Raw genomic sequence first — 103,177 nt, 5'->3', positions numbered from 1 at the left:
GTCTTGGTGTTTGTGGGCTGTTGGTCCACGAACTCGATGCCCATGTTGGACTGTATGTTGGACAGCACCATGGAGAACTGCTCCTGCGGCTCTATGAAATTGTCGTTTACGATATCGATGGCCACCGTCCTTGTGTACTCGTCGTTCCTGAAGGTCAGCGTACCGTTGTCGGCGATGTAGTCCGTTCCGTCCAGGGCTGTCCCGTCGTTTGTCACGAAGTCCACGCTCACTTCCTCTCCCGGAGCGATCTCGCCCGTAAAGTTCACGGTGAACACGGCCTGTACGCCCACGCCCTCGGTCACGATGATGTCCGCTGCGTCAAAGGATATTCCTGTGGTACCCGGAGTATTATCATCATCAAGAATAGTACCTGTAGCTTGTGGTGTATTTATGGGCACTAAAGGATTTGTAGTACTTAATAGGTTAACAAAGTATCCTTCGGTAGGTTCTATAAAATTATCATTAAGTATGTTTACTGTGATTTGATGAACTTCATTATTGTTACCTGCGAACGATAAAATATCCGATTGAGCAATGAAATCTGTTGCTGTAGCAGTGCCAAAAGCTGTTTCAAAGGCTACATCGAACGGCTCTTGGAAAGTACCTGAAAGAATAACATCGAAAACGGCCGTAACACCAACACCTTCGGTTACCTCAACATTTGTTGCGATAAAGTCAATACCGTTACCTGGCGCTAGATCGTCATCCTCAATGGTGATCGTACCTTGATTGTCGTTTATGGCAATCAACGAAGTGGAAATATTGGATAAGTCGATGAAAAATTGCTCCGTAGGTTCAATGAAACTATCATTGGTAATAGGAACGGTAATCGTAATCCTTTCTCCATCAGTTCCGTTAAAGTTTAATGTACCGGACACAGCAGTATAGTCATTTACAGGTAGTGCAGAGTCTTGAGTAGTGGTATAGTCTATGCTAAAGCCTCCTTGAACATTGCCCGTAAGAAGAACGGTGATCGTAGCGGAGATATCCGCTTCGTTCACAGTAATATTATCGTTTTCAAACGATATTCCTGTTACACCAGGATTATTATCGTTATCGTTGATAATTCCCGTAGCCGTATTTGTAGGTTGTTGATCAACAAAGCCAACTCCTATATTAGATTGTACATTGGACAAGGTCAAGATAAAATCTTCAGTAGGTTCAATGATGTTATCGTCATTGAACGGCACGTCTATATTGAACGTGGTCGTTGTACTATTGAAGGTTATCGTACCATTGGTATATGTGTAATCGTCAGGTTGTTCAGCTGGTTGGGCAGAAATACCATCAGATGTTTCAAAATCTACAGTTACATCCTCGCCTGGTGCAATGGCCCCGGTAAAGGTTACTACAAACCTTGCAAACGTTTCAGAACCTTCGGTTACAATAACCGTATCATCGGCAAAGGAAATACCTGTTGTTCCCAGAATATTGTCATTATCGTTTATGGTTCCGTTTGCGGTATTGGTAGGTTGTTGATCAACAAAGCCAACACCTAGGTTAGATTGTATATTGGATAAGGTCAATACAAAATCCTCTGTTTGTTCAATGATAGAGTCATCAATAATCGGAACATCTATATCTACGGAATTCGTAGTACTATTAAAAGTAATGGTACCCTGCGTCAGCGTATAATCATCAGGTTCTCCTGCGGTGCCATTAGATGTAATGTAGTCTACCAAAACATCTTGACCAGGAGCAATATTTCCTGTAAACGTAGCGGTAAATCTCGCATAGGTATTTGTGCCTTCGGTAACGACTACATTATTATTGGCAAAAGATACCCCTGTTGTACCTGGAATATTATCATTGTCCGTAATGGTGATAATACCCTCATTATCGTTTATTGGTGGTGTATTGGTACCATTGCTAATCTGTACGAAGAACTGCTCGGTTACCTCAATAAGGTCATCGTTATTGATAGTAATGGTAATGGACCTTTTTTCATTATTGGTACCGGAGAAAGAAATTAAATTAGACTGTGCAATATAATCATTGGATTGTAACGCAGTATCATCAGCAGTAGTGTAGTTTAGTGTAAAACCACCGGATACCGATCCAGTATGCGTAACTACAACCGTTGCCGTGCCTGCATCTTCATTAACCGTTATGTCCGAAATACCTAGACCAATAGGGTCTCCATTCTCACTAACATAAATATATTGGGTATGGCTGGTATTATTACCTGCACAATCGTTTACGGACCAATTTCTAATGATCGTATATGATGTACTTGTATTGTCACCGTCATAAGTTTCCGTAAAGACTACCGTAGAATTTGCATCACAATTATCATTGGCGGATAGTATCGGAGCTACCGGAATATTGTCATGTGCCGCATACGTATCCCCAGGTAGGGATTCGTTGAAGGTTGGAGCGTCATTATCTTCAATAGTGATTACTTGGGTATAAACTTCACTTACCCTTCCACAAGCATCGGTAAACGTCCATGTATTGGTATATGTACCTTCAGTAGGACAAGAGCCAGATGGTACAAATGCACCTGCAGTCTTGTTCAAGGTGAAATCACAGATTGCCGTTGCAGGTTCCAGAGAGTTTGCATTGTTCAAAGCTGAAATATTGTCACATGAAACGGTTCTGTTCAATGCATTTGGAGCCGTTGCCCATGCAACTTGATCAGGTTGTTGTACATCTATGACCGTTGGGTCATGTGTGCCAATTCCACAAGAATCCGTAGAAGAGGAACTATTTGTGGTATACGTATTACCGTTCGTTGCCCCGGTAAAGGTGGCTGTAGATTGAATTTCAAAACTTGCCGTACAAGCATCCTCCAAGAAATAACATTGTTCCCTAAGTACAATATCAAAATCTATCTCAAAATCTGCTCCCATGTTGGTATTACCGTTAGCAACGTTAAAGGTCAAGGTTCTTGATAATGTGTCATAAGAGTGTGAAACGCCGGCGGGCAATGTACCTACTCCGGAGAAGTCAGCTTCTACTGGCAGTACGGTTGTAATTTCCAAATCCTCTATATCATCATTTCCAGTGTTAGTAATATTCAACGTTAACGGAACCACTTCGCCTGCATCAAAAGGACCGGTAGCATTAACATCTAAGCTTAAGGCACCCAAACTTGGTTGATATACATCAACACTAAGTCCCATGAGGTATAGTCCATAAGATTCCTGATCTGTTGTGATTTTAAATCGGGCAAATGTTTGATTGTTTTGAATATATTGATTACCTCCATTTGTTAACGGAAATAAGGCGGCATCAAAACCTAACGTATTTGTACTCGCAGGACTACGGTTTACATAGTTTAATCCATCGATAGTAATTCTACTATTAAAGAAATTATTATCAGGTCTCAAAGCTGTGCTGATATTGGACCAGTTGTTTGTAGCATCATAAATCAATAGTTGATCTCCGGAAAGATCTCTATCTCCCTCCAATGCGCCAATCATTACATCACCATTTACGACACCATTTGGAATAGTTTCAAAACCACTAAACGTAAATTCCGTTTCACCTGCACCATTAGAGGCAAACGTATGAACATACCCATCATATAACGTAATATTTTTTGGGTCCAATGATACGTTTTCATAGACAAATACAATTTGCCAACCACCAGATGTACCGGTATTACTATTGATACCATGCGATAATAACCTTCTTTCCGTAGCTTTTACGTTACCTACTTGATAGGTGCCAAAAGGAGAAGCAAGCAAGTTGATGTCATCCGTAATATCCTTTATACACACATAAGGGTCATTTTGAAAATGGTCATTACGACCCCTATAGATTACTTCATCCGCAGATACGGTCGTATAGGTCGTTTGACCTGGAAGCATTAATTTCACCTGGTTAAAGTTCCAAGTGGGTTCCGTGGCACCACCACCGGTAGTACCATCATATTCTTTATCTGCCGCTGCCCAGTATAAATATGCTTTCTTGATATTAAGACAGCTTAAACTTGGTTCTGGATTTGCCAAATTGGCATTGGTAGAGTTAAAGGTCGTTGGGTCAGAATCAATATCAACAAAGACATTGTCCGTGAAGTCATGGTTGCCATCTTCCCCATTATAGTTCCCTGTTCTAGTACGGGAAAGTACATTGTTGGCGATCATTGTAAAATCTCCGTTGATACTTCCTTGATACCTAATTTCAAAATCTTTCTTAAGATTGGTATCGTTTACATAAATATTTACGGTGGCCGTATCCGTTGAGCCGTTAGAATCCGTGATTATATATGTAAATGAGTCGTTACCATTAAATGACGGACTTGGTAGGTATTCAAAATAATCGTCCGTTGAATCTCCTGGGGTACCATTGTCCATAATCGTTACCGTACCATTTATTGGAGCGGCACCTACTTGAAGTGAATTAACGGTCGCAGGACCGTCGAAACCAAAATCATCATTGGCCAAAATGGTTAAATCCGTTGTACCGAAAACCACAAAGGAATCATCAACAGCAGTTGGTTGATGGTTGATATCTACAATTGTACCCGTAGCAGTACTATTTGAAGAGGTTACTAAATTGGGAGAAATTGAAGTGATGGTAATGTTCAATGTCTCATTTCCTTCTAAAATAGCATCCTGAATAATGTTGACCGGTACTTGTTGCACCTGATTATTGGCGCCCGTAAAGTTTAGGGTACCAGTTTGTGATGCTACTGTATAATCCGTTCCGGAAGTCGTAGTAACATCATTGATTACGTAAGAAGCCGTAAATCCGCCATCTATGGGCTGACCGGTATAGGTTACATTAAAATTAGCGGTGGTATTGTATTCATCCACAGAAAAACCGGTTACGGAAATACTACCGGAGTCATCATTGACAATGGTACCCGTAGCTTGGTTGTTCGCAATGGTAATCTCTGCTATTGATGGACTTGAAATCGTTATCTGTAAGTCCTCATTAGGTTCTATAAAGGAATCACCTATTATATTGATTTGTACGGACCTCACCTCGTTATCCACCCCGGTAAACGTTAAAGTACCTGTTGAAGAAGTCTCTACCGTATAATCTACCCCAGAAGTAGTGGAAATGTCCGTAATTTGATAAGCTACCGTAAATCCGCCAACAACCCTGTCGCCACTATAGGACACATCAAAATTAATGGAATTGGTCTGCTCAACAATGCTAAAACCGGCTACGGATAAACTACCCCCATCATCATCGTTAATAATACCTGTTGCACGGTTGTTCAATAATCTGATACCTACATTAGACCGTATAGCTACAAGATCCACATAATAATCTTCTACAGCCTCTACCGTATTATCGTTAAGGATAGGAACCGTAATGGTATTTGTTTTGGTCAAGTTGGTAAAGGTCAATGTCTGAACCGTAGCAGGAGGGGAGAAATCGGTAGCATTGGCGGCAGTACCGTTGTTGATCAAATAATCTACCTCAATGGTTTCCCCTGTATCTATATCACCAATAAATTCAACGATAAAATTGGCTTCCACGGTATCGCCTGGGTCGCCTTCGGTAACGGTTACCGTTAAGTTTTGAAAATCAATTCCTTTATCTGACGTATTATCGTTGTCTGTGATAGTACCGTTGGCATTTGCATCAACAATATTGATCAGGTTGGTTGAAAGATTGGATAATTGCAGGCTTAATTGCTCATTGGCCTCTATAAGATTATCATTAATAACGTTAACAGCTATAGATACTTGGTCCCCATTGGAAGTTCCTGCGGGGAAGGAAATTTGATCCGTAAGTGTAGCCGTATAGTCAGCGTTGACCGTTGTGGAAATGTCGGCAATGTTATAATCTACCGTAAAGGCTTCCTGTACTTCCAATCCGTTATAGGTAATGACGAAATTAGCGGTACCACCATCTTCAGCAATGGTAAAATCTGCAACACTTAAGCCCGTTGTAGCGGTTTTTATATCATTGTCCACAATAGTTCCTACGGCAGTGCCATCAACAATATTGATCAGCGTCGTAGAAAGATTGCTAAGCGCAAAATTTAAGGTTTCGTTGCCTTCTATGATTACATCCTCTAAGATATCTATGGCAACGGTCAATTGGTCACCATCTTGAGTACCAGCAGGAAATGTCAAGGTGTCTGTAAGCGGACTAACATTATAATCCGTAGTTACGGTTGCTGTACCGTCTGTAATGGTATAATCCACCGTAAAACTGTTTTGAACTTCCTTACCGTTATAAGTAATGACAAAGTTAGCGGTATTGCCAGCTTCGTTAACGGTGAAATCAGCAACCGTAAGACCGGTTGTGGCCGTTTTGATATCATTGTCGGTTATTGTACCTAATGCATCCGGATCTACTAGATTAAGCAAGGATGTAGATAGATTGGACAATTGTATACTTAAATTTTCAGGTCCCTCAATAATCAAGTCATCATTAATGGTAACGGCTACCGACCTTGTTGTTCCGTTGGTGGTACCAGCGGGAAATGAAAGTTGATTGGCAAGGTCTGCCGTAAAGTCCTGACCGGATAAAGCGGTGCCATTATTGATGGCGTAATCTACTGTGAATCCGTCCTTAACGTTTTTTCCCGTATAGGTAACTACGAAATTGACGGTACCTATTGCTTCGTTAACCGTAAAATCTGCAACGGATAAACCTGTGGATGGTGTGGTGTCGTTATCTTCTATGATACCGGTGGCATTTCCATCTACAATGGTCAAAAGGGTATTGGATAAATTGGATAATGTAGCCGTTAAACTTTCATCACCTTCAATTATGTTGTCATTTGTTATTGACAACGTAATGACTTGTGTATCTCCATCAGCGGTATCTGCAGGAAAAGTGATCGTTCCAGTAGCACTGGCGCTATAATCCGATCCTGCGGTAGTGGTTACATCTGCAAGGGCATAATCTACAGTAAATGCATTTTCAACGGAAGGTCCTGTATATGTAACGACGAAGTCAACAGTATTTGGGCCGGTAATTCCTTCATTAACTGTAAAATCTGCGATTGAAATTCCTTCTCCTGCGGCAGGAGTCTCATCGTTGGTAATGGTTCCAATAGCTGTATTGTCTACGATAATAAGATTAGAAAAGGACTTGTTCGTAATGTCCAAGGTCAAATCTTCCGTAGGTTCAATATAATTGTCATTTATGATGTTAATGTTTAAGCTCTGCGTATCTCCGTTACTTGTATTGGCCGGGAATGTGATAATTCCTGTAATGGTAGTTCCACCATTGATCAAATAATCTGAAGATAATTGTGCGCTACCGTCATTTACAAGATATTCCAAGGTAAATGATCTTTCTACTTCAGGACCTGTATAGGTAAAAACGAAATTTGCGATTCCTCCGGCAACATCTTCGCTAACGGAAAAATCTGCTACGGAAATACCTTCTCCTGCAGCGGGGTTGTCATTATCATAAATTAAACCATTTCCTTCATTATCAATAATATTGACCGTACCGCCAGAACCGTAAGCTATTTGGGTTTCAAATTCTTCTGTTCCTTCAAAAAGAAGGTCGTCTACTGTAGCAACATTGTAACTTACAGATGTTGAATTAGCCAAAAGTGTAACCGAATTTGGTCCATTATAATCAACACCATTAGTGGCAATATCACTATTGGTTGTTATATCAGTGTACGCGATATTGAACGTAATATCCTGACTAATACTATGAGATGCGGTTATCGTGAAAACGTTATTGGAACCTTCCGTTGTTGCAGAATCCGATATGCTGATTTCTGGAGTTATATAAAGATTAACTTCATTGGTAATTACTTCTGGGGTACAAGCATTATTAATATCAGAGGCAATAAGCCTAAATACATTATCGTGATCAGATGTGGAAACCCCGGTTAAGGTCAATTGATCGGTATCTGCCCCAGTATAAATTCCCGAATTGGTAATTGGGTTCCAATTAGTTCCTGCATCTGTGCTTATTTCCCATTGGTAAGTAAGACCGGAACCAGAAATAACTGCAGCAAATGTAGCATTTCCACCCAAGTTCGTAACTTGGTTAGAAGGCTGTGTGGTAATTACAGCCGCTGGGTTGGAAGTTGTTACATTAGCATTGGTTCCCGTATATCCTCCCTGTCCGGTAACAAGACCATTGGCATTTACGGTTACAGGTGAAGAACCTAATCTACCGTCGTTATCTGGATCGGTATGACCTGCCTCTAGTGTATCTGCACAACCATCCCCGTCACTATCGGTTTCAAGACTATCTGGAATATTGTCATTATCCGAGTCTGGGCAGAATGAAAATGAAAATCTACCTGAATTTAAAGAAGTTGGGGCTGAGAAATTGGCTTCATGATACACCACCAGGCCTTCTACAGTACCTGAAATTGATATGTCAAACTCTGCAAACGGCGCATTTCCTAAGTTGCCTGAACTACTATCCCCCGTTATGGTCATTTCATTGCTCAGTACCGTAATTTCTGCAGCAGCACTTGATATAATGATCCATTTAAAATCTGCGGAAGGATTAATAGGTGTAATTATAAATCTATCTGATTGGTTGATATTGGAATTACCTAATGTATTGTTTGCCCCAAACCTAAAATTAGAAGGCTCTGAGAATAATAATTCTGCTGAATATCCTGTACCTGAAATAACCCCATTGGCGTCTTGAAATCTTAATATAGAGCCTGAATTTTCTGATAGTACGGACATATCAGTTGCACCGTTACTTATAACATTACCAACGGTCAATGTCAACGGTAACGAACTACCATTGATATCAGTAGTAAAATTTACCGAAGGATCACCCTCAACAATAGGGTCAGATTCTATTGCGCTAAAATCTACCGGAACAATTGGACATTCTTCAGTATCTAAAATACCATCATTATCATCGTCCTGATCACAAACATCAGTAAGTCCATCACCATCAGTATCCGTATATCCAGATGCTATGGGATCACAAATATCTATAGTAGTCAGCGTTGCCGATCGTTGAATATTGGTACATAAATGATCATTATGTGTTACTATTACCGTATAGGTGTTGCCACTTAATCCAGAAACATTATTTATAGCCAATGTATTTGTATTGACGCCACTATATACCCCACCGTTACTAAGATTTATGCCATTTTCTTGCCATTGGTACGTAAGCTCACTTGAGGAATCTGAGCTTCCGGGGCCGGAGTAGACCGGGGTACCGGAAGAGAAACTAGTTGTGTTTATTGCGGTTACATCAATTTCAAAAGTGGTTGATCCACCATCGTTGACGGTGGTATTGGAAGGTGGTACGTTCACAGTTGCCTCCGTAGCCAACAATTCATTTCCGGTTACGCCAGTATAGCCACCTTGTCCTGTAACTTGGCCAAGAGCATTGACAGTTACAGGTGAATTTCCTAAATAGCCATCTGCATCAGGATCCGTATGACCTGCCTCAACGGCGTCTACACAATTATCATTGTCACTGTCATTATCTAGCTGATCAGGAATATTGTCCCCATCTGTATCTCGTTCCAAGCATGATGAAAGCCTAAGGGTTAAATCATCAAAAACCGAATAAGCCACATTACCATCAGATTGTTGGTTGTAAACATATATACGGACCGTATAGGTTGTATTTTCTTCCAGATTATATTGGACACCAGATTGTGTAAGATCAAAAAATTCGGATACGCCATTGGTTGGGTAGTGGACGTTTACATCACTGTTCAAAAGGGTAGAAGTAGTAAAATTATCTTTTGAAATAGCAATGGCGGCATCATAGGCATTGCCAATTGTTGTTCCATCGGAATTTTGATACCAGTTGACACCCATTCGTTCCATAACAGGATATGTCAAATTACTTGCGGTCGTAAAACTTACCTCTATGTAGTCATTATTGACAATTGCTTCCGTATAGTTTGCCGCATTTAAATCTGTAATCTGTAATTCCGTTCCCGGTGAAGCATCTGTAATTCCGCTACCGATAACAATATCGGAAGCCGAGGAAATTAACCAATTTGTTATTGCTGGATTTTGGACATAGTCCACTGTTCTGGTACCGGGAGGTGAATTAAATTCCCAAGCCAGATAATCATCATCAATACACTCAATGGCTTCATTGGTATCCAAAATACCATCATTGTCATCGTCAATGTCCACTGCATCCCTAATACCATCATTGTCCGTATCCAGATCATCATCGTTTATCGTAATCGTTGATGAACTTGGAACAAAGTTTATTTGTTGCGGTACATAATTTGTTAAAGTAACGGTAGATGGGTTGTAAACCGGATTAATGACAAAGTTCTCTTGAAGTTCTGTTACGGAGTCGTCAGTAATGTCAAAATTTATGGCATACATTTCCGCATTTGTACCTGTGAAGTTTATTGTTCCTGAATCTGTGGTATAATCCGTGGTAGCCAGGGCCGTATTGTCCGCTGTTGCATAATCAATGTCAAAAGGATTTTGGACATCACCGTTTAAAGTAAAGGTAATTGTAGCATTTCCGGCATTTTCAAGAACGGTAGCATCCGTAATGCTTATGGTTGCAGTATCATTGTCATGTATTCGTAAGGAAGAATTTTCCGTATTTATGGATACTCTTGAAGGTCCTGAGCCATATTTAGTAGCCTCAGCTGGGTTTTGTGATTTTATACCATGAAATTCTTCAGATGGTTCTACCAAAGAATCCTCCGTTGTAGGGATATCTATAAAAATTTGGGAACCTGCAATCGATCCCGCAGGAAAAGTCGCCGTTGTGGTAAACGCATTAAAATCCGTGCCATTACTGGCCGGACTAACGGAACCCGTATATTCCAAAACTTGGAAATCTACCGTATAAGCATCTTCTATGCCTACATATTGTTGACCGCCTGAATTTGTTCCTGTGGACAAAGTAAGTCCGTAGCTAATTGTTCCTCCTTCGGTAACATCATAATTGCCACCTGTGACATAGGCCACATCGGTATCGGTTATGGTTCCTATTCCTTGGCGTTTTTCATAATTGACCTCACCGGTACTTCTTGTAAAATAAATTGCGAACTGTTGTTCCGTTGCTTCTACCCAATCATCGTTTACCGCAGTTACCTGAAACGTTCTTGAAGTTGTAAAAGGGTTTATAGTCACTTGGGATGGTCCCGTGTAGTCAGCATCTGTAGTCGTAAGATTTACATAAGTAAGATCAAATGTGCGGCTTGTCAATAATTCTGCCGTTGTAGTAGAAAGAGTAAAGGTCATTACCCCACCTTCAGATACGCTGGCATCTGATATACTATAACAATATTCGTCTACATTACCATCACCATCATCATCAATGCCATTACCACAAATTTCTCTCTGATATCCAAAACAAACGTCATCGATATATACGATATCGTTAGTGTTGTTCAATATTTCAATTTCAAAATACGACGTACCATTAGGCGCAGTTGCCGTAAAATTATTTTGTTTATAGTTTTCGTTTCCGTTTATGGGAATACTTAAATTTTCAACTCCTCTTAAGTTTCCGCCACCATTATAAAAGCTTACGGATACTTCAACAGAACCTGTTGTACCGGAAACTTTGTTGAACAAACTAAAGTTAAGGGTCTCTCCTTCACTGATCAAATAGCCAACGGTTGTAATTACTCCGCCTGAAGCAGGCAAGGATGCTGCGGCACTGCCGTTCAATATATGCGAAGGATTACTTTCTAAGGCTGACCCGGGTCCAAAAACATAATTGGTGGTGCCGTTTTCAAAACCACCATTACTATTTTCACATTGGGCCGATAAAAATGTGCTGGTCAAGCAGAATAGAACGCAGGTTAATGCTGCAATAAAATTTTTGGTCATAGGTCGATTATCAGAAACTATCATTTCTTAAATTTAACTTTTGGCAGTACAGACTTTTTAAAGTTATGTACGGCAACTGGTCAAATTGTTTTTATGTCAAACTTTGAACGTTGTTGAAATAGAATATTCCTTAATACTGAACTTTCTAGTTTCGTCGTTCAAAACTGTACGTCCACGGCTAGAAATCTACCAGTAAACGGACAATGACAAATTAACGCTGATAAAAATTTAAAATTAAATTGTTGTTGTGTAGCAAGTAAAAGTTGTGGTTTTTTGTTTGCAGTAATTTTCTTTCAAATAAATTTCAAAATTTTAACATTTATTATTTTTTTTAATATAAAATATTGAAAATCAATTAGTTAAATATAAATAATAGAAAAACATCAAAAATTAAATTATCACGGTTTTTGTTAATTTTTAAACAATGGATTTGTTGTAAGAGTGTGGTGAAAAGTGTTAAAATTGCTTTGCCGATAACTTAATGTCGTTAATCGATAGTAATCACACTATTAGGGGGTAACAGCGTTTTTTTTTAATAAAATCTCAAAAACGTTACACTATAAAATTCGTAGGAATTTAAGAAATGGGATGGTTTATCCTTCTAAATAATTCTTGTTTTCGTCAGATTTTTGAAAATTATAGTTTTTTGGGTTTTTAACGGGAATATTCAATTTAAAAAAGGAATGAATTTTAGTGTTTTTTATAGTTGGTATTGAAATTAAAAAGCATCTGGATCTTGAATTATTAGATGCGCTCTTTTTTGCAGTTCCGCTAATTTTTCTCCATCCATTTTTTCCAATAAGGACATCATCATGGCCATACGTTGATTGTCCTTAAAATGACTTTTCTTTTCTGCTAAAAAGTTCCAGTATAAAGCATTGAAAGGGCATGCGCTTTCACCAATTTTTTTAGTATGGCTATACTGGCAATTACCACAATAATTACTCATTTTATGTATATAATTAGCACTGCTTACATATGGTTTTGTAGCCACTATACCGCCATCTGCAAACTGGCTCATGCCTCTGGTATTAGTGATTTCTACCCATTCTATGGCATCTATATATACGCCCAGGTACCATTTGTCCACCTCATCTGGGTGCATTTGTGTTAACAGGGAAAAGTTGCCAATAATCATAAGTCGTTGAATATGGTGGGCATAGGCAGTATCCAAACTTTGGCCAATAGCGTGTTTTAAACAGTTCATTTTGGTATTTCCGGTCCAATAAAAATCTGGCAGTTTATTGGTGTTTTCCAATTTGTTCATGTTTTTGTAATCTGGCATTTCTTTCCAATAAATACCTCTCATGTATTCACGCCATCCCACTATTTGCCGTATAAAGCCTTCTACTTGCGAAATGTGTATATCTTCTTTATGGCTATAATAGTGGTCCAAAACTTTATCTACGACCTCTTTTGGGGATAGTATTTTCGCGTTCATGGCAAACGATATGCGCGAATGGAACAAAAATTTCTGATCTTCATGCATAGCATCTTGGTAGTCACCAAAATGTACTAAAAGTTCATTGCAGAAATAGTTTAGTACGGAAAGACAGTCCGCTCTGGTAACGGGCCAGCTAAATTGCTCAGGGTCAATTGATCCAAACGTTACTACATTGGCCTCTTCCAATTCTTTTAAAATTTCCGTTACGTTTTTCCTAAAGCCCCTTTCATGGGGTATGGTTGGCTGACCTTTCCATTTTTTACGATTGGAGTGGTCAAAGTTCCATTTACCACCTTCCGGTTGATCATTTACCATCATGATGTTATGTTTTTTACGCATCATTCTGTAAAAACTCTCCATGATTAATTGTTTTTTTCCCTTAAAAAAGTCCTTTAACTGTGAACGAGTGGTATAAAAATGTTCCGTATCAAAAAATGCGCTATCTATTGTCAGGTCTGCACAAATTTCCTTTAATTGTTGGTCCAACCTATATTCATCAGGTAATAGGTACTCAAACCTATTTATTTGGTTTTTCTCAATGGCCTGTTCTATCAGTTGCTTAAGTTGTTGTGGGTTTTCTGGGTTGGTAACGGTGTAATAGATAAAGTGATGCCCTTTGGACGAGAGCTGTTCCTTAAAGTCGCGCATGGCCATAAAAAAAGCCACTACTTTTTGGATATGGTGTTTTACATAATCCGTTTCCTGCCTCATTTCCGACATGATATAAATAACATTTTCATCAACGGTGTTGAACCATGAGTGGTTTTGGTTTAATTGATCTCCAAGAATTAAGCGTAAGGTCTTCATTTTCTGTGTTTTAAATTATCTTATTTGTGGGGGTACTGCAGTTAAAACAAGGTATCCTGCAACCATAGACGTTGGTACTTGCCATTACCATCATAGCGCTCAGCTTGAATTTTTATATTAAACTTTCTGTCCCTTGGGTCATTGCCCACTCCACTGGCATACATCCAATTTCCATAATTGCTGTGCACATCATAATCAATTAGCATACTTTCAAAATAGGCAGCTCCTATACGCCAATCCTGTTCTTTTTCCTTTGACCAAAAACTTGCTACATTTTGCCTTCCTCTATTGCTCATCCATCCGGTCATAGCCAATTCTTTCATATTGGCATTTACAAAAGGTTCATTGGTCATACCGTTTATCCAATCGGTTTTTATGCTCTTGGTGTTTTTCCAATCATATTTTTTTTGGAGGATACCCTGTTGCAGAAAAATAGTATTTTGATGTTTTAAGGATATATATTTAAAATAATCACGCCAAATAAGTTCAAATATGAGCCAATAGGTATCTTGGTTCTTGGTAATTTCTTTCTCAAAATGCTTGACTTCCCAAAAGATCATTCTAGGTGAGATACTGCCATTGGCCAACCACGGGGATAGTTTAGAACTATAATCAGTGCCAACAAGTCCGTTTCTGGTCTTTTTATAATATGCCAGTTTTCTGGTTTTCCAAAAATAGTGGTCAATTCTTTCTTTGGCTTCAGAAGTGCCTCCTTTAAAGGGAAAGGCCGTACGTTTATCCACGGTGAACTCATTAAATCCTAATTCCGTTATGGTAGGTATATGCGTATGGGTTTCAATAAGATTATCCAAAGGTAATGTATGAGTGATCTTGGCTATGGGCCTTACCTTTACGGTAAGCTCACATTTTTTTCTAAAACTCGTAAAAATTTCAGGTATGGAGTCATAGGATGAATAGGGTATATCCTCTGGATGAAATAAAAATTGATCAAAGGTTTCAATGAACGTGGTAGACCTTGCCTTATTCTTAACCATATTAACTATATCCTGCTCGTCTCTTGTCCATTCTTTCTGTAAATACACATTATCTATTTGATGTAAATTTATCAATTGCGTAAGATGGGTAGCTGATTCTCCTTGATATACAAATAAGGGTATATGGAGTTGTTTTAACTGCTCTTTTAAATTTTTTAAGGTCTCTATTAAAAATTTGGCCCTAAATTTTTCAGTTCTTTTAAATCCATATATATCCTCTTTAAAAAAAAGTGATTCAAAACAATAGTAGGCTATAACCTTTTTGCCTTTCATGGCATGAACCAATGAAATATTGTCCTCTATTCTTAAATCATTTCTAAACCAAATGATATTGTTCATGATATAGTTTTTGGTTAAGCTTTATTTCTTCTACATTTTTCGCTACAATATTTTACCTCTTCCCAATTGCTTTCCCATTTTTTGCGCCACGTAAATGGTCTTTTGCATACCGCACAGATTTTGGTTGGTAAAAATTGTTTCTTATGGGCCATTATAAGATGGTTTTGATGAGTTCATCTGGTTGTTGATAATTGAACCTGTTTAACAGTTTAGGCAATGCATAACCATCTAGCCCAATAATAGCAGCCGTATCCGCTTTCTCTAAGTGTAACCAGCCATCGTCTTGAATAATATTTTCCGGTAGGTACAAGTGTTCAATAGCTCCAATAATCAATAGGCATCCATTTTCCTTAATCGTATACTCGTTTATATAGCTACAACCTATCTTTATATTACTTTGCGCTACGTACGGGGCAAAAAAATCATCCAAATACATTTCGGTTAAACCGGTTTTGGAAAATTCTGAAATATCTGGATTATAACTGGCGGATGTATGGTGGGCCGCTTTGATAATTGAACTAGTTATTTGATTGACCGTAAAAAAACCGGTTTCCTTAAAATTATGGTAAGTATCTCTCCTTACGGTCAATGGTCTAAGAATAAAACCTAGCATTGGAGGGTTACTACCAATATGTACTACGGAATTGAAGACCGCTAAATTACTGATACCATTTTTATCCTTTGACCCAATTAGATTGGCAGATTTATATCCGGTACAGGTATTGATGAGATGGGCCCTGTGCCTGCTGGGAAGTTTTTGCAACGCTTCAATATTGAAATATTTCAAAATAAAAATTGTTTAATTAATTTTAAATAAAGTTAAACATTATAATCGTAAGAATTCCAAATTGATTTGTTTAGTTTGTATAATGAATGCTATAAATAGTTCATTATTTGCTACATTTAACATTCACTTAATGATGGCATAAAGCCTCAAGCATGACCCAAGAAAGAAAAAATATAGCCATTATAGGCTCCGGACTAGTAGGTTCATTACTGGCAATTTATTTAAAAAGATACGGGCACCGCATAACGGTGTTCGATAGAAGGCCCGATATTAGAAATATAGAATTTTCAGGAAGGTCGATCAACTTGGCCATGAGCAATAGGGGGTGGAATGCCTTAAAAGCCGTGGGCCTGGAAGAGGAGATTAAGACCATTGCCATTCCATTGGACAAGCGTGCCATGCATGTTATAGGTAAACCAGAGTATTATCAAAAATATGGAAAGGACGGTGAAGCTATATGGTCCATATCAAGGGGGGTACTGAACAGGAAGATGATAGACCTTGCGGAAAAAAATGGTGTAGATTTTCGTTTTGAGGAAAAGGTATGGGATATAGACTTACCAGAGGCCAAAATATTTACGGGTGAGAGTGAAAAAGGAGAATGGAAAGAATACGAATATGATTTGGTATTTGGCTGTGACGGTGCCTTTTCTAGGGTGCGCCACAAAATGCAGCGCCGCAGTAGGTTTGATTATTCCCAGGATTTTATTGACGTAGGATATAAGGAGCTAACCATACCTGCCAATAGTGACGGTACACATAAGTTGGACAAAAATTCATTTCATATCTGGCCACGGGGCAAATTTATGTTCATAGCCATGCCCAATTTAGATGGTAGCTTTACGTGTACGTTGTTCATGCCGTTTGAAGGGGATGTATCCTTTGAAAGTATTAAGACCAAGCAAGACGCGGTCTTGTTCTTTACGACCTATTTTCCCAATGTAAAAAATGAAATAGAAAACTTAACGGAAGATTTTTTTAAAAACCCTACCAGTGCCATGGTTACCATGAAATGTTACCCATGGACCTATTGGAACAAAGTAGCGCTAGTGGGAGATTCTGCACATGCAGTTGTTCCTTTTTATGGTCAGGGAATGAACGCCGGTTTTGAGGATATTTATGTGCTCGACCAGATAATACAAGAACTGGGCAATGATTGGGAAAAAATTTTTCAGACCTATCAAGAAAGGAGAAAACCTAATGCGGACGCCATTGCAGAATTAAGTTATCGAAATTTTGTGGAAATGAGCAGTAAGACCGCGGATGCCAATTTTTTGCTACAAAAGAAAATTGAAAAACACTTTGCCTCCAAATATCCGGATAAATGGGTGCCCGCATATAGTAGAGTTACCTTTTCCCTAAGACCTTATGCAGAAGCATTGGCAGAAGGAGATGCGCAAGAGGCCATTATGAAAGAGGTGATGAAAATGCCCGATTTGGATAAAAAATGGGATAGTAGGGAAGTAGAGGAAAAAATATTGGAACTATTGGGCTAATCAGTATTTTGATTTTATTTCAGACTTTCTCATGGGCATACTATCAATGAGGTCAAATAATTTTTTAAGGTCCAAAGGATATGGTTCCTGTGCTTTAATGCCACCATCCTTACCAATTAAGATATAGCCATCATTTAAAGTATTGAGAGAGGCAACCGGTTTAAGGTCTACCAATTCATTTTCTAAAGTATAAAATTTGTCTTTGTTGAGAATAAGGACCATGAGGTCCCTTTCCTGAACGTTCTGCTGTGCCCCATTGATTTTTTGTATGGCTTGGTCTACTGAACTGGTATTGGCTGCGTTACTACTTAAAATTAGTATTCTATTCTTCCATTGAAAATCCTTGATTGTTTGTGCGTTTATCATATGGATATGAAAGAGTGCAGATAATATTAGTAAAAGGTGATGTAGCCTCATTAAAAGTAATATACTAAAAAAAGGCCATCTTCTAAAAGATGGCCTTTTTATTCTCATGATGAATTGTTCTTATAACTTTGCGAACATTTTTTGCATTTTTTCGCTTTCCTCTTCGGCTAACGTTGGGTCAACCAAAATACGACCACTATGCTCATCTGTAATTATTTTTTTCCTTGAGGCAATTTCTACCTGTACTTGAGGTGGAATAGTAAAGAAAGAACCACCAGAAGCACCTCTTTCAATAGGTACAACGGCTAAACCGTTCTTAACGTTTTTGCGAATACGCGCATAAGCTTTTACCAAACGTTCTTCAATCTTATCTTGAAACTTGATGGACTCTTCCAATAAAGCTTTTTCCTCTTTTTCCGTTTCGGCCAATATGGCGTTCAACTCGCCCTTCTTATGCTTTAAATGTGCCTCGCGTTCCGCTAAACGTTCTTTAGTATCAGAAATTACAGCTTTCTTTTGCTCTATTTGGGCCTTGAACTCTTTAATGTTCTTTTCTGCCAATTGTATTTCCAATTCTTGAAATTCCAATTCTTTGCTGATAGAATTGAATTCTCTACTGTTACGAACATTTTTTTGTTGTTCGCCGTATTTTTTAATTAGGGCCTTAGCTTCTTCAATTAGATTTTTCTTGGCGCCGATTTCGAAGTTGATGTTCTCTAAATCAGTTTTAAGTTTATCCATTCTCGTTTTTAGGCCTAGGACTTCATCTTCCAAATCTTCTACTTCTAAAGGTAGTTCTCCACGAACATTCCTTATTTCATCGACTCTAGAATCAATTAATTGCAAATCATATAATGCTCTTAACTTCGCTTCTACAGAGGAATCTTCTTTTTTTGCCATATTAAAAATAATTGATGGGATTTGTTATACTTTCCGATAAATGGACTGCAAAATTAGGAATTTTTTTTGTAAGATAATCAACTAAAAGGTTTTTTGTAAACTGCTCAGTTTCAAAGTGTCCTATATCTGCTAAAACAATTTGGTTTTCAGCCTCGTAAAATTGATGATATTTAAGGTCTGCGGTTATGAAAACATCGGCACCTGCTTCCTTTGCCGCACTAATTGCAAACGATCCGCTTCCGCCAAGAACCGCAACTTTTTTAATTGGTCTATTTAAAAATTTTGAATGTCTAACGATCGGTGTTTTCATTTTAAGCTTCAAATCACTTAAAAATTGTTGTTCTGGCAGCGCATTTGCCAATTCTCCGATCATTCCCATACCTATGTAGGGGTTGGTGTTGTCCAATGTTTGAATGTCATAAGCTACTTCCTCGTACGGATGGCTGTCCAATAACGCATTGACCACTGCCGTGGTTTTATTTTTGGTCATGATACAAGTAAGCATGATTTCTTGTTCCGTATGGGTTTCCCCAATGGTTCCTTTTGTGGGATTGGCATTACTATTGGCCTTGTAACTTCCTTTGCCCTCTACGGAAAAACTACAGTTAGAATAATTGCCAATTTCTCCGGCACCTGCTGTAAAGAGGGCTTGTTTAACATCATCACTATTTTCTACCGGAACATAGGTCGTCAATTTTTTAAACGTAGATTTTTGGGGCAATAATATTTTAGTGTTGCTTAGGCCCAACACTTCACAAATTTTGGCATTTACACCATGTCTTGCATTATCTAAAGCCGTATGGTTGGCATATATGGCAATGTCATTTTTTATGGCTTTGATTACTACGCGTTCCACATAATTTTTGCCGGTTATCTTTTTTAGTCCCCCAAAAATTATGGGGTGAAAGCTAACGATCAGGTTACATTTTTTAGCAATGGCTTCATCCACTACATTTTCTAAGGTATCCAAGGTTACCAGGACTCCGGTGACCTCTGTGGTTGCATTGCCTATTAAAAGGCCTACATTGTCAAAATCCTCTGCAAAGTTTAGCGGTGCAAACTCCTCTAGGATATTCATAATATCGTTTATGGTCATTTTGTTGAAAAATAAGATATTCAAAGATAAATTATTATAATTTCGTACTAATGCAGGTAATACGAAAACTTCTTTTGCCCATTTCATTCATTTATGGACTTATTGTCTTTATACGAAATAAGTGTTTTGACTTTGGTATATTTTCTTCAAAGACTTTTGCTGTAAAAACCATTTGTGTGGGCAATTTAAGCGTTGGTGGCACTGGTAAGACCCCAATGATAGAATTGCTGGTAAGAACATTACAGGATAATTATGCCATAGCTATATTAAGTAGGGGCTACAAAAGAAAAACAACTGGCTTTTTGTTGTCCACAGGGGATACTCGAGTAGAGGATATGGGCGATGAACCCTATCAGTTAAAAAGCAAGTTTCCAAAAGTAGCTGTTGCTGTAGATGCCGATAGAAGAAACGGTATAGCCCAGTTGAAAATAAATGTACATCCTGATGTAATTTTACTGGACGACGCTTTTCAACATAGAAAAGTAAATCCTGGATTTTCAATTCTCTTAACGGCCTATGACAATCTATATGTTGAAGATTGGTATTTACCAACGGGAAGTTTACGAGATAATAAGGGCGAGGCAAAACGCGCCCATATGATTGTGGTAACCAAGTGTCCGGCCAATTTATCTGAACATGAGAAGGATGCCATCAGGTCCAAGATTGGTCCAAAAATAAACCAGCAAGTATTGTTTGGTCATTTAAGCTATAATAAGCAATTAAAGGGTAATCGTATTTATTTACACGAGCTTAGGGGTAAGCATGTTACCTTGGTTACGGGTATTGCAAATCCAGACCCATTATTGCAATTTTTAAAAAAGGAAGGGCTCGTTTTTGAACATCTTAAATTTAACGATCATCATTTCTTTAGCGATAAGGAGCTAAACTTGTTGAGAAAAAAGGATTGCATCTTAACTACGGAGAAAGATTATGTAAGGTTGAAATCACATTTAGATAACTTACATTTTATAGAAGTATCCCATACGTTTAACATTCAGGATAACGAATTGTTCCAAAAGGAACTGTACAATTTTATGAAATTGAATTAGGTTTTTTGTCAAAAATATTCTCACCTATTTTTTGGTAAAATACCTCTGGTTTAAATGGCTTTGTAACCACATCGTTACATCCGGCGGCGTAAAAACTCTCCAAACTGTCATCTAACGAAATTGCTGTCAAAGCAATAATAGGGGTGTCTTGATTAAATTTTCTTATTTCAATGGTTGCTTCCTCACCACTTATGCCGGGCATATGAATATCCATTAATATGGCATCATACACATTTTCTTGCGCTAGGGTAATTGCCTCATGACCATTATTGGCAATGTCACTGGTCATTTCTTTTTTAGACAGCATTTTTTTGGTAATGACTTGGTTGATTTTATTGTCCTCAACGATAAGCAGATGAAGATTTTTAAAATCATAGTCCTTTTGTGCCGTTTCAAAAGTAAAGTCCTCCGGAAGGTCTTCCATACTGGTCATTGCAATCTCAAAAGAAAATGAACTTCCTTCGCCCAAGGTACTTTCCAATTCTATTTTACTGTTGAACAAACCTAATAGGCTTTTTACAATGGTAAGGCCTAGACCAGTACCGCCATATTCCCTGTTGATCTGTATAGATCCTTGCTCAAATCCGTCAAAAATACTTTTTTGTTTTTCTTTTGAAATACCAATACCATTGTCGGTTACTTCAAAAAATATCTTAACCTGATCATTATTTTTTTCCAATAATTTGGTGGTAATGCGTACTTCCCCTCCTTTGGTGAACTTAATTGCATTTCCTATCAAGTTCATGAATATTTGTGAAAGTTTAAGAGGGTCGCTCAACATATGTCCGGGTATGCTTTCATCATACTCCAATATCAATTTGGTTTTGTTTGCTTTGGCACTTTGGGACAATGAATTGATAACCTCGTTAATGACCTTTTTAAGGTTGAACTCCATGTTTAGGGGTTCCAGTTTATTGGCATCAATTTTATTGATATGTAAAATATCGTTGATGAAATTAAGCAGGTAGTCTCCAGAAAATTTTAGGGCCTTTAGATGTTCTTTTTGATGTTCCTCTGGATTTTCCTCTAACAGTAAATGGGTGAGCCCTGTAACCGCATAAAGAGGTGTTCTGAGCTCATGGCTTACCGTTGAAAGAAAATTTGTTTTGGCTTCCATGGCCTGTACCGCACCATCACGGGCAATTTGCAGTTCCTTGTTCTTAGTCTGTAAAAGGTCGTTGGTCTTTAATTTTATTTGATTGTTCCGGTAAAGGGTTACGGCCAATAATGAAATAATAATTAAAAACGAACTGATCAATATCGTAGTAAATTCTGATCTGTTCTGGGATTCTGTAAGCTCCTCAATTTTCTTTTCTTGACGGGCAATTTCCTCTGTTTTGTAATCGTCCCTTATTTTATCTGCAGTTTTGGCCTCAATTTTAATTTTATCGACATTAAAGATAGAATCTTTAAGCTTGACCAAGTTTTGGCTATTTACCAATGATTTTTGGTATAATCCCAATTTTTCATAAACATTGGTCAACAATGTGTTGGCGTCCTTTATATCTACTAAAAATCCGTTTTGCGTAGCTAGGGCAAGAGCATTCTCCCCATTTTTTGCGGACTCCGTTAAATTGTTGGTTCTTAGGTTTAATTTTGCAAGGGTCAAATAAGCTTGTGTGGCCAAATATTCTTTTTCATAAACATCTGTATTGACGATCAATGAATTTAGATTTTTTGTGGCGCTCTCATACTTTTCAAGATTAATATAGATTTTGGCTTCTGTCAAAATTAAATTATTGAAAAAATTACGATCATTGTTAAGCTGTTTGGCCTCATTGATCATAAATAAAGCTTGAAAATTGCGCTTGCTTCTATACAGAAGAATTGCTTCAATATATTTATGCATGGCGTCACCATAAGGATATTCAATATCCTTTAATAATACACTGGCGCGGTCCCAATAGAATTCAGTATCACCTTCTTTATCTATTTTAAGATAGAGTAGTGCCAGTTCATGTAAACTGTCAATTAATGATTTTACATCTTCATTCTTCTCCGCTTCCGAAGCGGCGGTATTCAGGGTTTCTAGGGCTAGGTCAATCTTATTTTGATTTCTAAAAGTTCTGGCCTGGTCAAAATAGGGCTGAATTTCTTTTGGCTGTACAAAATCCTGACAAAATAGAGTTGTGGATGCCATTATATAAAATAATGGAACCAATATAAAGAGTAACGCTTTATGTAATTTGATGGTTTTCAAATATACTTTTTACCGTTCATAAAATTAATTAAATCTATAATTCTACTACTATATCCGGTTTCATTATCGTACCAGCCAATAATCTTGACCATTTTACCGATAACCGAAGTCATTAAAGAATCAAACGTACAAGAGTAACAACTATTGTTTATGTCTATAGAAACTATAGGGTCTTTTGTAAAGCAGAGAATGTTCTTAAACTCCGTTTGTGCCGCTTTTTCAAATGTATTGTTTATTTCTTCAATAGAAGTGTTCCTTTTTACATTTAGGGTAATATCAGTAAGAGAACCATTGGGAACGGGTACCCTAATACCGCAACCACCTATAACATCTGCCAATTGGGGAAAGATTCTGGTCAATGCTTTTGCCGCCCCGGTGGTGGTAGGTACAATAGATTGTGCGGCGGCACGTGCCCTTCTTAAATCCCTATGGGGCTGGTCATGCAGACTTTGGTCCGTAGTGTAAGAATGTATAGTGGTAATATACGCCTGTTCTATTCCGCAAAGGTCATTGACAATCTTGATCATTGGAGCCGCATTGTTTGTCGTACAAGAGGCATTAGAGACAATGTCATCAGAGGCGGACAACGTATTCTCATTTATTCCAAAAACAATCATTTTTATGTCATCCTCTATTGGTGGTACGGATAGAATTACTTTTTTGGCCCCATTTTTAATATGATGTGCCAAAATTTCCTTTTCCTTAAACTTACCCGTACATTCTACCACCAGATCAACATGATTAGTAGACCAATCTATTTTGGAAGGATGGTTATGGTTGGTCAAAGCTATGACCTGTTTATCTACAATAATATGCTGGTCCGTGTAATCAATTTCTTGATGCAATGGTCCATGTATACTATCGTATTTAAGTAAATGTGCTAAAGTCCTGGCATCTGCCAAATCATTGATAGCTACAACATTTAAGTGTTCATGTTGCAATAAAAGCCTAAATAGGGTTCTGCCGATTCTACCAAAACCATTAATGCCAATATTTATTTTTTGCATTGGTTAAATGAGGGTAAATTATGCCTATGATCGTTATTCCATGAACTTGCTTGTTCATGAAGTGTTATCAATGGAACTTGTAAAATTATAGTATATGCTTATGGGCTTTGTAAGAAGACCTTACCAAAGCACCGCTTTCTACATGTCTAAAACCCATTTCAAGACCAATTTCCTCGTATTTTTTAAATTGCTCCGGAGTTATAAATTCCTTTACAGGAAGATGTTTTTTTGATGGTTGTAGATATTGCCCAATGGTAACTACATCAACATTTGCCTTACGCAAGTCTGCCAACGTAGTGATTACTTCATCCTCATGTTCTCCTAGGCCCAACATAATCCCGGACTTGGTTCTATTGATACCTTCTTTTTTTAAGTAATTTAGGACCTCTAGGCTACGCTCATACTTAGCTTGTATACGCACTTCACGCGTTAGTCTTTTAACGGTTTCCATATTATGCGAAACAACTTCTGGAGAAACGGCTACAATTCTATCCAAGTGCTTTTCAATTCCTTGAAAATCAGGTATTAAGGTTTCTAATGTAGTTTGTGGATTCATTCTTCTAATGGCCTGCACGGTTTCGGCCCAAATAATGGATCCCATATCCTTAAGGTCATCTCTGTCCACTGAAGTAATCACCGCATGTTTAATTCCCATTATCTTAATGGAACGTGCAACTTTTTCAGGCTCTGCCCAATCTACTTGCTCTGGTCTTCCAGTTTTTACACCGCAAAATCCACAAGATCTGGTGCAAACATTACCCAATATCATAAATGTAGCGGTTCCTTCTCCCCAACACTCGCCCATATTTGGGCAGCTACCACTTGTGCAAATGGTGTGCAGGTCATATTTGTCTACCAAGCCACGTAATTGCGTGTATTTTTTACCGGTAGGTAATTTAACCCTTAACCATTTTGGTTTGCCTTTTGGTGGGGCAACGTTTTCTTTTAAGACTGTGGACATGCTATAATTTTAATACAAATATACGAACTAAAAAAGTCTCGTTAAAGAAGACAATGGGCGATAAATTTTTTAGAAAAAATCGTTATATCTATGTGCCTTTATAATCGGTTATTTGCGATTTTTGATTATTTCCAAAAGTAATTTTTTTGCCCGCAACAATTTTACCTTTACATTGTTCATGGGTTCGTTCAGGGCAGTTGCAATATCTGCATAACTAAGCTCTTGAAAATATCTTAAATTAATGACTTCTTGATAATGTGGCTTTAATTTTTTGATATCGTGCAACAAATCGGCCAAATTCTGTTCTTGGATCAATTGGTCTTCCATGGTAGGCGCAACATCCAATACGGTGGTAATGGCTTCAGAATTACTTCTTGAATCCAACAAACTTTTTTTGCGTTTACGGACCAGGTCTATATGAATGTTTTTGGATATGGCAATAAGCCATGTTTTAAAAACATATTTATCATTAAAGGTATGTATTTTGTCAAATGCCTTGGAAAAGGTCTGTATGGTAATATCCTCAGAATCGTTTTCGTTCTCGGTACGTTTTAATTGAAAACCATAGACATCGTTCCAAAACATATCCAACAAGCGGCTAAAAGCAATCTGGTTGCCTTCTTTGGCCTTAAGTATCGTTGTTTCTAAATCGTCTGCGTTATTCAAATAAAAGTATTGTGGGAACTCAATTTACAAATTAAATTACCTTATTCCGAAATTGTTTCTTTTCTACAATCCTGCTCGCTAGGTAACTTACCGCACATGCCACAGGCTTGTCCGTCTTGATTTAAATAAGGGCTTTGGCTTGCGCAAGTACCTGCAAATTCACCATTTTTTTTCGCCCAAATTTTTATGGCGATACCGGCAAACGCCAGTGCTAACAATCCAATGGTCAAAAATATTAGTTTCATATGCCTATTTTATGCAAAGATAAAAAATAAAGCCCCAAAATTGGGGCTTTAAGAATACTTTATATGTAAAAGTCTAGTACGCTATATTGGCTACTATATTATCCACATTAGGGGTATGGTTACCACCTTTTTGTTCAATGGTTATATAACCTACTGCGTTGTCCGCATAAGGTAAGGCCATTAATTTTTGTTGATCGCCCGCTTCTTCTATTACCCCTAGATTGATCATTTTACCATTTACCTCTGCCCACATTTGAAAACATTGGCTCTCTGGTATGTTAGGTAACTTACTTACGTTAATGTAAGATAACTTTTTAACAGGGTTGATATAGGCAACCGCTTTCAGCTCTTTTGCTTTTTGGTTTCCTTTTACATTATATTTTTTGGTCTGCGGGTTGTTCAACACTATAAATTGATTACGAACATCCTCTAACTGTTCCTTCATGTTTTCTTCCAGTAGCTTTATCTTATTGCTTACCACACTATTTTCTTCCTGTAATCCTTGGTTCTGGCTCCAGAAAAAAGTTGATATCCCGGCAAACATTATAGCGGCTATGCTAGCAGCTATGGCATAATTGAAGAATTTTTTCCTGCCAACGCGCTCAGATTTGATTCTGGAATGGATTTTATCCTTAAGTCCCTGTGGAGCTTCTATGGCATATTGCTTGGCAAAGAGTTCCAGGTTTTCCTGTAGCTCGTTGTACGTATCACGTACCTCCGGGTACATGGCGATATAACGCTCTACCTGTAAGGATTCCAGTTCTGTAGTGGTACCCAATAGGTACTGCTCTAAAAGATCAGAGTCTAGAAATTTTTTTATTTTGTCTTTCATAATACGAAGTTTAATAACAATGTGACTAGTGAAGGACCATAGATTTTACTTAATTCACGTAAACCTATTTTTAACCTTGATTTAATGGTTCCTAAAGGAATGTCCAATTCTTCGCTTGCTTCTTGTTGGGTCATACCTTGGAAAAAAAGAGCTTCTAGAACAATTTGATACTTATCTTCAATTTTTCCTAGATGTTCTTTTACATCCATTAATTCTGGCCTTGTACTTTCTATGCCTAACGTATATACGTCAGAAACGTCTATTTGGATTTCCTTATCTGTTTTTGTATTGACACTTCTTAATTTGTCTATAGCGGTATTGCGGGTAATTCTAAAAAGCCAAGTAAATAGTTTGGCTTTTTTAGGGTCGTAGGAATCTGCTTTTTTCCAGATTTTAACGAAAGATTCTTGAACCACGTCCTGTGCCAGTTCAGGGTCTCTGACCACTTTGTTGGCTACACCCAGCAAGGTGTCTGCATAGTTATCGTACAAGAGGGAAATGGCTTTTTCATTTCGCTCCTGTAACAGCTCTACAATATGATTTTCTAATAACGTGCTCATAATTTATAAAGATGCACAAGTTTTTTTTAAAATGAACATCCAAACTGCCCGGTTAGACCGTATATGCATAAACGCTAAATTATAAAATTGATTGTTAACGAAGCGTTATATGAAAATATATATCTAATAAGTGGTTAGCTGGTAACTACCACTTTGTTTTTGGTTAGTTTGGTTTGGTAATAACCCCTGTAAACTTTTACGGGGGTTATTTTATGATATTTACCTCAGGACCGATTTTTATACCAAAGCGACGCATAACCTCGTTAATGATTTGGTCCGCTAAGCCTAAAATATCCTCTCCGGTAGCATTTCCATAATTTACAAGAACCAGTGCCTGTTTTGTGTGTACGCCGGCATCGCCAATGCGTTTGCCTTTATACCCGCATTGCTCTATTAGCCATCCGGCAGGAATTTTAAAATAATCTTCGGAAACTTTATAATATGGCGCATTTGGTTGAGCTTCAATAAAAATATTGAACGCTTTTTTGGAAATTATTGGATTTTTAAAAAAACTGCCACTGTTCCCTAGTTCCTTTGGGTCAGGTAATTTACTTTGACGTATTGCTATGACCGCATTAGAAACATCTCTAATGGTTGGATTGGCGATCGAATTTTTGGATAATTCTTCCTCAATGGCCCCATAACCGGTCTTGATGATATGATGCTTTTTTGTAAATGAAAAAGTAACCGATGTAATAACGAATTTATCTTTCCCTTTATTTTTGAATAAAGAATCACGGTATCCAAAAGCACAGTCTTCCTTGGAAAACGTAATCAGTTTTTGGTCAGAAATGCGGACAGCTTCACATTCTAGAAAAGTATCCTTAAGTTCAACACCATAAGCACCAATATTCTGTATGGGGGCAGTTCCTGTATTTCCAGGTATAAGGGACATATTTTCAATACCGCCAAAATCATTATCCAGTGTCCATAATACCAGCTCATGCCAATTTTCCCCGGCCATTACTTTGACGCTTACTTGTTCTTGGTTTTCATTAATGATTTCCTTGCCTTTGATATTTATGTAGATGAACAAGGCATCAATATCCCCTGTAAGCAACATATTACTGCCGCCACCAATACATATTTTTCTTGGATAGCTGTCATTGCTTAATATTTCTTGCAATGCGCTTACGGAATTTATTTCAACAAAATATTTGGCACGGGCCGCTATACCAAATGTGTTGTAGTCCTTAAGTGAAAAATTTTCGAGTACGGTCATTAACCTTTATAAATTTTTAGGGCTTCGGCAAGAATATGTACCGCTCTTTTTAAACTTTCCTTATCCAAAACATATGCAATCCTTATTTGGTTGGTTCCCAGCCCTTCCGTTGCATAGAATCCTGCGGCCGGGGCCACCATAACGGTTTCATTATCTACCCTAAAGTCTTCTAAAAGCCATTGGGCAAAATGATCGGCATCTTTTATGGGCAGTTCGGCAATACAATAGAATGCGCCTTGCGGTTTGGCAATTTTTATACCCTCAATTTTTTGCAACTCGGCAATAAGTAAATTTCGTCTGGTCTCATACTCGGTCTTTACTTCTTCAAAATACGTATCGGGTGTATCCATAGCGGCCTCACTGGCTATTTGTGCATAGGTGGGCGGTGAGAGCCTAGCTTGGGCAAATTTTAATGCCGTTGCTATGAATTCTTTGTTCTTGGACACCAAAAAACCAATTCTGGCCCCGCACATACTATAGCGTTTGGAAACGGAATCAATGATAATGGCATGGTCGTCTATTCCCTCTTCTTTTAAGATAGAAGCGTGCGTTCTATTGTCATAGGTGAACTCTCTATATACTTCATCGGCAACAAGAAAAATATTATGCTTTTTAACCAATTTGGCCAGTTTTTGAATTTCTTCCTTACTGTATAAATAACCTGTTGGGTTGCCCGGGTTGCATATTAAAATGGCCCTGGTTCTGGAAGTAATCAATTTTTCAAATTCTTCAATAGGGGGTAGGGCAAAATTATTCTCCAATTTAGATACCACTGGTACAACTTTTACACCACAGGCAGTAGCAAATCCGTTATAATTGGCATAAAAGGGTTCCGGTATAATAATTTCGTCATCTGTATCCGCTATGGAGTTCATGGTGAATGACAAAGCTTCTGATCCGCCGGTAGTTACTATTATGTCAGATGGGTCAACAGGAATATTGTTCTTACTATAGTATTGGGCTATTTTGGTCCTAAAGGTCTCCGAGCCTTCCGTACGGCTGTATTCCAAAACGGCTATATCATTATTTTTTACCGCATCCAACGCCTGTTGAGGTGTTTTAATATCTGGCTGTCCTATATTAAGGTGTATAACCTTAACTCCGTTCTTTTTTGCATTTTCGGCAAAAGGAACAAGTTTACGTATAGGGGATTGTGGCATTTGTAGCCCTTTATTGGAAACTGATGGCATGTTCAAATTTATTTTACACAAAAGTGATAAATGATTATGGTTCTTACAATTTAATTGGGTTTTATTTGACGTACGATTCTGGTGTTAAAATAAAGTATTGCTCCTAAAAAATATGTATCTTGAAGAGGTTAACCAATTCAAAACGATTATGTTACACGTAAAAAAGTTTTTGGTTTCCTTGTTGGTGCTATCTTTTTCCTTGGCATGTTTTTCCCAAAAATATCAATTGACCAACGGGAAAAAATTTCATAAAGTCAAGTTTGAACTTATCAATAACTTAATGGTGATACCGGTAGAAGTAAATGGGACAGAACTATCATTTGTCTTGGATTCTGGGGTGGGTACACCAATACTCTTCAATTTATCCGATCAAGATTCCATTCAACTGAATAATGTTACGGAAATAACTATTAACGGGCTTGGTGAGGGTGATCCCATTAACGCTTTAAAATCTACTGGAAACAAGGTTAAATTGGGTAATGTGCAAAACTTAATGCAGAATATTTATGTTGTCATGGATGCCGGAATTAATTTCTCTCCCAATTTGGGGGTGCCTATTCATGGTATCATTGGCTATGATTTGTTTAGGGATTTTGTGGTCGATATAAACTACACGAACAAATCAATTAAGTTTTACGATCCGGACAGCTACACCCATAGAACGGCAAAAAATTCTAGGGTTTTAGACCTGTCGGTAATACGTAAAAAGGCTTATTTGAACGCTCACGTCTTGGTAAAGGATGATAAGGAAGTACCTGTGAAGCTTTTATTGGATACGGGCAGCAGTGATGCCGTTTGGTTGTTTGAGGATGACCAATTGAAAATTCCCCATAAGTATTATGAGGATTTTTTAGGAAAGGGGCTTGCGGGAAATATTTATGGAAAACGTACAAAAATTCACCGTTTAAAGATTTCGGATTTTGTTTTAAAGGATGCCAAAGCGGCTTTTCCAGATATGGAAACCTTTAATAGTATTATGGATTTTGGAGGTAGAAATGGCAGTTTGGGGGGTGAGGTCCTAAAACGGTTCAATATGGTATTTGATTATGGTAACCGTAAGTTGGTCCTTAGAAAGAATGCCAATTTTAATAAAATGTTTACTTATAATATTAGTGGAATAAATTTGGAACACGCCGGGGTACGTTATGTGGCGGAACGTATTGCCGATCGTAATGGGGTAGTTCATAATAATGAAAGAACGTATGGCGATGTTCAAATAATTTTACAGGGTGCTACTAGGCTTAGCTTAGTCCCTGAGATAATCGTGTCAGGAATACGGCAAGGGAGTCCGGCACATTCCGCAGGGCTGCAGGAAGGAGATGTCATTTTGGCGGTTAACGGTAAACGAATTTACCGCTATAAACTTCAAGAAATAATGACCATGTTAAATGAAAAAAAACATAAAAAAGTAAAGGTATTGGTAGAACGTTACAATAATAATTTACTTTTTAGCTTTGTACTTAAACCTTTGTTCGACTAATTTATGGATAAAAAAAGGCCCAACACAAGTGTTGGGCCTAACTTCTAAATTTGTACAATCTGTTTATTTTGTTCCGTCTGCAGCTTTTACTTCTCCTTTGATTTTCAAAACCTTTGTTGGCGTATCGGCATTGGAAATAACAGTAATGGCCTTTCTGATAGGGCCAACTCTGTTCGTATCATATTTTACCTGAATTTCACCAGTCTTGCCCGGTAAAATTGGATCTTCCGGTTTTTTAGGAATAGTACATCCACAACTAGAACTTACTTTACTGATGATTAGCGGTGCATTACCGGTATTTGTAAATTCAAAAACTCTTATTCCATCAGATCCCTTAGTGATTTCACCATAATCTACGGTCTCTGTTTTAAACTCTATTTTGGCTGCGGTATCCTGTGCCGTTACACTTAAACCTAGCAGGCCAACAAATAATACAAGTACTATTTTTTTCATCATAATTAATTTTGGGTGGACTTCAAAATTAAATCTTTTCAGATCAACCTCAAAATCCTTTTGTTATACTCTAACGTTACTTATTTTTGTTTCGTATTTATATTTAGGTAAAATTCAGCTGAAATGACCGTTAGAATGTCAATTCGGCTTTATTTTTAAATAACCCATTTAATTATTATTCAAAAACTGTTCCAATTATGGAAATTCCATCAAAATATAACCCAAAGTCCACAGAAAGCCATTGGTATGCGTATTGGATGAAAAACGGTTATTTTCATTCCGTTCCTGATGATAGGGAGCCCTACAGTATTGTTATTCCTCCGCCAAATGTTACAGGTATACTGCATATGGGGCATATGCTTAACAATACCTTACAAGATGTATTGATACGTAGAGCCCGTTTATTGGGCAAAAATGCCTGTTGGGTACCTGGAACCGATCATGCATCAATAGCAACGGAGGCTAAGGTTGTAGCCAAATTAAAGGAACAGGGAATCAATAAAAATGAACTTACCAGAGATGAGTTTTTAAAACATGCATGGGATTGGACACATCAATATGGTGGTATAATTCTGGAACAGTTAAAAAAGCTAGGATGCTCCTGTGACTGGGACCGTACTGCTTTTACCATGGATCAAGAACGTTATGATAGTGTGATCAAGGTTTTTATCGACCTTTATAATAAAGGATTGATATACCGTGGATATAGAATGGTCAATTGGGATCCAGAGGCCAAGACAACTTTGTCAGATGAAGAGGTAATCTATGAAGAAAAGCAGGGTCTTTTGTACTATTTGGCATATGATATTGAGGGATCAGATGAGAAAGTGACCATAGCTACCACAAGGCCGGAAACAATTTTAGGGGATACCGCCATTTGTATAAACCCTAACGATGATCGTTTTACACATTTAAAAGGTAAAAAGGTCATAGTACCTATATGTAATAGGGTAATTCCAATTATAGAGGATGAGTATGTTGATATGGAATTTGGTACAGGCTGTTTAAAAGTGACTCCTGCACATGACATAAATGACAAAGCCTTGGGTGAGAAGCATAGTTTGGAGACTATTGATATTTTTAACGATGATGCCAGCCTAAATAGTTTTGGACTGCATTATGAGGGTAAAGATCGTTTTGTCGTAAGAAAGGAAATTTCAAAGGAATTAGAGGAAAGGGGATATTTGGTAAAGACCGAAACCCACATTAACAAAGTAGGTACTTCTGAGAGAACCAAAGCCGTAATAGAGCCTAAATTGTCAGATCAATGGTTCTTGAAAATGGAAGACTTGGCAAAACCGGCCCTAGATGCGGTCATGGAAAGTGGAGACGTTAAATTGTATCCTAAGAAGTTTGAGAACACTTACCGTCATTGGATGGAAAATGTTAGGGACTGGAATATTTCCAGGCAGTTATGGTGGGGACAACAAATTCCGGCTTATTATTTTGGAGATGGTCAAGAAGATTTTGTGGTTGCGGCAAATCTGGAGGAGGCTTTAAAACTAGCCAGGGAAAAATCTGGAAATTCAAGTCTTGAGAAGACTGATCTAAGGCAAGATGCCGATGTGCTAGATACATGGTTCTCGTCTTGGTTATGGCCTATGAGTGTATTTGGGGGCATTATGGATCCGGATAATGAGGAGGTCAATTATTATTATCCAACGAACGACTTGGTTACAGGTCCGGATATTCTATTCTTTTGGGTAGCAAGAATGATCGTTGCAGGATATGAGTTTAGAGGAAAAAGACCTTTTGAGAATGTTTATTTTACGGGATTGGTTCGCGATAAGCAACGTCGCAAAATGTCCAAATCCCTTGGTAACTCGCCCGATGCCCTAAAACTTATAGATGATTACGGTGCAGATGGGGTTAGGGTAGGATTATTGTTAAGTTCCGCTGCAGGAAACGATTTAATGTTCGATGAGGACTTATGCCAACAAGGAAAGAATTTTGCCAATAAAATATGGAATGGCTTTCGCTTGCTAAAAGGTTGGGAAATTGCGGATATTCCACAACCCGAAGCGTCCAAAATTGGATTGGATTGGTATGAATCCAAATTGAACAAGACTTTGTTGGAGATTGAGGACCACTTTAGTAAGTTCCGTATTTCAGATGCGTTAATGTCCGTGTACAAATTGGTATGGGACGATTATAGCTCATCCTTGCTTGAAATTATAAAACCGGCTTATCAACAGCCCATAGACCGTACTAGTTTTGATAGGGTAATCCATTTATTTGAGCAGAACTTAAAACTCTTGCACCCTTTTATGCCATTTTTGACAGAGGAAGTTTGGCAGCATATAAAGGAGAGAAATGCGGATGAGGCGTTGGTAATTGCCAAATGGCCAACGGCAGGTACTATTGATGAACAATTGATAGAGGAGTTTGATTTTACTGCGGAAGTTATTGCGGGTATTCGTACCATTAGGAAGAACAAAAATATCCCTATGAAAGAATCGTTGGAACTTTCCGTATTGAATACAGAAGGGGCCGGTAAACGTTGGGATGTTGTAATTGCAAAACTTACCAATGTGTCCTCAATAGATTATCTAGAAGAGCAATTGGAAGGCGCACTAACGTTCCGTGTTAAGAGTAATGAATATTTTGTACCTATGGAGGGGGCAATTGATATTGAGGCGGAAATCAAAAAAATAAATGAAGAGCTCACTTATACAAAAGGTTTTTTGCAATCCGTTCAAAAGAAACTTTCCAATGAACGATTTGTAAACAATGCGCCGGAAAAAGTAATTGCAATAGAGCGGCAAAAGCTGGCAGATGCAGAAGCCAAGATAGAAACGCTTGAAAAAAGTTTGGCCAGTTTAAGCTAGTGGCAATTTTTAAAAGTTGTAGGCCTCATTGTCAAGTAATTGGTAATGAGGCTTTTTCTATTGTTAAAATATGTCATGTTCCCAACCTCTTTTTGTATTTTTAAGAGACACTTAAAATACGGGAACATGAAACCATTACGAAAAGAGGATATAAAACAAGAGGTATTTGATTTGTACGATGCTTATGCCCATAACAAATTGGAACGGCGAGATTTTGTTCAAAGATTGTCCGTCTATGCCGTTGGCGGGTTAACCGTACCTTCTTTAATGAGTTTCTTAATGCCCAATTATGAGGACACTTTTTTGGTAGATAAGGATAATCCAGACTTGGATTCAAGTTTTATCACCTACAATTCACCAAAGGGCGGAGGTGAAATTAAGGCATTGTTGTCCAAACCAAAATCGGCCACCGGTAAATTACCTGGTATTGTCGTGGTCCATGAAAACAGGGGATTAAATCCGTATGTGGAGGATACGGCCAGACGTGCTGCATTGGCAGGCTTTATAACCATTGCTCCAGATGCCTTGAGTCCATTGGGTGGTTATCCGGGCAATGATGATAAGGGTAGGGAAATGCAACGAACCAGGGATAGGGATAAAATGCTAGAGGATTTTATTGCAGCATTTGACTATCTAAAAGCAAACGAGCATTGCACGGGAAAAATAGGTGTTGTAGGCTTTTGTTTTGGAGGGTGGATTTCCAATATGATGGCGGTAAGGGTACCACAATTGGCTGCTGCCGTACCATTTTATGGTGGCCAGCCAACAGATGGGATAGCAAAAATCAATGCCCCTTTAATGTTGCAATATGCAGGATTGGATGAACGCGTTAATGCCGGATGGCCTGCCTATGAGGAAGCTCTTAAAGAACATGATAAAAAATATAAAGTCTTCTTCTATCCTGATGTAAACCATGGTTTTCATAACACCTCAACACCTAGGTATGATAAAGAAGCCGCAGAATTGGCGTGGGGTAGGACAATAGATTTTTTCAAGGAAAACCTTTTGTAAGATATTGGCTGTGAATACGTTTGCTCATTAAATTACAGTAAAATTTAAAATTTTGAGTCAGTAATGCTTTTATTTGAGTTAAGGTGTTTTTAACATTAAATCTATTTTTGACCTATAACAATCTAAAAACACACATTATGAGAAGTTTATTATGGTTAGTAGCAGTGATATGTATAATTATATGGTTATTGGGAATGTTAGGAATTGTTCCTGGATTGGCCACAGGTAGTTTAGTACATATTTTATTGGTAATTGCGGTTATTGTAATCCTATACAATATCATTTCAGGTAAAAAAGTATTGTAAATATTTACTTTCTAATATAAATGAACCCTTGATTTTTTCAAGGGTTTTTTTATGTCTCATTGGGATAGTTTCTTAAAACATATTTAATTTAAATTTAGGTCTAGGTTCTCACTTCCAGAAAAAGACAATCTTTTATTATCTTTAATAGTATGATACGACCATATGTGCTTGCCGAGACAAATTGGGACCATTTAAAGGATGAACAATTTGAGCTTGCTGTTTTACCTTGGGGTGCCACGGAAGCCCATAATTACCATTTGCCCTATGGTACGGATAATTATCAAGCTGAGCATATGGTAGAATATGCCGCGGGACAATCTTGGAATAAGGGAAAAAAAGTAATTGTACTTCCTACGATTCCCTATGGTGTAAATACCGGTCAAACAGATATTTATCTGGATATGAATCTTAATCCTTCTACGCAATTGGCCATTTTAAAGGATTTGGTAGCAGTTTTGAACAGGCAGGGTATTTACAAACTATTGTTGTTCAATGGTCACGGTGGTAATAATTTTAAGCCAATAGTAAGAGAACTTGGATTATTGTTCCCCAAAATGTTCATTAGTTTTTGCTTCTTTCCTCCCATGTTTGATAAGACCGCATATTTTAAGGAAAAAGGTGATCATGCAGATGAAATGGAAACCAGTTTAATGCTTTATTTAAGGCCGGATTTAGTGCTTTCCAAAGAAAAATGGGGAAAAGGAGCTTCTAAGCAATTCAGGGTCAAGGCTTTTAATGAGGGCTGGGCTTGGGCAGAAAGACAATGGTCCAAGGTTAGTAATGATACGGGTATAGGTAATCCGGATTTTGCCACTAAAGAAAAAGGAGAACGTTTTTTTAAGGATGTATGTACGAAATTGGATGAACTGTTTTGTTCAATTTGTGATGCGGATATTACGGACTTATATGAATGATATGATTAAAACGTCATATTTAATAGGTCTTTATAATTGGTCGGTTATAACCCTTTTTCTTATCCACTTTAAATTCTTTTGTCAAAGATAAAAGTGCTCCTAAAATAATTATGTTCTTAAATATGTATTGGCTTAATAAAGTGATTGTAAATTCATTTTTACCAAAAAGAAGTTCAGGTAAAATAAATACCGGTGTAAATGTCATTACTATATGTGCTATAGCAGAATAGATGATATATTTATTTCTAAGATTTGCTAGGAATGCTATTCCTATAAAAGTTTCAAAACTCGCCAGGAGTAATAAGCCCATTTGATCAGGAACTAAGTTGTATGTTAGATTGGTTATCGTTTCCTCTACAAGGTCTTCTGCTGGGCTGGTATTGGGAAAAAATTTAAGAAGACCAAAAAAAAGATAGACTATACCAATGGTCGATGGTAAAATTCTGTTATTGAACTGTACGTTTAATTTATAGGTCATAACGTTACTCTAACATGTTATTTCTTGAATTCATCAAGTAATTCTTGGTCAATTTTAACTTTAGTATTGTACACTCTATATGTAACTCCAAAATTTATCACGTAATCGGCAAAAGCGGCATCTCCGTGTCTTGGAGAACCGGTAGCTTGTTCTGTTTGTAGATCGGTAATGCTTTGTGGGCGGTCTCTTCGTACGGCAAAAGGAACATTTAGGTTAAAGGAAAAATTACCTTGGTTCAATGCTAGTCCGGGGTCAATTGATAATACATTGCCGGGTCGCCTAAAACCATCATTGCCACCAATTAAATCTTTTACAGGTACGCAGTCATAACGCGCGCCCAAAGAACTTGAAAGCGTAGGGGATAGGGTAAAACTTAATCCCGTCCTTATGGAATATTGATCAGGTACCGCCATTATAGCCTCATTTTCAAGAATAGGATTTAAAGTTTCCCTAAAGGTTCTTATACCATTGGTTTCCCTAGGATTAACAAGATAGAAACCGCTGGCATAACCAAAAATACCATTGGATAATTTTTGGTATAATTGCGCATCCAAGGTAAAACCTAGACCGCCATCACCAGGCTGTATGGATTGGTCAACCGGTCTGGTCTGCGGCTCACCACTTGGACCTACATTGTAAAAGATATCAGAAGCATTATAATTTCCGGTAGGTAGTTTTAAGCCTAGACCAACTGCAATATTTCCTTCAGGATGTTTTTCAAAGTCCAATAGCCAAAGTCCTACACCTAAACGAATGTCACCAAGTCCCCTTGAAAATGTCGTATTTCTTTCATTGCGTCCATGCTCATATAAAGATGATCTTGAATTAAAGACGGTAGGTATGGTAATACTGGTATATAATTTTTTGTTTATACCATAAGTTAAAAAGAAATCCGTGCTATGGGAGTAATTGACCACCTCTGTATTATTCGTTACGCGATCCGGTTCTTCCTCCGTACCCCTAAAATGTCTAAAGGATTTAAAGTATCTGTAATTTAAACCCAATTGAAAGTCCCCTTTCCCTATAATGTTGTTTTCAAGGCTATTTCCTACACATGAGGAAAAGTGGCGAATGGCAACACAGCCTTGTGCCTTAACATTTAATACGGTTATTAAAAAAATAACCAATAAAGGTAGTTGTTTGCGGTTCATAATATTGTTGGTTTGGTCGGTTGATAGAAAATGGTCAACTCCTAAAATTAAGAAGATGACCATAATATGATTTGAAATAACTTAAGTGACTTAAGTTTAATTAATTAACTCACGGCCAAATTAATACTATCACCTAATTTTGGGGTTAACCAATGTGCAAAAAAGATTAATGAAAAGTTAATGCACTTAATGAAAGTTTAAGTTTGTTTAATATTAAGAACTAATTGAGTTTCTTTAAGGATTATGTGGAAGAAGAGAAACCTGTATGTAGCCCTTTTATTTATTTCCTTGTTTGGATTGGCCATTATACAATACCAATATTTAAAGATTGGTCTTAATCTGGCAAAACTCCAGTTCAACACTAATCTAGGTAAAGTAAGTAGTGATGTTTCCTTAGGATTACAATCCAAAAACCAGCTCACCTTTTTATTGGGCAGTGCCCTTAAAAAGGATACTGCATATTTTACCATGAGCGTAGATAGTATACAGGATGCCTCAAGTTTTTTCTTAAATGATTATATCACGGAAAAATTGGTTAATAATGGGATTGATTCAGACTTTAGTTATACCCTTCACACCAAGGATTCTGCATTTTATCTTCAATCGCCCAAACAATTTAAAGTTAAGGACAATGTGGAGTCTTATCCTATTGAGCTTACCGGATATTTATCTCAACTTCTTGGAAAAAGACTAGTGCTAGAATTGCATTTTAGGAACTTGAACGGGTATTTTTTATCCAAGTTAAATGGTTTTACCTTACCGAGTATCCTATTCATTTTAGGTATTTGTATTGCAGTAGTCTGGGTGTTGCGAACATTTTATTGGCAACGGCGTGTAATTACCACGACCAATGAATTTATTAATAATTTAACCCATGAATTAAAAACACCTGTATTTTCAATTGGTTTGGCCACTAAAATTTTGGATGAAACCGCCCTGTCAAATCAAAAACCAATTTTAGAAATGATCAGGCAGCAGGTAAAAAGACTATCTGTACATATTGACAAAGTTTTGGAGCTAGGTAGTTTAGAGTCCGAAAAGAGGGTTTTAAAGTTTCAAAAAGTTGATTTTAGACCTTATTTGCTCAATTTGTGCAAAGAATTTGCCACATTGGTGACCATTGAAAAGGCAACCTTTAGCTATCAGATACATGAAGGGGAATTTATATTGAGAACTGAAGTTTTTCATTTAGAAAATGCGATTAACAATATCTTGGACAATGCAAAGAAATATGCGGAAAGCCCGGTCATTCAACTCAACGCTTTTAAAAAGGATAATTGGTTGGTCATTGAGATAGCGGATAACGGTCAAGGAATATCCTTAAATGATCAGAAAAAGATATTTTTAAAGTATTATAGGGTTACGGGCAATGAGCGCACTATGGTAAAAGGTTACGGACTTGGATTAAGTTACGTTAGGAATATTGTGGAAAAACATAAAGGAAAAGTTGAAGTGAAAAGTGCGGTTGGCAAGGGAACTCAAATATCTCTTTTAATACCCCTGTGCAATGAATAAACATAATATAATCTTAGTAGAGGACAGTACAGATCTGGGGTATTTATTATCGGAATACCTTAGGATGAAAAATTTTGAAATAAGTTGGTTTACTAATGGGGAAAGTGCACTTAAAAATTTGGAAACCGTAAAGTATGATTTGGCAATATTGGATATTACCATGCCAGGTATGGATGGCTTTACCCTTGCCGAACAAATTAAAGAGCGTTTTCCAGAGCTACCTTTTTTATTTTTGACCGCACGTTCTCTTAAAGTAGACGTATTAAAAGGTTTTTATATAGGCGCAGTAGATTATTTGAAAAAACCTATTGATGAAGAAGAACTGGTCATTAGAATAGAAAATTTATTGTCCAGGATGTCCATAGGAACCACAGCTGGAGAAAAAGCCACCATTTTTAAGATTGGCAGGTATACATTTAATGTAATCAATCAAGAATTGATGTTTAAGAATGAAATATTTCACCTGACCACCAAAGAAAGTGAACTATTACATTATTTGGTGCTGAGAAAGAATAAATTGTGCAGTCATAAGGATATTTTGATAAAATTATGGGGTGCAAACGACTACTTTAACAAGAAAAGCTTGAACGTATTTATTACACGATTACGTAAATATTTGGAGATGGATGATAGTTTGAGTATAGATAATATTCATGGCCAAGGGTTTATATTGCGGGAATAAGCCATGATATTAGGCTTATTTCAACTCTTTCTCCACTAAGGCTATATAGGATTTCATGGCTTCCTTTTTACTTAAATTTTTAGCCTGAAAAAGTGCATTTGCCTTAAATGCATTGATTAAAGGGGTTTTGCTGCCAGGGTTGTCAAAATTGGAATTTGCAATTTTGTAGTAGGCGTATAGCTTTAGAAGAACATCGGCAGGAATAGGCTCTGTAAAACTATTGACATAGGCTACGGCCTTTTCAAACTCAATAAGTGATTTCTTCTTTTTCATTTGGGTCAACAAAAGTGGCAATGCAAGTTTGCGCTCCTTTTACTTTTTGATTCAATTTTACATTAATTTGACTATCTAAAGGTAAGAACAAGTCTACCCTAGAACCAAATTTTATAAAACCGGAATCGTCTCCCTGTTGTACACTTTCTCCTTTTTCAGCATAATTTACAATGCGCCTTGCCATGGCACCTGCTATTTGGCGGTAAAGGATTTCACCAAACTTAGGGGTTTTAATTACTACTGTCGTACGTTCGTTTTCCTCGCTGGCCTTTGGGTGCCAGGCTAATAGATATTTCCCTGGGTGGTACTTGGAGAAAGATATGGTGCCACTTGCGGGGTAACGGGTTACATGTACATTGGTGGGGGACATAAAAATAGATACCTGCCTTCTTTTTTCCTTAAAATATTCCTTTTCAAAAACTTCCTCAATGACTACAACCTTACCATCTACAGGAGAAAGGATTTCATCAAAGTTTTTAATGGCAAGTCTTTTTGGGTTTCTAAAAAACTGCAAAATAGCAACCATGGCTACCAATCCAAGTAACTGAACGGTAAGTTTTAACCATGAGATGTCTATGAAATAGTGTGCTAAAATGACACTTATACCAACCAGGCAAAAAGAAAACAATATAATTTTTTGTCCCTCTCTATGAAACATAACTAAAAATATTTAACGTTAAATAGGCAAAAGGTGCAGCAAATACAAGACTATCCAAACGGTCTAACATTCCACCATGACCGGGTAAAATTGCACCACTGTCCTTAACTCCTGCCGCTCTTTTAAATTTAGATTCTATTAAATCCCCTATACTACCGGCTACAACGATTACCGTAGCCATAATCATCCATTGTATAGGACTTATCAACTGTTCCTGTGTAGCGATCAAATACGCTGCGGCAAGTGCAAAAATTAGTCCGCCCAGCGTACCTTCAACCGTTTTCTTAGGCGAAACCGATGGAAACAATTTAGTTCTGCCAATGCTTTTCCCTACTAGATAGGCAAAGGAATCGTTTACCCAAATTAATATAAAAATTCCCATAATCAATAATTTTGCAAAAGCATCATTCTTGTAAGGAATCATAGTTAAAAAAATACAACCTCCTCCTATATAGAACAGGCCAATTATGAATTTTAAAAACTTGGTATACTTTATTTCCTTTTTGGAAAATAGATTATAGAGCAGGTATAAATCAACAGCAATTGTAATTACCATTAATATATTGATTACTTGATGGTCTTTTACCAAATAAATAAACGCCCACCAAAGAGCCAAATAAGCAGCAAAAATATGATAGCCTTTTAATCCTACCAGCTTTTTATATTCGTAAAGACATGCTAGGCCAAAGGTCATGAACAAAAAATCAAAAGCATCTGAACTCAGAAAAACTGCAGATAGCAATAGGATGATATAAACCGCCCCTGTTAATGACCTTCGTAAAATTTCCTTCATACTATAAATCTTCCAGAAGTAAAAGATAAAGATTTTTAGTGCTACTACCATAGGTTAGGAAATCATCTGAATTTTCTGCGGTAGCCTTAAAGTGTTTTAATGTTGTAATATTGGCCGGTATTTTTTGTCCGTATTTTTTCTTGATCGTTTTTAGACCTTCGCCTATAGATTCCACCAATTGACTTGTGGTTGCAAAAACCACAACGTTACTTGGAAGTTCATTTACCTTTTTTTCCAATAACTGGTTGGAGCATACCAAAATGCTGCCATTTTGGGCGATTAGATGTTCGCATGTAGTGAAAAACACCTCGCTATCCCTAGGATTATCGGTGTAGGAAATAGATTCCTTTGAGAATTTTTCGGCAAGTCTTTTATTTAAAATATAAAAAGGCTCGTTTTCCCAATTGTTCTCGATTACAATATTCTGTATGGCATTGGAAATTTCGGCATCATTGATACAGTAAATGAATTTACCACCATTTTTTTTAAAATGGATGGTAAATTTTTCATCTACGGGAATGTTTAGGTCTGGCATATGGTCACCACGGGTTTCAGCAGTTTCTTTAGAAACTTTCTTTTTACCCCCACCAAATAACATATCTAAAATCCCCATTTATTCTGTTATAACAATTGCCGGTTAAATTAATGCAATATTAGTTATTCTCTGTAATTTCCTGATCTTCTATTTCCGTAGAATCTTTCTCTTCGTTCAGTTTTTTTTCGTTTTCTAAAGCTAAGATATCTTTTTCGAAATTTCGTTTGCCAAAGATTTTTTCCAAATCTTCCTTAAAGATAACTTCTTTCTCCAATAATCTTTCTGCCAAAGTGGTAAGTTTATCCTTATTTTCCGTTAGGACTTTTATGGCTCTTTGATATTGTTCTTCTATGATCTTAGAGATTTCAGCGTCTATTTTTCTAGCAGTGTCCTCACTATATGGTTTGGAGAATCCGTAAGAGTCTTGACCTGAAGAATCGTAATAGGTTATATTTCCTATTTCGTCATTAAGTCCGTAAATGGTAACCATGGCCCTAGCTTGTTTGGTTACCTTTTCCAAATCACTTAACGCACCGGTAGATATTTTGTTAAAGATGACTTTTTCTGCAGCCCTACCACCCATAGTAGCACACATTTCATCTAACATTTGCTCAGGTCTTACGATTAAACGCTCTTCTGGCAAGTACCATGCGGCACCCAAAGATTGGCCTCTTGGTACAATGGTTACCTTGACCAATGGAGCGGCATGTTCCAGCATCCAACTCGTAGTGGCATGACCGGCTTCATGGTAAGCTATGGTTTCTTTTTCTCCTGGAGTTATAATCTTATTTTTCTTTTCAAGCCCACCAACGATTCTATCTACCGCATCAAGGAAATCTTGCTTGTCAACTGCTTTTTTCTCGTTTCTTGCTGCAATTAATGCTGCTTCATTACAAACATTGGCAATATCCGCTCCAGAAAATCCTGGGGTTTGTCTAGCCAAAAAGTCCAAATCTAACGTTTCCAAGGTTTTAATGGGTCTTAGGTGAACTTCAAAAATTTCCTTACGCTCACGAATATCTGGTAGGTCAACATATATTTGACGGTCAAATCTACCGGCACGCATCAATGCTTTATCCAATACATCGGCACGGTTGGTGGCGGCTAATACAATTACGTTAGTATTGGTGCCAAAACCATCCATTTCCGTTAATAACTGATTAAGGGTATTTTCACGCTCATCGTTAGACCCCGTGAAGTTATTTTTACCCCTTGCTCTACCTATGGCATCAATTTCATCAATGAATATGATAGCAGGCGATTTATCTTTTGCTTGTTTGAAAAGGTCACGTACCCTAGATGCACCTACACCAACGAACATTTCTACGAAATCTGAACCAGATAACGAGAAGAAAGGAACTTTGGCTTCTCCGGCAACCGCTTTTGCCAATAATGTCTTACCGGTACCTGGAGGGCCTACCAATAATGCACCTTTAGGTATTTTACCACCTAAGGAGGTATACTTGTCCGGATTTCTTAGGAACTCAACAATCTCCTCAACTTCTTCCTTTGCGCCTTCTAAACCGGCAACATCCTTGAACGATGTTCTTGTATCTGTCTTTTCATCGAACAGTTTAGCCTTTGATTTTCCAATGTTGAAAATTTGACCTCCTGCGCCTCCACCGCCACCGCCGGACATTCTACGCATCAAATAAATCCATATACCAATGATAAGTACAAAAGGCAACAAGGACAGTAAGAAATCTATAATGGCCGTTGATTCCTTTCCAAATTCTATGATGGTATCTAAATTGTTCTCCTTTTTAATATCGGTAATTTCATTCTGGAATATTTGAAGATCACCATAATCTAACGTGTATTGGGGTACATTGTCAGATGTGGGCAAAAACGACTTTTCGTTAACGTCCTTATGGACATCTTTTGCAATTGCCTCATCGGTCAAAAACACCTTTGCCTGGTTGGTGTTTGTGATAATCAGAATTTTCTTGACATCCCCGTTCCGTAAATATTCTTGAAGTTCTGAGGTAGTTGTCTTATTGGTACTTGCCAAATCATCACTACTAAATAGTTGAAAGCCTATAAGTAATACTGCTACCAATCCATAAATCCACCAAGAGCTAAATTTTGGTTTTTTTGGATTTGTTTTGTTTTCTTTTGCCATTTTAATTTTTTATTGATTAACGCTGCTATCTATGACCGTGAACTTTGCGTCACCCCATAGGCCTTCTATATCGTAATATTCACGAACTTGCTTTTGGAATACATGAACTACGACGTTTACATAGTCCATTAGTACCCACTCGGCATTATCCTCGCCTTCTACATGCCAAGGTTTATCTTGAATTGCTTTGCTTACTGTTTTTTGGATTGATCCTACGATCGCATTTACATGCGTATTGGATGTACCGTTACAAATTATGAAGTAATCACAAACGGTATTTTCAATTTCTCTTAAATCCAATAGATTTATATTGTGTCCTTTTACTTCGTCAACTCCTTGTATAATTAATGCAATTAACTCATCTACGCTAGCTTTTCTTTCCTGCATTCAAAAATTTTAATTTTTACAAAGTTATTATTTTTTTGTTCTTTTAGGTCTAGTTTTTAACAATACATTAAAGAATAACAATATGTACCGCAAATGCAAATAATCAAACTTGATGCCACGGCCTCTACAAATACTTATTTGAAAGAATTATCGACCCAGACCAATTTAAATGATTTTACGGTTGTAATGACGAAAAATCAAACGGCAGGTAGGGGACAATTAAATAGTAAATGGGAGTTTGAAGAAGGTAAAAATCTAGCAATCAGTATTTTAAAAAAAGATTTAGCTATTCCTGTGGATAAAATGTTTGTACTTAGTATTTCGGTTTCACTAGCAATTTTAGAGGCTTTGCAGACATTGGGAGTGCCAAACTTAAGTGTAAAATGGCCTAACGACATTCTGTCAGGTAATTCAAAAATTGGTGGTATTTTAATAGAGAATATGCTGGCTGGCAGTAAAATAAAAAGGAGTATCATTGGTTTTGGACTAAATGTGAACCAAGTGGCCTTTAATTATGCCCCAAATGCTTCTTCTTTGATCAATATTTTTGGTAGCGAACAGAACTTGGAGAACATTTTCGGCATTCTGGTTGATCATTTACACCGGCATTTAAAAAAACCTATGGTTGACATGGAAGAAAGGCTCTATAAATCCTATGAATCCAATTTATTTAAAAATGGGGAGCATAGCCATTTTATGGACCAAGATAAGAATATGGTATCCGGAAGTATTACAGGGGTAAGTAAAAGTGGTAAGCTCAAAGTTGAGCTAGATGATGGTACTTTACGCGAATTTGGGTTAAAGGAAGTTCAGCAGCAGTACTAAACTTTGGCCAAATTTGTTGAAAGTGTTTTAATGAAATTGGTGATAGGGGTCTTGATCATCATGGCCATCATAGCATTAAACTCACCATTAAAACTTAAGGTAACCTCACTTTTTTCAGTGGATAGTTCTATAATATCCGCAGTTAACGTAAAGGGAAGTTTATCACTTGCCGCTCCAAGCACTAATTTATTATATGGGGATTCCTCTTTTTTTTCAAGGACAATTTCCGGCATTCCTTTTAATGCAAAAAGAAACCGGTTTTCTGATAGGACTTCAAATTTATCAATGTTATCTGGCATTAATTGTCTAAAATTTGACAGGTCATTTAAGAAATTATAAGTTTCCTCTTGCGTTTTAGCAACTTCTGCCTTTGGCGATTCTATAAACATATTTATTTATTTGTCCATTTAGAAGGGTCTTTTCTCCACTCCATTAATGTTTTTAACTGATCATCTTTTACATAGCCTGTTTCAGATGCTTGTTCTATTAGATACTCATAACTACTTAAAGTATGCAGCTCCGTATTTTTATCCTTAAAATTATCCAATGCGGTTTGAAAACCATAGGTAAAAATTGCCAACATTCCTTTTACGTTTGCCTTTTGATCACGCAAAGCATCAACGGCATTAAGGCTACTTTTGCCAGTGCTGATAAGGTCTTCTATGACCACTACGGACTGGTTGGCCTCCAAATGCCCTTCAATCTGGTTTTGTCTGCCATGTGACTTTGGTTGGGGCCTTACATAAACAAAGGGTAGGTTAAGCTTGTCTGCCACCAATGCCCCAATTCCTATGGCCCCTGTAGCAACACCCACAATGCAATCTGGCTTGCCGTAGAGTTGCTCTACCTGCTTAGCCATTTCATCCCTAATATAATTTCTTATAAGAGGGTAGGACAGTAAAATTCTATTGTCGCAATAGATAGGAGAATTCCAACCAGAAGCCCATGTAAAAGGATTTTCGGGTTTCAATTTTATTGCATTAATTTGCAGCAGAAGCTCTGCTGTTTTTTTAGCCGTGTTTTTGTCTAAAACCATGATGCAAATGTATAAAGTTTTTGTCAATGAATTGCCTTTGATTTTAACAAATAAACTATCAGAAACGGCAAATGGGGAGTATTTTCTACTCAACCAAGATTCAATTCAAGAAGCAATTAAATCTTTAAAAAAGAAAAAATTAACAGAGGCTTATATCTATCATCCAAACCATGAGGAAATTCTAAAAAAATTCACCAAGGAAATTCCTTTGGTGGTCGCGGCCGGAGGGGTGGTAACCAATGAGGAAGGAAAGGTATTGTTTATATATAGGAACGATAAGTGGGACTTGCCCAAGGGTAAATTGGATAAGGGGGAATCAATAGAGGATTGTGCCATTCGCGAGGTCATGGAAGAAACCGGGGTCAAAGGATTAAAGATTGAAAACTTTTTACGCACCACATACCATATTTTTAAGAACGGTGGCATCTATACCCTAAAACAAGTGCATTGGTATGCAATGAAGACCGATTATAACGGTAAGTTGAAACCGGAGAAAAAAGAGGGAATCGTAAAGGTACGATGGAAAGGACCCATAAAGATCCAAAAGGCGCTACAGAATTCCTATGCCAATATCAAGATTTTATTTGAAGGGGATTAATTTGTACGTGCAATCCTATATATAGGATATTGCATATGTGCCTTTTCATAAAGATCACTTTGTTTAAACAGCCAATCTAATTGTGAATACCAATTTTCCTTAAAATTGGGATCAGTATTCCTTTTATTCTCAAAGGCAGTTTGTAAATCGGGATTATTTTTAAGTATCTGTATTGCGGTGTCTTCAAAAACATACGGTGAAAATCCCTCTTTTTGTTGTAAAATGGTGTCAAAAAAGTTCCAGTTGAAAAACGAGTCCTTAGCTGATGGTTCCAAGGTCTCAATGATATATCTAATACCAGGTTGATCAACAGGTACAATAATATCGCCGGCATAAAAATTTTGAGCTCTATCTTCTGTTGAAAGTTGGGTGTTATAATGAAGGTAATGACCTTCATAAGGAGCACTCACTGTTTGGTAATCCGTAATGCTGTAAGATTCAATTTGTATGAGGGTATCCGTTTTAATGGTTTCATATTGTATATGGTTCATGTTCAATCTATCTATGATAGAGGACCATTGTTTGCCAATTACGTAGGCTTTGGGTATTTCAATAGAATCCAATGCCATAAAAAAGTCCTTGTATTCAATTTCATTCTCTATTGGGGCCTGTCTATTGAATTTTAATCTAGGAAAACCTGTAACTTCACTAGTAATGGTATCTGCTGTAAACCCCTTAAATTTAATTGTACTGGATTTTGTTGTGTCTACTTGCCATGCAATAGGGTAATATTGAGCATCTGCCAACTCTTTGGCCCTTAATGTGCGCAATTCCTTAATTTTAGGACCTTCAATATCACTTAAGGCAATCATATTTTTCATGAGTTCATAGGTGCCCGCTACGCGTTCTTTATAAGGTTTCAACATATGGGTTTCAACCATCATGCCCAAAGTGTTCCAAAGGGTGGTGTATCCGGTGGAATATCTTGGGTGGTCCATAAATTGCTGAAATCCGGTTTCCGGTGGTTTATTGAAAACATTGACATAGGGGGTAATTTCCCAATTGTCCTGTAAAAGGGAATCCTTTAAAAGGGGCATAAATTGTTGATGGACATAATTACCTAAAGCTCCACCCAATTTATTATGTTGGGTAAAAAGGTGTGTAAGGGTATATTGGTAATCTGCACCATTGCTTACATGATTATCAATAAAAACATCAGGATTGATAAGGTGATAGATCTCGGCAAAAGTTGCCGCATTTTTGGTATCGCTCTTTATAAAATCTCTATTAAGGTCATAATTTCTTGCATTGCCTCTAAAACCGTATGCCTTTGGGCCATTTTGGTTTGCCCTGGTGGTACTGTTTCTGTTTAATGCCCCTCCAATATTATAGATTGGGATAGTTGCAATGATGGTTTGTTTGGGACTTTCTATTTTTTGACTGGCCAAATCCCTGAATAAAAGCATTGTAGCGTCAATACCATCACTTTCACCTGGGTGAATACCATTGTTTATTAGCATTAATGTATGGTCAACGCTAAGCTTTTTAAAATTAAAGTTGCCTTTTGGGCTAAAGGTGACGACATGTAATGGATGGCCACTATCTGTAGTGCCAATAGTTTGAATATTTATACTGGAGAACTCTTTGGCAAGTTTTTTATAGAAATCCAAAACCTCCTCATATGTGGCCGTTTCTTCTTTATTGGATTGTTCAAAAGGTGTAGGGAATTCCTGTACGTAGTTTTCCTCAACCTTTTTACATGAAAATAGTAGGGAAAAGATAACAAATAGAAATAATGGTCTCATTGCCGGAATAAGTATTAAGAGTGTGCATGCGGTTAAACAAGCACAAATTTAATCATTAGTTTACGCTTTCGGCAATTTTTGTAATATCCTCTATTTTGGATTTATCAATTGGTTTTTGATTGAACGTGATCAAATGGTGGCTTTTGGTCCTGTAATGTTCCCATTGTTTTTTGTCATAGGGATCTATGGAAGAGGTAACGATATTAATTCGTACCCTATCCTTAATGGGTAATTGTATAAACGCTTCTAAAAATTCCCATCCGTCCATTATAGGCATATTAATGTCTAAAAATAATATTTTAGGGATAGGTTTATTTTTATGTAGTTTTTCTTTCATGGCATCTATGGCCAACAACCCGTTTGCATAAGATTCAATAATATCGCATTCAACGGCAAGGCTAATTAACTTTCTTAAACCAAAAACCGTAATAGCATCATCATCGATTATAGTGATCTCACTAATTTTTGTCATTAAAGAATATTTTGAATTCCGTTCCTTTTCCTACTTCACTGCTCACTTCAATTTTACCGTTCATGGCATCTATTTGATTTTTTGTTATGTAAAGACCAATACCTCTAGCATCTTTATGCTCATGGAACGTTTTGTACATGCCAAATAATTTTTTGCCATGTTTTTCAAGATCAATTCCCAAGCCATTGTCCGCAATGGTCAATACGGAATAACCATCTTCCTTAGATGCACTTAGTACAATTTTAGAGTTTCTTTTGGGGTCCTTATATTTTACGGCATTAGTGATGAAATTGTTTAATATACTGTCCAAATAAGAAGGTACTGATTTTACCTTAAACGTTTTGGGTATAGTATTCTTTATCTCTGCCTTGTTGTTAAGAAGATATCCTGTTAAATATTGATGTACATCCAATACCTTTTTGTATAAATTAATTGATTTTTTTTCAATGTTGGTATTGGTGTTGATTGAAATAACATCGTTTAAATTATCCAAAGTTTCCAATAAATTATTGGAGGAATCAGATAGCATCTTAATAATCCGTTTTTTCTCATCCTCATCTTCCTCATCGTTTAAAAAGTCGAGCAGCATGCTGAAATTCGCAGAATGCGATCTTAGGTTATGCGATACGATATGCGCAAAATTCAACAGTTTCTTATTTTGGATAGATGCAATGTTGATAATATTCCTTAATTCAGTTTCCTTTTCTTTTAATGCGGTGATGTCCAAGCTTATACCTACAATACCATAAGCAATACCCTTATTGTTGAGTAATGGAATCTTGGAGCTTAGGAAGGAGGTTTCCTTGCCGTCTAATTTTATGTTAAGCGTTTCCTTACTGATAATGGGTTTTAAGGTATTCATTACCATTAAGTCCTCTTCCCTAGATCTGGCAGCTGATTCTGCAGGATAGAGGTCAAAGTCGCTCTTTCCTAAAATTTCTTCGGGATTATCAACGCCTAGAAAATCGCACTCCGCTTTATTGACCAATATCTTTCTGGATTCCGTATCCTTTATATATACGTTAACGGGTAGATTGTCAATCAAGGTCCTCAATAATTTTTCATTGTTCAAGGTCTTGTTGTCCGCATCTACCTGGTCTTGTATATCTTGGAATGTACCTATTAAACCAACTAATTCCCCATTGTGGTAAATTGGTTTACCGCCAGCCATAACCCATTTTTCTTTTCCGTTAGCGGTTACGATCTGTAATTTTAGATTGCTCCATGCCTTTCCCTTTTCCTGAGCTTCAAATAGCGCCATGGATATTGCATTACGGCTATGGCCCTCTTTATAATAGTAAATGGCATTTTCAATATTAGGTGTAAAATGGGGCGGAACTTCATGAATTGCCTTTGTGATGTTACACCAGGTCAGGATATTATTGTTGACATCATATTCCCATCTACCAATTTTGGTTATTTCAGACTGCTGCTTTAGTAAAAGGTCTTTTTTATTAAGTTCCAGTTCGCTATTTATAGAATCTGTGATATCCGTAATCTGAATAATGGCACCAATAATTTCTTCATTGTTATCGTACCAAGGAGAATTGGACCACTCATACCACAACTCATTGTTCTTGTCGTCTTCTGCCTGGTGTATACCTAATGGCTGGGGATTACCTTTAAAACAGTTTTCAAGCACGTTCTTCCATTTAGGACTTAGGTTGGGAAACAATTCAAATAGGCTAGACTTTTTATGTGTTGTCGTGTGCTTTTTAAACAATTGCATCCATTTGTCAGATGCATGTATAACATTATAATTTGTATCCACAAATGCCGTTGGTGTCGGCAGCTGTTTTATTATAAAAGAGGTACTCGATGTTTGGGGAACTTTAATCATATCGATGTAATTTCTTACTAAATTAGTTGGTGTTTGTAGGTTTAAGGTAAATTTGTTGTGAATGTTTCAAATTACGTTGTGTAATAGGAAATAGGTTCAATTTTAGATAATCTCCATCAATTTTTATTGAAATAAATTTTAAAGGTTGTTCCTTGTCCTACAGTGCTTATTGCGCTTATTTTACCGTTCATTGCCTCTATTTGATTTTTGGTAATATACAGGCCAATTCCTCTAGAATCCTTATTTCTGTGAAATGTATTGTAAAGGCCAAAGAGTTTGTCGCCATGTTTTTCAAGATCAATACCAATTCCGTTGTCCTCAATGCTCAATACCGTATAATTTTTTTCTTCCTTGGCACTAATTATGATTATGGGACTTTTTCCTTCTTTTCTGTATTTGATAGCGTTTGTAATGCAATTGGTCAAAATACTATTGAGATATGCGGGCAATGCATTAATTGTTACCGTATCTGCTATTTCATTGACAATTTTACCTTTGGTCTCCTTTAATAGACCGGCTACATTTTGCTCTACTAGGAAAACATGTTCGTTGAGGGAAAGTGATTTTTTTTCTAGATTAATATTGGAACGTACTTCAACAATTTCCCTTAATCCTTTTATTGTTTCCGTTAAGTTGTCAGATGCACTAAACAACATATGCATTAATTTCTTGCGTTCGTGCGCGCCATTTTCTGCATTTAAAAAATTAAGCAGTAATGAAAAGTTGGTGGCATGCGTCTTAAGGTTGTGAGATACCATATGGGCAAAGTTCAATAACTTTTCATTTTTTTCCTTGGATACCCTAATGGTCTTCTTGAAATTTCTTTCCAGGTTGCTCTGTGATGTGATATTCTCAATTGTACAAAGTAGATTACCATCTATTTCATCCTGAAGAATAGCCCCGGAAATCTGTATAGTAATATTCTTTTTGTTCTTGGTGGTAAATGTAGTTTTAAATGCACTGAACTCACCGCTTTCCTTTAATTGCTTACTAAGCATAATAAAGTCCGTTTGCTGATTTTTTTTGATAAATGCAGTGAAATGTCGTTGAAGGAAATGCGTTTTCTCAAATTCCGTGAGTTGTAGAAGTCTATTGTTTACATCTTTAATTTGCCCAGATGACCGATCAATAATAGCTAAACCAAAAGGGACCTTTTCAAACAAGGGATACTTGGTTGGTTCTACGGTGAGCGTTGTTGAATTTGCTAGAATGGTATCGGTAATATTTTGTAGGGTACCAATTATTCTTGTGCACTTTCCATTCTTAAATTTTGGACGCCCTATAGAGTTTACCCAGATTACGGTACCGTCCTTTTGTTTCAATTGTAATTTTTCATTCCAAGGTAAACCGGATTGTATGGCATTTTCCAAGGAATCCTTTATGGTTTTTCTAGAGGTTTCAGGTAAATAAAAATGAATGGCATTTTCTATAGTAGGTATGAACTCATTGGAAACACCATAAATTTTGTATACTGAAGGTGTCCATTGTAAATTGTTTTCCTTGATATCGTATTCCCAGCTGCCTATTTGTGCAATGGAACCCTTTTGATTTAGAAGGCGTTTGGTCTTGTTTAGTTCCCATTGCAGTTCTTGAGCTTTTGATATGGTTTCTACTTTAATGATAACACCAATTATATTTCCGTAACCATCTTTCCAAGGGTTTAAATGCCAAAAAGAATTTTGCTGTGTATCCGTTTGATGGATAGGGCTATACTTAAATTTTATATCCCTGAGACCATCTAGACTATAAGATAACCGGGTTTGGAACTCTGGTCCTAATTGTGGAAATAGGTCAGGAATTTGTTGGTCCTTGATTTTCTCTAAACTAAAATTAAATGTTGAAAGCCATTTTGGAGAAGCGCTTTTTAATCTTAGATCCGTATCTATGATTGCAATGGAGGAGGGAATTTGTGCAATCCAATCTAAGGACGATATGATACTCTTATTTGATTTTAGCATAGTCGGAAAGAATTTTCCTACTAAAATAATGGAATATTCTAACTTTTAAAGCCGATTTGTTGTCATTTTATTAATAAATGTTGTTGAAAACTGTTTTTGTGTGGTGTAAAGGGTCTTTTTCTCTATTTTCTTACAAAAGGAGGTACCAGCCCGGTATAATCACCATTATTACGTATTACATCCCTTACAATAGAGGAACTGATATAGGATTTGCCCGATGAGGTCAATAAAAACACGGTTTCTATCTCGGATAATTTTCTGTTCGTATGGGCAATAGCCTTCTCAAATTCAAAATCCCCAGGATTTCTTAGTCCCCTTAAAATAAAATTGGCGTTTACTTTCTTACAAAAATCTACCGTAAGCCCTTGATAGGATTTTACCGAAATGGAAGGTTGATCCTTAAAAGTTTCAGTAATGAATTTCATGCGCTGCTCTAATGTGAACATATATTTTTTATCGGCATTCTTACCTATGGCAATAATTATTTCATCAAAGAGGGTAATACCCCGCATAATGATATCATGGTGCCCCAAGGTCAAGGGGTCAAAAGAACCGGGAAAAATTGCGCGTCTCATAAATGAATTTTACGTTCTAAATATAGGCAAATTAGGACAATGCTTCTATAATGGCATTTTCAAATAGCTGGGGCAAGGTTATACCTGCTTCTTTGGCCTGTTGGGGTAAAATACTTTCTGTGGTCAATCCTGGTGTGGTGTTCATCTCCAACAAATACGGTTCATTGCCAATGAAAATAAATTCGCTTCTGGAAAAACCGGTCATTTTTAGGATGTCATATATTTTTTTGGATACGGTGGTTACATTGGCAAGTTGCTCGTCATTGATTCTTGCCGGGGTTATTTCTTGGGATTTACCTTCATATTTGGCTTCGTAATCAAAAAAATCGTTTTCGCTTACAATCTCCGTAATAGGTAATACCGTGGTAACTCCATTGATTTTTAATACACCAACAGAAACTTCCGTACCTTCCAAAAAACCTTCAATAATAATTTCATCGTCCTCTTTATAGGCTGTGGCAATGGCGTTTTTTAATTCTTCCTTTTTATAGACTTTGGTTATACCATAGCTGCTACCAGATTTATTGGCCTTGACAAAACATGGTAATTGCACTTTATTTATAATATCTGTTTCATTGATTTTGTCCCCTAAATTCAAATAATAGGCAGGGGCGGATTTTATGCCATAAGGTTTTAAAACACTAAGCAAATCTCTTTTATTAAAGGTAAGTGCGGCTTGGTAAAATCCACAAGAAGTATGCGGTATGTTCAGCAATTTAAAATAGGCCTGCATAAGTCCGTCTTCTCCTGGCGTTCCATGTATGGCATTAAAAACACAATCAAAGGTTATGGTGGTGCCATTTAAAGATATGGAAAAGTTGTTACGGTCAATTGGTACTTCTGTACCGGCATCATCTACATAAACCCATTTATCCTTAAAAATATGTATACGGTATAGATTAAACTGTTCTTTATCCAAATAAGTATAGACTACATTGCCACTTTTAAGCGAAATTTTATATTCGCTGGAATAGCCGCCCATTATAATTGCTATATTTTTTTTCATGAATTATACAAAAAGAGAATGTTATGGCAAAGATGACGTATTGGAGCAAAATAAAAAAGGGACATCCACCATTAATTTTCGTTAAGGGTTGATAAAGTTGAAGGGAACTTACGAAAAGAAGCCGCCAATTGGTAAGGGGGCATTTACTATATTTGTTGGGTCAAACTGTACGTATGAGAAATTTTTTAAATTTTTTAAGGAGTAAGACCTTTTTAATTCAGTTAGGTCTCGCCCTTTTATTTTCCATAATCATAATTTTTTTAGTCTTGAATTGGCTTAAAAGCACCACTAATCATGGTGAATTTGTGGAGGTTCCGGACTTTTCTAAACAATCGGTCATGGAAATGCGAAAATCCATTGAAGATGCAGGTCTTAGATATGAGGTTTTAGATTCGGCGAATTACAATCCAGATTATCCTAGGTTTTCTATTATAGAACAAACCCCTTCTGCCGGGGCCAAGGTAAAGACCAATAGGAAAATATATTTCACCGTAAACCCTTCTGGCTATAAGAAAGTGACCGTGCCAAAAATAATACAAGTAACCAAGAGAAATGCTTCCTCTATGCTAAAGGCTGTTGGTCTGGATGTTGAGCGCGTTACTTATGTAGATGAATTGGGTAAGGATATGGTGTACCAATTAAAATTTAAGGGAAAATATATTAAGCCAGGTGATAAATTACCTAAGACATCAAAAATAGAATTGATTTGTGGTAATGGTTCAATACCGGAACGTGCTATAATAAAGGCAGATTCAGAACAGGAATGAGTAATATTGAACAACCCGAAAATGAAGATGGCGAACTTTTTGAACACCATCGTGTTATAGCTTCAAAAGGTCAAGTGCCGTTAAGGGTAGATAAGTTTTTAATGAACTTTATAGAGAACGCTACACGGAACAAAATTCAACAAGCAGCAAAAGATGGTCATGTTTGGGTAAATGACGAAATCGTAAAATCTAATTACAAGGTAAAGGCGGGAGATGAGGTAAAAGTCATGTTTGAGCATCCACCACATGAATTCTTATTGATTCCAGAAGATATTCCATTGGATATTGTCTATGAGGATGAAGTGCTTTTGGTGGTTAATAAACCTGCAGGTATGGTAGTACATCCCGGTCATGGCAATTATTCGGGAACCTTGATCAATGCACTTATACACCATACGGATAACTTACCGGTAAACAGTAACGAACGACCAGGATTAGTTCATAGGATAGATAAGGATACTTCCGGATTGTTGGTCGTTGCAAAGACCGAAGCCGCAATGACCCATTTGGCAAAGCAATTTTTTGATAAAACTTCTGAGCGTGAATACATTGCCTTGGTTTGGGGTAATGTGGAGGAAGATGAAGGTACTATTGAAGGACATGTAGGAAGAAATCCTAAAAACAGGCTACAGATGCATGTTTTTCCAGATGGTGAAGAAGGTAAAGAAGCTGTAACGCATTTTAAGGTACTGGAACGTTTGGGGTATGTTACATTGGTTTCGTGTAGATTGGAAACCGGTAGAACGCACCAAATACGTGTGCATATGAAATACATAGGACATACTTTGTTCAATGACGAGCGTTATGGGGGAGAACGTATATTAAAAGGTACTACCTTCACCAAGTACAAGCAATTTGTGGAAAACACCTTTAAGTTACTGCCCAGACAAGCCTTACATGCTAAAACTTTAGGATTTACTCATCCGGTCACGGGCAAGCATATGAGTTTTGATTCTGAACTACCGGAAGATATGGTCAATGCTATAGAAAAGTGGCGTCAATACACTAAAAACAGTATAGAATAGGATTTTTCAATAGTATCATTAAAAGTCTTATATAAGATTCTATTGGTCTTCCCTTATTTCCTCTTTATTTTTATAGTCAAATAAAATTGCATTATGAAAATTATTATTTCGCCGGCCAAATCATTGGATTATGAGAGTACACTTCCTGTAAAGGAATATACGCAACCCAATTTTATAGATGATGCCATTAAGCTCAATAAGATATTGTCCAAGAAAAAACCTAAGGACCTGTCAGAGCTTATGTCCATATCAGATAAATTGGCAGAATTGAATTGGCAGCGAAATCAAGATTTTACCACTCCTTTTACACCAAAAAATGCCAGGCAGGCAATTTTTGCGTTTAGTGGAGATGTGTACCAAGGGTTGGATGCCTATTCCATGTCAGAGGATAAAATAATGGAACTCCAACAAAAGCTACGAATTTTATCGGGCCAATACGGTATTTTAAAACCTCTGGACCTTATGCAACCTTACAGATTGGAAATGGGTACCTCGTTAAAAATTGGAAGAAAAAAAAACCTGTACGAATATTGGGGAGATAGGCTAACCAAATTTGTAAATAATGAGATGAAAGAAGGAGAATTGTTGGTCAATCTTGCCAGTAATGAATATTATAATGTATTACAGCCCAAAAATATTAAGGCAACTATCATTACTCCCGTTTTTAAAGATTGGAAAAATGATAAACTAAAAATCATCAGTTTTTTTGCTAAGAAGGCTAGGGGGTCTATGGTACGATATATCATTGATCACAATGCAAATACCTTGGACGAAATAAAAGGATTTAATTTGGATGATTACCAATTTAGCCCAGAACATACCGTAAAACAGAACCAGCCCGTATTTATAAGGTAAAATATTATCTACGCTTTTACGTTATTGACTATAGTTAAATAACATATATGAAAAGGGTATTTTTACTTGCTGTTCTTGGTTTGGTTCTTTTGTTTTCTTGTACCGATAGGGATGATAATATTGATATGGTCAACATAAGGATACAAAATAGTACCTCATTCTTTTTTAACGAGGTACGGGTAACCCAACGCGACACCGTTTATGAAAATATTGCACCTGATGAATTTTCATCATATTTGGAATATGATACGGCATACCAAACTACAGCATTGACCATTTTAACAGATTCAACAAGTTATAATTATTTTCCTGAGGAAGTGCCTTCAGATACATTGCCTGTTGGTTTTTATACGTATCAAATAACCATTGATGAAGAGGAAAATATAGCGCTGACATTTAGAATAGATGAATAGTTTTATTTTTTCTTGCTCACCTTTATTTTTTCTTCAACTGTAGGTCTTTTTTTAATTTTCCTAGGTCTTCTGGCTCCATAGGAATTATTTGAAATTTTTCCTTTTTTAGATTTTTTGTCTCCTTTGCCCATAATTTAAGTTTATACATTCATTTAAAGTTAGTAATTTAGAAAGGAATGGTTATTTTCTTGGACTCATGTAATTAAACCCTTGACCCGTTTATGTTTTTACATACCCATCCTTACAAACCATTTATACAAAAAGATACGGTAAAGTTAATTGTAGGTACCTTGCCGCCACCAAGGTTTACCACCGGAGAATTAAAGGAGGGTGATGTAGACTTCTGTTATGGCAGTCGTGATGGTCAATTATGGCCCATATTGGACCGTATCTTCAATTTAAACTTAAGGTTTGAGACCACACAAGAAGCGGTAGACCAACGAAAGCGCTTTCTTAAACAACATAAAATTGGTATATGTGATATAGTCGCTGCGGCCAAAAGAAATAAAATAGATGCTTCCGATATTGGCATGCAACAAATTGTTCTGCGTAATGTTTTATCCTATCTTGAGGAATATCCTAAAGTAGAAACATTATTGTTTACGGGGGGTAACAGTAAAAATGGTCCGGAATATTTTTTTCGTAAGCACTTAAAGGATTACGGTATCTCCTTAAAAAAAATTAGCGATGAGGTTCCTAGGATACATAGGTTTATTCATCCAAAAACAGGAGTGGAGATTAAGACCGTATCGTTAACGGCACCATCCGGGGCTGCAAATAGGGCAGTTGGGAGTTTGGAACGTTACAAAAAATTAAAATTGAACAACCCGGAGTTTACTACATTGGATTTTCGTGTAATGCAGTATAAGGATTTTTTTTAAAAGTGGTATAAACTAAAAAGAGTCTTGCTTTGTAGACAAGACTCTTTTACGAGAACACTATATGAAAATGAAAATTTATTTACTTAATTACAAAGTAAAGGTATAGGGGTAGTGCGGTTTTTTGGAATATTTGTTGTGAATACGTACAATTTTGTGGTATCCTGCCAGTATTCTGATATTTCGCTAAAATCATGCCCTAGATTCTTTAGGATTAGCGATATTTATACACGAAATTTATCATGTTTGCCAAATAGTTAGTGGCATAAAGTTTTTGAAATATGCAGCAAAAAGAAAGGTTGGCAGAATTTAAGAAGTCTGTCCAGAATAAGTTTAATGTTTACAATAGTCTATTTCTTAATCTTCCGTACGAGAATATTGAGAATGTAGGTATGCTAATTCCTTTATTACTGAATCAGTCGGAAAAAGGGTTGAGCAACGGGTTAAATCCCCAGGAAATCCTAGAAAACTTTTTTGAGAATTTTGTGGATACAAAATCTGAAAAGGAGCAAATAGATTTTATGTTTCGCATTATACAATATGTAGAGCGCCAAGTGGTGCTTTATGATAGTGTGGAAGATGCGGCGTTTCCAAAATTGCACAAGCACTCTAGTTCATTATCGTTAAAGGACTATTTTCAGTTGGTTGAGAAGAACAATGCGTGGGATACCATTTGGGACAAGTTAAGCACGTTTAGTGCAAGAATTGTTTTAACGGCCCATCCTACACAATTCTATACCCCGGCGGTTCTTGATATTATTACCAATTTAAGGACGCTTATCCTTGAAGATAAAATAGATGAAATAGATGTGGGGTTACAGCAATTAGGCCTTACCTCTTTGATCAATGCTAAAAAACCCACTCCTTTAGATGAGGCCAAGAATATTATCTATACCCTAAGACATGTGTACTATGATGCCATTGGTGATATGTATGCCTATATAAAGGGAAGTGTTGGTGCTAAAAAGTTTGAGAACCATGATATTGTTAAGTTAGGTTTTTGGCCTGGTGGAGATCGTGACGGTAACCCGTTCGTAACGGCAGATATTACCAAGGATGTAATGAACGAACTACGGTTGACCTTAATGAAATGCTATTACAATGATCTTAAAGGATTGTTGCATAAACTTACGTTCAAGGCGGTGCAGGAACCTTTGCATAAACTTCGGTCCAATTTGTATATTGCTATGTTTGATAGTACTAAGGATATCGGTTATGATGATCTAATAGTACCCTTGGAAGAAATTCGTGCAATTTTAATTGATAAATACCAGAGTCTTTACTTAAGCGATTTAGATCGTTTTATAGATAAGGTGAAAATTTTTAAGGTACATTTTGCTACAATAGATATTCGTCAGGACCATAGTATGCATACTAAGGTAATGACCGAGGTTTTAAAAAAACATGGCCTAATAAAAACCGAACTCAGCGAATTATCCCAAGACCGACTCATAGATATTTTATTACATGAAGACCTTCAGTTGACAGCTAATGATTATGACGAGGAAATCGTAAAGGATACTATTAAAAATATTTGGCAATTACAGACTATTCAGGAAAAAAATGGGGAGGAAGGCTGTAACCGTTATATCATAAGTAATTCTGAAGATGTATTCTCCATACTTTTTGTTTACGCTTTGTTTAGATGGTGTGGTTGGTCAGGCAAGAATATTACTTTTGACATTGTTCCTTTGTTCGAAACCATGAACGGTATGGACAATGCCGAGGCAACTATGCAGTTCTTGTTCAATTTACCGGAATACAAGGCGCATTTGGAGGATAGGAATAAAAAGCAGACTATAATGCTAGGCTTTTCTGATGGTACCAAAGATGGTGGTTATCTCAAAGCCAATTGGTCCATTTTAAAGACCAAGGAATCACTTTCCGCCGTATGTGAGGAAAATGATATAGCGGCAATATTTTTTGATGGTAGGGGAGGTCCACCGGCAAGGGGTGGCGGAAAAACACATCGTTTTTATGCAGCGCAGACCAATAAAGTGGCCAATAACGAAATTCAATTGACCATTCAGGGACAGACCATTACCAGTACGTATGGAACAAAGGAACAGTTTATCTATAACAGTGAGCAGCTATTGACTGCAGGGCTGTCCAATACCATTTTAGGAAAGGAAATAACTATTTCCGATGCTGATAGGACATTGATCGAAGAACTTTCTGAATTGAGCTTTAAAAAGTATGACGCTCTAAAACACCATGACAAATTTATGCCGTACTTGGAAAATATGAGTACGCTTAAATATTACACCAAGGCAAATATTGGTAGTAGGCCGGGTAAACGTGGTAATAAGGCCAAACTGGAACTTAGTGATTTGCGTGCAATCTCCTTTGTGGGATCTTGGAGCCAATTAAAGCAAAACGTTCCTGGATATTATGGAATAGGATCCGCACTCAAGACCTTGGAGGATGATGGCAGGTTTGAAGAGGCAAAAAGGTTATATGACCAAGTACCTTTTTTCCAAGCTTTGATGATGAACAGTATGATGAGTTTGTCCAAATGCTATTTTGAGCTTACAAGCTATATGAAGGAAAATGAGGAATATGGTGCTTTTTGGGATATTTTACATGCTGAGTATGAACTTTCCAAAGCAATGTTGCTCAAATTGTCCGGTATGGAAATTTTAATGGAAAAAGAAGCCATATCCAGGGAATCAATCAATATAAGGGAAAATATAGTATTGCCGTTATTGGTTATTCAACAATATGCCCTTCAACGCATTGGAGAAGGAACCGAGTATAAGGAATTGTATGAGAAGATTGTTACCCGATCTTTATATGGCAACATTAATGCAAGTAGAAACTCGGCCTAAAAAGCTATAGTGATATCAAATAAAAAGCCCGATCTATATAGATCGGGCTTTTGTATTAAGGTCAATATCGTTACATCTTATTTTGTTGATCTTTTATTGTACCCTTGTCAATATCAAATTTATTGGTATCTACATCCGTATTTCCAGTAGGATTGGTAGGGTTACTTTGTTCAACTTTTCTTTTAAACTTTTTATTATCTTTTATAATTCCCATTTTCTTCGTTTTTTAAGTTCACCTTTAAACTAACAAAAATCAATTATAATTTCCGTTAAGGCACTTGTAAACCTTTGTTAGTAACTGTTAAAACGAATTATTCAGGAACGGTGGTACTATGAAGTATAGCATGGAACAATTGTATTCCATACGCAATCTGTCCTATTTTTAAATTCTCGTTAGGGCTATGCTGATTATTGTCCGGGTTGACCATAGGCACGATAAAAGCCGGTATTTTTAATTCATTGATAAATGGGGATATAGGCACGGTACCACCCATAATTCTAATCTGTACGGGCTTTTCGCCAAATTTGGATTCCATGGTCTTCACTAAGGCATTGCCAAAAGGGTTGGTCAAATCTGTTCTAAAGGCATCCGTTACGTTTCCTTCCATAATGGTAACTATTTTATCGAATTTCATACGTTCTTCCCTAGTAGGGACCGTGGACATTACATGATAACCAAGATTTTTAATATGTTCTTTCACTAAGGATTTCAACCTATTGCCATCGGATTCTGGCACCAATCTTATATCCAGTTCTGCGGTTGCTTCTGCAGGTACGATTGTTCTTGCATTCTTACCGATCCAACCGGAACCCAGCCCCCTAATGTTCAAGGAAGGATATTGTAAAGATTCCTGATAAAAAGAGCCTACCTTTTCCGGATTGGCAATTGCTAAATTTGTATTTATTTCATTGGCATTGTCAGGTACACTTTTTAAAACTGCCATAGTAGCTTCATCTAGTTCTATACCATCATAGAATCCGTTGACGAGAACCCTGCCATCGGTATCCTTTAGAGATGACAATAAATGGGCTAGTTGCATTCCAGGGTTTGGTGCATAATTACCATAGTGTCCACTATGTTGTGGTCTTAAAGGACCATATGTAGTAATGGTCAATGTGGTGATACCTCTACAACCGTATACAATAGTGGGTTTGCCAGAGGAATGAACCGGACCGTCATTGATGATTAAATAGTCCGCTTTTAATAAATCCCTATAGACACGTACCGCTTTTGGCAATGGAGCACTACTTTTCTCCTCTTCGCTATCCAAAATTACTTTGATATTAAAGGGTAGGGTTTTTTGTTCCTTTTGTAAGATGTCAATTGCGTTTAAAAACATGATAATAGGTCCTTTATCATCTGATGTAGAACGTCCAAAAAGTCTCCAGTCGTAGTTGATATCGTCATTCAATGCATCAAAAGATTCGGTTTTCCAACCATCCCCTTCTTTAGATTTTAATACCACTTCGTACGGATTTTTTTGGTCCCATTTTGAAATGTCCACAGATTGGCCGTCAAAGTGCATATAGAATAAAATGGTTGGTTTGTTGTCGTCTATGGGCAAAGCGGCAAAAAATAGGGGTAAACCTTCCGTTTCCAGAATGGATGAGTTAAAGCCTCTTTCCGTAAATTTTTTTCTTAGCCAATACAGGTTGGTATCAATATCATCTGCATTATTGGCATCATTTGGTAATAAAACGAAATCCCTAAGTTCTGTAATGGCATTGGCCACTTTGGACTTTATTAAAGTAGAATCTTGGGCATAGCTTTGGGCGGTGCATATGGTAATTAAAAGAAATAGAAATTTTTTCATATCAATGTTCATCATATATTCTTTAAATGTAACAAAAAGCGTGGTAAATGCGTGCTGATTGACCAGTATCCTTTTACGAATTTTGATGTGTTTATAATTGATGCTAAAATTTTATTTGTCAATGTATTTCTGGGTAGATTATTATTACATTCATAAAAAAAAAGGCCATCTGATCTAGATGGCCTTTTTAAATATTCATAATGACGATTATTCAATTACAATTTGTTTTTGATAATTCCCCAATGACGTAACACCCTCAACAAAATAATAACCTGAGGGCAATTCCTCTACCAATAACCTATAATTATTACCTTCAACCAAAGTGGCTTCAGGGTCATTAAAGGTCTTGACCAATCTTCCCATAGCATCATAAATATTTATAGTCGATATTTCCATGGGGTTGGGGGAATAAAAATATACGTAGATCACAAACGTTGCCGGGTTAGGGGCAATTAGCATTATTATGGGCTCTACGGTAATGGTAGATGTTGCTTCATAATCTCCATATGCAGTTATCGCCGTAATGGTTATTTCTCCTTGTGATAACGCTGTTACCGTTCCAAATTCATTTACCGTAGCAATTGTCTCGTCACTTGAGCTCCAGATAACGGTCTTGTCCGTTGCATCTGATGGAACAATAGTTGCCGGTATGGTCAATTGTTCCCCAACGATCATATTGGCCGTGGTTATTCCTAAGGTCAAACCTGTTACCGGTATATTATCACGGGCTATGGTAAGTTGCTTGCTGTACGTTCCTGTAGTGCTCACACCTTCTACAGTATAAACACCCACTGGCAGATCATTGATAATAAGCCTATAGTTATCGCCTTCTACCAATACCAATGCAGGGTCATCAAAAATTTTGACCAAGATGTTATTGTCATCATAAATACGCAAGGCGGTTATTTCCAAAGGTTCCAATGCATCAAAAAATACATATACCACATAATCCGCTGGTGTAGGGGCCATTAATATAGTTACATTGTTCACGGGGTTGGCACTTACGTTCACCGTGCTTGTAGCCGTAAAATTTCCGTCTACCGTTGTTGCCGTTATAGTGGCAATACCTTCGGATACGCCTGTAATATTACCAGAGCTATCCACGGTTACAATATTGGAATTGTCAGAATTCCATAGTACCGTTTTATCGGTTGCATTTGAGGGAGTTATTGTAGGTATCAACGTTAATTCATTGCCCACCTGTACATTTGCGTTCGGTAAGCTAAGCGTAATTCCCGTTACGGAAATACTTTCCCTGGAAATGCTTAAGGTTTTTTGATAATTACCTATGGTACTTACACCTTCTATCGTATAGTTTCCAATGGGTAAATCTGCTATGGGCAATCTATAGTTTTCACCATCCAAGATAGATGCCGGATCGGTAAATGTTTTTACAAGATTGTTGTTCTGGTCATAAATATGTAAGGTTGTGATGTTCAAAGGCTCAGAATACCCAAAGTATACATAAACCACATAATCTGCAGGGTTTGGGGCAATTAACATTTCAACATTGGGTGCAGAGTTTACCGTAATAAAGGTAGATGCCGTAAAGCCTCCGTCCACGGTCGTTACAGTAACGCTGGCTTCTCCCAAACCTGTTGCCGTTACCTTGCCATTATTGTCCACTGTAGCAACCTGTGGGTTGTTCGTAGTCCATATGACCTCTTTTTCATCTGCATTTTGTGGGGTCACCGTAGCGATTAGGGTGGTGGCTTGGCCTTGGATAAGTGTCAATGTTTCTAGTGAAAGGGAAATACCGGTTACTGGAATTTGGGCACGTTCAACGGAAATTACAGTGGTGTCCATAAATTGACCGTCATTGGTCGTTACCGTAACGGTGGCAGTCCCTTCCTGAATGGCATTTACTACACCGTTAGAATCCACAGTTGCAATGTCATTGTTGTCGGAGGACCAAGTTACCGAGATATCATCGGCATCTGCAGGGCTTACAAGGGCATTCAATTGTTGCGTTGTTCCTTCAATTAAATTTAATGTTTCAGGGGTCAATTCAACCGCCGTGACCCTTATGGGGTCCGGGCAAATTGATGTAATGGTAAAGTCATCAATACCTGCTTCCACTATATCGCCATCATTAGGTCCGTCAGCTGCGGATATCCTAACGACCAAGTTGGAATTTGAAGGAATAATAGCGGTAGCATTGGTCCAACTTGCCACTACGGTCTCATCACCATAAGATGCCAAAGTTGTATAGGTAGCCCCACCGTCAATTGAGTATTCCAAAAGAAAATAATCACCGTTATCGTCACCGGCATCCCGTTGTCCAAAGAAATACCAGATAGACAGTTCCGATTCGTCTACAATGGTATAGGTAGGGGAAGTTGCAATGGCTACTCCTCCGTCCACATCATTAACGCCCACGGATGTGTTGGTCGCGGTGAAGAACGCATTGTTATCCGTAGCGCTATGATCGTCCTCTGGTTGTGTTAGAATACCGGAGGAAGTCTGTGCCGTGGGGTCGGCTATTACGAAAGTACCCTTAGATGCCGTTCCTGATGTAGTCCATTCATTAGCGGAGGTGTTGCTAAAATCTTCAGTTAAATTACGTATTCCGCAAGGTTCGGGGTCCATTTGATCGATCCAATCCCTTATGAGTTGCACCGCCTTGGCATCAACCTGGTTTTTGGAAATTGGGGGCATCATAATACTAGGGTCGACCGAATTTGTTCTGTGGAATATAATAGATTCATCGGCATTACCTGGTACAAAAATACGTTCTCCAGGTATACCTATGGGTGTATTGGTACCCGCATCAAAAAGACCGGTCTGGGCTAGAGTGTTGAACAGTCTAAGGTCAAACCGGGCCCTGTCTCCCGTACCACCGGGCCTATGGCAATACGCACAATTTAAGTCCATATATGACCTTGCTTTTTCATCTAAGGAAGCCAATGGGTCGTCTAATGCCCTATATGTTTGAAAATCAACTGTAGCTGCATCCGTAATGGTTTCGTTTAGCACACCTAAATGACTGAGTGTTACCAATTGGTTTGCGGTACGCCCTGTTTTTTGGTAAGTATAATCACTGTTCAAATATCTAGTATTGGTACCTAGGGCACCACCGGTTGCAGGGTTATGACATGAAATACAATCCTGTGTAGACGGGTAGCTCCATTTTTGTGTGGCGGTACTACCATCTGTTTTGGTAATGGTAATGTTTTCATCTAGGCCATTGGGTAGTAATACGGCATCGGTCTGTTGGTCGTTCCATTTATAGGTTAAAAAATAAAATGACCCTGTACTGGCCTTTATGGAAAACCTGGTTTCCAATCGCTTGGTCAATGACGGATTGTTTTCATCTATGGGCAGCTCAAAATGTTTTATTAGAACACTGCCTACCGGAAATTGCCAATCACCATTTTCGGAAAAAGAAATTTGCTCTGATGGTGTGTTGTGCGTTCCGTTATTTGGAACGGCCATCCAACGTTTTTTCTCGGCACCATCGGACCAAAAGGATTCAATTAGTTCATAGGGTAATATTCCTGAATTTGTTTCCAATGTCTGTAAATTGGTAAAAGCTCCAGTTTCTGATAATAGTTCAGGTACACTTCCCTCTAATTCGCCTTGTTGTCTAAGCTTATACAATTTTACATTATTACCTTGGCTGAGCAGGTATAGCTCCCCATTATGGTCTTCGCCAAATGAAATAATATTTGTGGGCGAGAATTGGGTAATTGTCTCGTACGCTCCCGTTACAATGTCCACTGCCCATATTTCTTCACCTACGCCATAATCTGCACAGATATATTTTCCATAATAATCCGGCATTGCCGCCCCTCTGTAAACATAGCCACCTATAAGTGCATTGGCGTCCGATCGTGGAAATGCCACCAACGGTCCTTCATGTGGCATGCCATCCAATAAATTGGTACAGGAAGTACCACGGTTGTAGTATCCTTCATAGACAGGCCAGCCGTAATTTTTACCTGGTTTAATAATATTGATTTCTTCATGTGTACCTTCACCAATTTCCCCTATATAGAAGGTTCCCGTAAGTTTATCCTTGGTCATTCTATGCGGATTTCTATGGCCTACGGTATAATATTCTTCAAATCTGCTGCCGTCTGGACTTAAAAAAGGATTGTCATTTGGAATACCATAACCAACACCTGAAATTTCATCTGGGAAACGGCCTCCTTGTGGCATTTTTCTTATTGGGGCATGACTCTTATTTGGGTCCTGGTCCACATCTATTCTTAGTACGCCACCATCTAAATCGGTAGTACTGTTCTGTGGTTTGCTATAAGCGGATTGGTCACCTGTTGGGATATACAGAAAACCATCATCACCAAACGCCATTCCACCACCACGGTGAGTGGAACTGAACATACGCATTTTTATCATTTCAAGGTCACTGTTATCAATAACATTCATTGAAACGGGGTCTACCTCTATTCTTTTTAAAATTAAAAAGCCGCCCCAGTAATCTTCCCTGCTGCAACCAAAACCACTTAAGAAGGAATCTGGATAATCTCGTCCTTGTCCATCTTTGGTCGTATAGAAAAGATAAAAATAGTTTTTACCATTAGTACCAAAATCAGGGTGAATGGACAAACCTAAAAAGCCACCGTCCCAAACTACACCAACCTCATTGGAGTAATCTTTTAAAAGATTTTTGCCCGCAACATCGTTCCTATTTTCAAACCAATAGATTTTTCCGTCCCGTTGGCCCACTACCAATTTGTTGGTATTGGGAACCGGCGTAAAGGTCAATGGAGAATCAAAGGTCAAATTTGGAAAAACACTGATGTAGGGATCGCTGGCATTGGATTTATCTGGGAATGCTCCGTTTAAAAAAGCGCCCATAGGTTCTGGACTATCCAAGCCCGATCCCGAAAAATAGGGAATGGCACTTAATAGACATAAGGAAAAGATGCCCAATGCAATTTTCTTGGTACGGACTAATGGTAGTTTTATTTTCATTATGGTTTGGTTTAACCACATAAAAATAGAGGTATGGGCGTTGGAGAGGTCAATTACTCGATTAACACCCAATTTTTTTGGTAATGTACCTTTGATTTAAATAGATGTATATAAAATCTTACAGCTAACTATTTGTAATTGTGTATTTTAGAACATTATTAATTGTAGGATAGCACCACAATGATAATTTCATGGCTAAGTAAAGCTTGGTTAGGTATTAAAAACGGACATCTATATTCTATTTGAAAAGAAAACTTGTTTAGCGAATTTTTTTTACAAATTGTGAGATTGATTTAGGCCCACTTGAGGTCAAAAATTTTATAAATGCTGATCCAATAATTGCGCCTTTGGCAGTTTTTGTAGCTTGCGTAAACGTTTCTTTGTCCTTGATTCCAAAACCAACTATTTGCGGATTTTTAAGGTTCATAGCGGCAATACGCTCAAAATAATTTTCCTGCTCTTTGCCAAATCCTGATTTGGATCCAGTGACACTGGCAGTACTTACCATATAAATAAACCCATTAGAGGCCTTGTCAATTTCGGCAATACGCTCGTTACTGGTCTGTGGAGTAATCAAGAAAACATTGATCAGTCCATATTTTTTGAACAAAGCCTCATATTCCTCTTGGTAGACATCTAAGGGGAGGTCAGGTAAAATGAGTCCGTCTATGCCAATTTCCTGACATTTTTGGCAAAAGGCCTCAACACCATATTGTAATACCGGGTTAAAATAACCCATAATGATCAAGGGTATGGAAACTGATTTGCGTATATCCTTGATCTGTTGAAATAAGATCTCTGTGGTTATGCCATTGTGCAATGCCGCCGTTGAGCTTTCCTGTATGGTAGGTCCGTCAGCTAACGGGTCGCTAAAGGGCAGTCCAATTTCGATCATATCTACCCCGTTCTTTTCTAGGTCTTCTATGATTTGCACCGTATCGTTCAGTGAAGGATATCCAGCTGTAAAATATATGGATAATAGTTTTTTGTCCTCTTTTAATTTGGTGTTGATTCTGTTGCTCATAAGGTGTTATGTTATGCTAACTTAAAATAATCAATATATGTGTTCAAATCCTTATCTCCTCTACCTGATAGACTTATTACGACCACATCATCTTTCTTGAATTTTTTATGATTGAAAATGGCGAATGCATGGCCGGTTTCAATGGCAGGTATGATGCCTTCCAGTTGTGACAGTTCCAATCCTGCTGCCATGGCCTCATCATCTGTTGCGGAATAGAACTCTGCCCTTTTAGACGTGTATAGGTGTGAATGCATTGGTCCTACCCCAGGATAGTCCAGTCCTGCAGATATGGAATATGGTTCTGTAATCTGCCCATCAGCGGTTTGCATCAACATGGTTTTACAGCCATGGATAATACCTATTTTTCCAAGAGCAGACGTAGCTGCACTTTCGCCGGAGTGAATTCCCTTACCAGCAGCTTCAACCGCAATTATACCTACTTCCGGTTCATGGAGAAAATGGTAATAGGTGCCCGCGGCATTGCTTCCGCCACCAATACAGGCTACCACGTAATCTGGATTTTCACGACCTTCTTTCTCTTTCAACTGCCATTTTATCTCTTCGGATATTACGGATTGAAATCTTGTTACCATATCTGGGTATGGATGTGGTCCTATAGCTGAGCCAATGATATAGTGTGTATCTACAGGATTGTTGATCCAATCCCTTATTGCTTCATTTGTGGCATCCTTAAGGGTTCTGCTTCCGGATTTGGCAGGTCTTACTTCTGCACCCAACATTTTCATACGGGCAACATTGGGTGCTTGGCGTGCAATGTCTATTTCCCCCATATACACAATACATTCCATACCCATTAGTGCACAGACCGTAGCGGTAGCTACCCCATGTTGTCCGGCACCGGTTTCGGCAATAATTCTTGTTTTACCGAGTTTTTGGGCCATTAAGATTTGACCAATGGTATTGTTTACCTTATGGGCGCCGGTATGGTTGAGGTCTTCCCTTTTAAGATAGACTTTACAGCCATGTTTTTCTGAAAGCCGTTTTGCATAATATAGGGGAGAAGGCCTGCCCACATAATCCTTTAAGAGTTGATGAAATTCTTTTTGGAAAGATTCTTCATACATCAGCTTTAAATAATTTTGTCGTAATTCCTCTACGTTTGGGTACAACATTTCAGGGATAAAGGCACCACCGAATTCACCGTAGTATCCTTTTTCATCTGCATTATAGTTCATAGCGCTTTTTTAAACTTTTGTAATTCTTCAATATTTTTTAATCCGGGTTGTAATTCAAATTTACTATTGATATCAATGGCATAACAGTTATTGGATTCAGGCAATTCTAAAAATTGCTTGATTTTATCCAGGTTGTTCGGTCCAATGCCTCCACTTAAAAAATAAGGTTTGTTAGACGGATAATTTTTTAGAACAGACCAGTTAAAGGTGTAGCCATTGCCTCCCGGTAATTTTCCTTTCGTATCAAACAGAAAAAAATCACAACAATTTTCATACTGCTGTAATACTCCAAAATCAAACTCATCCTTAATGGAAAACACTTTGATAATGCTCACTTTTTGATTTTCCTTTATAAGGTCCAATGAAATGTTTTTACAATATATTGGGCTTTCCTGTCCGTGAAGCTGAATTCCCTTAAGTTGATGCTTCTTCACCATTTCAATGATATATTTGGGTGTGGCATCTACAAAAACTCCTACTTTGTTAATATGGTGGGGTAGCTGTGGAATTTCAGTGTCAAAAAATCTTGAGGAATGTTCCCAAAAGATAAAGCCAAGGTAATCTGGTCGCAATTGTGCAACCTCGGCCGTATTATGTTTCATTCCACAAATTTTGAGTTTCATTGCGTTTTTAAATTTTTAATGAATGTTTGGGCACTTTTGCCCGGGTCATTGGTCTTCATAAAATTTTCACCAATTAAAAACCCTTTATATCCGTAAGGTCTAAGTTCTTTGATTGCGTCAATGGAGCTGATACCACTTTCGGAAACTTTTACAAAGTCATCCGGAATTAGTTGGGAAAGGGTTTTACTCGTATTTAGACTTACTTCAAAATTCTTGAGGTTTCTATTGTTTACTCCTAACATGTCTAAACTGGGCATTATGGATTTGTGCAACTCTTGCTCATTATGCACCTCTAGTAACACCTCTAGGCCTAAACTTTTTGCAAGCTCGGAGAACTTTTTTATTTCTTGTTTGGTCAAAATAGCGGCTATTAATAAAATAACATCGGCACCAAATGCCTTGGCTTCTATAATTTGATATTCACTAATAATAAATTCTTTACGGAGCAAGGGCAGTTGTACGGATGCCCTGGCCAAGATCAAATCCTCTAAAGATCCACCAAAATATTTAATGTCCGTCAATACGCTCATACCGCAAGCACCAGCTTTCTCGTACCCTTTTGCCACTTGGCCAACGTTGGCGTTTTGGTTAATGCTTTCCTTTGATGGAGACCTGCGTTTAAACTCAGATATAATACCTGTATCACTTATTTTTAGCGCCTTAGCTAAAGAAATTGTACTTCTTTTGAAGAGGGCTGAAGCTTCATGGTATGATATGGATAGTATGGATTTTTTCAAATCTACTTCTTTCCGTTTGTCGGCTACTATTTTATCAAGAATATTCATTAGTTACTGCTATGCATTTGTGTGTTTGACAGATTATTTTTTATTTCTCAATTTCTACTCAGCTCCTGTATTTTTTTCAATGCCGCAAGACCCTTTCCGCTAATTAACGATTCCTTTGCGCGTTCAAAACCTTGAACGGGTGTAAGGTCTTCAACTGTAGCAATGGCAATACCCGCATTGGCACATACCACATTGTTCTGTGCTTCCGTGCCTTTGCCCTGTAATACGTTCAGGAAGATTTGAGCAGAAGTGTCAATGGAATCTCCCCCAACTATATCTGATTGCATAATTTGGCTTACACCAAAATCAGAAGGTTTCAACATACTTTCCGTATGGTTGGAAATAGTCTTTGTGTTACCGGTCAATGAAATTTCATCATAACCGTCCAAAGCATGTAGGACGGTAAAATTTTTATCGGTCTTTTGATAGAGGTAACCATACATACGAGCAAGTTCCAAATTAAAGACACCTACCATTTGGTTTTTTGGAAAAGCGGGGTTTACCATAGGACCCAACATATTAAAGAATGTTTTTACGGCCAGATCTTTGCGAATTGGTGCTACATTTTTCATAGCAGGATGAAAAAGTGGAGCGTGTAAAACGCATATGCCGGCCTGATCGATACATTTTTCCAAAAAACCGGGGTCATTACTAAATTTAATACCTAAAAACTCCATAACATTACTGCTACCACATTTAGAAGAAACACCATAATTACCGTGTTTGGTTACTTTAACTCCTGCACCGGCCGTAACAAATGATGCCAATGTAGAAATATTGAAGGTGTCCTTACCATCACCGCCGGTACCACAAAGGTCAATAGGGTTATAGGCAGATAAATCAACTGGCAGGCAAAGATCCAACAGGGCATCTCTAAATCCTTCCAGTTCCTCAAGGGAAATACTGCGCATCATATATACGGTTAGGAATGCTGCTATCTGACTGGTGTTGTAATCACCTTTTGCAATATTCACTAGAATATGCTTAGCATCCTCCTTGGACAATGTTTCGTGATTAATAAGTTTATTTAGTGTTTCCTTCATTTTTATACTATTAAGTAATAGGCAATTACTACGCTGTTTTCTTGCTTAAGTTTTCTAGTTACTTGGTATTACAGGTTTAACCAATTCTCCAACATCTTTTTGCCTTGTGGTGTCAGTACTGATTCTGGATGAAATTGAACTGCGCGAACATCATATTTTTTATGCCTCAAGGACATTACTTGTCCGTTTTCATCAACTGAAGTAGCTTCTAGTTCATTTGGTAAATTGGCATTTACAACCCAGGAATGATAGCGTCCAACTTCAATTTCCTTTGGCATGTCCGTAAAGATCAGGTCCTCTTTAGTAATGTTTATTTTAGTAGCAATACCGTGGTATACCTCGTCCAAATTAATTAATGAGCCGCCAAAAACCTCTGCTATTGCCTGTTGGCCAAGGCATACGCCAAAAATACTTTTGGTAGGGGCATAGGTAGCGATAATCTGTTTTAAGAGGCCTGCCTCATCAGGTATGCCGGGACCAGGTGATAAGACTATTTTCTGAAAAGCGTCAACTTCATCCAATGTAAGTTGATCGTTACGTTTTACGATTACCTCGCAACCAAGTTCCTCCAGATAATGGACTAGGTTATAGGTAAAACTATCGTAATTGTCTATGACTAATATTTTCTTCATGTTAAATTTCTTCAGCTAATTCCAAAGCTTTGGTCAGTGCTCCCAATTTATTATATGTTTCCTGTAACTCGCTTTCTGGGTTGGATGCCGCAACAAGTCCCGCACCCGCTTGATAATGTAATTTGTGATTTTTGCTTAAAAAGGTCCTGATCATTATGGCGTGGTTAAAATTGCCTTTAAAGTCCATAAATCCAATAGCGCCACCGTAGTAACCCCTACTGGTTTTTTCATACTTTTCTATAAGCTGCATGGCCATATGTTTTGGAGCTCCGCTCAAGGTGCCTGCCGGGAAGGTGTCCGCTACTACTTTCATGGTAGGGATATCTTTCTTTTTCATACCGGTGACTTTGGAAACCAAGTGGATTACATGAGAGAAAAACTGTACTTCCCTATAATTTTCCACTTGTACAACATTACCGTTCCTGCTTAAATCATTTCTGGCCAAATCCACAAGCATGACATGTTCACTGTTTTCCTTATCATCTGCCTTAAGTTCCTTGGCAAGCTGTGCATCTTGCTCATCATTGCCCGTTCTTTTAAAAGTACCGGCTATTGGGTGTATCTCTGCCTTGCCGTCACTGACAATAAGTTGAGCTTCAGGAGAGCTGCCAAAAATTTTAAAATCGCCATAATCAAAATAAAAAAGATAGGGAGAAGGGTTTACGGAACGTAGAGCTCTATATACGTTAAACTCATCTCCTTTAAATCCTTGGGAAAAACGCCTGCTTAATACCAGCTGAAAAACATCGCCCCGTTGGCAGTGTTTTTTAGCAAGTGCAACATGTTCCTTAAATTCCTCATCTTTTAAGTTAGATTCCTTATCTCCCTCTATTTTAAAATTATAGGTGGCAAAGTTTCTGATATGAAGAAGTTGTTCCAACTCAGGAATATTATTTTCAGCTTCATAACAATGCGCAAAAAGGTATGCCTCGTTCTTAAAATGATTTATAGCAATGATATTCTGATATACAGCATAATAGGTGTCTGGAATTTTAATGGAGTCCGGTTTGGGAGATAATGTTACATCTTCAAAATAACGAACGGCATCATAAGCCATATAACCGAATAAACCGTTATTTATAAATTTAAAATCATTACTATCTGCTTTAAAGGTTTTGCTAAAATTATCTATGATATTAACTACATCCGTTTCTGGTGTAATTTCCATTGTTTCTGTATTGCCATCAGGAAATTGTGTATAGATATGTTCGTTTTCAACTTTTATAGATGCAATAGGATTGCAGCAGATATAAGAAAAACTATTGTCGTTAGCATGGTAATCACTACTTTCTAACAGAATACTGTTTGGAAAACGGTCTCTTATTTTTAAGTAAACACTTACAGGGGTTACGGTGTCCGCCAGTATTTTTTTGTGGTATGTTTTAAATTGATAGGTCATAAGGTAATTTGATAAAATAAAGAAGGCTTGTCGTGATGACAAGCCTTTATATAGTTTTACTACAATGATGCTTTGCTCACGATGTTTTTCGTAAGTTGCTCCACCACCAAGTATTTACATTTAAATTTTTCATTGAGCATCAAATATAAAAAGGAAAATTAAACTTTCAAACTTTACGGTATCAAAAAGCAAAATCCCTTTGAAATATATCAAAGGGATTTAAAATTGTTTAAAATTTAATTCTAAAATTAAATAGTAATTTAAAGAGCAAGGTCAACTACCAGGTCAAACTCATCATAGATAGCTTTATCCCCTAAATTATCAAAGAAGCTACCAGAGCCATATTTAATATCAAATTTTGTTCTGTCAACTTTAATCGTAGCTGTAGCTTTGTTCTCAAACATAGAAACAACCAAAGTTACGGGACTGGTAATACCTTTAATGGTCAAGTCTCCGGTAACGGTATAAGACGTATCGTTCATTGGTTTAACTGAAGTAAAAACCAATTTGGAGGTTGGGTGGTTTTCCACTCCAAAAAAGTCGCCAGATTTTAAATGACCTTCCAGTTTTTCTTTTCCTTGTCCAGGTTCTAAATCACTACAAGAGATAGTGGTCATATCTACTACAAACTCACCACCGGTTAATTTTTTACCGTTCATTTCCAAAAAACCTGATTTAAGTTTAATGGTACCATTATGTTCCCCAGTAACTTTATATCCTTTCCATGTTACTGTACTGGCGCTAACGTTTACTTGTTTTTTCTCATCTTCCTTTGGGGTAGAGGCAGTTGCCGTTAATCCAAATATGGCAACCAATGCTAAACTTAATAATGATTTTTTCATTTTTTTTAATTTTTAATGTTTGTGTTTATTTATATATGTGTAATAATTTCTTCTTTGGAATACCTAACCTTTGGGTAATGTTGGGTCTTATCCTCTTTAGAACGATATCCTACGGCCAATACTACCGCCGCGTTCAAGTTATTCTCTGCTAATCCCAATATTTCATTGTATTGAGCTTTGTCAAAACCTTCCATAGGACACGTATCTATTTCCATTTCTGCGGCAATGGTCAATAGGTTACCTAGGGCAATATAGGTCTGGTTTGATGTCCAAGAGTTTTTATGTGCATCTGGCAAACCCATTAGTGCCCCTTTCATCATGTTGGAATATCCTTCAACATCACCTTTGGAAACCCCGCGAGTCTTTATAATATTATCAATATAATTATCTACCAAGCTTTCGTCAAAGGTAGGTTTATTTGCTAATACCAAAAGGTGCGATGCATCTGTTATTTGTGGCTGATCATATGAGGCTTTTCTTAATTTGGACCTAACATCCTTGTCCTCTATAACATAAAAATGATAGGGTTGCAACCCATATGATGAGGCAGTAAGTCTTGCCGCATCTAATAGTATGTTTAAATCTTCTTCAGATACCTTTTTGGAAGCATCGAACATTTTGGTGGCATATCGCCAATTAAGCTTATCTAGAACGTTTTTCATGTTTAGTAATTAAAATTTATCAAGTAAAATATTAAACTCATTTAAATCATTTTCGTTGAAATTTTCTAGAATACGTTTTTCAGTTTCAAAAAGTATACCATCAATTTCCGTAAGGATGTTTAATCCTGTTTCCGTAATTAAAATTTCAACCTTTCTTCTATTCTCCTTGCACACACGGCGCTTTACAAAACCTTTCATAATCAATTTATCTACAAGCCTAGTGGTATTGCTCATTTTTGTTACCATGCGTTCGTTAATGGTAGATAAATTTGCAGGATTTCCTTTCTGACCTCTTAGAATACTTAGTACATTATATTGTTGAATAGAAATTTCATAAGGTTTAAGTGCGGTAGCAATTATTTCATCAATCTTGTTCACGACCAATGATAAATGAATAATTGTGCGCTTGGGTAATGGTATGTTTGTTTTGGTCTTAATAATTTCCTCTACATTCATGTCAATACAATATTTGTATATACAAATGTAATTAGATTTTTATGTAGTTTGTTTTTATTGCGATTAATTTTTTGTTAAATTTTCAGTAGGGTATGATTTTCATAAAAATCGATTATTTTTACCCTATAATTAATTACTATGGCAGATTTATCACAACAAGATTGGGAAGAGCAATTGGAAAACGATCCCAATGCAGTTATACTTGATGTTAGAACAGAAGAAGAATTGGAAGACGGTGTAATTCCCAATTCAATTAATCTTGATATATATAAAGGACAGGAGTTCGTTGAGGAATTACAGAAATTGGACAAGTCCAAAAATTATTATGTGTATTGTAGGTCCGGTAACAGAAGCGGACAAGCGTGTTCCATCATGAATAGTTTAGGAATTGAGAATGCGTATAACCTTCAAGGAGGTTTTATGAATTGGGAAGGTGAGACAGAATAATAATTTCTTATAATAATTTAACCCGCTTTACGGCGGGTTTTTTATTTTTAGGAAATGAAAGAGGATTTACTGCATTATTTATGGAAATACAAAAAATATCCTTTAAACGGTCTGCAGTCCACATGTGGTAAATCTATTCAGGTAAAGAGTTCTGGATTACACAACCAACTAAGCGGTCCGGATTTTTTTAATGCCCAAATAGAACTGGACGGTCAACTATGGGCCGGCAACGTAGAAATCCATATAAAATCTTCAGATTGGTTTGCACATAACCACCAATTAGATGCAGGTTACGACAATGTCATTCTTCATGTGGTTTGGAAAGACGATGTTTCAGTATATAGAAAAGATGGTACTCAAATACCCACCTTATCCTTGCAGGAATATATTTCTGTAGCATTGCTTGAAACGTACAAGCAACTATTCAATACTAAGAATTATAAATTTATAAATTGCGAGAATGAGTTTAAGCAAGTTGATACGTTTATAAAGGAAAATTGGCTTGACCGTCTGTTCATAGAACGTTTACAGGGCAAGTCTGGGGTAATTAATGAATTGTTGAAATTTACAGACAATGATTGGGAATATGTTCTGTTCTTGATGCTTTTAAAAAATTTTGGTTCCAAAATAAATGCAGATGCATTTTTGGCCATTGGTAAATCTATACGCTATTCTATAGTCAGAAAGTTATTTGGGCAACCTTTGGTAATGGAAAGTTTGCTCATGGGGCAGGCAGGGTTGTTAGAACAGGAACCGGGGCTAGATAGTTACTATAATCGGTTATTTAAAGAATATCAATATTTAAAGTCCAAATACCATTTAGTTCAGCCTCTGACCAAACCAAAATTTTTTAAATTAAGGCCACTTAACTTTCCTACCATAAGACTCGCACAGTTTTCCAAAATTTATGCTACCAATAATAATTTGTTTCAAAATTTAATAGATAGGAAAGATGTAGATGCATCTGATCTTGTGAATTTGGGTACAAGTGACTATTGGAATACCCATTACACGTTTGAAAAAGAATCCAATAGGAAAATTAAGCATATTACAGATTCTTTTGTTCAGCTTATTATGATAAATACGGTAATTCCTTTAAAATTTAGCTATCAACAATATATTGGTCAAACAAATAATGATGCATTATTTCAATTGATGGGTACTTTTAAAAGTGAACAAAACAGTATTATTGAAAGATATAGGGACATTGGGGGACAGATTACAAATGCAAAATCGTCCCAAGCTTATCTTCAACTCTACAATGCATATTGTAAAACCGGCAAATGTTTGGATTGTGCTATAGGTGCCCAATTAATGAATATAAAAGTCTAATTTTATACTCCATGAAATTATTTTATAATTTATTGCATTATCTACAAAAAAGAGGTTTTGAAGTGTGCGGTAGAATTGCCGAAAGATTAGGTATAAGAGCTAGGGTGGTAAGGACATCCTTTATATACCTAACATTTGTCACAGTTGGCTTTGGCTTTGCCCTCTATCTTTTTCTGGCATTTTGGCTTAGGATAAAAGATCTCATCTATACCAAAAGAAATTCCGTTTTTGATTTGTAAAATATGATACACCTGTTCAAGTCTAGGATATATTTGGCGTTGGCGTTAATGCTTTTGGTATTGGCGTTTGGGGTAATTGGCTATAGATTTATATCTGATTATTCTTGGGTAGATGCATTTTACATGACCATTATTACCGTAACAACGGTTGGTTTTTCCGAGGTTAGGCCAATGGGTGCGGACGGTAAGATTTTTACGGTTATTTTAATTGTGACCAGCGTTTTCATATTTGGTTATGCCATATCCGTGATTACGGAGTATATGTTGGGAAGAAATTCCTTGCAATTATTAAAAAAGAAGAAGATGAAGAATATTATTGAAAATTTAAATCAACATGTAGTAGTGTGTGGTTTTGGGAGAAACGGTATGCAAGCGGCGGAGAGGTTAAAGGCGTATAAAAGACCCTTTGTCGTTATAGAAAGGGACAAGGAAGTTATTGAACGTTATGAGGATGAGGTTCTTTTTATTGAGGGTGATGCCAATGATGATGAAGTACTAATGACCGCAGGTATTCAAAGGGCACAATACCTTATAGCTACACTACCGGATGATGCGGCCAATCTTTTTGTTGTATTGTCTGCAAGGCAGTTAAAGAAAAATCTTTTTATCATTAGTAGGGCATCATTGGTGACATCGCAAAAAAAGTTGTTTTTGGCGGGTGCGGATAAAGTAATAATGCCAGATAAAATAGGAGGTGACCATATGGCCTCCTTGGTTGTTATGCCAGATTTAATAACGTTTATGGATAAATTATCTATGGAGGGTGAGAACACCACTAATTTGGAAGAAGTGGCCATTGAGGATTTTGCGGATCAAATAGATTGTAATTCGCTTAGGGATCTAGATCTTAGAAAAAAGACAGGGTGCACAATTATTGGGTATATTTCACCTGATGGGGATTATACCATAAATCCTGAGGCAGATTTAAAATTACAGCCAAAGAGCAAGATTATAGTGTTGGGCAGACCGGAACAAATTAAAAAATTGAACAAAATGTTTCATATAGAATAAAAATCTTTATGTCGTATAAATTTGATTGCATCCATAATTTTTAAGATATTGCTAGATTAACTAACTAAATTCAATAACTAATTTGAAAACTATGAAGTATAGACTTCTGATCATTTTATCATTTTTAATACCAACATTGACCTTTGCACAGGAAAAAGGTCTTGATGAAAAAGTGAACGACGCTTTTATGCCATTTGCAATATGGTGGGAGGCTACGGTGTTAACATCCGTTCCCATTGCAGGTTTTGATATTCCCATAGTTTTAATTCTATTGATTGCAGGAGCAACTTTTTTTACGATTTATTTCAAATTTCCAGGTATAAGTAAATTTCCTTTGGCAATCAATGTAGTACGTGGAAAATATGAGGAGATAGAAAAATACGGTCTTGAAAAAGTTCAAATGCACATGACCGAAGACGGTGATATCCCAGATACCATACGTGATGAAAGTGAAGAAGGTGAAGTTAGTCATTTTCAAGCCTTGGCCACTGCGGTTTCGGGTACCGTAGGTTTAGGGAATATTGCAGGTGTGGCGGTCGCCATTGCCCTAGGAGGACCTGGTGCAACATTCTGGATGATTGTATGTGGTCTAATAGGAATGTCGACAAAATTCGTAGAATGTACCCTTGGTGTCAAGTATAGGGACGTTGGTCCAGATGGTACAGTATATGGTGGGCCAATGTATTATTTGTCCAGGGGATTAAGTGAAAGTAACTTAAAAGTATTAGGTAAAATTCTTGCTGGCGTATTCGCAGTACTTTGCGTTGGTGCTTCATTTGGTGGAGGTAACGCTTTTCAATCTAACCAGGCAGCTGTACAATTGACCTCAATGCTCAATTTGGAAGGTGGTGCCACAGGTGTAATTATTGGTTTAATACTTGCTATTTTGGTAGGCGTAGTAATTATTGGAGGTATTAAAAAGATAGCCAGTGTTACAGAAAAAATCGTGCCTTTTATGGCAGGTATCTATGTATTGGCGTCTTTGGTGATCATATTTGCCAACATAAAATATATAGGTGATGCTTTTGGAATGATTTTTTCCGGAGCTTTTTCTCCTGATGCTGCTATTGGGGGTATCATAGGTGTTATAATTGTTGGTTTCCAACGTGCGGCCTTTTCCAATGAAGCGGGTGCAGGTTCTGCGGCGATAGCGCATTCTGCCGTTAAAACCAGGTATCCTGCAAGTGAGGGTATTGTAGCACTACTTGAACCATTTATTGATACGGTGGTCATTTGTACCATGACAGCATTGGTGATAATTTTCTTTAATATGGATGCCGGTGCCTTTGAGTACGGTAACGGTATTGGTAGTACGGTAATGTTGAGTGAAACAGGTGATTATGTAGGTGGGGTGGATTTAACCTCTATGGCGTATGATTCCGTAATTCCTGGATTTAGATATGTCCTAACAATAGCCATAATCCTATTTGCCTTTTCTACAATGATTTCTTGGTCTTATTATGGTCTTCAATCATGGAAATATTTATTTGGTCGTGGAAAGACCGCAGATATTATTTACAAAGTATTGTTTTTAATGTTTGTAGTAATAGGAGCCGCCGCAACGTTAGATGCGGTAATAAAATTCTCGGATGCTATGATTTTGGCATTGGTGTTCCCTAACATGATAGGTCTGCTCATACTTTTTCCTAAAGTAAAAAAGAGTTTTGAGCGATATTTAACGGCAATTAAAAAAGTATATTAATTACCGTACCTTTTGAAAAAATTAAAATCCCACTTTAAGTTCACTAAACAAGAACGTAGTGGGATTTTCTTTTTGCTGTTGTTCCTTGTGTTGGTTCAAATCTTTTTTTATTTAAACCACAATTATATTAGGGATGGTTATCCCCTAAAAAGCAATTTTACTGAGCAGCAACGCATAGATTCGCTTAAACAGGTATTGGCGGAAAAGAAAGACAAAATTATCTATAAGTTCAATCCAAATTTTATTTCGGACTATAAAGGATATAGTTTGGGCATGTCCGTTGAGGAAATAGATAGGTTACATGAGTTTAGGAACACGGGTAAATTTGTGAATTCTGCAGAAGAGTTCCAAAAAGTCACGTTAATATCAGATTCACTCTTAAAAGCTATTTCGCCAAATTTTAATTTTCCAGAATGGGTAACCAAGTCTAAGATCGGTGCTGTTGAAAGTAATCAATTTGGTAACGAACATAAAAACTATTCAAAATCAATTCCTGTTCTAGATATTAATGAAGTGACGGCAGAACAATTGCAAACAATAAACGGAGTTGGGGAAAAATTGTCTACTAGAATTATAAAATTCAGGGATAGACTAGGAGGTTTTTTAGTAGATGAACAATTGTTTGATGTATATGGACTTGAAGATGAGGTTGTGGAGAAAACGCTTAAGCGGTTCAAGGTCCTATCCAAGCCAAAAGTTGAAAAAATTAATGTAAATACGGCCACGGTTGAAGAACTATCAAAATTGATATATATTCAAAAAGTGGTGGCCCAGCGTATTGTAAATTATCGTAATCTCAACGGAAGTATTAATTCTTTGAACGAATTGTTAAAAATTGAAGGATTTCCATCGGAACGAATTGAGAGAATTGGTTTATATTTGTCGCTCTAAAAAAAACGCTATGCAAAGTATGTACTTCACGGAAGAGCATCAACTTTTTCGGGAAAGCTTAAAAGAATTTTTACAGAAAGAAGTTGTTCCGCATATAGATAAATGGGAGGCCAATGGAACTATTGAAAGGTTCATATGGAAGAAATTTGGTGATATGGGATATTTTGGACTTGCCACACCGGAGGAAGATGGTGGTCTGGGTCTTGATTTGTTCTATACTGTAATTTTATTGGAAGAATTGCAAAAGGTGAATTCCGGAGGTTTTGCTGCGGCAATTTGGGCCCATGCATATTTGGCAATGACCCATTTGAACAAGGAAGGCGATTCTTTTGTTAAGGAAAAGTATCTACGACCTAGTGTGGATGGTGATAAGGTTGGGTGTCTTTGTGTTTCTGAGCCTTTTGGTGGAAGTGATGTTGCAGGAATGCGTACCACGGCAGTTCGTAAAGGGGACCATTATATATTAAATGGTTCAAAAACCTTTATAACCAATGGCGTGTATGCGGATTATATGATCGTTGCCGCCAAGACGGCACCTGAGTTGGGTAATAAGGGCATAAGTATTTTTGTGGTAGACCGGCAGAGTAAAGGGGTAACGGCCAACAAGTTGAATAAATTGGGTTGGAGAGCATCGGATACGGCAGAACTGGCGTTCGATAATGTCATGATACCTGTGGAGAACCTTATGGGTGAAGAAAATATGGGCTTTTCCTATATCATGGAGCATTTTTCCCTTGAGCGGTTGATCATGGGCGTCAATGCACATGCCAGATCGGAATATTTTTTGGAATATGCACTACAATATATGTCGGAGCGAGAGGCTTTTGGCAAGACGATCGACCAATTTCAAGCATTAAGGCACAGGGTTGCGGATATGTATGCGGATATAGATATGTGCAAGGAGTATAATTATTCTGTAGCTTATCGCTTGGACAAAGGACAGTATGTGGTAAAGGAAGCCACCATTTCAAAATTAAAATCAACGAAGGTAGCAGATGAGGTGGCGTATGAATGTTTGCAGTTTTTGGGTGGATATGGGTATATAGAGGATTATCCTATGGCCAGAAACTTTAGGGATAGCAGGTTGGGTCCAATTGGAGGTGGAACCTCTGAAATACTTAGGGAGATAATTGCCAAGATGGTTATTGATAAAAAGGAGTACAGACCTGCTACTGTTCAGCAATAGATAAATAATTTTTAAAAATTTGATAATAGGTTGCTAAAATGAATTTAGTTCTTATATTTGCACCCTTAATCATAAAGAGAGGAGGTTTAGCCCATGTTAATAATACCAGTAAAAGAAGGAGAAAACATAGATAGAGCTTTAAAGCGCTTTAAGCGAAAGTTTGATAAAACAGGTACAATGAGACAGTTACGAAAGCGTCAACAGTTCAATAAGCCATCTGTAGTTCGTAGAGCTCAAATCCAAAAAGCAGAATATATTCAAGGTCTTAGAGATCAAGAAGAAATCTAAACTTTGTTTTTTTAATATAGAAAATCCCGCTTTATGCGGGATTTTTTTTGCGCAAATCTTAACTAACTTAATTCTTTTGATACCTTTAAGTAATGTTTATAGCTGAATTTACTTCATATCTATTATTGGAAAAGAATTATTCCGATCATACCGTAAAGGCTTATGAAAGTGATATAATGTCGTTCTGTGAGTTTGTTACGGCGGCGTTTGGGGTTGAGGACATAGATCATATTGAATATGCTCTTGTGCGAAGTTGGATAGTTAGGTTATCAGAGCTAAAGATCAACAATAGGTCCATTAACAGAAAAATTTCATCGCTAAGGGCGTATTATAAATTTTTGCAAAAAACAGAGGTCATTAATGTTAGTCCTTTAATAAAGCATAGGGCGTTGAAAACATCCAAGAAAATAGAGGTGCCGTTTTCTGAACTGGAGATGAGGGATGTACTTTCCGCCATTGAATTTACTGATACTTTTGAAGGGTGTAGAGATCAATTGTTAATACATATTCTGTATACGACCGGTATGCGTAGGGCGGAACTTATTGGGTTAAAAGTATCGGATATTGATTTTGATGCCAAAACCATTAAGGTATTGGGTAAAAGAAATAAGGAAAGATTGATCCCAATGCTGCAGGAAACTGAGCAAATGATTATCGGCTATTTAAATAAGCGCCTAAGGCTTGAACAGATAAATGATTCCAATTTTATCTTTCTGACGGCATCTGGCAATAAATTATATGAAACACTTGTTTATAGAGTAATAAACAAGTATTTTAGAATGGTGTCAAGCAAGGTGAAGACCAGCCCGCATATTTTAAGGCACACCTTTGCCACCCATCTTTTGAATAAAGGTGCGGATTTAAATTCGGTCAAAGAATTGTTGGGGCACACTAGCTTGGCGTCTACCCAGGTATACACACATAATAGTATTGCAGAATTAAAAAAAGTTCATGCAAAAGCGCACCCAAGGGGTAACAAGTAATAATCGTCTAATCAGGCCAACATTTTTCTTGGCCATAAATTTTCTGAGTATGAAAGTAAATACACAATCGGTAAATTTTAATGCAGATCGTAAGTTGATAGATTTTTTGCAGAACAGGCTTAACAAGGTAGAAACCTTTTATTCAAAGGTCATTAGTTCGGACGTCTACATGAAGGTGGAAAATACGAGTTCTAAAGTAAATAAGATAGTCGAGATAAAAATAAACGTACCTAAGGATAAATTCGTTGTAAAAAAGCAATGTAAATCATTTGAGGAAGCTGTAGACTCTGCGTGTAATTCGTTGGAAAGAAGGCTAATAAAACAAAAGGAAAAATTAAGAGTGCAGGCATGATAAAAATTTTTTAAAATTTGTTTTGAATAAACAAAAAATACTATACATTTGCAGTCCGTTAGAAATAGCGGGCTTTTTTATGGCGATAAAAGTCGTAAATAAGCCGATGTAGCTCAGCTGGCTAGAGCAGCTGATTTGTAATCAGCAGGTCGTGGGTTCGAGTCCCTCCATCGGCTCTGAAGTTCTTTAAAATATTAGTTTGAGGGGAGATACTCAAGCGGCCAACGAGGGCAGACTGTAAATCTGCTGACTACGTCTTCGCAGGTTCGAATCCTGCTCTCCCCACAAAACTATTTTTAAAGTAATTTTATTGAAATTTTGTAATGTTATAAGCGGGAGTAGCTCAGTTGGTAGAGCGTCAGCCTTCCAAGCTGAATGTCGCCGGTTCGAACCCGGTCTCCCGCTCAATAATTAGACAGAAATGTCGTCCCTGCGAAGGCAGGAGTCTGTTTTGTAAATAGATTCGACACTTTACGCCGGTGTAGCTCAGGGGTAGAGCGTTTCCTTGGTAAGGAAGAGGTCACGAGTTCAATTCTCGTCATTGGCTCAATTAAGGTATAAATTTGTACACTAATATAAACTAAGATTAAAATTCATTAAACATGGCAAAGGAAACTTTCGATCGTTCCAAACCGCACTTAAATATAGGTACTATTGGACACGTGGATCACGGTAAAACTACATTAACTGCTGCTATTACTACTGTATTGGCAAACGCAGGTCTTTCTGAACTGAGAAGTTTCGATTCTATCGATAACGCTCCTGAAGAAAAAGAAAGAGGTATTACTATTAACACTTCACACGTAGAGTATTCTACAGCTAACCGTCACTACGCTCACGTTGACTGTCCTGGTCACGCGGATTACGTAAAGAACATGGTTACCGGTGCTGCTCAAATGGATGGTGCTATTTTAGTTGTTGCCGCTACAGATGGTCCAATGCCACAAACTCGTGAGCACATCCTTTTAGGTCGCCAGGTTGGTATTCCTAGAATCGTTGTTTTCATGAACAAAGTGGATATGGTGGATGATGAGGAGTTGATCGAGCTTGTTGAAATGGAAGTAAGGGAATTGCTTTCTTTCTATGAGTATGATGGTGATAATGGACCTGTAATCGCTGGATCTGCATTAGGTGCATTGAACGGTGAGCAAAAATGGGTTGATACGGTAATGGAATTGATGGATGCTGTTGATAGCTGGATCGAGCTTCCTGCTAGGGATGTTGATAAGGATTTCTTAATGCCTGTTGAGGATGTATTTACGATTACTGGTCGTGGTACTGTTGCAACTGGTCGTATAGAAACTGGTATTGCAAACACTGGTGATCCAGTTGAGATCATTGGTATGGGTGCGGAGAAATTGAACTCTACTATTACTGGGGTTGAGATGTTCCGTAAAATATTGGATAGAGGTGAAGCTGGTGATAACGTAGGTATCTTGTTGAGAGGTATTGAAAAATCTCAAATTAGCCGTGGTATGGTAATCTGTAAGCCAGGTTCTGTTAAGCCACATGCTAAGTTTGAAGCTGAGGTCTATGTATTGAAAAAAGAAGAAGGTGGTCGTCATACGCCATTCCATAATAACTACCGTCCACAGTTTTATGTAAGAACAACGGATGTTACTGGTAACATTGCACTTCCTGCAGGAGTAGAAATGGTAATGCCTGGTGATAACCTTACTATTACTGTTGAGTTGATTCAGCCAATCGCATTGAGCGTAGGTTTACGTTTCGCTATCCGTGAAGGTGGTAGAACTGTAGGTGCTGGTCAGGTAACTAAGATTATAGATTAATTCAATCTAAAGAGTATTGTATATAAGGGTGTCCTGCTCATGCGGGACACCTTTACATGCAAATAAAAGAATAGGTGAATTATTTGATTCGCCATTTTTTACGGGTGTAGCTCAGTTGGTAGAGCACTGGTCTCCAAAACCAGGTGTCGGGAGTTCGAGTCTCTCCTCCCGTGCGCAAGAGTATAGAGGTTGAAATCTCATTAGTTGAAATTGTAAAACAGAATTAGATGTTCACATATATAAAAGAATCCGTTGAAGAGTTAAGGAATAATGTTACTCTTCCCTCACGTGCAGAATCATCAAATTTAATGGTTGTTGTAGCGGTGTTTTCTATCCTATTTGCTTTGGCTACTTGGGGTGTAGATACGGTCTTCAGTAAGGTGATCAAGTTATATTTCAACACTGTTTTAAACTAAGAGGACCTATGTCAGAAGTATTGGAAAAGAAATGGTACGTTGTAAGGGCGGTCAGTGGTCAAGAGAATAAAATCAAAGGCTATATTGAAAGCGAAGTTGAACGTCACGGTTTTTCTGATTATTTAGAGGATGTACTTGTTCCTACAGAGAAAGTAGTTCAAATCAGGAACGGTAAAAAAATTAATAAGGAACGTGTTTATTTCCCTGGTTATATTATGATTAAAGCCAATTTGGGAGGAGAAATGGTTCATATTATTCGTTCTATCACTAATGTTATTGGATTTTTAGGGGAAACAAAAGGCGGAGATCCTGTTCCTTTAAGAAAGAATGAAGTTAATAGAATGCTTGGTAAGGTAGATGAGCTGGCGGTTAATACCGATAGTGTTGCCATACCATTTGTATTTGGGGAGACCGTAAAGGTAATAGATGGTCCGTTCAATGGATTCAACGGTACGGTCGAAAAGATAAACGAAGAAAAACGCAAGCTTGAGGTAATGGTTAAGATTTTCGGAAGAAAAACACCATTAGAGTTAAGTTATATGCAAGTTGAAAAAGTATAATATTAAGTGTTACATACATAATTAAAGTAGTGTTGCTTCCGTAAACACACTTTCAATTTAATTTTAAACAATGGCAAAAGAAGTAGGTAAAGTAGTTAAACTACAAGTTAGGGGAGGTGCAGCGAATCCATCGCCACCGGTTGGACCCGCCTTAGGTGCTGCCGGTGTTAACATTATGGAATTCTGTAAGCAGTTCAACGCTCGTACGCAGGATAAACCAGGTAAGGTATTACCAGTTGTTATCACCGTTTACAAGGATAAGTCTTTCGACTTTGTTGTAAAAACACCACCAGCGGCAGTTCAGCTATTGGAAGCGGCTAAGATTAAAAAAGGATCTGGCGAACCTAACAGAGTAAAATTAGGGAGTGTAACTTGGGACCAAATCAAGGTAATAGCCGATGATAAAATGGTTGACCTTAACGCATTTACCGTGGAATCGGCTATGAGTATGATAGCTGGTACTGCTAGGTCTATGGGTATGAAGGTATCAGGTAAAAAACCTTTTTAAAATCTTAAAAGCAATTAAATGGCAAAGTTAACTAAGAAGCAAAAAGAAGCGCACTCTAAGATAGAAAAGGATAAATTATATTCTTTGGTAGAGGCTTCTGCTTTAATTAAAGAGATAACCAATACAAAATTTGATGCCTCAGTTGATTTGGCGGTTCGTTTGGGTGTTGATCCAAGAAAAGCTAATCAAATGGTACGTGGTGTGGTAACATTGCCACATGGAACCGGTAAGGACGTTAAGGTTTTGGCTTTGGTAACGCCGGACAAGGAAGCTGAAGCTCAAGAAGCAGGCGCTGATTATGTTGGGTTAGATGAGTATTTGGAAAAAATAAAAGGCGGTTGGACAGATGTCGATGTTATCATCACAATGCCAAGCGTTATGGGTAAATTAGGTCCTTTAGGTCGTGTTTTAGGACCAAGAGGTTTAATGCCGAATCCAAAGACGGGTACCGTAACAATGGATGTGGCCAAGGCTGTATCTGAAGTAAAAGCTGGTAAAATCGATTTTAAGGTCGATAAAACAGGTATTGTACATGCTGCGATAGGTAAAGCGTCTTTCTCAGCGGATAAATTGGTGGATAACGCAAAAGAGTTGTTGGATACATTGAATAAGATGAAACCAACTGCTGCAAAGGGTGTATATATGAAAACTGTTTTCATGTCAAGTACAATGAGCCCAAGTTTGCAATTAGACCCAAAGTCAGTATAACGAACTGCTAGTTAAAAATTAATAGTATGACAAGAGAAGAAAAAGCAACGGTTATAGAAGATTTGACTGCGCAGTTGGCTAATAGTTCCAGTATTTATTTAGCAGATATATCCGGTTTAAATGCCGGTGTAACTTCAGATTTAAGAAGAGCTGCTTTTAAGGCGAACATTAAACTGGCAGTTGTTAAAAATACCTTGCTTGCAAAAGCAATGGAAGCTTCAGACAAAGAATTTGGCGAATTGCCGGAAGTATTAAAGGGAAATACCTCTTTGATGTTTTCTGATGTAGCCAATGCTCCAGCTAAATTGATAAAGAACTTCAGAAAAAAATCTGAAAAGCCTTTATTAAAAGGAGCTTTTGTTGAAGAAGCAATATATATAGGTGATGAAAACTTAGATGCTTTGGTTAGCATTAAGTCTAAGGAAGAAATGATTGGTGAAATAATCGGATTGTTACAATCTCCGGCCAAGAATGTTATTTCTGGACTTAAATCTGGCGGTGGTAAACTTGCCGGTATTCTTAAGACATTATCTGAAAAATAAGTACGCACTATAAACTAAGTATATTTTAAAATTTTATTAAACGATAGAAAATGGCAGATTTAAAAGATTTCGCAGAACAATTGGTTAACCTTACGGTAAAAGAAGTAAACGAGTTAGCTGATATATTAAAAGAAGAATACGGTATTGAGCCTGCAGCTGCAGCTGTAGCGGTTGCCGCTGGTGGTGGTGCTGCTGAAGGTGGTGATGCTGGTGAAGCTCAAACAGAATTCGATGTTATCTTGAAAGCACCAGGTGCTTCTAAGTTAGCAGTAGTTAAATTGGTTAAGGAATTGACTGGTTTAGGTTTGAAAGATGCTAAGGATATTGTTGACAGCGCACCAAAAGCTGTTAAGGAAGCTGTTTCTAAAGATGAAGCAGAAGGTATCAAAAAATCATTGGAAGAAGCTGGAGCAGAAGTTGAGCTTAAATAATAGCAACAACCATATTACTTTTGGTTTAGGTCTTTTCGCTTTTTGCGGTTAGACCTAAGCCATTTTATAGATTTAGGTATATTAAGAAGTATACTACCCCTTTAGTACTCACGATCAAAACACTGTCCGTAGATGTTCACAAATCAGACTGAAAGAATAAGCTTTGCTTCCGCAAGAAATACACCGGATTATCCGGATTTCTTGGATATTCAGATTAAATCTTTTCAAGACTTTTTTCAACTTGAGACTAAATCAGATGAAAGAGGTAATGAAGGTTTATACAATACCTTCATGGAGAATTTTCCAATAACTGATACTAGAAATCAGTTTGTATTGGAGTTTTTAGATTATTTTATTGATCCACCCCGATATTCTATTCAAGAATGTATTGAGAGAGGTCTTACATATAGCGTTCCCTTAAAGGCACGTTTAAAATTGTATTGTACCGATCCGGAACATGAAGACTTTGAGACTATCGTACAAGATGTGTATTTGGGTACTATACCTTATATGACACCAAGTGGAACTTTTGTTATCAATGGCGCAGAGAGAGTTGTGGTTTCTCAGTTACATAGATCACCAGGGGTTTTCTTTGGCCAGTCTTTTCATGCAAATGGAACTAAATTATATTCTGCCAGGGTAATTCCTTTTAAAGGGTCATGGATAGAATTTGCTACCGATATCAATGGCGTAATGTATGCTTATATCGATAGAAAGAAAAAATTACCGGTTACTACCTTGTTCAGGGCTATTGGTTTTGAACGTGATAAGGATATTTTAGAAATTTTTGACCTTTCAGAAGAAGTAAAGGTCTCTAATGCCGGGCTTAAAAAAGTATTGGGACGTAAATTGGCGGCTAGGGTATTGAATACCTGGCATGAAGATTTTGTTGATGAGGATACAGGTGAAGTTGTCTCAATAGAACGTAATGAAATAGTATTGGACCGTGATACTATTTTGGAAAAAGAGCATATTGCAGAAATAATCGATGCAGATGTTAAGACTATTTTGTTACATAAGGAGAATAATGCGCAATCAGATTACGCCATTATCCATAATACGTTACAAAAGGATCCAACAAATTCTGAAAAGGAAGCTGTTGAGCACATCTATCGTCAATTACGTAATGCAGAACCGCCAGATGAGGAAACTGCACGTGGTATAATTGATAAATTGTTCTTTTCTGACCAACGCTATAACCTAGGTGAGGTTGGTCGTTACAGAATGAACAAGAAGTTACAGTTGGATATTGGAATGGACAAGCAGGTCTTGACAAAGGAAGATATCATAACAATCATTAAATATTTAATTGAGTTAATTAACTCAAAAGCAGAGATCGATGATATTGACCACCTTTCTAACCGTCGTGTAAGAACTGTAGGGGAGCAATTGTCATCTCAGTTCGGTGTTGGTCTTGCCCGTATGGCCAGAACAATACGTGAGCGTATGAACGTTCGTGATAATGAAGTGTTTACACCTATAGATTTGATTAATGCCAAGACACTGTCTTCGGTTATCAATTCATTCTTTGGTACTAACCAGTTATCGCAGTTTATGGATCAAACAAATCCACTTGCTGAGATTACGCACAAGAGAAGATTATCGGCTTTAGGTCCAGGCGGTCTTTCAAGAGAACGTGCAGGATTTGAGGTTCGTGATGTTCACTATACACACTATGGTCGTCTTTGTCCTATAGAAACTCCAGAAGGTCCAAACATTGGACTTATATCTTCACTTTCTGTTTTTGCGAAAGTGAATCCTATGGGCTTCTTGGAAACGCCTTATAGAAAGGTGACGGACGCTGTGGTGGATTATAAAAACTATGCATATTTAAGTGCAGAGGAAGAAGAAGGAATGAAAATTGCTCAGGCAAACATTCCTATGGATGATGACGGTAAGATAAGTGTGGATAAGGTGATTGCAAGGGAAGAAGGAGATTTCCCTGTAGTAGATCCATCTGATATTCAATATACGGATGTTGCACCAAACCAAATTGCTTCTATTTCTGCTTCATTGATTCCATTTTTGGAACATGATGATGCGAACAGGGCATTGATGGGCTCTAACATGATGCGCCAGGCGGTACCATTGTTGAAGCCACAGTCTCCAATCGTGGGAACAGGTCTTGAAAGACAGGTAGCGTCAGATTCTAGGGTGTTGATCAATGCGGAAGGCGATGGTGTTATTGAATATGTTGATTCTCAGAAAATTACCATCAAATACGATAGGACTGATAACGAAAGATTAATAAGTTTCGACGAAGACGAGAAAACCTATTTCTTGGTGAAGTTTAGAAAAACCAACCAAGGAACCAATATTAACCTAAAGCCAATTGTTCAAAAAGGGGATAGGGTTAAAAAAGGACAGGTATTATGTGAGGGTTATGCAACCGAAAAAGGTGAGTTGGCCTTGGGAAGAAACTTGACCGTGGCATTTATGCCTTGGAAAGGATATAACTTTGAGGATGCGATCGTTATTTCGGAGAAGGTTGTACGTGAAGATATTTTTACCTCTATCCATGTTGATGAATATTCTTTGGAAGTTAGGGATACCAAATTAGGGGCGGAAGAGCTTACACATGATATTCCTAATGTATCTGAAGAGGCTACTAAAGACTTGGATGAGAATGGTATGATTAGAATAGGTGCTGAAGTTAAGCCCGGTGATATTCTAATTGGTAAGATTACTCCTAAAGGGGAGTCTGATCCAACACCTGAAGAAAAATTGTTACGTGCCATTTTTGGAGACAAGGCTGGTGATGTAAAAGATGCTTCTTTAAAAGCGTCGCCTTCATTAAGAGGGGTCGTAATTGAAAAGAAATTGTTCTCTAGATCCGTAAAGGATAAGAGAAAACGTTCAGAAGATAAGGAAGAGCTTTCTAAATTGGAATTGGAATATGAAGTAAAGTTCCAAGAATTAAAAGATGTTCTTGTTGAGAAATTATTTACGATAGTAAATGGTAAAACTTCACAAGGAGTACTTAATGATTTAGGGGAAGAAGTTTTGCCTAAGGGTAAGAAGTATACCATGAAAATGTTGAATTCTGTGGATGATTTTGCTCATTTAGTGGGTGGAAGTTGGACTACGGATAATGAAACAAATGCATTGGTAGCAGATTTGCTTCATAATTATAAGATTAAGCTTAACGACTTACAAGGTAACTTGAGAAGGGATAAGTTTACCATTTCTGTTGGGGATGAATTACCAGCGGGTATAATGAAGCTTGCCAAGGTTTATGTAGCTAAAAAACGTAAACTAAAAGTTGGTGATAAAATGGCGGGTAGACACGGTAACAAAGGTATTGTTTCCAGGATTGTGCGTCATGAGGATATGCCGTTCCTAGAAGATGGAACTCCCGTAGATATCGTATTGAACCCATTAGGTGTACCATCTCGTATGAACATTGGGCAGATTTATGAAACTGTATTGGGATGGGCTGGCCTTAAATTAGGTAAGAAATTTGCCACTCCAATTTTTGACGGTGCCACATTGGACGAAATCAATGCTTATACGGATGAAGCGGGAATTCCAAGATTTGGACATACATATTTGTATGATGGAGGAACTGGTCAACGTTTTGATCAACCGGCCACCGTGGGTGTTATCTATATGTTGAAACTAGGACATATGGTAGATGATAAGATGCACGCTAGATCTATTGGACCATACTCTTTGATTACGCAACAGCCATTGGGTGGTAAAGCTCAATTTGGTGGTCAGCGTTTTGGTGAGATGGAAGTTTGGGCACTTGAGGCCTACGGTGCATCCGCAACCTTACGTGAGATTTTAACGGTTAAGTCCGATGATGTAATCGGAAGAGCTAAGACCTATGAATCTATTGTTAAGGGCGAAACAATGCCTGAACCTGGTTTACCAGAATCTTTCAACGTTTTAATGCACGAACTTAAGGGATTAGGTTTGGATATTAGACTTGAGGAGTAGTTCAATAGTTACTATTGTAGACTATAAGTAAAAAAAATTAAAACATTATCAGCACGCTATTATGGCAAGAATAAAAGATAATAACCCAGTAAAAAGGTTCGATAAAATTTCAATAGGTTTAGCATCGCCAGAATCAATTTTGGCAGAATCTAGAGGTGAGGTTTTAAAGCCTGAAACAATTAATTATAGAACGCACAAACCAGAACGTGATGGTTTGTTTTGTGAGCGTATTTTTGGCCCTGTAAAGGATTATGAATGTGCTTGTGGAAAATATAAGCGTATTCGCTACCGCGGTATTGTATGTGATCGTTGTGGTGTGGAGGTAACGGAAAAAAAGGTTCGTAGGGATCGTGTAGGTCATATTAACCTAGTAGTTCCTGTAGCACATATTTGGTACTTTCGTTCCTTACCCAACAAAATAGGATACCTTTTAGGTTTGCCGTCCAAGAAATTGGATATGATTATTTACTACGAACGTTATGTAGTAATACAGCCAGGTATTGCCAAAGGTCCTGAAGGTGAGGAAATTCAGAAAATGGATTTCTTGACAGAAGAGGAATACTTGAACATTTTGGATACCATTCCTCAAGAAAATCAATATTTAGAAGATTCCGATCCTAATAAATTCATCGCTAAGATGGGGGCGGAATGTTTAATTGATCTATTGGGAAGGATTAATTTAAAGGAACTTTCTTTTGAGTTAAGACATAAAGCAAATACGGAGACCTCTAAACAACGTAAAACAGAGGCCTTAAAGCGTCTACAGGTTGTAGAGGCATTAAGGGAATCCCAAGAAAATAGAGAGAACGAGCCAGAGTGGATGATTATGAAGGTAATTCCGGTAATACCACCAGAATTACGTCCATTGGTTCCATTGGATGGTGGCCGTTTTGCAACATCAGATTTAAATGATCTTTATAGAAGGGTAATTATCCGTAACAACCGTCTGAAAAGATTAGTTGAAATAAAGGCTCCAGAAGTAATTTTACGTAATGAAAAACGTATGCTTCAGGAAGCGGTGGATTCTTTGTTCGATAACACAAGAAAAGCTTCTGCTGTTAAAACAGAATCAAATAGACCTTTAAAATCACTTTCAGACTCATTGAAAGGAAAACAAGGTCGTTTCCGTCAAAACCTTTTAGGTAAACGTGTTGATTACTCTGCGCGTTCGGTAATTGTTGTAGGTCCGGAAATGAAGTTGTTTGAATGTGGTCTACCTAAAGATATGGCTGCGGAACTTTACAAACCTTTTGTTATCAGGAAACTGATTGAAAGAGGTATTGTAAAAACAGTTAAATCTGCTAAAAAAATTATAGATAAAAAAGAGCCTGTAGTTTGGGATATCTTAGAAAATGTACTGAAAGGGCATCCTGTAATGTTAAACAGGGCTCCTACATTGCACCGTTTAGGTATTCAAGCTTTTCAGCCAAAATTAATTGAAGGTAAGGCAATACGTCTGCACCCGTTGGTTTGTACTGCGTTTAACGCGGATTTTGATGGGGATCAAATGGCGGTTCACCTTCCTTTAGGGCCAGAGGCTATTCTAGAATGTCAATTATTGATGTTGGCTTCGCATAATATTTTGAACCCTGCCAACGGTTCTCCTATTACGGTACCATCACAGGATATGGTCTTGGGTCTATATTATATGACCAAAGAAAGAAAATCTACGCCTGAGTTGATTGTAAAAGGTGAAGGAATTACTTTTTACTCGTTTGAAGAAGTTGAAATTGCCTTTAATGAAGGTAAGGTAGATTTGAATGCCGGTATCAAGGTAAGGGCCAAGGATTTTAATGAAGAAGGAGAGTTGGTATATAAGATAATACCAACAACGGTAGGTAGAGTATTGTTCAACATGGAAGTTCCTGAAGAGGCGGGTTATATCAATGATGTCTTGAACAAGAAATCCCTTAGGGATATTATCGGTGGAATTTTAGCCGTAACTGATGTGCCAACAACGGCAGATTTCTTGGATAGAATTAAGAATTTAGGGTATGATTTTGCCTTTAGAGGAGGATTATCTTTTAGTTTAGGGGATATTATTATACCAAAAGAGAAACATGAAATGATTGCAGATGCCAATGGTCAAGTTGACGGCATTATGGCAAACTATAACATGGGTCTAATAACAAACAACGAACGCTACAATCAGGTAATTGATGTTTGGACATCTACCAATGCTCAGTTAACTGAGTTGGCAATGAAACGTATTCGTGAGGATCAACAAGGGTTTAACTCTGTGTATATGATGCTTGATTCTGGTGCAAGGGGTTCTAAGGAGCAAATTCGCCAGTTAACGGGTATGCGTGGTCTTATGGCTAAGCCTAAAAAATCTACTGCCGGTGGTGGTGAGATTATTGAAAACCCAATTTTATCTAACTTTAAGGAAGGTCTTTCCATTCTTGAATACTTTATATCAACACACGGTGCTCGTAAAGGACTTGCGGATACGGCCCTTAAAACGGCTGATGCTGGTTACCTAACAAGAAGGCTGGTAGATGTTTCTCAAGATGTAATTATTAATACTGAAGATTGTGAGACCTTAAGAGGTGTAGAAGTACAGGCGCTTAAGAAAAATGAAGAGGTAGTAGAAAGTCTTGGAGAAAGAATCTTGGGTCGTGTATCATTACATGATGTTTACAATCCAATGACGGAAGAGTTGATCTTAAAGGCTGGTCAGCATATCATGGAGAGCGATGTTAAGAAAATAGAGAATTCTCCTATAGAAAAAGTTCAGGTAAGGTCGGCATTGACATGTGAGGCTGAAAAAGGAATTTGTGCACAATGTTACGGAAGAAACCTATCTACCAATAAAATGGTACAAAGGGGCGAAGCTGTAGGTGTTGTTGCAGCACAATCCATTGGTGAGCCAGGAACACAGCTTACACTAAGAACGTTTCACGTAGGTGGTATTGCAGGTAACATTTCAGAGGACAATAAATTAGAGGTAAGATTCTCGGGTATTGCTGAAATTGAGGATTTAAGAACGGTAACCGGTGAAGGTTCGGATGGTAGTCCAGCTGAAATCGTAATATCAAGAACAACGGAAATTAAAGTTGTTGATGCAAAAACTGGTATAACCTTAAGTACAAGCAATATTCCTTATGGTTCACAATTATTTGTGGAAAATGGTGCAAAGGTTGAAAAAGGAGATGTTATTTGTTCTTGGGATCCATATAACGGTGTAATCGTTTCTGAATTCCCAGGTAAGATCGCCTATGAGAATATTGAACAAGGTGTTACATATCAAGTAGAAATAGATGAACAAACTGGTTTCCAGGAGAAAGTTATTTCTGAATCTCGAAACAAAAAGTTGATTCCAACTTTATTGATTCAAGATAATAAAGGAGAAACCTTGCGTTCATATAACCTACCTGTAGGTTCCCACATTATGGTAGATGATGGTGATAAGATCAAGGAAGGTAAGATTTTGGTTAAAATACCACGTAAATCTGCAAAGGCAGGTGATATTACCGGTGGTCTACCAAGGGTAACTGAATTGTTCGAGGCACGAAATCCTTCTAACCCAGCGGTGGTGTCCGAAATTGATGGTGTTGTTTCTTTTGGTAAGATCAAGAGAGGTAACCGTGAGATAATCATTGAATCCAAATTGGGAGAAGTAAAGAAATATTTGGTGAAGCTATCTAATCAAATCCTTGTTCAGGAAAATGATTATGTTAGGGCAGGTATGCCGTTATCAGATGGTTCTATTACTCCTGAGGATATATTGGCAATAAAAGGACCATCTGCCGTACAACAGTACTTGGTGAACGAAGTGCAAGAGGTGTATAGGTTACAAGGTGTAAAGATCAATGACAAGCACTTTGAGGTAGTCGTTAGGCAAATGATGAGAAAGGTAAGAATCGTTGATCCGGGAGATACAATTTTCTTGGAAAACCAATTAATTCATAAAGATGACTTTATTAAGGAAAATGATAATATTTTCGGTAAAAAAGTTGTCATGGATGCCGGTGATTCGGAAAACTTGAAACCTGGTCAAATAGTTACACCAAGGGAATTGAGGGACGAGAATTCATTGCTTAAACGTAGTGATAAAGCCATTGTAGAGGCAAGGGATGCCGTATCGGCAACAGCCACCCCAATATTGCAGGGTATTACAAGGGCTTCATTACAGACGAAGTCATTTATCTCTGCTGCATCGTTCCAAGAAACGACAAAAGTTCTGAACGAGGCTGCAGTAAGTGGTAAGATAGATACGTTAGAGGGTCTTAAAGAAAATGTAATCGTAGGTCATAAGATTCCGGCAGGTACAGGAATGAGGGACTATGATAGCATAATCGTAGGATCTAAGGAAGAGTATGATGAGATAATGGCCAGAAAAGAGGCCTTAAGATTTTAATATCAAAGACCCTCAAATTTATTTTGAGGGTCTTTTTTTTATAATTAAAAACTATGAGTGAGAATAAAAATCCGAATCAAAAACAAATCAATATAGAGTTGGATGAAAAGATGGCCGAAGGAATCTATTCCAATTTAGCCATTATTAATCATTCGGTTTCAGAATTTGTAGTGGATTTTATCAGTATGATGCCTGGTGCGCCAAAAGCAAAGGTTAAAAGTAGAATAATTTTGACCCCCCAACATGCAAAGAAGTTTTTAAAAGCTTTAAACGAAAATGTGCAACGTTTTGAAAAGGCACATGGAACGATAAAAGATTATGAACAACCTTCCATACCTCTAAATTTTGGACCTACGGGAGAAGCATAAAAAAAAGCCCAATATTTTTAGATTGGGCTTTTTTATTTAATCAAATTCCGAGACAAAGTGAAGCTTCACAGAAGGATATTTCTGTTGCGTCATTTGCAACGAAAATTGTGAATCTGCTAAAAAGACCAACTGGCCCCTTTTATCTTTTGCTAAAAATTTTTGCTTTACACGTTCAAATTCTTTGAATTCCTCTGATTTTCTATTTTCGGTTCCTACCCAACAAGCTTTGTAAACATTGAAATTTTCATAGCTACATTTGGCACCATATTCGTGTTCTAGTCTATATTGTATTACTTCAAATTGTAGGGCGCCAACGGTACCAATTACCTTTCGGCCATTTAATTCTAGGGTAAAAAGCTGTGCCACACCTTCGTCCATCAATTGGTCAATACCTTTGTACAATTGCTTGGATTTCATGGGGTCGGCATTATTGATGTACCTAAAGTGTTCTGGAGAAAAACTGGGTATCCCTTTATAATGCAATATTTCGCCTTCGGTCAAAGTGTCCCCAATTTTAAAGTTACCTGTGTCGTGCAGGCCAACAATATCTCCAGGATAGGAAATGTCCACAATTTCTTTCTTTTCCGCAAAGAAAGCATTGGGGCTTGAAAACTTTAATTTTTTTCCTTGTCTTACATGTAGGTATGGCTTATTTCGTTCAAATGTGCCAGAAACTATTTTAATAAAAGCCAAACGGTCCCTGTGTTTTGGATCCATATTGGCATGAATCTTAAAAACAAATCCGGTCATATCCTTTTCGCTAGCTTCTACCATACGCTCCTCGGCATTCTTTGAACGTGGTGTAGGGGCTATTTGAATAAAACAGTCCAAAAGTTCCCTAACACCAAAATTGTTAAGAGCTGAACCAAAAAAAACAGGTTGCTGATCACCCTTTAAATATAATTCCTTGTTGAACTTTGGGTAAACGCCCCATACCAAATCTAGATTATCCCTAAGTTCTTCAGCGGCATTGGAACCTATTATCTTTTCCAATTCTGGGTTGTTGACATTATCAAAGGCAATGGTCTGTTCAATATTTTTTTTGCTATCCCCGCTAAATAGGTTAATATTTTTTTCGTAAATATTGTAAATCCCTTTAAAATCATATCCCATACCAATAGGAAAACTTAATGGTGTAACGGATAACCCTAGTTTTTGCTCTAATTCATCCAATAGGTCAAAGGCATCTTGTCCTTCACGGTCCATTTTATTTATGAAAACCAGCATGGGTATCTTCCTCATTCGGCAGACTTCAACCAATTTTACCGTTTGTTCTTCCACACCTTTGGCAACATCAATAACTACGATTACACTATCAACTGCTGTTAATGTTCTAAAAGTGTCTTCTGCAAAATCCTTATGGCCAGGTGTGTCAAGGATATTTATTTTTTTGTCCTTGTATAGAAAAGCTAGAACAGAGGTTGCAACTGAGATACCTCTTTGTCGCTCTATCTCCATAAAATCACTGGTAGCGGTCTTTTTTATTTTATTGTTTTTTACCGCTCCTGCTTCTTGTATGGCGCCCCCAAAGAGTAGCAATTTTTCGGTCAATGTGGTTTTACCGGCATCGGGATGTGAAATTATGCCAAAAGTCCTTCTTCGTTCTATTTCTTGCTTAAAACTCATGTAAAATATTTGTGCAAAAATAAGCTAATTTGTATTCTCCATCTTCCTGTAATTTAAAGCAAAAATCAAAATTAAAAAGTATAGCGAAAGCGGGTGAAAAGAATTTTTGTAAAAAGTAAGGGTGGTGAAAAGAATTTTCGCATTACATAGTCTTTTTCTTAACTTATACCGTACTTAATTGTATCGACAGGATATTAATGTAACTTTCAACAAATTAATAAGTAGTTCATCTTTTGTATTTGATGGATAAAGGAAAAACTATTTGTGTTGAAATAATTATACTATATCTTAGCATAGTTTTTATTAAGTAAGCCCCACTTTCTTATACGAAACGCAACACTACATTGCCATGGTGATTAGTAAAACACTAAACACTTATGGGTAAAACTACATTATTGAAGATTGATGGATTTAGGTTTAAACTTTCAAACTTATTTCTAATATGTTTTTCTTTTTTTATAATCGGAATCCAATTTAGCAAGGCTAATCAGGAGGGTTCTTTGATGTATAAAAATAACGATACCACTACCAACAATGATACGGATATTGATGAGGATGATGATGGCATTTTGGATACTGTGGAAGACCAAAATGAGGATGGGGACAATAATTACCTGACCAATCCGTCTGACCAAGATGGAGATGGAATTCCCAATTATTTGGATATTGATTCGGATAATGACGGTATTTTGGATACTATTGAAGCCCAGGGCAACGGAACCCTTATTGTTAGATGGAACAGGGATGATAATGGTAATGGTTTGGATGATGCTTTTGAGCAATCTGGCATGTTGGGCTTAACCCCGGTAAATACAGATGGTATAAGAGGAAGTTGTAAACCTATTCCTGATTATTTGGATATAGATTCTGATATTGATGGTATTAGGGATAATGTTGAGGCACAATCCTTTTTAGGCTATGTGGCACCCTTAAATATAGACATTAACGCTAATGGTTTGGATGATGCGTACGAAGGCAGTTACGGTTTTGGGATAATCCCTATAAATTCTGATAATGATGAATTCCCGGATTATCGTGATTTTGATTCTGATGCGGATGGTATTAAGGACAAAGTAGAGGCTCAGACGTCCGCCGGTTATCTTAGACCGTTAGGTGATACCAATTGCAATGACATTGATGATGCTTATGAAGACGGTTTAAGTACTATTGATACCGATGGTGATGGTATGCCGGATTATCGGGATATAGATTCTGATAATGATGGTATTTTAGATAATAATGAAAGCCAGACAATTGATGGTTATTTGGCCCCCGGGGGTGTTGATAATAACCGAAACGGTATGGATGATGTTTATACCCCTAGTGGTATAACGCCAATAAATTCAGACAACGATAGTCAGCCAGATTTTAGGGACATAGACAGCGATAACGACGGCATACCTGACAACGTAGAGGCACAGACCACATCGGGCTACATAGCGCCCAATGCGGACGATTCGGTCACGTATGCGTCCAACGACGGGGTCAACAGCGCGTACATAGGGGGCCTTGACCCCGTGAACACGGACGGCACGGACAATGTCGATTATCTTGATGACGATAGCGACAACGATTCGGTGCCCGACAACAACGAGGGCAACGATTTTAATTATGATGGCATTCCCGACCAGTCCTATACCGGTACCGATACCGATGGTGACGGACTTGACGATGGCTATGAAGGTTCTGACGTGAACGACGGATTCGATGTGAACGACGAGATAGACGACCCTGCGACGGACCTTCCCGATACGGACGGCACCGAGGACGTGAACTACCGCGACCTTGACGACGACGGCGACGGTATCGATACGCCCGACGAG

At 37.5% G+C, this 103,177-nt stretch carries 86 protein-coding genes, 5 tRNA genes and 1 pseudogene; 43 read left to right on the top strand and 49 right to left on the bottom strand.

Annotated features, from left to right (window positions below):
• The 5 genes from CHB68_RS17605 to CHB68_RS17585 form a co-directional block, all read right to left on the bottom strand.
• On the bottom strand, positions 1-11,690 hold an 11,690-nt coding region (locus tag CHB68_RS17605), incomplete at its 3' end, for a Calx-beta domain-containing protein (RefSeq protein ID WP_089263097.1).
• Between the two features lie 718 nt (positions 11,691-12,408).
• Complete coding sequence (locus tag CHB68_RS17600) at positions 12,409-13,941, bottom strand: cryptochrome/photolyase family protein (RefSeq protein ID WP_089263095.1); 1,533 nt, start codon at positions 13,939-13,941, stop codon at positions 12,409-12,411.
• Positions 13,942-13,982: 41 nt separating this feature from the next.
• Entirely contained in the window at positions 13,983-15,275 is a 1,293-nt protein-coding gene (locus CHB68_RS17595; RefSeq protein WP_089263093.1) for a DASH family cryptochrome, read from the bottom strand.
• Positions 15,276-15,289: 14 nt separating this feature from the next.
• Positions 15,290-15,427 (bottom strand): DUF2256 domain-containing protein, encoded by a 138-nt coding sequence (locus CHB68_RS17590; protein ID WP_089263091.1) that lies wholly within the window; start codon positions 15,425-15,427, stop codon positions 15,290-15,292.
• Entirely contained in the window at positions 15,427-16,062 is a 636-nt protein-coding gene (locus CHB68_RS17585; RefSeq protein ID WP_089263089.1) for a flavin reductase family protein, read from the bottom strand. The genes CHB68_RS17590 and CHB68_RS17585 overlap by 1 nt, the downstream gene beginning before the upstream one ends.
• A 152-nt stretch (positions 16,063-16,214) precedes the next feature.
• On the opposite strand from CHB68_RS17585, the gene CHB68_RS17580 reads away from it, so the two are divergent.
• Complete coding sequence (locus CHB68_RS17580; RefSeq protein ID WP_089263087.1) at positions 16,215-17,558, top strand: FAD-dependent oxidoreductase; 1,344 nt, start codon at positions 16,215-16,217, stop codon at positions 17,556-17,558.
• Here CHB68_RS17580 and CHB68_RS17575 read toward each other — a convergent pair whose 3' ends face one another.
• The 3 genes from CHB68_RS17575 to CHB68_RS17565 are packed head-to-tail and all read right to left on the bottom strand — an operon-like array spanning position 17,559 to position 19,920.
• Entirely contained in the window at positions 17,559-18,032 is a 474-nt protein-coding gene (locus CHB68_RS17575) for a DUF4174 domain-containing protein (protein WP_089263085.1), read from the bottom strand. It lies immediately after the preceding gene.
• A gap of 12 nt (positions 18,033-18,044) precedes the next feature.
• The gene (locus CHB68_RS17570) at positions 18,045-18,824 is read right to left on the bottom strand and encodes a zinc ribbon domain-containing protein (RefSeq protein ID WP_089263083.1); all 780 of its coding nucleotides are present in this window, start codon (positions 18,822-18,824) and stop codon (positions 18,045-18,047) included.
• A gap of 1 nt (position 18,825) precedes the next feature.
• Complete coding sequence (locus tag CHB68_RS17565; protein WP_089263109.1) at positions 18,826-19,920, bottom strand: Nif3-like dinuclear metal center hexameric protein; 1,095 nt, start codon at positions 19,918-19,920, stop codon at positions 18,826-18,828.
• A 50-nt stretch (positions 19,921-19,970) separates the two neighbouring features.
• On the opposite strand from CHB68_RS17565, the gene lpxK reads away from it, so the two are divergent.
• Positions 19,971-20,969 carry a tetraacyldisaccharide 4'-kinase gene (lpxK, locus tag CHB68_RS17560; protein WP_089263081.1) on the top strand — a complete coding sequence of 333 codons (999 nt, stop codon included), beginning with the start codon at positions 19,971-19,973 and terminating at the stop codon, positions 20,967-20,969.
• Here lpxK and CHB68_RS17555 read toward each other — a convergent pair.
• From CHB68_RS17555 to CHB68_RS17515, 9 genes are all read right to left on the bottom strand, one after another.
• Positions 20,953-23,109: a hybrid sensor histidine kinase/response regulator gene (locus CHB68_RS17555; protein ID WP_089263107.1), complete on the bottom strand. Its 2,157-nt coding sequence runs from the start codon at positions 23,107-23,109 to the stop codon at positions 20,953-20,955. The genes lpxK and CHB68_RS17555 overlap by 17 nt on opposite strands.
• A 56-nt stretch (positions 23,110-23,165) precedes the next feature.
• Complete coding sequence (gene gap / locus CHB68_RS17550) at positions 23,166-24,176, bottom strand: type I glyceraldehyde-3-phosphate dehydrogenase (protein WP_089263079.1); 1,011 nt, start codon at positions 24,174-24,176, stop codon at positions 23,166-23,168.
• Between the two features lie 85 nt (positions 24,177-24,261).
• Entirely contained in the window at positions 24,262-25,137 is an 876-nt protein-coding gene (gene lipA, locus CHB68_RS17545; RefSeq protein WP_089263077.1) for a lipoyl synthase, read from the bottom strand.
• A 108-nt stretch (positions 25,138-25,245) separates the two neighbouring features.
• Positions 25,246-25,803: an RNA polymerase sigma factor gene (locus CHB68_RS17540; RefSeq protein WP_089263075.1), complete on the bottom strand. Its 558-nt coding sequence runs from the start codon at positions 25,801-25,803 to the stop codon at positions 25,246-25,248.
• Positions 25,804-25,844: 41 nt separating this feature from the next.
• Positions 25,845-26,048 (bottom strand): membrane or secreted protein, encoded by a 204-nt coding sequence (locus tag CHB68_RS17535; RefSeq protein WP_089263073.1) that lies wholly within the window; start codon positions 26,046-26,048, stop codon positions 25,845-25,847.
• Positions 26,049-26,121: 73 nt separating this feature from the next.
• On the bottom strand, positions 26,122-26,880 hold the full coding sequence (locus CHB68_RS17530) for an anti-sigma factor domain-containing protein (RefSeq protein WP_089263070.1): 759 nt from the start codon (positions 26,878-26,880) through the stop codon (positions 26,122-26,124).
• Positions 26,877-27,440 carry an RNA polymerase sigma factor gene (locus CHB68_RS17525; protein WP_089263068.1) on the bottom strand — a complete coding sequence of 188 codons (564 nt, stop codon included), beginning with the start codon at positions 27,438-27,440 and terminating at the stop codon, positions 26,877-26,879. The genes CHB68_RS17530 and CHB68_RS17525 overlap by 4 nt, the downstream gene beginning before the upstream one ends.
• A gap of 205 nt (positions 27,441-27,645) precedes the next feature.
• Positions 27,646-28,662: a UDP-N-acetylmuramate dehydrogenase gene (gene murB, locus CHB68_RS17520; protein WP_089263066.1), complete on the bottom strand. Its 1,017-nt coding sequence runs from the start codon at positions 28,660-28,662 to the stop codon at positions 27,646-27,648.
• Entirely contained in the window at positions 28,662-29,852 is a 1,191-nt protein-coding gene (locus tag CHB68_RS17515) for a pyridoxal phosphate-dependent aminotransferase (RefSeq protein ID WP_089263064.1), read from the bottom strand. The genes murB and CHB68_RS17515 overlap by 1 nt, the downstream gene beginning before the upstream one ends.
• Before the next feature lie 148 nt (positions 29,853-30,000).
• On the opposite strand from CHB68_RS17515, the gene CHB68_RS17510 reads away from it, so the two are divergent.
• Positions 30,001-31,332, top strand: coding sequence for an aspartyl protease family protein (locus CHB68_RS17510; protein ID WP_089263105.1), 1,332 nt, complete (start codon positions 30,001-30,003; stop codon positions 31,330-31,332).
• A gap of 63 nt (positions 31,333-31,395) precedes the next feature.
• On the opposite strand, the gene CHB68_RS17505 is transcribed toward CHB68_RS17510, so the two are convergent.
• Positions 31,396-31,788, bottom strand: a complete 393-nt coding sequence (locus CHB68_RS17505) for a DUF1573 domain-containing protein (RefSeq protein ID WP_089263062.1) — start codon at positions 31,786-31,788, stop codon at positions 31,396-31,398.
• A gap of 194 nt (positions 31,789-31,982) precedes the next feature.
• Between CHB68_RS17505 and CHB68_RS17500 the strand changes: the two genes are divergently transcribed.
• The 4 genes from CHB68_RS17500 (at position 31,983) to CHB68_RS17490 (ending at position 36,843) form a co-directional block, all read left to right on the top strand.
• Positions 31,983-34,613 (top strand): valine--tRNA ligase, encoded by a 2,631-nt coding sequence (locus CHB68_RS17500; protein WP_089263060.1) that lies wholly within the window; start codon positions 31,983-31,985, stop codon positions 34,611-34,613.
• Positions 34,614-34,739: 126 nt separating this feature from the next.
• Positions 34,740-35,624: a dienelactone hydrolase family protein gene (locus CHB68_RS17495; RefSeq protein WP_089263058.1), complete on the top strand. Its 885-nt coding sequence runs from the start codon at positions 34,740-34,742 to the stop codon at positions 35,622-35,624.
• A gap of 137 nt (positions 35,625-35,761) precedes the next feature.
• Positions 35,762-35,929 carry a lmo0937 family membrane protein gene (locus CHB68_RS18455; protein ID WP_027067903.1) on the top strand — a complete coding sequence of 56 codons (168 nt, stop codon included), beginning with the start codon at positions 35,762-35,764 and terminating at the stop codon, positions 35,927-35,929.
• A 149-nt stretch (positions 35,930-36,078) separates the two neighbouring features.
• The gene (locus tag CHB68_RS17490; protein ID WP_089263056.1) at positions 36,079-36,843 is read left to right on the top strand and encodes a creatininase family protein; all 765 of its coding nucleotides are present in this window, start codon (positions 36,079-36,081) and stop codon (positions 36,841-36,843) included.
• A gap of 19 nt (positions 36,844-36,862) precedes the next feature.
• Here CHB68_RS17490 and CHB68_RS17485 read toward each other — a convergent pair whose 3' ends face one another.
• Both CHB68_RS17485 and CHB68_RS17480 read right to left on the bottom strand, forming a co-directional pair.
• The gene (locus CHB68_RS17485) at positions 36,863-37,321 is read right to left on the bottom strand and encodes a hypothetical protein (RefSeq protein WP_089263054.1); all 459 of its coding nucleotides are present in this window, start codon (positions 37,319-37,321) and stop codon (positions 36,863-36,865) included.
• A gap of 17 nt (positions 37,322-37,338) precedes the next feature.
• The gene (locus tag CHB68_RS17480) at positions 37,339-38,472 is read right to left on the bottom strand and encodes a transporter (protein ID WP_089263103.1); all 1,134 of its coding nucleotides are present in this window, start codon (positions 38,470-38,472) and stop codon (positions 37,339-37,341) included.
• 243 nt (positions 38,473-38,715) lie between these two features.
• Between CHB68_RS17480 and CHB68_RS17475 the strand changes: the two genes are divergently transcribed.
• Positions 38,716-39,987 carry a sensor histidine kinase gene (locus CHB68_RS17475; RefSeq protein ID WP_089263052.1) on the top strand — a complete coding sequence of 424 codons (1,272 nt, stop codon included), beginning with the start codon at positions 38,716-38,718 and terminating at the stop codon, positions 39,985-39,987.
• A complete protein-coding gene (locus tag CHB68_RS17470; RefSeq protein WP_089263050.1) occupies positions 39,980-40,669 on the top strand; it encodes a response regulator transcription factor in 690 nt (229 codons plus the stop codon). The genes CHB68_RS17475 and CHB68_RS17470 overlap by 8 nt, the downstream gene beginning before the upstream one ends.
• Positions 40,670-40,684: 15 nt before the next feature.
• On the opposite strand, the gene CHB68_RS17465 is transcribed toward CHB68_RS17470, so the two are convergent.
• The 6 genes from CHB68_RS17465 to rsfS are packed head-to-tail and all read right to left on the bottom strand — an operon-like array spanning position 40,685 to position 45,437.
• The gene (locus CHB68_RS17465) at positions 40,685-40,942 is read right to left on the bottom strand and encodes an acyl-CoA-binding protein (RefSeq protein WP_089263048.1); all 258 of its coding nucleotides are present in this window, start codon (positions 40,940-40,942) and stop codon (positions 40,685-40,687) included.
• Positions 40,917-41,600: a phosphatidylserine decarboxylase family protein gene (locus CHB68_RS17460; protein ID WP_089263046.1), complete on the bottom strand. Its 684-nt coding sequence runs from the start codon at positions 41,598-41,600 to the stop codon at positions 40,917-40,919. The genes CHB68_RS17465 and CHB68_RS17460 overlap by 26 nt, the downstream gene beginning before the upstream one ends.
• A complete protein-coding gene (locus CHB68_RS17455; RefSeq protein WP_089263044.1) occupies positions 41,590-42,393 on the bottom strand; it encodes a phosphatidate cytidylyltransferase in 804 nt (267 codons plus the stop codon). The genes CHB68_RS17460 and CHB68_RS17455 overlap by 11 nt, the downstream gene beginning before the upstream one ends.
• 1 nt (position 42,394) lies before the next feature.
• Positions 42,395-43,006, bottom strand: a complete 612-nt coding sequence (locus tag CHB68_RS17450) for an LUD domain-containing protein (RefSeq protein ID WP_089263042.1) — start codon at positions 43,004-43,006, stop codon at positions 42,395-42,397.
• 40 nt (positions 43,007-43,046) lie between these two features.
• Positions 43,047-45,050 carry an ATP-dependent zinc metalloprotease FtsH gene (gene ftsH / locus CHB68_RS17445; RefSeq protein ID WP_089263040.1) on the bottom strand — a complete coding sequence of 668 codons (2,004 nt, stop codon included), beginning with the start codon at positions 45,048-45,050 and terminating at the stop codon, positions 43,047-43,049.
• A gap of 9 nt (positions 45,051-45,059) precedes the next feature.
• The gene (rsfS, locus tag CHB68_RS17440; RefSeq protein ID WP_089263038.1) at positions 45,060-45,437 is read right to left on the bottom strand and encodes a ribosome silencing factor; all 378 of its coding nucleotides are present in this window, start codon (positions 45,435-45,437) and stop codon (positions 45,060-45,062) included.
• A gap of 93 nt (positions 45,438-45,530) precedes the next feature.
• Between rsfS and CHB68_RS17435 the strand changes: the two genes are divergently transcribed.
• On the top strand, positions 45,531-46,262 hold the full coding sequence (locus tag CHB68_RS17435) for a biotin--[acetyl-CoA-carboxylase] ligase (protein ID WP_089263036.1): 732 nt from the start codon (positions 45,531-45,533) through the stop codon (positions 46,260-46,262).
• Here CHB68_RS17435 and CHB68_RS17430 read toward each other — a convergent pair.
• Positions 46,259-46,651, bottom strand: coding sequence for an orotate phosphoribosyltransferase (locus CHB68_RS17430; RefSeq protein WP_089263034.1), 393 nt, complete (start codon positions 46,649-46,651; stop codon positions 46,259-46,261). The two genes, CHB68_RS17435 and CHB68_RS17430, sit on opposite strands and share 4 nt — an antisense overlap.
• A 2-nt stretch (positions 46,652-46,653) precedes the next feature.
• A complete protein-coding gene (gene pyrE, locus CHB68_RS17425) occupies positions 46,654-47,298 on the bottom strand; it encodes an orotate phosphoribosyltransferase (RefSeq protein WP_089263033.1) in 645 nt (214 codons plus the stop codon).
• Positions 47,299-47,305: 7 nt separating this feature from the next.
• Here pyrE and CHB68_RS17420 point away from each other — a divergent pair, with 7 nt between their 5' ends.
• Positions 47,306-47,896, top strand: a complete 591-nt coding sequence (locus CHB68_RS17420) for an NUDIX hydrolase (protein WP_089263101.1) — start codon at positions 47,306-47,308, stop codon at positions 47,894-47,896.
• Here the strand turns inward: CHB68_RS17420 and CHB68_RS17415 are convergent.
• The 6 genes from CHB68_RS17415 to CHB68_RS17390 all read right to left on the bottom strand — a co-directional run bounded on the left by CHB68_RS17415 (position 47,893) and on the right by CHB68_RS17390 (position 55,492).
• Entirely contained in the window at positions 47,893-49,641 is a 1,749-nt protein-coding gene (locus CHB68_RS17415) for a M14 family metallopeptidase (RefSeq protein ID WP_089263031.1), read from the bottom strand. The genes CHB68_RS17420 and CHB68_RS17415 overlap by 4 nt on opposite strands.
• Positions 49,642-49,696: 55 nt before the next feature.
• Entirely contained in the window at positions 49,697-50,113 is a 417-nt protein-coding gene (locus CHB68_RS17410; protein ID WP_089263029.1) for a response regulator transcription factor, read from the bottom strand.
• Positions 50,100-51,953, bottom strand: a complete 1,854-nt coding sequence (locus tag CHB68_RS17405) for a PAS domain-containing sensor histidine kinase (protein ID WP_089263027.1) — start codon at positions 51,951-51,953, stop codon at positions 50,100-50,102. Before CHB68_RS17405 ends, CHB68_RS17410 begins: the two co-directional genes overlap by 14 nt.
• A gap of 116 nt (positions 51,954-52,069) precedes the next feature.
• Positions 52,070-53,911 (bottom strand): PAS domain-containing protein, encoded by a 1,842-nt coding sequence (locus CHB68_RS17400; RefSeq protein ID WP_089263025.1) that lies wholly within the window; start codon positions 53,909-53,911, stop codon positions 52,070-52,072.
• A gap of 122 nt (positions 53,912-54,033) precedes the next feature.
• Positions 54,034-54,486, bottom strand: coding sequence for a pantetheine-phosphate adenylyltransferase (gene coaD / locus CHB68_RS17395; RefSeq protein WP_089263023.1), 453 nt, complete (start codon positions 54,484-54,486; stop codon positions 54,034-54,036).
• A gap of 31 nt (positions 54,487-54,517) precedes the next feature.
• Positions 54,518-55,492: a D-alanine--D-alanine ligase gene (locus CHB68_RS17390; protein ID WP_089263021.1), complete on the bottom strand. Its 975-nt coding sequence runs from the start codon at positions 55,490-55,492 to the stop codon at positions 54,518-54,520.
• Positions 55,493-55,665: 173 nt separating this feature from the next.
• On the opposite strand from CHB68_RS17390, the gene CHB68_RS17385 reads away from it, so the two are divergent.
• From CHB68_RS17385 to CHB68_RS17370, 4 genes are all read left to right on the top strand, one after another.
• Entirely contained in the window at positions 55,666-56,259 is a 594-nt protein-coding gene (locus CHB68_RS17385) for a PASTA domain-containing protein (RefSeq protein ID WP_089263019.1), read from the top strand.
• Positions 56,256-57,284 (top strand): RluA family pseudouridine synthase, encoded by a 1,029-nt coding sequence (locus CHB68_RS17380; protein ID WP_089263017.1) that lies wholly within the window; start codon positions 56,256-56,258, stop codon positions 57,282-57,284. The genes CHB68_RS17385 and CHB68_RS17380 overlap by 4 nt, the downstream gene beginning before the upstream one ends.
• Positions 57,285-57,377: 93 nt before the next feature.
• Positions 57,378-58,139 carry a peroxide stress protein YaaA gene (yaaA, locus tag CHB68_RS17375; RefSeq protein ID WP_089263015.1) on the top strand — a complete coding sequence of 254 codons (762 nt, stop codon included), beginning with the start codon at positions 57,378-57,380 and terminating at the stop codon, positions 58,137-58,139.
• 47 nt (positions 58,140-58,186) lie between these two features.
• The gene (locus CHB68_RS17370; protein WP_089263013.1) at positions 58,187-58,552 is read left to right on the top strand and encodes a hypothetical protein; all 366 of its coding nucleotides are present in this window, start codon (positions 58,187-58,189) and stop codon (positions 58,550-58,552) included.
• Between the two features lie 2 nt (positions 58,553-58,554).
• On the opposite strand, the gene CHB68_RS17365 is transcribed toward CHB68_RS17370, so the two are convergent.
• Positions 58,555-58,683 (bottom strand): 30S ribosomal protein THX, encoded by a 129-nt coding sequence (locus tag CHB68_RS17365; protein ID WP_089263011.1) that lies wholly within the window; start codon positions 58,681-58,683, stop codon positions 58,555-58,557.
• A 90-nt stretch (positions 58,684-58,773) separates the two neighbouring features.
• On the opposite strand from CHB68_RS17365, the gene CHB68_RS17360 reads away from it, so the two are divergent.
• Together CHB68_RS17360 and CHB68_RS17355 are read left to right on the top strand one after the other, a co-directional pair.
• Complete coding sequence (locus CHB68_RS17360) at positions 58,774-59,433, top strand: uracil-DNA glycosylase family protein (protein WP_089263009.1); 660 nt, start codon at positions 58,774-58,776, stop codon at positions 59,431-59,433.
• A gap of 278 nt (positions 59,434-59,711) precedes the next feature.
• Positions 59,712-62,258, top strand: coding sequence for a phosphoenolpyruvate carboxylase (locus CHB68_RS17355; protein WP_089263007.1), 2,547 nt, complete (start codon positions 59,712-59,714; stop codon positions 62,256-62,258).
• A 70-nt stretch (positions 62,259-62,328) separates the two neighbouring features.
• On the opposite strand, the gene CHB68_RS18640 is transcribed toward CHB68_RS17355, so the two are convergent.
• From CHB68_RS18640 to CHB68_RS17295, 13 genes are all read right to left on the bottom strand, one after another.
• Positions 62,329-62,472: a hypothetical protein gene (locus tag CHB68_RS18640; protein ID WP_179213228.1), complete on the bottom strand. Its 144-nt coding sequence runs from the start codon at positions 62,470-62,472 to the stop codon at positions 62,329-62,331.
• Between the two features lie 97 nt (positions 62,473-62,569).
• On the bottom strand, positions 62,570-64,072 hold the full coding sequence (locus CHB68_RS17350; protein WP_089263099.1) for a M20/M25/M40 family metallo-hydrolase: 1,503 nt from the start codon (positions 64,070-64,072) through the stop codon (positions 62,570-62,572).
• 207 nt (positions 64,073-64,279) lie between these two features.
• The gene (locus CHB68_RS17345; protein ID WP_179213227.1) at positions 64,280-69,010 is read right to left on the bottom strand and encodes an Ig-like domain-containing protein; all 4,731 of its coding nucleotides are present in this window, start codon (positions 69,008-69,010) and stop codon (positions 64,280-64,282) included.
• Positions 69,011-69,269: 259 nt separating this feature from the next.
• Entirely contained in the window at positions 69,270-70,034 is a 765-nt protein-coding gene (trpA, locus tag CHB68_RS17340; RefSeq protein ID WP_089263003.1) for a tryptophan synthase subunit alpha, read from the bottom strand.
• An 11-nt stretch (positions 70,035-70,045) separates the two neighbouring features.
• Complete coding sequence (trpB, locus tag CHB68_RS17335; protein WP_089263001.1) at positions 70,046-71,230, bottom strand: tryptophan synthase subunit beta; 1,185 nt, start codon at positions 71,228-71,230, stop codon at positions 70,046-70,048.
• Positions 71,227-71,832, bottom strand: coding sequence for a phosphoribosylanthranilate isomerase (locus CHB68_RS17330; RefSeq protein WP_245838980.1), 606 nt, complete (start codon positions 71,830-71,832; stop codon positions 71,227-71,229). Before CHB68_RS17330 ends, trpB begins: the two co-directional genes overlap by 4 nt.
• A gap of 17 nt (positions 71,833-71,849) precedes the next feature.
• Positions 71,850-72,638: an indole-3-glycerol phosphate synthase TrpC gene (gene trpC, locus CHB68_RS17325; RefSeq protein WP_089262998.1), complete on the bottom strand. Its 789-nt coding sequence runs from the start codon at positions 72,636-72,638 to the stop codon at positions 71,850-71,852.
• 47 nt (positions 72,639-72,685) lie between these two features.
• Entirely contained in the window at positions 72,686-73,681 is a 996-nt protein-coding gene (trpD, locus tag CHB68_RS17320) for an anthranilate phosphoribosyltransferase (protein ID WP_089262996.1), read from the bottom strand.
• 68 nt (positions 73,682-73,749) lie between these two features.
• The gene (locus CHB68_RS17315) at positions 73,750-74,313 is read right to left on the bottom strand and encodes an anthranilate synthase component II (protein WP_089262994.1); all 564 of its coding nucleotides are present in this window, start codon (positions 74,311-74,313) and stop codon (positions 73,750-73,752) included.
• 1 nt (position 74,314) lies between these two features.
• A complete protein-coding gene (locus tag CHB68_RS17310) occupies positions 74,315-75,712 on the bottom strand; it encodes an anthranilate synthase component I family protein (protein WP_089262992.1) in 1,398 nt (465 codons plus the stop codon).
• 260 nt (positions 75,713-75,972) lie between these two features.
• Positions 75,973-76,554, bottom strand: a complete 582-nt coding sequence (locus CHB68_RS17305) for a YceI family protein (RefSeq protein ID WP_089262990.1) — start codon at positions 76,552-76,554, stop codon at positions 75,973-75,975.
• Positions 76,555-76,583: 29 nt separating this feature from the next.
• On the bottom strand, positions 76,584-77,216 hold the full coding sequence (locus CHB68_RS17300; RefSeq protein ID WP_089262988.1) for an NAD(P)H-dependent oxidoreductase: 633 nt from the start codon (positions 77,214-77,216) through the stop codon (positions 76,584-76,586).
• Between the two features lie 9 nt (positions 77,217-77,225).
• On the bottom strand, positions 77,226-77,672 hold the full coding sequence (locus tag CHB68_RS17295) for a MarR family winged helix-turn-helix transcriptional regulator (RefSeq protein WP_089262986.1): 447 nt from the start codon (positions 77,670-77,672) through the stop codon (positions 77,226-77,228).
• A gap of 138 nt (positions 77,673-77,810) precedes the next feature.
• On the opposite strand from CHB68_RS17295, the gene CHB68_RS17290 reads away from it, so the two are divergent.
• The 25 genes from CHB68_RS17290 to CHB68_RS17170 all read left to right on the top strand — a co-directional run bounded on the left by CHB68_RS17290 (position 77,811) and on the right by CHB68_RS17170 (position 99,728).
• Positions 77,811-78,119, top strand: a complete 309-nt coding sequence (locus CHB68_RS17290; RefSeq protein WP_089262984.1) for a rhodanese-like domain-containing protein — start codon at positions 77,811-77,813, stop codon at positions 78,117-78,119.
• 54 nt (positions 78,120-78,173) lie between these two features.
• A complete protein-coding gene (locus tag CHB68_RS17285) occupies positions 78,174-79,451 on the top strand; it encodes a DUF2851 family protein (RefSeq protein ID WP_089262982.1) in 1,278 nt (425 codons plus the stop codon).
• An 11-nt stretch (positions 79,452-79,462) separates the two neighbouring features.
• Entirely contained in the window at positions 79,463-79,690 is a 228-nt protein-coding gene (locus CHB68_RS17280) for a PspC domain-containing protein (RefSeq protein ID WP_089262980.1), read from the top strand.
• Positions 79,691-79,693: 3 nt separating this feature from the next.
• Positions 79,694-80,701, top strand: a complete 1,008-nt coding sequence (locus CHB68_RS17275; protein ID WP_089262978.1) for a potassium channel family protein — start codon at positions 79,694-79,696, stop codon at positions 80,699-80,701.
• A gap of 91 nt (positions 80,702-80,792) precedes the next feature.
• Positions 80,793-82,403 (top strand): alanine/glycine:cation symporter family protein, encoded by a 1,611-nt coding sequence (locus CHB68_RS17270; protein ID WP_089262976.1) that lies wholly within the window; start codon positions 80,793-80,795, stop codon positions 82,401-82,403.
• A gap of 12 nt (positions 82,404-82,415) precedes the next feature.
• Positions 82,416-83,294, top strand: coding sequence for a ComEA family DNA-binding protein (locus CHB68_RS17265; RefSeq protein WP_089262974.1), 879 nt, complete (start codon positions 82,416-82,418; stop codon positions 83,292-83,294).
• A 10-nt stretch (positions 83,295-83,304) separates the two neighbouring features.
• The gene (locus tag CHB68_RS17260) at positions 83,305-84,480 is read left to right on the top strand and encodes an acyl-CoA dehydrogenase family protein (protein ID WP_089262972.1); all 1,176 of its coding nucleotides are present in this window, start codon (positions 83,305-83,307) and stop codon (positions 84,478-84,480) included.
• A gap of 93 nt (positions 84,481-84,573) precedes the next feature.
• The gene (gene rpsU / locus CHB68_RS17255) at positions 84,574-84,768 is read left to right on the top strand and encodes a 30S ribosomal protein S21 (RefSeq protein ID WP_027067859.1); all 195 of its coding nucleotides are present in this window, start codon (positions 84,574-84,576) and stop codon (positions 84,766-84,768) included.
• A 92-nt stretch (positions 84,769-84,860) separates the two neighbouring features.
• Positions 84,861-85,751, top strand: coding sequence for a tyrosine-type recombinase/integrase (locus CHB68_RS17250; RefSeq protein ID WP_089262970.1), 891 nt, complete (start codon positions 84,861-84,863; stop codon positions 85,749-85,751).
• A gap of 49 nt (positions 85,752-85,800) precedes the next feature.
• Positions 85,801-86,103, top strand: coding sequence for a ribosome hibernation-promoting factor, HPF/YfiA family (gene hpf, locus CHB68_RS17245; protein ID WP_089262968.1), 303 nt, complete (start codon positions 85,801-85,803; stop codon positions 86,101-86,103).
• 102 nt (positions 86,104-86,205) lie between these two features.
• Positions 86,206-86,279: transfer RNA gene (locus CHB68_RS17240), tRNA-Thr, on the top strand.
• A 27-nt stretch (positions 86,280-86,306) separates the two neighbouring features.
• Positions 86,307-86,388: transfer RNA gene (locus CHB68_RS17235), tRNA-Tyr, on the top strand.
• Between the two features lie 47 nt (positions 86,389-86,435).
• Positions 86,436-86,508: transfer RNA gene (locus CHB68_RS17230), tRNA-Gly, on the top strand.
• Positions 86,509-86,578: 70 nt separating this feature from the next.
• Positions 86,579-86,650: transfer RNA gene (locus CHB68_RS17225), tRNA-Thr, on the top strand.
• A gap of 55 nt (positions 86,651-86,705) precedes the next feature.
• The gene (gene tuf / locus CHB68_RS17220) at positions 86,706-87,893 is read left to right on the top strand and encodes an elongation factor Tu (protein ID WP_089262966.1); all 1,188 of its coding nucleotides are present in this window, start codon (positions 86,706-86,708) and stop codon (positions 87,891-87,893) included.
• 100 nt (positions 87,894-87,993) lie between these two features.
• Positions 87,994-88,066, top strand: a tRNA-Trp gene (locus CHB68_RS17215).
• 54 nt (positions 88,067-88,120) lie between these two features.
• Positions 88,121-88,309, top strand: a complete 189-nt coding sequence (gene secE, locus CHB68_RS17210) for a preprotein translocase subunit SecE (protein WP_068484277.1) — start codon at positions 88,121-88,123, stop codon at positions 88,307-88,309.
• Positions 88,310-88,317: 8 nt separating this feature from the next.
• Complete coding sequence (gene nusG / locus CHB68_RS17205) at positions 88,318-88,869, top strand: transcription termination/antitermination protein NusG (RefSeq protein ID WP_089262964.1); 552 nt, start codon at positions 88,318-88,320, stop codon at positions 88,867-88,869.
• 70 nt (positions 88,870-88,939) lie between these two features.
• Positions 88,940-89,377 (top strand): 50S ribosomal protein L11, encoded by a 438-nt coding sequence (gene rplK, locus CHB68_RS17200; protein WP_089262961.1) that lies wholly within the window; start codon positions 88,940-88,942, stop codon positions 89,375-89,377.
• A gap of 18 nt (positions 89,378-89,395) precedes the next feature.
• Positions 89,396-90,085 (top strand): 50S ribosomal protein L1, encoded by a 690-nt coding sequence (gene rplA / locus CHB68_RS17195; RefSeq protein ID WP_089262959.1) that lies wholly within the window; start codon positions 89,396-89,398, stop codon positions 90,083-90,085.
• A 26-nt stretch (positions 90,086-90,111) separates the two neighbouring features.
• Complete coding sequence (gene rplJ, locus CHB68_RS17190; RefSeq protein WP_089262957.1) at positions 90,112-90,627, top strand: 50S ribosomal protein L10; 516 nt, start codon at positions 90,112-90,114, stop codon at positions 90,625-90,627.
• A gap of 50 nt (positions 90,628-90,677) precedes the next feature.
• On the top strand, positions 90,678-91,058 hold the full coding sequence (rplL, locus tag CHB68_RS17185; RefSeq protein WP_089262955.1) for a 50S ribosomal protein L7/L12: 381 nt from the start codon (positions 90,678-90,680) through the stop codon (positions 91,056-91,058).
• A 132-nt stretch (positions 91,059-91,190) separates the two neighbouring features.
• Entirely contained in the window at positions 91,191-95,000 is a 3,810-nt protein-coding gene (gene rpoB / locus CHB68_RS17180; protein WP_089262953.1) for a DNA-directed RNA polymerase subunit beta, read from the top strand.
• Positions 95,001-95,061: 61 nt separating this feature from the next.
• Positions 95,062-99,360, top strand: coding sequence for a DNA-directed RNA polymerase subunit beta' (gene rpoC / locus CHB68_RS17175; protein WP_089262951.1), 4,299 nt, complete (start codon positions 95,062-95,064; stop codon positions 99,358-99,360).
• Positions 99,361-99,413: 53 nt separating this feature from the next.
• Positions 99,414-99,728, top strand: a complete 315-nt coding sequence (locus CHB68_RS17170; protein ID WP_089262949.1) for a DUF3467 domain-containing protein — start codon at positions 99,414-99,416, stop codon at positions 99,726-99,728.
• Positions 99,729-99,764: 36 nt separating this feature from the next.
• On the opposite strand, the gene CHB68_RS17165 is transcribed toward CHB68_RS17170, so the two are convergent.
• Positions 99,765-101,354 (bottom strand): peptide chain release factor 3, encoded by a 1,590-nt coding sequence (locus CHB68_RS17165; protein ID WP_089262947.1) that lies wholly within the window; start codon positions 101,352-101,354, stop codon positions 99,765-99,767.
• 503 nt (positions 101,355-101,857) lie between these two features.
• Here CHB68_RS17165 and CHB68_RS17160 point away from each other — a divergent pair.
• Positions 101,858-103,177 (top strand): annotated as a pseudogene (locus tag CHB68_RS17160) (gliding motility-associated C-terminal domain-containing protein); the annotation flags it as partial.

The sequence above is a fragment of the Maribacter sedimenticola genome (assembly GCF_900188415.1).
Classification (GTDB): Bacteria; Bacteroidota; Bacteroidia; order Flavobacteriales; family Flavobacteriaceae; genus Maribacter; species Maribacter sedimenticola.
The sequence above is the reverse complement of the archived record's forward strand: the minus strand, read 5'-3'. Positions and strand labels throughout refer to the sequence as shown.

Excerpts from the sequence above, each read along its gene's own strand:
- tuf (WP_089262966.1), top strand. The coding sequence starts at position 86,706 with ATGGCAAAGGAAACTTTCGATCGTTCCAAACCGCACTTAAATATAGGT.
- CHB68_RS17500 (WP_089263060.1), top strand. The coding sequence starts at position 31,983 with ATGGAAATTCCATCAAAATATAACCCAAAGTCCACAGAAAGCCATTGG.
- CHB68_RS17430 (WP_089263034.1), bottom strand. The coding sequence starts at position 46,651 with ATGTTTATAGAATCGCCAAAGGCAGAAGTTGCTAAAACGCAAGAGGAA.
- lpxK (WP_089263081.1), top strand. The coding sequence starts at position 19,971 with ATGCAGGTAATACGAAAACTTCTTTTGCCCATTTCATTCATTTATGGA.
- CHB68_RS17370 (WP_089263013.1), top strand. The coding sequence starts at position 58,187 with ATGAAAAGGGTATTTTTACTTGCTGTTCTTGGTTTGGTTCTTTTGTTT.
- CHB68_RS17390 (WP_089263021.1), bottom strand. The coding sequence starts at position 55,492 with ATGAAAAAAAATATAGCAATTATAATGGGCGGCTATTCCAGCGAATAT.
- CHB68_RS18640 (WP_179213228.1), bottom strand. The coding sequence starts at position 62,472 with ATGGGAATTATAAAAGATAATAAAAAGTTTAAAAGAAAAGTTGAACAA.
- CHB68_RS17580 (WP_089263087.1), top strand. The coding sequence starts at position 16,215 with ATGACCCAAGAAAGAAAAAATATAGCCATTATAGGCTCCGGACTAGTA.
- CHB68_RS17510 (WP_089263105.1), top strand. The coding sequence starts at position 30,001 with ATGTTACACGTAAAAAAGTTTTTGGTTTCCTTGTTGGTGCTATCTTTT.
- CHB68_RS17505 (WP_089263062.1), bottom strand. The coding sequence starts at position 31,788 with ATGATGAAAAAAATAGTACTTGTATTATTTGTTGGCCTGCTAGGTTTA.
- CHB68_RS17355 (WP_089263007.1), top strand. The coding sequence starts at position 59,712 with ATGCAGCAAAAAGAAAGGTTGGCAGAATTTAAGAAGTCTGTCCAGAAT.
- trpD (WP_089262996.1), bottom strand. The coding sequence starts at position 73,681 with ATGAAGGAAACACTAAATAAACTTATTAATCACGAAACATTGTCCAAG.
- CHB68_RS17385 (WP_089263019.1), top strand. The coding sequence starts at position 55,666 with ATGAGAAATTTTTTAAATTTTTTAAGGAGTAAGACCTTTTTAATTCAG.
- CHB68_RS17310 (WP_089262992.1), bottom strand. The coding sequence starts at position 75,712 with ATGACCTATCAATTTAAAACATACCACAAAAAAATACTGGCGGACACC.
- rsfS (WP_089263038.1), bottom strand. The coding sequence starts at position 45,437 with ATGCAGGAAAGAAAAGCTAGCGTAGATGAGTTAATTGCATTAATTATA.
- CHB68_RS17590 (WP_089263091.1), bottom strand. The coding sequence starts at position 15,427 with ATGGCCCATAAGAAACAATTTTTACCAACCAAAATCTGTGCGGTATGC.
- lipA (WP_089263077.1), bottom strand. The coding sequence starts at position 25,137 with ATGTCCACAGTCTTAAAAGAAAACGTTGCCCCACCAAAAGGCAAACCA.
- CHB68_RS17530 (WP_089263070.1), bottom strand. The coding sequence starts at position 26,880 with ATGAAAGACAAAATAAAAAAATTTCTAGACTCTGATCTTTTAGAGCAG.
- murB (WP_089263066.1), bottom strand. The coding sequence starts at position 28,662 with ATGACCGTACTCGAAAATTTTTCACTTAAGGACTACAACACATTTGGT.
- CHB68_RS17455 (WP_089263044.1), bottom strand. The coding sequence starts at position 42,393 with ATGAAGGAAATTTTACGAAGGTCATTAACAGGGGCGGTTTATATCATC.
- CHB68_RS17260 (WP_089262972.1), top strand. The coding sequence starts at position 83,305 with ATGCAAAGTATGTACTTCACGGAAGAGCATCAACTTTTTCGGGAAAGC.
- CHB68_RS17555 (WP_089263107.1), bottom strand. The coding sequence starts at position 23,109 with ATGGCATCCACAACTCTATTTTGTCAGGATTTTGTACAGCCAAAAGAA.
- rplL (WP_089262955.1), top strand. The coding sequence starts at position 90,678 with ATGGCAGATTTAAAAGATTTCGCAGAACAATTGGTTAACCTTACGGTA.
- CHB68_RS17365 (WP_089263011.1), bottom strand. The coding sequence starts at position 58,683 with ATGGGCAAAGGAGACAAAAAATCTAAAAAAGGAAAAATTTCAAATAAT.
- rpsU (WP_027067859.1), top strand. The coding sequence starts at position 84,574 with ATGTTAATAATACCAGTAAAAGAAGGAGAAAACATAGATAGAGCTTTA.
- CHB68_RS17435 (WP_089263036.1), top strand. The coding sequence starts at position 45,531 with ATGCAAATAATCAAACTTGATGCCACGGCCTCTACAAATACTTATTTG.
- CHB68_RS17330 (WP_245838980.1), bottom strand. The coding sequence starts at position 71,832 with ATGAAACATAATACGGCCGAGGTTGCACAATTGCGACCAGATTACCTT.
- CHB68_RS17450 (WP_089263042.1), bottom strand. The coding sequence starts at position 43,006 with ATGGGGATTTTAGATATGTTATTTGGTGGGGGTAAAAAGAAAGTTTCT.
- pyrE (WP_089263033.1), bottom strand. The coding sequence starts at position 47,298 with ATGGTTTTAGACAAAAACACGGCTAAAAAAACAGCAGAGCTTCTGCTG.
- CHB68_RS17250 (WP_089262970.1), top strand. The coding sequence starts at position 84,861 with ATGTTTATAGCTGAATTTACTTCATATCTATTATTGGAAAAGAATTAT.
- ftsH (WP_089263040.1), bottom strand. The coding sequence starts at position 45,050 with ATGGCAAAAGAAAACAAAACAAATCCAAAAAAACCAAAATTTAGCTCT.
- CHB68_RS17315 (WP_089262994.1), bottom strand. The coding sequence starts at position 74,313 with ATGAAGAAAATATTAGTCATAGACAATTACGATAGTTTTACCTATAAC.
- CHB68_RS17360 (WP_089263009.1), top strand. The coding sequence starts at position 58,774 with ATGTTTTTACATACCCATCCTTACAAACCATTTATACAAAAAGATACG.
- CHB68_RS17495 (WP_089263058.1), top strand. The coding sequence starts at position 34,740 with ATGAAACCATTACGAAAAGAGGATATAAAACAAGAGGTATTTGATTTG.
- CHB68_RS17290 (WP_089262984.1), top strand. The coding sequence starts at position 77,811 with ATGGCAGATTTATCACAACAAGATTGGGAAGAGCAATTGGAAAACGAT.
- CHB68_RS17305 (WP_089262990.1), bottom strand. The coding sequence starts at position 76,554 with ATGAAAAAATCATTATTAAGTTTAGCATTGGTTGCCATATTTGGATTA.
- CHB68_RS17475 (WP_089263052.1), top strand. The coding sequence starts at position 38,716 with ATGTGGAAGAAGAGAAACCTGTATGTAGCCCTTTTATTTATTTCCTTG.
- CHB68_RS17570 (WP_089263083.1), bottom strand. The coding sequence starts at position 18,824 with ATGGCAAAAAAAGAAGATTCCTCTGTAGAAGCGAAGTTAAGAGCATTA.
- CHB68_RS18455 (WP_027067903.1), top strand. The coding sequence starts at position 35,762 with ATGAGAAGTTTATTATGGTTAGTAGCAGTGATATGTATAATTATATGG.
- CHB68_RS17410 (WP_089263029.1), bottom strand. The coding sequence starts at position 50,113 with ATGACAAAAATTAGTGAGATCACTATAATCGATGATGATGCTATTACG.
- rpoB (WP_089262953.1), top strand. The coding sequence starts at position 91,191 with ATGTTCACAAATCAGACTGAAAGAATAAGCTTTGCTTCCGCAAGAAAT.
- CHB68_RS17595 (WP_089263093.1), bottom strand. The coding sequence starts at position 15,275 with ATGAACAATATCATTTGGTTTAGAAATGATTTAAGAATAGAGGACAAT.
- CHB68_RS17380 (WP_089263017.1), top strand. The coding sequence starts at position 56,256 with ATGAGTAATATTGAACAACCCGAAAATGAAGATGGCGAACTTTTTGAA.
- CHB68_RS17415 (WP_089263031.1), bottom strand. The coding sequence starts at position 49,641 with ATGAGACCATTATTTCTATTTGTTATCTTTTCCCTACTATTTTCATGT.
- CHB68_RS17490 (WP_089263056.1), top strand. The coding sequence starts at position 36,079 with ATGATACGACCATATGTGCTTGCCGAGACAAATTGGGACCATTTAAAG.
- CHB68_RS17345 (WP_179213227.1), bottom strand. The coding sequence starts at position 69,010 with ATGAAAATAAAACTACCATTAGTCCGTACCAAGAAAATTGCATTGGGC.
- CHB68_RS17470 (WP_089263050.1), top strand. The coding sequence starts at position 39,980 with ATGAATAAACATAATATAATCTTAGTAGAGGACAGTACAGATCTGGGG.
- CHB68_RS17270 (WP_089262976.1), top strand. The coding sequence starts at position 80,793 with ATGAAGTATAGACTTCTGATCATTTTATCATTTTTAATACCAACATTG.
- trpC (WP_089262998.1), bottom strand. The coding sequence starts at position 72,638 with ATGAATATTCTTGATAAAATAGTAGCCGACAAACGGAAAGAAGTAGAT.
- rplA (WP_089262959.1), top strand. The coding sequence starts at position 89,396 with ATGGCAAAGTTAACTAAGAAGCAAAAAGAAGCGCACTCTAAGATAGAA.
- CHB68_RS17405 (WP_089263027.1), bottom strand. The coding sequence starts at position 51,953 with ATGATTAAAGTTCCCCAAACATCGAGTACCTCTTTTATAATAAAACAG.
- CHB68_RS17480 (WP_089263103.1), bottom strand. The coding sequence starts at position 38,472 with ATGAACCGCAAACAACTACCTTTATTGGTTATTTTTTTAATAACCGTA.
- CHB68_RS17535 (WP_089263073.1), bottom strand. The coding sequence starts at position 26,048 with ATGAAACTAATATTTTTGACCATTGGATTGTTAGCACTGGCGTTTGCC.
- CHB68_RS17465 (WP_089263048.1), bottom strand. The coding sequence starts at position 40,942 with ATGAAAAAGAAGAAATCACTTATTGAGTTTGAAAAGGCCGTAGCCTAT.
- CHB68_RS17400 (WP_089263025.1), bottom strand. The coding sequence starts at position 53,911 with ATGCTAAAATCAAATAAGAGTATCATATCGTCCTTAGATTGGATTGCA.
- hpf (WP_089262968.1), top strand. The coding sequence starts at position 85,801 with ATGAAAGTAAATACACAATCGGTAAATTTTAATGCAGATCGTAAGTTG.
- CHB68_RS17575 (WP_089263085.1), bottom strand. The coding sequence starts at position 18,032 with ATGAGAATAAAAAGGCCATCTTTTAGAAGATGGCCTTTTTTTAGTATA.
- CHB68_RS17275 (WP_089262978.1), top strand. The coding sequence starts at position 79,694 with ATGATACACCTGTTCAAGTCTAGGATATATTTGGCGTTGGCGTTAATG.
- rplJ (WP_089262957.1), top strand. The coding sequence starts at position 90,112 with ATGACAAGAGAAGAAAAAGCAACGGTTATAGAAGATTTGACTGCGCAG.
- secE (WP_068484277.1), top strand. The coding sequence starts at position 88,121 with ATGTTCACATATATAAAAGAATCCGTTGAAGAGTTAAGGAATAATGTT.
- trpA (WP_089263003.1), bottom strand. The coding sequence starts at position 70,034 with ATGAGCAACAGAATCAACACCAAATTAAAAGAGGACAAAAAACTATTA.
- CHB68_RS17300 (WP_089262988.1), bottom strand. The coding sequence starts at position 77,216 with ATGAAAAACGTTCTAGATAAGCTTAATTGGCGATATGCCACCAAAATG.
- CHB68_RS17515 (WP_089263064.1), bottom strand. The coding sequence starts at position 29,852 with ATGCCATCAGTTTCCAATAAAGGGCTACAAATGCCACAATCCCCTATA.
- CHB68_RS17525 (WP_089263068.1), bottom strand. The coding sequence starts at position 27,440 with ATGAGCACGTTATTAGAAAATCATATTGTAGAGCTGTTACAGGAGCGA.
- CHB68_RS17600 (WP_089263095.1), bottom strand. The coding sequence starts at position 13,941 with ATGAAGACCTTACGCTTAATTCTTGGAGATCAATTAAACCAAAACCAC.
- rplK (WP_089262961.1), top strand. The coding sequence starts at position 88,940 with ATGGCAAAAGAAGTAGGTAAAGTAGTTAAACTACAAGTTAGGGGAGGT.
- CHB68_RS17420 (WP_089263101.1), top strand. The coding sequence starts at position 47,306 with ATGTATAAAGTTTTTGTCAATGAATTGCCTTTGATTTTAACAAATAAA.
- rpoC (WP_089262951.1), top strand. The coding sequence starts at position 95,062 with ATGGCAAGAATAAAAGATAATAACCCAGTAAAAAGGTTCGATAAAATT.
- CHB68_RS17165 (WP_089262947.1), bottom strand. The coding sequence starts at position 101,354 with ATGAGTTTTAAGCAAGAAATAGAACGAAGAAGGACTTTTGGCATAATT.
- CHB68_RS17285 (WP_089262982.1), top strand. The coding sequence starts at position 78,174 with ATGAAAGAGGATTTACTGCATTATTTATGGAAATACAAAAAATATCCT.
- yaaA (WP_089263015.1), top strand. The coding sequence starts at position 57,378 with ATGAAAATTATTATTTCGCCGGCCAAATCATTGGATTATGAGAGTACA.
- CHB68_RS17170 (WP_089262949.1), top strand. The coding sequence starts at position 99,414 with ATGAGTGAGAATAAAAATCCGAATCAAAAACAAATCAATATAGAGTTG.
- nusG (WP_089262964.1), top strand. The coding sequence starts at position 88,318 with ATGTCAGAAGTATTGGAAAAGAAATGGTACGTTGTAAGGGCGGTCAGT.
- coaD (WP_089263023.1), bottom strand. The coding sequence starts at position 54,486 with ATGAGACGCGCAATTTTTCCCGGTTCTTTTGACCCCTTGACCTTGGGG.
- gap (WP_089263079.1), bottom strand. The coding sequence starts at position 24,176 with ATGCAAAAAATAAATATTGGCATTAATGGTTTTGGTAGAATCGGCAGA.
- CHB68_RS17460 (WP_089263046.1), bottom strand. The coding sequence starts at position 41,600 with ATGTTTCATAGAGAGGGACAAAAAATTATATTGTTTTCTTTTTGCCTG.
- trpB (WP_089263001.1), bottom strand. The coding sequence starts at position 71,230 with ATGAACTATAATGCAGATGAAAAAGGATACTACGGTGAATTCGGTGGT.
- CHB68_RS17295 (WP_089262986.1), bottom strand. The coding sequence starts at position 77,672 with ATGAATGTAGAGGAAATTATTAAGACCAAAACAAACATACCATTACCC.
- CHB68_RS17280 (WP_089262980.1), top strand. The coding sequence starts at position 79,463 with ATGAAATTATTTTATAATTTATTGCATTATCTACAAAAAAGAGGTTTT.
- CHB68_RS17350 (WP_089263099.1), bottom strand. The coding sequence starts at position 64,072 with ATGAAAAAATTTCTATTTCTTTTAATTACCATATGCACCGCCCAAAGC.
- CHB68_RS17565 (WP_089263109.1), bottom strand. The coding sequence starts at position 19,920 with ATGACCATAAACGATATTATGAATATCCTAGAGGAGTTTGCACCGCTA.
- CHB68_RS17485 (WP_089263054.1), bottom strand. The coding sequence starts at position 37,321 with ATGACCTATAAATTAAACGTACAGTTCAATAACAGAATTTTACCATCG.